General features: G+C 68.5%; 61 protein-coding genes and 5 tRNA genes (1 of these 66 running past the window's edge). 30 read left to right on the top strand and 36 right to left on the bottom strand.

The features are described from left to right. Nucleotides 1-9,097 carry the 5' portion of a non-ribosomal peptide synthase/polyketide synthase gene (locus tag FMP39_RS05235; protein ID WP_228557685.1) on the bottom strand. Its footprint begins 8,057 nt before the window's first position, so only the first 9,097 of its 17,154 coding nucleotides appear in the window; it begins with the start codon at nt 9,095-9,097; the stop codon falls past the left edge of the window. Between the two features lie 301 nt (nt 9,098-9,398). On the opposite strand from FMP39_RS05235, the gene FMP39_RS05230 reads away from it, so the two are divergent. The 8 genes from FMP39_RS05230 to FMP39_RS05195 all read left to right on the top strand — a co-directional run bounded on the left by FMP39_RS05230 (nt 9,399) and on the right by FMP39_RS05195 (nt 23,257). Then, the gene (locus tag FMP39_RS05230; protein ID WP_141588879.1) at nt 9,399-10,847 is read left to right on the top strand and encodes a hypothetical protein; all 1,449 of its coding nucleotides are present in this window, start codon (nt 9,399-9,401) and stop codon (nt 10,845-10,847) included. A 229-nt stretch (nt 10,848-11,076) separates the two neighbouring features. Then, entirely contained in the window at nt 11,077-12,108 is a 1,032-nt protein-coding gene (locus tag FMP39_RS05225; RefSeq protein WP_141588878.1) for an LLM class flavin-dependent oxidoreductase, read from the top strand. A 146-nt stretch (nt 12,109-12,254) separates the two neighbouring features. Further along, nucleotides 12,255-16,859, top strand: coding sequence for a type I polyketide synthase (locus FMP39_RS05220; protein ID WP_141588877.1), 4,605 nt, complete (start codon nt 12,255-12,257; stop codon nt 16,857-16,859). A gap of 18 nt (nt 16,860-16,877) precedes the next feature. Beyond that, a complete protein-coding gene (locus FMP39_RS05215) occupies nt 16,878-19,958 on the top strand; it encodes a type I polyketide synthase (protein ID WP_228557684.1) in 3,081 nt (1,026 codons plus the stop codon). Nucleotides 19,959-19,992: 34 nt separating this feature from the next. Then, nucleotides 19,993-21,270: a glycosyltransferase family 4 protein gene (locus tag FMP39_RS05210; RefSeq protein ID WP_141588876.1), complete on the top strand. Its 1,278-nt coding sequence runs from the start codon at nt 19,993-19,995 to the stop codon at nt 21,268-21,270. Next, a complete protein-coding gene (locus tag FMP39_RS05205; RefSeq protein ID WP_141588875.1) occupies nt 21,267-22,019 on the top strand; it encodes a thioesterase II family protein in 753 nt (250 codons plus the stop codon). Before FMP39_RS05210 ends, FMP39_RS05205 begins: the two co-directional genes overlap by 4 nt. A gap of 25 nt (nt 22,020-22,044) precedes the next feature. Continuing rightward, nucleotides 22,045-22,368 (top strand): hypothetical protein, encoded by a 324-nt coding sequence (locus tag FMP39_RS05200; protein WP_011553645.1) that lies wholly within the window; start codon nt 22,045-22,047, stop codon nt 22,366-22,368. Nucleotides 22,369-22,390: 22 nt separating this feature from the next. Then, complete coding sequence (locus tag FMP39_RS05195) at nt 22,391-23,257, top strand: cupin-like domain-containing protein (protein WP_141588874.1); 867 nt, start codon at nt 22,391-22,393, stop codon at nt 23,255-23,257. Nucleotides 23,258-23,272: 15 nt separating this feature from the next. On the opposite strand, the gene FMP39_RS05190 is transcribed toward FMP39_RS05195, so the two are convergent. Together FMP39_RS05190 and FMP39_RS05185 are read right to left on the bottom strand one after the other, a co-directional pair. Next, the gene (locus FMP39_RS05190) at nt 23,273-24,712 is read right to left on the bottom strand and encodes a circularly permuted type 2 ATP-grasp protein (protein ID WP_141588873.1); all 1,440 of its coding nucleotides are present in this window, start codon (nt 24,710-24,712) and stop codon (nt 23,273-23,275) included. 55 nt (nt 24,713-24,767) lie between these two features. After that, nucleotides 24,768-27,032, bottom strand: coding sequence for a lantibiotic dehydratase (locus FMP39_RS05185; RefSeq protein WP_141588872.1), 2,265 nt, complete (start codon nt 27,030-27,032; stop codon nt 24,768-24,770). 143 nt (nt 27,033-27,175) lie between these two features. Here FMP39_RS05185 and FMP39_RS05180 point away from each other — a divergent pair, with 143 nt between their 5' ends. Then, the gene (locus FMP39_RS05180; RefSeq protein WP_141588871.1) at nt 27,176-27,862 is read left to right on the top strand and encodes a glutathione S-transferase; all 687 of its coding nucleotides are present in this window, start codon (nt 27,176-27,178) and stop codon (nt 27,860-27,862) included. Nucleotides 27,863-27,893: 31 nt separating this feature from the next. Beyond that, on the top strand, nt 27,894-29,132 hold the full coding sequence (locus FMP39_RS05175) for a GNAT family N-acetyltransferase (protein ID WP_141588870.1): 1,239 nt from the start codon (nt 27,894-27,896) through the stop codon (nt 29,130-29,132). Between the two features lie 101 nt (nt 29,133-29,233). Here the strand turns inward: FMP39_RS05175 and FMP39_RS05170 are convergent, their stop codons facing one another. After that, a complete protein-coding gene (locus FMP39_RS05170; protein WP_141588869.1) occupies nt 29,234-32,428 on the bottom strand; it encodes a type I polyketide synthase in 3,195 nt (1,064 codons plus the stop codon). A 54-nt stretch (nt 32,429-32,482) separates the two neighbouring features. After that, on the bottom strand, nt 32,483-37,006 hold the full coding sequence (locus FMP39_RS05165; RefSeq protein ID WP_141588868.1) for a type I polyketide synthase: 4,524 nt from the start codon (nt 37,004-37,006) through the stop codon (nt 32,483-32,485). Between the two features lie 514 nt (nt 37,007-37,520). On the opposite strand from FMP39_RS05165, the gene FMP39_RS05160 reads away from it, so the two are divergent. From FMP39_RS05160 to FMP39_RS05150, 3 genes are all read left to right on the top strand, one after another. Continuing rightward, nucleotides 37,521-42,128, top strand: coding sequence for a type I polyketide synthase (locus tag FMP39_RS05160; RefSeq protein ID WP_228557683.1), 4,608 nt, complete (start codon nt 37,521-37,523; stop codon nt 42,126-42,128). A 59-nt stretch (nt 42,129-42,187) separates the two neighbouring features. Then, a complete protein-coding gene (locus FMP39_RS05155; protein WP_141588867.1) occupies nt 42,188-55,897 on the top strand; it encodes a non-ribosomal peptide synthetase in 13,710 nt (4,569 codons plus the stop codon). 110 nt (nt 55,898-56,007) lie between these two features. Then, complete coding sequence (locus FMP39_RS05150; protein WP_194858244.1) at nt 56,008-57,144, top strand: hypothetical protein; 1,137 nt, start codon at nt 56,008-56,010, stop codon at nt 57,142-57,144. A gap of 193 nt (nt 57,145-57,337) precedes the next feature. On the opposite strand, the gene FMP39_RS05145 is transcribed toward FMP39_RS05150, so the two are convergent. The 13 genes from FMP39_RS05145 to FMP39_RS05085 form a co-directional block, all read right to left on the bottom strand. Further along, a tRNA-Pro gene (locus tag FMP39_RS05145) sits at nt 57,338-57,414 on the bottom strand. A gap of 88 nt (nt 57,415-57,502) precedes the next feature. Further along, entirely contained in the window at nt 57,503-57,892 is a 390-nt protein-coding gene (locus tag FMP39_RS05140; protein ID WP_002639669.1) for an integration host factor subunit alpha, read from the bottom strand. A 90-nt stretch (nt 57,893-57,982) separates the two neighbouring features. Further along, complete coding sequence (gene pheT / locus FMP39_RS05135; protein ID WP_194858246.1) at nt 57,983-60,397, bottom strand: phenylalanine--tRNA ligase subunit beta; 2,415 nt, start codon at nt 60,395-60,397, stop codon at nt 57,983-57,985. Between the two features lie 61 nt (nt 60,398-60,458). Continuing rightward, nucleotides 60,459-61,508: a phenylalanine--tRNA ligase subunit alpha gene (pheS, locus tag FMP39_RS05130; RefSeq protein WP_141588864.1), complete on the bottom strand. Its 1,050-nt coding sequence runs from the start codon at nt 61,506-61,508 to the stop codon at nt 60,459-60,461. A 160-nt stretch (nt 61,509-61,668) separates the two neighbouring features. Next, nucleotides 61,669-62,016 (bottom strand): 50S ribosomal protein L20, encoded by a 348-nt coding sequence (rplT, locus tag FMP39_RS05125; protein WP_011553618.1) that lies wholly within the window; start codon nt 62,014-62,016, stop codon nt 61,669-61,671. A gap of 99 nt (nt 62,017-62,115) precedes the next feature. Further along, nucleotides 62,116-62,322: a 50S ribosomal protein L35 gene (rpmI, locus tag FMP39_RS05120; RefSeq protein ID WP_011553617.1), complete on the bottom strand. Its 207-nt coding sequence runs from the start codon at nt 62,320-62,322 to the stop codon at nt 62,116-62,118. Nucleotides 62,323-62,489: 167 nt separating this feature from the next. Beyond that, nucleotides 62,490-64,418 carry a threonine--tRNA ligase gene (gene thrS / locus FMP39_RS05115; RefSeq protein WP_141588863.1) on the bottom strand — a complete coding sequence of 643 codons (1,929 nt, stop codon included), beginning with the start codon at nt 64,416-64,418 and terminating at the stop codon, nt 62,490-62,492. 73 nt (nt 64,419-64,491) lie between these two features. After that, nucleotides 64,492-64,563 (bottom strand) — tRNA-Val (locus FMP39_RS05110). Nucleotides 64,564-64,636: 73 nt separating this feature from the next. Continuing rightward, nucleotides 64,637-65,344: a uracil-DNA glycosylase gene (locus tag FMP39_RS05105; RefSeq protein ID WP_141588862.1), complete on the bottom strand. Its 708-nt coding sequence runs from the start codon at nt 65,342-65,344 to the stop codon at nt 64,637-64,639. Then, nucleotides 65,341-66,516 carry an AI-2E family transporter gene (locus FMP39_RS05100; protein ID WP_141588887.1) on the bottom strand — a complete coding sequence of 392 codons (1,176 nt, stop codon included), beginning with the start codon at nt 66,514-66,516 and terminating at the stop codon, nt 65,341-65,343. The genes FMP39_RS05105 and FMP39_RS05100 overlap by 4 nt, the downstream gene beginning before the upstream one ends. A 212-nt stretch (nt 66,517-66,728) precedes the next feature. After that, complete coding sequence (locus FMP39_RS05095; protein ID WP_141588861.1) at nt 66,729-67,091, bottom strand: PEGA domain-containing protein; 363 nt, start codon at nt 67,089-67,091, stop codon at nt 66,729-66,731. A gap of 22 nt (nt 67,092-67,113) precedes the next feature. Further along, nucleotides 67,114-67,929, bottom strand: a complete 816-nt coding sequence (locus FMP39_RS05090; RefSeq protein ID WP_228557682.1) for a hypothetical protein — start codon at nt 67,927-67,929, stop codon at nt 67,114-67,116. A gap of 120 nt (nt 67,930-68,049) precedes the next feature. Further along, complete coding sequence (locus tag FMP39_RS05085; protein WP_171410519.1) at nt 68,050-68,385, bottom strand: PilZ domain-containing protein; 336 nt, start codon at nt 68,383-68,385, stop codon at nt 68,050-68,052. A 220-nt stretch (nt 68,386-68,605) separates the two neighbouring features. On the opposite strand from FMP39_RS05085, the gene FMP39_RS05080 reads away from it, so the two are divergent. After that, the gene (locus FMP39_RS05080) at nt 68,606-69,346 is read left to right on the top strand and encodes an FKBP-type peptidyl-prolyl cis-trans isomerase (RefSeq protein ID WP_228557681.1); all 741 of its coding nucleotides are present in this window, start codon (nt 68,606-68,608) and stop codon (nt 69,344-69,346) included. A 1-nt stretch (nt 69,347) separates the two neighbouring features. On the opposite strand, the gene FMP39_RS05075 is transcribed toward FMP39_RS05080, so the two are convergent. The 3 genes from FMP39_RS05075 to FMP39_RS05065 all read right to left on the bottom strand — a co-directional run bounded on the left by FMP39_RS05075 (nt 69,348) and on the right by FMP39_RS05065 (nt 73,785). Continuing rightward, nucleotides 69,348-71,558, bottom strand: coding sequence for a hypothetical protein (locus FMP39_RS05075; RefSeq protein ID WP_141588857.1), 2,211 nt, complete (start codon nt 71,556-71,558; stop codon nt 69,348-69,350). Between the two features lie 33 nt (nt 71,559-71,591). Beyond that, nucleotides 71,592-71,795, bottom strand: a complete 204-nt coding sequence (locus FMP39_RS05070) for a cold-shock protein (RefSeq protein ID WP_011553608.1) — start codon at nt 71,793-71,795, stop codon at nt 71,592-71,594. A gap of 115 nt (nt 71,796-71,910) precedes the next feature. Next, on the bottom strand, nt 71,911-73,785 hold the full coding sequence (locus FMP39_RS05065; protein ID WP_141588856.1) for a M2 family metallopeptidase: 1,875 nt from the start codon (nt 73,783-73,785) through the stop codon (nt 71,911-71,913). Between the two features lie 166 nt (nt 73,786-73,951). Between FMP39_RS05065 and FMP39_RS05060 the strand changes: the two genes are divergently transcribed. From FMP39_RS05060 to FMP39_RS05040, 5 genes are all read left to right on the top strand, one after another. Continuing rightward, nucleotides 73,952-75,004: a hypothetical protein gene (locus FMP39_RS05060; protein WP_228557680.1), complete on the top strand. Its 1,053-nt coding sequence runs from the start codon at nt 73,952-73,954 to the stop codon at nt 75,002-75,004. Further along, nucleotides 75,004-75,561 (top strand): DUF3105 domain-containing protein, encoded by a 558-nt coding sequence (locus FMP39_RS05055; protein ID WP_141588854.1) that lies wholly within the window; start codon nt 75,004-75,006, stop codon nt 75,559-75,561. The genes FMP39_RS05060 and FMP39_RS05055 overlap by 1 nt, the downstream gene beginning before the upstream one ends. A gap of 167 nt (nt 75,562-75,728) precedes the next feature. Continuing rightward, a complete protein-coding gene (locus FMP39_RS05050; protein ID WP_194858245.1) occupies nt 75,729-76,643 on the top strand; it encodes an SDR family oxidoreductase in 915 nt (304 codons plus the stop codon). Between the two features lie 112 nt (nt 76,644-76,755). Then, nucleotides 76,756-78,213, top strand: a complete 1,458-nt coding sequence (locus tag FMP39_RS05045; protein ID WP_141588852.1) for a metallophosphoesterase — start codon at nt 76,756-76,758, stop codon at nt 78,211-78,213. Nucleotides 78,214-78,233: 20 nt separating this feature from the next. Beyond that, the gene (locus tag FMP39_RS05040; protein ID WP_141588851.1) at nt 78,234-79,355 is read left to right on the top strand and encodes a heparan-alpha-glucosaminide N-acetyltransferase domain-containing protein; all 1,122 of its coding nucleotides are present in this window, start codon (nt 78,234-78,236) and stop codon (nt 79,353-79,355) included. A gap of 1 nt (nt 79,356) precedes the next feature. On the opposite strand, the gene FMP39_RS05035 is transcribed toward FMP39_RS05040, so the two are convergent. Continuing rightward, complete coding sequence (locus FMP39_RS05035) at nt 79,357-79,845, bottom strand: VOC family protein (RefSeq protein WP_194858242.1); 489 nt, start codon at nt 79,843-79,845, stop codon at nt 79,357-79,359. Nucleotides 79,846-79,988: 143 nt separating this feature from the next. On the opposite strand from FMP39_RS05035, the gene FMP39_RS05030 reads away from it, so the two are divergent. Beyond that, nucleotides 79,989-81,767, top strand: a complete 1,779-nt coding sequence (locus FMP39_RS05030; RefSeq protein ID WP_141588849.1) for a von Willebrand factor type A domain-containing protein — start codon at nt 79,989-79,991, stop codon at nt 81,765-81,767. Between the two features lie 92 nt (nt 81,768-81,859). After that, a complete protein-coding gene (locus tag FMP39_RS05025; RefSeq protein WP_141588848.1) occupies nt 81,860-82,555 on the top strand; it encodes an expansin EXLX1 family cellulose-binding protein in 696 nt (231 codons plus the stop codon). Nucleotides 82,556-82,570: 15 nt separating this feature from the next. On the opposite strand, the gene FMP39_RS05020 is transcribed toward FMP39_RS05025, so the two are convergent. From FMP39_RS05020 to FMP39_RS05010, 3 genes are all read right to left on the bottom strand, one after another. Beyond that, entirely contained in the window at nt 82,571-88,138 is a 5,568-nt protein-coding gene (locus tag FMP39_RS05020; RefSeq protein WP_141588847.1) for a DNA repair ATPase, read from the bottom strand. A gap of 142 nt (nt 88,139-88,280) precedes the next feature. Then, on the bottom strand, nt 88,281-90,443 hold the full coding sequence (locus tag FMP39_RS05015) for a hypothetical protein (RefSeq protein ID WP_171439636.1): 2,163 nt from the start codon (nt 90,441-90,443) through the stop codon (nt 88,281-88,283). Nucleotides 90,444-90,557: 114 nt separating this feature from the next. After that, nucleotides 90,558-91,367, bottom strand: coding sequence for a hypothetical protein (locus tag FMP39_RS05010; protein ID WP_141588846.1), 810 nt, complete (start codon nt 91,365-91,367; stop codon nt 90,558-90,560). A gap of 301 nt (nt 91,368-91,668) precedes the next feature. Here FMP39_RS05010 and FMP39_RS05005 point away from each other — a divergent pair, with 301 nt between their 5' ends. Then, entirely contained in the window at nt 91,669-91,935 is a 267-nt protein-coding gene (locus tag FMP39_RS05005) for a hypothetical protein (RefSeq protein WP_228557679.1), read from the top strand. Between the two features lie 29 nt (nt 91,936-91,964). Here FMP39_RS05005 and FMP39_RS05000 read toward each other — a convergent pair whose 3' ends face one another. Then, nucleotides 91,965-92,945 carry a methyltransferase gene (locus FMP39_RS05000; protein ID WP_141588885.1) on the bottom strand — a complete coding sequence of 327 codons (981 nt, stop codon included), beginning with the start codon at nt 92,943-92,945 and terminating at the stop codon, nt 91,965-91,967. Between the two features lie 166 nt (nt 92,946-93,111). Between FMP39_RS05000 and FMP39_RS04995 the strand changes: the two genes are divergently transcribed. Beyond that, the gene (locus FMP39_RS04995; RefSeq protein ID WP_141588845.1) at nt 93,112-93,837 is read left to right on the top strand and encodes a 2OG-Fe(II) oxygenase; all 726 of its coding nucleotides are present in this window, start codon (nt 93,112-93,114) and stop codon (nt 93,835-93,837) included. Between the two features lie 26 nt (nt 93,838-93,863). Beyond that, complete coding sequence (locus tag FMP39_RS04990) at nt 93,864-94,241, top strand: DUF1330 domain-containing protein (RefSeq protein WP_011553593.1); 378 nt, start codon at nt 93,864-93,866, stop codon at nt 94,239-94,241. A 1-nt stretch (nt 94,242) separates the two neighbouring features. Here the strand turns inward: FMP39_RS04990 and FMP39_RS04985 are convergent, their stop codons facing one another. Beyond that, on the bottom strand, nt 94,243-95,922 hold the full coding sequence (locus FMP39_RS04985) for an amidase (protein ID WP_194858241.1): 1,680 nt from the start codon (nt 95,920-95,922) through the stop codon (nt 94,243-94,245). A gap of 78 nt (nt 95,923-96,000) precedes the next feature. Between FMP39_RS04985 and FMP39_RS04980 the strand changes: the two genes are divergently transcribed. Continuing rightward, nucleotides 96,001-97,059, top strand: a complete 1,059-nt coding sequence (locus FMP39_RS04980; RefSeq protein ID WP_141588844.1) for a patatin-like phospholipase family protein — start codon at nt 96,001-96,003, stop codon at nt 97,057-97,059. 171 nt (nt 97,060-97,230) lie between these two features. Here the strand turns inward: FMP39_RS04980 and mepA are convergent, their stop codons facing one another. The 7 genes from mepA to murJ all read right to left on the bottom strand — a co-directional run bounded on the left by mepA (nt 97,231) and on the right by murJ (nt 108,675). Then, nucleotides 97,231-102,573, bottom strand: coding sequence for a myxosortase-dependent M36 family metallopeptidase MepA (gene mepA / locus FMP39_RS04975; RefSeq protein WP_141588843.1), 5,343 nt, complete (start codon nt 102,571-102,573; stop codon nt 97,231-97,233). 601 nt (nt 102,574-103,174) lie between these two features. Further along, the gene (locus tag FMP39_RS04970; protein ID WP_141588842.1) at nt 103,175-104,119 is read right to left on the bottom strand and encodes an aromatic alcohol reductase; all 945 of its coding nucleotides are present in this window, start codon (nt 104,117-104,119) and stop codon (nt 103,175-103,177) included. 220 nt (nt 104,120-104,339) lie between these two features. Then, a tRNA-Met gene (locus FMP39_RS04965) sits at nt 104,340-104,413 on the bottom strand. Nucleotides 104,414-104,448: 35 nt separating this feature from the next. Next, nucleotides 104,449-104,522 (bottom strand) — tRNA-Met (locus FMP39_RS04960). Between the two features lie 67 nt (nt 104,523-104,589). After that, nucleotides 104,590-104,663, bottom strand: a tRNA-Met gene (locus FMP39_RS04955). A 101-nt stretch (nt 104,664-104,764) separates the two neighbouring features. Next, complete coding sequence (locus FMP39_RS04950) at nt 104,765-106,705, bottom strand: S1 RNA-binding domain-containing protein (RefSeq protein ID WP_141588883.1); 1,941 nt, start codon at nt 106,703-106,705, stop codon at nt 104,765-104,767. A 272-nt stretch (nt 106,706-106,977) separates the two neighbouring features. Beyond that, nucleotides 106,978-108,675 (bottom strand): murein biosynthesis integral membrane protein MurJ, encoded by a 1,698-nt coding sequence (gene murJ, locus FMP39_RS04945; RefSeq protein WP_141588841.1) that lies wholly within the window; start codon nt 108,673-108,675, stop codon nt 106,978-106,980. 105 nt (nt 108,676-108,780) lie between these two features. Between murJ and encB the strand changes: the two genes are divergently transcribed. From encB to FMP39_RS04920, 5 genes are all read left to right on the top strand, one after another. Further along, nucleotides 108,781-109,257 carry an encapsulin nanocompartment cargo protein EncB gene (gene encB, locus FMP39_RS04940; RefSeq protein ID WP_194858240.1) on the top strand — a complete coding sequence of 159 codons (477 nt, stop codon included), beginning with the start codon at nt 108,781-108,783 and terminating at the stop codon, nt 109,255-109,257. A gap of 46 nt (nt 109,258-109,303) precedes the next feature. Beyond that, a complete protein-coding gene (gene encA, locus FMP39_RS04935; RefSeq protein ID WP_140791576.1) occupies nt 109,304-110,167 on the top strand; it encodes an encapsulin nanocompartment shell protein EncA in 864 nt (287 codons plus the stop codon). Between the two features lie 30 nt (nt 110,168-110,197). Further along, nucleotides 110,198-111,622, top strand: a complete 1,425-nt coding sequence (locus tag FMP39_RS04930; protein WP_141588839.1) for a sigma-54 dependent transcriptional regulator — start codon at nt 110,198-110,200, stop codon at nt 111,620-111,622. Continuing rightward, entirely contained in the window at nt 111,570-112,736 is a 1,167-nt protein-coding gene (locus tag FMP39_RS04925; RefSeq protein WP_141588838.1) for a peptidoglycan DD-metalloendopeptidase family protein, read from the top strand. Before FMP39_RS04930 ends, FMP39_RS04925 begins: the two co-directional genes overlap by 53 nt. Nucleotides 112,737-112,832: 96 nt before the next feature. Then, the gene (locus FMP39_RS04920; protein ID WP_141588837.1) at nt 112,833-114,128 is read left to right on the top strand and encodes a hypothetical protein; all 1,296 of its coding nucleotides are present in this window, start codon (nt 112,833-112,835) and stop codon (nt 114,126-114,128) included. A gap of 41 nt (nt 114,129-114,169) precedes the next feature. Here FMP39_RS04920 and rsmI read toward each other — a convergent pair whose 3' ends face one another. Beyond that, on the bottom strand, nt 114,170-115,000 hold the full coding sequence (rsmI, locus tag FMP39_RS04915; RefSeq protein ID WP_141588836.1) for a 16S rRNA (cytidine(1402)-2'-O)-methyltransferase: 831 nt from the start codon (nt 114,998-115,000) through the stop codon (nt 114,170-114,172). A gap of 12 nt (nt 115,001-115,012) precedes the next feature. Continuing rightward, nucleotides 115,013-115,343 (bottom strand): YraN family protein (locus FMP39_RS04910; protein ID WP_141588835.1); only part of this gene is annotated, 331 nt, incomplete at its 5' end.

Here is a 115,343-nt window from a genome sequence, read left to right as displayed (position 1 = left end):
GCACCATGTGCTCGGGCAGTCGCTCACCGAGGAAGGCCCGAAGCTCCGATGCCACGTCCCCCGAAGACGCGACCACGTACGCCACGAGGCGCCGGTCTCCCGGGACGTCCTCTCGAATCGCCACCGCCGCCGCACGCACTCCGGGGTGCAGGGACAGCACGGCTTCAATCTCTCCCAGCTCGATGCGGAAGCCCCGTACCTTCACCTGGTCATCCAGGCGGCCCAGGTACTCGATGGCGCCATTCGCCAGGAAGCGGGCCTGATCGCCCGTCCGGTACATCCGCGCCCCCGGCTGCGCCGCGAAGGGGTCCGGGAGGAATCGCTCAGCGGTCAGGTCCGGCCGCTGCCAGTAGCCGCGCGCCAGCGGTGCCCCCCCGATGTACAGCTCACCCGGCACACCCGTCGGCACGGGACGCAGCCGCGCATCCAGCACGTACATCTGCGCGTTGGTGATGGGACGCCCGATGGGCACGACATGCCCACGGTCCTCACGTGAGCAGGCCCACGCCGTCACGTCCACCGCGGCCTCCGTCGGGCCGTAGAGGTTGTGAAGCTCGGCGAGCAGGCATGAGAAGTAGCGGTCCCTCAGCTCGGGAGGCAGCGCCTCGCCACTGCAGAACACCCTTCTCAGGCTGGCGCAGGACACCGCCAGCTCCGTCTCCTCCAGGAAGGGCCGGAGCATGGACGGCACGAAGTGCAACGTGGTGATGTGCTCGCGAGCGATGGTGTCCGTCAGGTACGCGGGCTCCCGGTGCCCGCCAGGCCGCGCCATCACCAACCGCGCGCCCGCCAGCAGCGGCCAGAAGAACTCCCACACGGAGACGTCGAAGCTGAACGGCGTCTTCTGGAGGACGCGGTCGCTCGCATCCAGCCCATAGGTCTCCTGCATCCACAGGAGCCGGTTGCAGATGGCGGCATGCGTGTTCATCGCCCCCTTGGGCCGGCCCGTGGAGCCCGAGGTGTAGAGGACGTACGCCAGCCCGCTCCCTTCCACAGTCACATCGAGACGCTCCTCGCGCTCGCGCGCCACCGCGTCCCACTCCGAGTCCAGACACACCACGGTGGCGTCGCCCCGAGGCAGGCGTTCCGACAACCGAGCCTGCGTCAGCAGCACCGGCGCCGCGGCATCCGCGAGCATGTACTCCAGTCGCTCGCGGGGGTACTCCGGGTCGAGCGGCACGTAGGCGCCCCCCGCCTTGAGCACGCCGAGGAGCCCCACCACCATCTCCAGCGAACGCTCCACGCACAGCGCAACCCGCGTGTCCGGCCCCACGCCTCGGGCCCGCAGGTAGCGCGCGAGCTGATTCGCGCGCCGGTCCAGCTCCCGATACGTGAGGGTGTCGCTCTCGAAGCTCAGCGCCACGACATCCGGTGTGCGGTCCACCTGCGCTTCGATGAGCCGATGCAGGACGCTCACTCCCGGCCGAGGGCGGTCCGTGTCATTCCACGCCACCAGGACCCGGTGCCGCTCCGCCGAGGTCATCAGGGGAAGCGCGTGCACCTGCTGTCCTGGCTCACGGACGCCCGCCTCCAACAGGACGCGCAGGTGCTCCAGCAGGCGCGTTGCGGTCTCCGGCTCGAACAGGTCGGTGCTCAACTCCAGGTTCGCGGAGAAGCCGTCCGCCGTGTCAGTGATGATAAGTCGCAGGTCGAACTTCGCCGTGAGACTCGGCTGCGGCTGGACGTTCAGCCGCAGCCCCGGAATCACCAACTCTGGCAGCGGGTCCTCCTGCATCACGAGCATGGCCTGGAACAGCGGGCTGCGGCCCAAGTCGCGCTCGGGCTGGAGCGCCTTCACCAGTTCCTCGAAGGGTGCGTCCTGGTGCGCGAAGGCCCCCAGCACGGTCTCCCGCGCGCGGCCAATCAACTCCCGGAAGGACGGCGCGCCCGCCAGCGACATGCGCAGGACCAGCGTGTTGACGAAGCAGCCAATGAGCCCTTCCAGCTCGGTCCGATCACGACCCTCCACCGGCGTTCCCACGCACAGGTCATCCTGCCCGCCATGACGGGACAGCAGCGCGGAGAAGCCCGCCAGCAGCACCATGAAGGGCGTGGCGCCCTCGCGCTGGGCCAACGTTTTCAGCGCACGCGACAACTCCGAGCCCAGGAGCACGCTTCGGCTCACGCCACGACTGCTGCGGACGGCCGGTCGAGGCCGGTCCGTGGGCAGGTCCAGCGTCCGAGGTGCCCCTCCCAACCGGGTCCGCCAGTACGCGAGTTGCGCCTCCAACGCCTCGCCGCGAAGCCAGTCGCGTTGCCACGCCGCGTAGTCCACATACTGGAGCGGCAGCGGCAACAACGGCGAAACCTTCCCCTGGGAGAAGGCCCGATAGAGTGCCGCCACCTCGAGCACGAGCACGCCCATGGACGCGCCATCCGTCACCAGGTGGTGCAGCACCAACAAGAGCACGTGCTCCCGCGCGCTCAATTGGAGCAGCGTGGCTCGAAGCGGCGGTCCCGCGCCGAGGTCGAATGCCCGCAGCGACGCCTCCGCCAATCGCAACGACAGGGCCTCCGCCTGAGCAGCCCCCGACAGCGAGGTCAGGTCCACCCGGTCCGGCGCAAGCCGGGCCTCGGGATGGATGCGCCAGGAAGGCGTGCCGCCTTCATCGTGGAAGGTGGCGCGGAGGACTTCGTGCCGCCGGACCACCTCTCTCAGAGCGCGCTCCAGCAACGCCACATCGAGCGCCCCCTCCACACGAACAGCCACCGCATCGTTGTACGCGGCGCCGCCGGGCTCGAGCTGCTCCAGGAACCAGAGCCGTTGCTGCGCGAAGGACAGCGGCAGCGCCCCTTCGTGAGACCGGGCCACCAACGGAGGCACCCCGGACGCCCCCAGGAGGCGAGCATCGATGCGCGCCCCCAAGGCCGCAGGAGAGGACGACTCGAACAGCTCACGCAGGGGCAGGTCCACCCCGAACGCCTCACGAATCCGGGAGGCGGCGCGCGTGGCCAGCAGCGAGTGCCCGCCCAGCGCGAAGAAGTCGTCCTCCGCGCCAACCCGCTCCACGCCCAGCAACGAGGCCCACAGCTCGGCCAAGCGGCGTTCAGTGTCCGTTCGAGGCGCCACGTACTCCCGAGCGACGTCACGTACGCCCTCCGGCGCGGGCAACGCCTTCCGGTCCACCTTCCCGTTGGGCGTCAACGGGAGCGCATCGAGTGGCACGAACGCCGAAGGCACCATGTGCTCCGGCAGGGAGCGCCGGGAGAAAGCCAGCAGCGCCTCCACCGAAAGCGCCGTACCTGGCCGAGCGACGACGTACGCGACCAGGCGCGCGCCTCCAGCAGACTCCTCCCGCGCCACGACCACGGCCTGCGCCACGTCGGAGTGCCGCGCCAGCACGGACTCGATTTCGCCAGGCTCCACCCGGAAGCCACGGACCTTGAGCTGGTGGTCCACCCGGCCCAGGAACTCCACCGTCCCATCCGCTCGCCACCGAGCCCGGTCGCCCGTTCGATACATCCGGGCACCAGCGTTGGAGGACGCCGGGTCCGGGAGGAATCGCTCGGCGGTCAGGTCCGGCCGCGCGTGATAGCCCCGAGCGACACCCATGCCACCGATGTAGAGCTCACCGGGCACACCCACGGGCAACGGCCGCAGCTCCGCATCCAGCACGTACAGCGACGTGTTGGTGATGGGCGTACCAATGGGCACTGGCCCCGGCGAACCATCCACGGCGTGCGACGAGGACCAGATGGTGGTCTCCGTGGGGCCGTACATGTTGAGCAGCGCTCCCCCCACGGTGTCCCGCAACCGTGCCGCCAATTCCGCGGACAGCGCCTCACCGCCGACGAGCAGGCGCTCCAGCCCCGCGAGCGCCCCGGCCGCACCGGGCTCCAAGATCAGCGCCTGGGCCAGGGAGGGCGTGCATTGCAGATGCGTGACGCCGTGCCGGCGAAGCTGCGCGGGCACGGTGATTTCCTCCTGCGACTGAAGCCGGAAGTCCCGCTCGCAGCGCTGCCGCACGGCATCCAGCGCCGGAAGGCTGGCGAGCACGGCATCCGTGTCCACGCCGAAGTCGATGAGGCACGCGACCTCATCCACGCCCAGCGCCTCGATGCGCGCCACCTGCTCCCGGCAGGTGCGCGGCGTCCCGAAGAGCCCCGCCCCTTCGAAGAAGCGCCCGAAAGCCCGTCCCACGAGCGCGTCCAGGTCCTCTGGACGCACCGATGCGGGATCCAGGTCCACGCCCAGCGTCCGGCCCAACCCGCGCATCAGGTCCGCGGAGTTGCTCAGGTAGCGCCGCAGCGGCGCTTCGACCGTCTCGCGCACGCGTTCCACGTCGTGCCCCACGAACGTGTGGAGCATCAGCGTCACATGGCCCTCGCCCTCGTGGCCCGCCTCGCGCCAGGCTTCGCGGTAGAGCGCGATGCGTGACTCCAGTTCCTCCCACCGCTGTCCCAAGAGGTGCGTCAGGACGCCCGCGCCCAGCCGGCCCGCTTCGCGGAAGGTGTCCGGATTGCCAGCGGCGGTCAGCCACACAGGGAGCTCGCGCTGCACGGGGCTCGGACGGATGCGGACATCGATGGACGTCCCCGCGCCATTGGGGAACGACAGCGACTCACCGCGCCAGAGCCGCCGCAACGTGTCCAGGTCTCGCCGTGCCAGCTCCCGGCGCTCCGCATACCGCTCTGGCGCGAGGACGAAGTCATCCGCGTGCCAGCCCGGCGCCACGGAGATGCCGACGCGGCCCTTCGACAGGTTGTCGACGAGCGACCACTCCTCGGCCACGCGCACGGGGTGGTGCAGAGGCAGCACGACGCTGCCGGCGCGGATGGCTACGCGCTCGGTGACGGCGGCGATGGCCGCGCTCGTCACGGACGGATTGGGATAGAGCCCACCAAACGCATGGAGGTGGCGCTCCGGCGTCCACACCGCCTGGAAGCCATGACGGTCCGCGAACCGCGCGCCCTCGAGCAACAGCCGGTAACGCTCCGCGCCTGGAGCCCCCTCGTCCGCCGCGAAGTAGAAGAGGCTGAAGCCCAGAGGCTTCTGGCGCGTTCGCGTCACCCGGCGCGGTGCGACCCCTAGGGCCCCCTGCTCGCCCTGCACGGCGACCTTGAAGCCGCGCGCCAGCGTCCAGAGCAACTCCAACACGGAGATGTCGAAGGAGACACTCGTCACCGCGAGCCACGTCCCCGGTTCGGTCCCCACGCGCGCGTCCATGCCCGTGAAGAAGCTGACGACATTGCGGTGTGGAATCAGCACGCCCTTGGGCTTGCCGGTGGAGCCCGAGGTGTAGAGGACATAGGCCAGGTTGTCGGGCCCCCCGGCTCCCGGTGGCGCGGCATCCGCCTCGCCAGCCACATCCAGCGGAACCACGGTCCTATCGCCGACCGGAAGCGCGCCCGCCAGATGCCGGTGGGCGAGCACCACCGAGGCGCCAGAGTCCTCCAGCATCAGCGCGAGCCGAGCATCTGGATACGACGGGTCCAGCGGCAGGTACGCACCACCCGCCTTGAAGATGCCCAGCAGGCCCACGACCAGGTCCACGGAGCGGTCGGCGAAGAGGCCCACGATGCATTCAGGGCCAACGCCCTGCTCGCGCAGCCGCCATGCCACGGCATTCGCTCGTTGGTTCAGCTCACGGTACGTGAGGACCCCGTCGCCACACACCACGGCAACGGCGTCCGGCGTGCGCAGTGCCTGCGACTCCACGAGCGCATGGATGCACGTCTCCGGGAACTCCGCCCGCGTGTCATTCCAGTCGACCAGCACCTGCCGCTGCTCTGCCTCAGGCAACAGCGGGAGCATGGCGATGCGCTGGTCAGGGTCCGCGACAATGGATTCCAGAAGCACGCCCAGCCGCGCCACCAGTCGCGCGGCGGTGCCCGCATCAAACAGGTCCGTGGCGTACTCGAGCCACCCTCCCAGTCCCTCCGGCCCTCGAGCCAGCGACAGCGTCAAATCGTAGGGCGTGGCCCCCGGGTCCACCTCCACGCGGCGAGACTCCAGGCCGGGCAGCGCCAGTCCCGCGCCGGGCTCCGGCTGGAGCACGAACAGCACCTGGAACAAGGGTGCGCGCGAGGGGTCCCTCGTGGGTTGGACGGCGTCGACCAGCCGCTCGAAAGGAACGCCCCGGTGAGCAAAGGCCGCCAGCACACCTTCCCGCGTCTGTCCCAACAGTTCGCGGAAACGTGATGAGCCAGGCACGGACGCGCGCAGGACGACCAGGTCGAGAAAGCATCCCATCAACCCTTCGAGTCCCGCCCGCTCACGCCCATTGACGGCCGTTCCGACGCAGAAGTCCGCCTGCCCCGAATGACGAGCGAGCAGCACTTCGAAAGCCGCCAGCAACGTCATGAACAACGTGGCGCCTTCGCTCCGACCCAACGCCTCCAGCCGAGCCGTCAGCGCCTCTGGGAACCGCACCGCCACGCGGCCACCGCGATAGGACGGCATGGGCGGTCGAGACCGATCCGCGGGCAACTCCAGCGCCGCGGCCCCCCCGGCCAGCCGCGCCTTCCACCAGTCGAGCGACGTGGCCAGGGCGCCGTCCGCCTCGACCTCGCGGCGCCAGCGCGCGAAGTCGGGGTACTGGAAGGCCAACGGCGGGAGCGAAGCATCACCCGCGTACAGCGCGCTCAGCTCACGGGCCAGGATGGCGAACGAGGCACCATCCGAGGCGATGTGGTGCATCACCACGACGAGCAGGTGCTCGTGCGCGTCCCATTGAAACAGCGTGGCCCGGAGCAGCGGACCGCGCTCGAGGTCGAACGGCGCCCGCGCTTCCTCGTGGGCCAGACGAATCGCGGCCTCCTCGCGGGCATCCACCGGGACGTCACGGAGGTCCACCCGGCGAAGTGATGACACCGGCACCGACGAGGTCACCTGCGACGGCGTGCCATCTTCGTCGCGGAACGTCGCCCGGAGCGCCGCGTGGCGCTGAACGATTGCAGCGAAGGCATGCTCCAGCGCCACCTCATCCAGTGCACCTGTGAGCCGTACCGCCGCCGGCAGGTGATACGCGGCGCTTCCCTGCGCCAACTGCTCGAACAGCCACAGTCGCTGCTGCGCGGAGGAGAGCGGCGCGGGCGTCTTCTCCTCGCCCCGCATCAGCTCCGCGCCAGCGGACTTCCCACGCGCCACAAACAGGGTCCGCGCGAGTTCCCCCACCGTCGGCCCTTGAAGCAGGACCTCCATGCGAAGGACCACGCCCAGGGCCTCGACGTCGTTCGCCAGCTCCACGGCGCCTAGTGAGTCCAGACCGAAGGACGTGATGGGCGCATCCGTCGCCAACGCCTCCGGACGGACGCGAAGCCGCGCGGCGATCCGCGCCAGCAGCCACGCCTCCAGTGCCTCCACGGTGAGCGGCTCGGCCGCGGTGATGTCAGGCGCGGGAGCCTCGGCCTGGGGCGCGTCTGCTTCCGACTCGCTCCAGGTCAGCAGCGCCCGAGCCGTCCCCGCGAGCCATTCGGCCCTGCAAGCACGCCGCTGAATCTTCCCGCTGGACGTCTTCGGCAGCGTACCCGGCTCGATGAGGACGAGCGTGTGGAGCTGGACCTCATGCGTCTCCGCCAGCCCCCGTCGGACGGCGCCCACCACGTCCTCGGCGGTCCACGGCTTGCGCGAATCCACCTCGTACATCACCGCGAGCCGCTCCTCACCGCCCACGTCGATGGAGAACGCCGCGCCACAACCGGGCCGCAGCGCCGAATGGCTGCGCTCCAGCGTCAGCTCCAGGTCCTGCGGATGCAGGTTGCGCCCGCGGAGGATGATGAGGTCCTTGCGCCGGCCCACGACAAACAGCTCGCCGTCCTTCAGCAGGCCCAGGTCTCCCGTCCGCAGGAACCGGGGGCCGCTGTCCGAATCCGCCAAGCGTGCCCCGAACGCCGCTTCGCTCTCCTCGGGCCGCTCCCAGTAGCCGTGGGCCACGCTGGGACCAGAGACCCAGATCTCTCCCACCCGCTCGGGCGGGCAAGCGCGACGCGTCTCCGGGTCCACGACGAGCAGCGTCTGCTCATGCAGCGTCTGGCCGCACCCCACCAGCGGGCGCGCCCCGGGGCCGTCCTCGGCCGCCAGCGCCTCGTTCCGCTCCAACGCCTGGGCGTCCCACGTCCGCGTGAGGACACCTTCGCCCTTGCGCCCACCCGAGGCGATCAGCGTGCCTTCCGCGAGCCCATAACAGGGATAGAGCGCCTCGCGCTGGAAGCCCACGGGCGCGAAGGCTTCCGAGAAGCGGGTCATGACTTCCGGACGGATGGGCTCGGCCCCACAGAAGGCCAGCTCCCAGCGACGCAGGTCCAACCCCTCACGCTCTGCGGGAGGCACCTTCCTCACGCACAGGTCGAAGGCGAAGCACGGGCCACCGCTGATGGTGCCACCGAAGCGAGACAGTGACTCCAACCAGAACCGTGGGCGGCGAAGGAACGCGAGCGGCGACATCAGCGCCACCGGGAAGCCCGCGTAGAGCGGCTGGAGGATGCCGCCAATCAGGCCCATGTCATGGTACGGCGGCAGCCAGATGACGCCCACGCTGTCCGAGCGGACCTGGAACGCGTGGGAGATCAGCCCCAGGTTGTGCAGCAGGTTCCCGTGGCTGAGCTGCACGCCCTTCGGATCCCCCGTGGAGCCGGACGTGTATTGAAGGAAGGCCAACGTGTCCCACGAAGGCTCCGGACGGCGCCACCCCGCCTCGGTCCCCTCGGGCAACGCGTCGGTGGCCACCCAGCGAAGCGCGGCGAGTTCGGGGGCGCCTTCGAAGAGCCCCTCTCCCATCTCCTGGATGAAGGAGGTAGTGAGCACGACGCTCGCGCGCGCATCCCGGATGATGGCGCGCAGCCGAGGCAAGGTCCTCTCCAGCCGCATCGGGTCCGGTGGATAGGCTGGGACGGCGACCAACCCGGCATACAAGCAGCCGAAGAAACCCGCGACGTACTCCAGGCCCGGTGGATAGAGGAGCACCGCCCGCTCGCCCGCTCGTGCCAGGGCCTGGAGTGCCGCGCCAATGCGCCGGGCTCGCAAATCCAACCCGGCGTAGCTCAGGACCGCGTCATCCCCGCCATCCTCCAGGAAGGTGAACAGCGGCCGTTCACCCAGGGACCGGGTCTGCGTTTCGAGGAGCTCCAGCAGTGTCGCGGCCGAGTGGGAGCGCATGGTGAGAGGTTCCAAGGGGTGGATCTGTGGAAAAGCCGGAGACCTTCGCTGGGGGGGAACGCGCAGCATAAGCTATGAGCACCCACATTCCGGTTTTCGTCCGGAGTCCTGGTGCTGGGCTCGCGCGCATCGGAGCGCAGCGGCTGCTGACGCGGCTCCAGACCAACACCCCGCTCGCGCTGCGGGATCAGCTCAGCCGACGCCCCGGAAGGTTGAAGCCTCCGCGTGAGCCGCCGTCGCTTCGAGCACGTAAAACAGCCGCTTTATACGCACTCTGAGTCAAAGTGCTATTACCCGGAAAATGCCACACGTCAACGAATCCCCAGGCGAGCTGAAGTTCTCCGATGAAATCCAGGCGCTGCACGGTGAGCTGTCCGCGGCGGCGGTGGCCTTCCTGAAGTTCGCGGAGCGGACGCCCGAGGTGTTCGCGCGGCACCGCTTCCACAAGTTCGAAGCGTCACCGCTGATGTATTACGAGCTGCACCGGTGGCCACTCCTCATCGACTCGCGCCGCGACCGTGAGCTGGAGGAGGTCTCGGTCAAGCTCTGCCGGCTCGTCAAGCGCGGGCCTCGGCTGTTGCTGGACGGCGACCCTCGGCGCATCGCCGACTACTACGGTGTCTCGCTGGAACGGGCTCGCGTGGCGGCGGAGGTCCTGGCCAACACGGAGGACGCGCGCGGCGCGCTCAGCCGCGGGGACTTCATCGACTCGGCCGACGGCCTCAAGTGCCTTGAGATCAACATGATGGCGGGCCTGGGCGGATGGGAGACGGGGCTCAAGGCTCAGGTGGTGATGGACCAGCCCGTGCTCCAGCGCTTCACCGAGGAGCAGGGCCTGCGCATCCAGTTGCAGGACACGCTGCGCGCCTTCCTGAGTCATGTCGTCGAGGACGTGCGACGGACCGTTGCGTGGGATGGCGAATGCAACCTGGCCGTGCTCTTCCCCGACAACGAGCTGCCCGAAGCCGCGGGCAGGGAGATGGCGACGCTGCTGCTCAACAGCACGCTGAGCGAACTGCTCGCTGCTGAAGGCGCGAAGGGCGAGGTGCTCATCGGCACCTACAGCGAGGTGAAGGACGCGGAGGGCCACTGCTTCACGATGCGCGGCCGGCGGCTGCATGCCGTGCAGGAACATGACGCGAGAGATCGGCTCGAAGTGGTGGGCCCGGACTTCGACGCCCGCGTCCGCGCCGCGCTCGCCGCACGCACCTTGTGTCTCTACAACGGTCCAGCGCAGGAGCTGCTCGACGACAAGCTCAACATCGCGCTGCTATCGGAGAACGAGGCGTCACCCGCGCTCACTCCCGAGGAGCGGGAGCTCATCCGCCGGCACATTCCCTGGACGCGCCGCGTGCGCGCCACGCAGACGACGCGCGACGGCGCCTCCGTGTGGCTGCCCGACGAGCTCGCCGCCTCGAAGCGCGAAGGCCTGGTGCTCAAGGCGGGCCGCGCCTATGGCGGTAAGTCGGTGCTGATTGGCCGCGCGATGACCGCCGAGGACTGGGACGCCGCCATCCAGGAAGCCCTGGAGCACGGCGGCTGGATTGTCCAGGAGCGCGTCGAGCCCCGCCCCTACCACTTCCTGCGGGACGACGGCGCCGTGGGCCCCCACATCCTCATCTGGGGCGCCTTTGTCTTCGGTGAGCGCTACGGCGGAACCATGGTGCGACTGAACCCCACCGGTCAGGGCAAGGACGTGGTCAACGCGACCCAAGGCGCGTTGATGTGCGCGCTCGTCGTCGTCGAGTAACAGCCTGTGTCACACCGAGCCTCAGGGAATGAAAGAGCCCCTGGCATTCAGGCGCACTCCGGGCTGCCACCCATTCTCATTTTTCAAGCATAATCAACCAAATCCCATTTGTCGCAGATAACCGCGTTAATATAGGCTTTGTCACCATCATGAAACGCGGACACGCGACGACTCGGCCCGTCTCGAAGCGGCCCCGAGGGCGCCGTCTGCCCGGGAAGGAACGCTCGCCGTGAAGCTCAGTGTTCTCGATCACTCCATCGTCGCCAGCGGCTCCCAGACACGTGCGGCCTTCCAAAACACGGTGGAGCTGGCTCGAGCCGCCGAGCAGCTCGGTTATCACCGCTTCTGGCTCGCGGAGCATCACGGCTCAGGACACTTCGCGGGCGTGGCGCCGGAAATCCTCGTCGCGCATGTCGCGGCGGCGACGTCTCGCATCCGGGTAGGAACGGGCGGCGTTCTGCTGTCGAACTACAGCCCCTTCAAGGTCGCCGAGGTCTTCCGGTTGCTGGAGACGCTCCACCCCAACCGCATCGACCTGGGCATCGGACGGACATCGGGCAGCACGGACCTGGTGGCCCGCGCACTGGCCTACGGGCCGCCGATGAACAACGAGAACTTCCCCACGAAGCTGGAGGACCTCGTCGCCTTCCTGTCGGGCACCACGCCCGCGACGCCGGAGTTCGAAAAGCTGAGCCTGAAGACCATGGCGCCGGGCATGCCGCAGGTCTGGGCCCTGGGCTCGGGCGAGCAGAGCGCCGCGCTCGCGGCCCGGCTGGGTCTGTCCTTCTGCTTCGCGCACTTCTTCAACCCCATCCACGGTGGCCCGGTGACGCGGGGGTATCGCGAGCGCTTCCAGCCCTCGCACGTGCAGGCGGCGCCCAACTCCGCCGTCAGCGTCTACGTCATCTGTGCCCCGACCGAGCAGGAGGCCCGGCGAATAGCCCGAAGCAGCGACCTGCTGACCATCAACACGCGCAGGGGCCGGCCCGAAGCGCCCATTCCTTCCATCGAGGAGGCGGAGGCCTACGCCTACACGCCCGAGGACCTGGCCACGCTCGAGTTCGACCGCAAGCGCGTCGTGTGTGGTTCACCGGACCAGGTGAAGGAACAGCTATTGCGCATGGCCGCCGAATTCCAGGCGGACGAGCTGCTCGTCACCACCATCGTCCACGACCATCGCGCCCGGATGCGCTCCTACGAGCTGCTCGCTGACGCGTTCTCTCTCTCGAGCACGCCGCCCGCCGCCCAGGCAGCCAGCTGAGCCTCGCCTCCGCGCAACGCGGAGCCCTGCCCCGCGTCACGGTCACCGCCCTGAGCCCCGCGGCATGAGGGCTCCGTGGGGAGTGTGCGTGGTGCCACCGGACCGCTACCCCACCTCGCTTCCTGAACGTGAGTTCGTCGACAGCCATGAGCGAAGACAACCTGAGTGAAGGCGACGATCTGGCCATTGCCATCGTCGGAATGGCGGGCCGCTTCCCGGGCTCCCCCGACGTGGAGACCTTCTGGCGGAACCTCTGCGAGGGGGTGGAAGGCATCCGCTTCTTCACGGACGACGAACTGAAGGCACGCGGCGTTCCCGAGGAGCGTCTGCGACAGCCGGGCTTCGTGCGCGCCGGGGCCGTGCTGGACCAGGTGGACGCGTTCGACGCGAGCTTCTTCGGCTATTCGCCGCGCGAGGCGGCGCTGATGGATCCGCAGCACCGCATCTTCCTGGAGTGCGCGTGGGAGGCCATCGAGCGCGCGGGCCATGGACTGGATACGGAGTCGCGCTCGGTGGGCGTCTTCGCGGGCACGAGCCTGAGCACGTACCTGCTCTTCAACCTGCGCACGCACCCGGAGCTGCTCGAGTCGAGCGACAGCTTCCAGGTGATGATTGGCAACGACAAGGACTTCCTCGCCACGCGGCTGGCGTACCACCTGGACCTCAAGGGCCCCAGCCTGGATGTCCAGACGGGTTGCTCCACGTCGCTGGTCGCCACCCACCTGGCCTGCCAGTCACTGATGGGCTTCCAGTGTGACGTGGCCATCGCGGGCGGCGTGTCCGTGGACGTGCCCCAACGCACGGGCTACGTGCACCAGCCCGGCGGCATCGCGTCGCCGGATGGCCACTGCCGTCCCTTCGACGCACAGGCCCAGGGAACGCTCTTCGGCAGCGGCGTGGGCGTAGTGGTGCTCAAGCGGCTGGATGACGCGCTCGCGGACGGCAGCCACATCCACGCCGTCATCCGGGCCTCCGCCATCAACAACGACGGCGCCTCGAAGCTCGGCTACACCGCGCCCAGCGCCGAAGGACAGGCGGAGGTCATCGCCCGCACCCACGCCCTGGCGGGCGTGACGCCGGACACCGTGGGTTACGTGGAGACGCACGGCACCGGCACCCTGCTGGGAGATCCGGTCGAGGTCTCCGCGCTGACGAGCGCCTTCCGCGCCGGCACCGAGGCCACCAGCTTCTGCGCGCTCGGCTCGGTCAAGTCGAACATCGGCCACCTGGACGCGGCGGCCGGCGTGGCGGGGCTCATCAAGACGGCCCTGGCGGTGGAGCACGGACGCATTCCCCCCACCCTCCACTGCCGCACGCCCAACCCGAACATCGACTGGGCGCGCAGCCCCTTCTTCGTGAACGCCGCGTTGAGGGACTGGCAGCCGCATGACCACCGGCGCCGCGCGGGCGTGAGCTCCTTCGGCATTGGTGGCACCAACGCCCACGCACTGCTGGAAGCGCCGCCGCCCCCGGCGCCCTCCGGTCCGTCGCGGCCCTGGCAGCTGCTGGTGCTCTCCGCGAAGAAGCCGGCCGCGCTCGACGCGCTCACCCAGAACCTGGGCACGCACCTGGAGGCGCACCCCGAGCAGTCCCTGGCGGACGTGGCCTACACCCTCCAGATGGGCCGCAAGGCCTTCCCGCACCGGCGCGTCGTGGTCTGCGAGAGTGGCGAGGACGCGGCCACGGTGCTGTCCGAGGTGAACCCCGAGCGCGTGTTCACGGACGTGGCCAAGGACGGTGGCCGTTCCGTCGTGTTCCTCTTCCCCGGCGGTGGCGCGCAGCACCTGCGCATGGGGCAGGAGCTGTACGAGAAGGAGCCCGCCTTCCGCGAGGCCTTCGACGCGTGCGCCGCCATCTTCCAGCGCCGCGGCGGACCGTCGCTTCGCACGGTGCTGTACCCGGCGGGCGACGCGGACACGGGCGCGCCCCTTCCTCGTCCCTCCGTGGGCCTGCCCGCGCTCTTCACGGTGGAGTACGCGCTGGCGAAGCTGTGGGAGTCCTGGGGCATCCGGCCCGAGGCGATGATTGGCCACAGCATGGGCGAGTACGTGGCCGCCTGCCTCGCGGGGGTCTTCTCGCTGGAGGACGCGCTGGCGTTGGTGGCCGAGCGTGGCCGCCTCTTCGAGCAGCTTCCCTCCGGCGCGATGGTGAGCGTGGCCCTGTCCGAACAGGAGCTGCTGCCGATGCTGGGCGAGCACCTGTCCCTGGCCGCCGTCAACGGACCGTCGCAATGCGTGGTGGCCGGCGACACCGCCTCGGTGGATGCGCTCTCCGCCGACCTGGCGACGCGAGGCATCGAGCACCGCCGCGTCCACATCGACGTGGCCGCGCACTCCCACCTCATCGACTCCATCCTGCCGGCGTTCGCGGCCTTCGTCGGGCGGCTGAAGCTCCAGACGCCGACGCAGCCCTTCGTCTCTGGCGTCACGGGGACATGGGTGACCGAGGAGGAGGCCACCGACCCGAGGTACTGGGTGCGCCACCTGCGGCAGACGGTGCGCTTCGGTCCGGGCGTGCGTTGCCTGCTGGAGAACCCGTCGCGCGTGCTGCTGGAGGTCGGTCCCGGGCGGACGCTGGGCTCGCTCGCGCGCCTGCAGGTGGAGCGCGGCCAGCCCACCGTGGTGCTCACGTCGATGCGGGCGCCTCGTGAGCCCGGCTCCGACATGCGCTTCGTCCTCACCACACTGGGCCGGCTCTGGGCCGCGGGCGTTCCCATGGACTGGCGACGTCTCCAGGCCGGAGAGCAGCGCCGGCGCGTGGTGCTACCCACCTACCCCTTCGAGCGCAAGCGGCACTGGCTGGAGCCCAATGCAGCCGGCATCACGGTCGCCAGCGACGTCTCGCTCGCCCGGCGCAAGGACGCGGCGGACTGGTTCTATCTACCCTCCTGGAAGCGCACGCTCGTACCGCGCGCAACCACCGTCGCACCCCAGAACTGGCTCGTCTTCACCGACACCGGCGGACTGGGAGACGCCTTGGCGACACGGCTGGCGGAGAGCGGCGGCCGGGTCACCCGGGTGTCGCAGGGCTCCGACTTCCGCCGCGTGGATGACGGCGCCTTCGAAGTAGACCCAACCCGCCCGGAGACCTACGCGGCGCTGCTGAACGCGCTCTCCGAGGACTCCTGCCGGCCCGAGCGCATCGTCCACCTGTGGAGCGTGGACTCCGCGGGAGAAGGACTGGCGGGCCTGGAGCACGCCCAGCGCACCGGATTCTTCAGCCTGCTCTTCCTCGCACAGGCCCTGGCTGGCCATGGCGCATCCGGGCCCGTGCAAATGACGGTGGTCTCCAGCGGCGTTCAGGCCGTCACCGGACATGAGGTGCTGGCCCCGGAGAAGGCCACGCTCCTGGGCGCCTGCCGCGTGCTGCCGCACGAGGTGCCGGGCCTGTCATGTCGGTCGATCGACGTGGAGGCCCCGCGCTGTAGCAAGACGCTCCAGTCCCTGGTGACGCGGCTGGTGGGTGAGCTGGCCACGGGTTCTTCCAACGGCGCCGTGGCGCTCCGAGGCCCGAGCCGCTGGGAACAGTCGTTCGAGCAGGTGCGCATCTCCGCGCCCGCCACGGATGCGCCGTCGCGCCTGCGTCCGCGAGGCACGTACCTCATCACCGGCGGCCTGGGTGGCATCGGCCTGGTGCTGGCGCAGTCGCTCGCGCGGCAGGTCCAGGCCCGGTTGGTGCTGGTGGGCCGCAATCCCCTTCCGGAACGTGACACCTGGGACACGTGGCTCACCGAGCACGGTGAGCAGGACCGGGTGAGTCAGCGGATTCGCCAGGTGCTGGCGCTGGAGGCCCTGGGTTCCGAGGTCCTGGTCCTCCCCGCGGACGTGGGCGACGCCGAGCAGATGGCCGAGGTGCTGCGCCGGGCGCGACAGGCCTTTGGCGAACTCCATGGCGTCATCCACGCCGCGGGCGTGCCCGCGGGCGGACTGGCCCAGCTCCGCACCCAGAAGGCCGTGGAGGACGTCCTGCGCCCCAAGGTGTCGGGCACGTGGATCCTGCACGCGCTGCTGCGCGACACGCCCCTGGACTTCTTCGTGCTCTGCTCGTCTCGCACCGCCTACACGGCGGAGCCCGGGCAGATTGACCACTGCGCCGCGTGCGCCTTCCAGGATGCCTTTGCTCACCAGTCCGCGGCGATGGGGAACGTGCCGATCATCTCCCTGGGCTGGGACACCTGGCGCGAGGTGGGCCAGGCCGTAACGACGCAGATGCCGGACGGCGCCAACCCGATGCGGGAGGCGATGCTGGCCCATGCCCTGACACCGGCCGAGGGCGTGGACGTCTTCGAGCGCGTGTTGGCGCAGGCCCCCACCCACGTCGTGGTGTCCACCGAGGACCTGCGAGCGGCCATGGCGCGCAGCGCTTCGCTGCTCCAGGACTTGATGGGCCCCATGGAGACGGACGCCGCGCCAGCGAGCGAGCGCGCGGCGCCCGCCAGCATGGATGAGGCGGAGCGCGAGCTGGCGGACATCTGGCAGCGCTTCCTGGGCGTGGAGAGCGTGGCGCTGCATGAGAACTTCTTCGAACTCGGTGGGAACTCGCTGATTGGCCTGAAGGTCATCAACGAGGTGAAGCGCCGCTTCGGCAAGGACCTGCCGGTGGTGTCGCTCTTCGAGAACCCCACGCTCAGCGCCATGGCCCGGCTTCTGACCCGGGGGCAGGAACAGGCCTCGGCCACAACCAGTGACCGGCGAAGCCGCGGAGCCAGGCGTCGGGAGCTCATCCAGCAGCGGCGCCAGTCGGGGAACTGAGCGCAAGAGGGGGACAGCGTGTCAGACAACAACACGGGGATGGAGATAGCAATCACCGGCATGGCCGGGCGCTTCCCGGGCGCGCGCAGCCTGGAGGAGCTGTGGCGCAACCTCTGCGACGGCGTGGAGTCCATTGAGCCGCTTTCGGACGAGGCAGTCCTCAAGGCGGGCTTGCCCCCCGAGGTGCTGAAGGATCCGCACTTCGTGAAGGTGGCCTCACGGCTGGACGACGTGGCGGGCTTCGACGCGGCCTTCTTCGGCTACACACCGCGCGAGGCGGAGGTCATGGACCCGCAGCAGCGCCTCTTCCTGGAGTGCGCGCTGGAGGCGTTGGAGGACGCGGGCCATGGCGCGCCGCCTCCCGAGCTGTTGGTGGGTGTCTTCGGCGGACAGGCCCTGAGCACCTACCTGCTGCTCAACCTGCTAGGAAACGCGGAGCTGATGCGCACGGCGGACCCGCTCCAGCTCAACCTGGGCAACGCGGGCAGCTTCCTCACCACGCGGGCCGCCTACAAGCTGGACCTGCGCGGCCCCAGCTTCAACATCGAGAGCGCGTGCTCCACATCACTGGTCGCGGTCCACGTCGCCTGTCAGAGCCTGCTCAACCAGGAGTGTGACCTCGCGCTCGCGGGTGGCGTGTCCATCAACCTCCAGATTCAGGGCGGCTACCGCTACGTGGATGGCGGCATCCTGTCGCCCGACGGGCACTGCCGCCCGTTCGACGCGCAGGCCCAGGGCATCGTCTTCGGCAGCGGCGCGGGCGTGGTGGCGCTGCGCCGCCTGGAAGATGCGCTGGCGGATGGCAGCCCCATCTACGCAATCATCAAGGGCTCCGCGGTGAACAACGACGGCGCCGCGCGCGTGGGCTACACCGCGCCGGGCGTCGAGGGCCAGGCCGCTGTCATCTCCGAGGCCCTGGGCAGCGCGGGCGTATCGGCCGGGAGCATCGGCTACGTGGAGGCGCACGGCACCGGCACCGCGCTGGGAGACCCCATCGAAGTGCAGGCCCTCATCCGCGCCTTCGGAGACGAGGCGGCCGGACCGCGCACCTGCGCCCTGGGCTCCATCAAGCCCAACCTGGGCCACCTGGACGCGGCGGCGGGCGTGGCGGGCCTCATCAAGACGGCGCTGGCGCTGAAGCACCGCAAGCTGCCACCCAGCCTCCACTTCGAGACGCCGAACCCCAACATCCCCTGGGACGCGAGCCCCTTCTACGTCAACACGAAGCTGCGCGAGTGGAAGGCACCCGCCCGCGAGCCTCGGCGCGCCGGCGTGAGCAGCTTCGGCATGGGCGGCACCAACGCCCATGTCATCCTGGAGGAGCCGCCCTCCCGCGCTCCGGTTCCGTCCACGCGCTCGCACCAACTCCTGGTCCTGTCGGCGCGCACACCCACGGCGCTCGCCGCGCAGGCCTCCCGGCTGGAGGAGCACCTCCGCGCGAACAAGGGCCTGGAACCCGCGGACGTGGCGTACACGCTCCAGGTGGGCAGGCGGCGCCACCCGCACCGCCGCGCCATCGTTTGCCAGGGGCGTGAGGACGCGCTCACGGCGCTGGGCGACATCAGCCGGCAGCTCTCCGCCACCGAGGAGCGCACCAGCCGCCCCACCGTGTTCATGTTCCCTGGCCAGGGCGCGCAGTACGCGGGCATGGCGCAGGGCTTGTACGAAAACGAGCGTGGGTTCCGCGCGGACGTGGACGACTGCGCCACCCGGCTCATCCCGCACCTCAAGCTGGATCTGCGCGAGGTTCTCTTCCCCGCCGCGGACCGCGCCGAGGAAGCCCAACGGCAGTTGCAGCAGACGCGGTTGGCCCAGCCGGCCCTGTTCATCATCGAGTACGCGCTCGCGCGGCTGTGGATGTCCTGGGGCGTTCGGCCCGAGGCCATGGTGGGCCACAGCATCGGTGAGTACGTGGCCGCGTGCCTCGCGGGCGTCTTCACCTTGCCGGACGCGCTAGCCCTGGTGACCGCGCGGGGCCAGTTGATGCAGGACCTGCCGCCGGGCGCCATGCTCTCCGTCGCGCTGTCGGAAGCGGAGCTGGTGTCGTCGCTGGATGCGCGGCTGTCCGTGGCCGCGGTGAACGCGCCGTCGATGACGGTGGTCGCCGGCCCCGACGACGCCGTGGACGCGCTGAAGGCCCGGCTGGACGCACGTGGCGTCCAGTCGCGTCGCCTGCACACCTCGCACGCATTCCACTCCGCGATGATGGACCCCATCGTCGCGCCCTTCACCGAGCGCCTGCGCCGGATGAAGCTGTCCGCGCCGCAGATTCCCTTCCTCTCCAACGTCACCGGCACGTGGGTAACGGCCGCCGAGGCGAAGGACCCGGCCTACTGGGCCCGCCACCTGCGTCAGCCCGTCCGCTTCGCCGCGGGGCTCGCGCAGTTGCAACCCGCGCAGGTGCTCCTGGAGGTCGGTCCCGGCCGCACGCTGACCACCTTCGCGTCCCAGCCTGGCGCGCTCCGGCAGGCGCCCACCACGGTGACATCGCTCCGTCATCCGGACACGCGGCAGGCGGATACGGCTGTGCTGCTCGGCGCGCTGGGACAGCTCTGGCTGTCCGGCGTGGATGTGGACTGGGAAGCCTTCAACGGCGAGGCACGGCGCCAACGCGTCGGGCTGCCCACCTACCCCTTCGAGCGCAAGCGCTACTGGGTCTCCCCCGACGGGCACCGCGCCCTGGCCGCCGCGCCGTCTGCGGAGCGCGCCCCCGAAACGGAGGAGCCCGACGAGCCTCCCGCCGCGGGCTACTCCCGCCCCGCATTGGCCGTGGCCTACGTGGCTCCCGACACCGAGGACCAGCAGGTGGTGGCGCGCATCTGGGAGGACGTCTTGGGCGTGCGCCCGGTGGGCGTCCACGACGACTTCTTCGCGCTCGGCGGACACTCACTGCTGGCCACCACGGTGGTGGGACGGCTGCGGGACACCTTCGGCTTCACGGTGCCGTTGCAATCGCTGTTCGAGGCGCCGACGGTGGCTCGACTGGCGGCCCTGGTGGCGGAGCAGCGCAAGAGCCCCGGCCACGACGATCCGGAGGTGGAGGCCCTGCTGCGAATCCTGGCCGAGCTCACCGCCAAGGAGGGCGCGGCCAGCCGTTAGCCGCGCGCCCACACCCCTTTTGAGAGACAGCCCAATGGCACCTCCTATCTCCCCACCCCTGAAGGCGCTCCTCCTGGCCATGGAGTACACGCCGAACGTGGCCGGCGGTGTGGGCACCTATGTCTACGAGCTGGCCCGCGGGCTGGCTCGCGGCGGGTGCAAGGTCACCGTCCTGGCGTACACGCCCGGCGAGCCCGCCGTGCTCCGCGAGCCCAACCTCACCGTGCACATGATGCCGCCCAGCCGCGGCAGCCTCTCCCAGGCGGGAAAGCTTTCCCTGGTGGGCGGCATCCGCGTCTTCAACGACGACCTGATTCACCGAGGCCGCGAGCTCATCCACGAGGAGAAGCCAGACCTCATCCACTTCCACCAGTGGCACACCCACCGCGCCGCGCGAGCGCTGGCCCACGAGGCCGGTGTGCCGGTACTGGGAACCAGCCACTACATCTCCGAGCCCGCCGAGCGATGGTGGGGACAGACGCCCGACCCGGAGATTCTCGAGGAGGAGCGCAGCTTCTACGACGGGTCGACGAACGTCATCTCGGTGAGCGACTCCATGAGCGAGCTCATCCGGGAGACCTATGGGATGCCGGCGTCGCTGCTGCACACCATCCACTGCGGCATGGACGCGGGCCCCTTCCTCCAGCCCTCGCACGCGCCGGAGGACTACGCCCGGCTGCGCGCCACGGTGGCCACGCCGGATGACCCGGTCGTCCTCTACACGGGCCGGCTCCATCCCATGAAGGGCATCAGCGCCATCTTCGCCGCCGCCGAGCGCGTGCTCGAACGGCGCCCCAACGTGCGCTTCCTCCTGGCCGGTGGCACCGACTCGCGTGAGTCCACGCAGATGGTGCAGACGCTGACCCAGCGCTACGCGCACCTGCGCCACCGCATCAAGCTGCTGGGCAAGCTGCCACGCCAGCAGCTCGGGCTGCTCCATCGAATCGCGGATCTGGCGCTGGTGCCTTCGCTCTATGAGCCCTTTGGCTACACGGCCATCGAGGCCATGGCCTCCGGTCTGCCGCTGGTGGCGACGCGCTCCGGAGGCCCGTCGGAAATCGTCGAACACGAGAAGACGGGCCTGCTGGTCTCCGTGCTCCCCGGCGCACCGGGAGGTCCGCGCGAAGTGGACGTCGAGTCGCTCGCCGCCGCGCAGCTCAACCTGCTGGAAGACCGTGAGCAGGCGCGGCGCATGGGGCTCGCTGGCCAGCAACGCGTGGTGGAGCTGTTCAGCCTGCCGCGCATGGTGGCCGCCAACCTCGCCGTGTACCAGAAGCTCGTTGGCGGACAGGGACGCGAGGTGCGGTCATGACGGATTGGTTGGCCTTCCACGTCCCCGCACCGGCGTCCTGGGTGCGGCTGTTCTGCCTGCCTCACGCGGGTGGCAGCGCCTCCCTGTTCCGCACCTGGCAGGCGGAGCTGGGGCAAGACATCGAGGTGTGCCCGGTGCAGCTCCCCGGCCGGGAGAACCGGCTGCGCGAGCCGCCCCTGCGCGCGCTGCCGGACGTCATCGCGCCCCTGGTCGACGTGCTGGCGAAGCACACGGACAAGCCCTACGCCCTCTTTGGACACAGCATGGGCGCGCTGCTCGCATACGAGCTGACGCGGGCCCTGCGCGAGCGCGGGCTGCAGGCGCCCCTGCACCTCTTCGTCGCCAGCTACCGGGCGCCGCACACGCTCCATGCCCACACCCCGGCCACGGCCACCCATGACATCGACGCGTCCGAGGCCCGGCGCCTGGGTGAGTCACGCGCCGTGTCGGGCGAGATGGCGGAAGAGCTGCTGACTTTGATGCGCGCCACCATGCTGGCGGACACCGCCGTGTGCGAGGGCTACTCGTGGAAGCCGGGCCCCGTCCTGGCGTGCCCGCTCTCCGCCTTCCGCGGCTTCGACGACTACGTACCCGATGACGCGACGGAGGCGTGGCGCCAGCTCACCTCCGGTCCGTTCGCCACCCAGACGTTCCTGGGGGACCACTTCTTCCTGCGACAGACGCCGCGCGGCCTGCTGCAGAACATCCGCCGGAGCCTCACCAGGCTGCGGCCCGCATCGACTCGCTGACCCCATTTTCAAAGGAGCCTTCCCGATGAAGTACCTCGTCTACGTCAAGGATCGCACCTCGGGCCCCCAGCCCCAGGACCCCATCGCCCTCAACCGCGCTGTCCGTGACTGGGTGGGCGCTCGCCTCCAGGACGGCACCTTCGACTGTGCCTACTACGTACTCCCGAAGATGGGGCTCTGTATCCTCAACGCCGACTCGCATGAGTCGCTGCTGACGCTGCTGCGCGCCTGGCCTTCCTTCGCGTTCCAGGAGTTCGAAATCCACATGCTGGCGGACGTGCGCCACGGCATCGACAACAACTTCGAGCGCCTGCAGAAGGCTCAGGGCCAGAGCGAGAGCGCGGCCTGACGCACCACCCGGGAGAGCTGCCATGAGCACCGCCACCGCCCAGAAGGGCGCAGAACCCCTGGTTCCTGAGCGCATGCCGCTCGACAACCGCCGGGCCTTCTACGAGCGCATCGAAGCCAACAACAAACCCGTCATCCTCACCGACGCCATGAAGGGCTGGCCTGCGGCCGAGCGGTGGACCTTCGACTACTTCGCCACGAAGTACCGCGACGTGAGCGTCCCCGTGGAGTGGCTGCAATACAACGCCAAGGACACGGGCGGCGTGGAGCGCGTGGGCCGCGTGCGGAAGATGAGCATGCAGGAGTACGTCGACACGCTGAAGGCGAAGGGCGGCGAGACGCCGGGCTACCTCATCGGCAATGACCTGTTCCGCACCCTGCCGGAGCTGCACAAGGACGTCCGCTTCGACGACTACGCCGTCCAGCGCAAGCTCACCGAGCAGCTCTTCTTCATGGGCCCGCGCGGCACCTTCACCCAGCTCCACCTGGACCGCGCCCACAACCTGCACGCCGTCATGGTGGGCCGCAAGCAGTGGCAGTTGTATTCGCCCAAGCGAGACGCGGAGCTGAGCCCGGCGAAGCTCAGCCACCCGTGGTCCGTCGTGAGCGCCCACGACCTGACGCCTCACGGCGGCAAGGCAGACCAGCTCCCCGGCGGCCTCGTCCCGGACTACGACTTCGTCCTGGAGGCCGGGGAGATTCTCTACCTGCCCTACGGCTGGTGGCACCGCGTGTACACGGTGGAGGACGCCATCGCCACCAACTACTGGTGGTGGACCTGGTCGATGCTGGCCAGGCTGGGCCCGAAGCTCATCCCCTCCATCGCCCTGAGCGCGGTGGGCCGCATCCGCAAGCAGCAGAAGCTGGGCCGCGAGTATCGCGAGCAGTAACGCGGCCCTGCGGTCTCACTCCAGTTCGATGAGGGCGCCCACGATGGCGCCCTGCGCGACGTTCACCACGCCGGTGCCCCGCCGCATGGGGCACATGCGGAGGAAGTGCCCGCCGTAGGTCTCTCCGAGCACGAAGAGCCCCCAGACGGCGATGTGGGGCACCACCGTGCCTTCCGGTCCCAGCGCGTGGAGGGGCATCGGTTGCACGCGCTCCTGCACCACCCAGCCGCCCACGTCGAGCGCCTTGCGCACGGCCGTGTCCCACTCAGCGGCGGAGGTCGTCCCACCCACCAGAACGGACTCGCCGCCGTAGTCCCGGCCCGGCTTGAGGACCAGGGACTCGCGTTGCGAGGCCAGCAGCTCCGGAATCAGATATCGCGCCCCGTCCCGCTCGACGTGCGTCCGTTCCACCCGGCATGACCAGGGCACGTTCCGGCGCACCAACTCCTGTTCCGCCTCGGACAGCGCGGGCGACGTCACGTGCTCCCAGAGCAGCGCGAGGTTGCGCTTGTCGTCGAGCACATCCTGCGCCGGGCCGTTGAGGAGGCTGACCGTCCGGGCATCGAACGCGGCCTGGGCCTGCGCGACGTAGGTCGCTCCCGCCATCGCCTGCCTGTCTCGCGCGTCGTACTCCACAACGGCGTGCAGCCGCTTGCCCCGAAGCGTGAGGTGGGCGCCGGCCTCTGACTCCACCGAACCATAGGCGGCCAGGAGAACCTCGCCGCGCGCGCCCTCGGGCTGAAGCAGCTCCTGGAGCTGGGCGGTGAAGAACCGGCTCACCTGCTCCGCCGGGCCTGCTTCCGGCATGGTGCTCGGGGAGAAGAGGATGCCGATGTTGCACTCCCCTTCCCAGTCGAGGTCGCGCCGCACGGTGTCGACAACGTTGGAGAAGAAGTCGCGCAGCGTCCGCGGCTGACGGACGCGCAGCCGCTGCTCCATGGCGAAGCGCTGCATCGCGGGCTGCGCCAGCACCTGTTGGACGTGGATGGCCGTCTCCCAGCCCCCGACACCCGCGGTCAGGTTGAACTCCACGCACTTGAAGGCCGTGCCGTCATGGATGAAGTCACCCCGGCCAATGGCTCCGCGGGCGTCATCCGTCCGCGCCAGGGCATCGAGCGCCGCGTGCGCCCGCTCATGCGGCAACCCGTAGAACGCCGCCGCGCGATCCGTGGCCCCCAGCAGGCGCCGGGGGGCCCGCTTGATGAGCCGGCAGAGCGCCGGGGCGACTTCCCGCATCTGTCGTGCGACCGGGCCCTCCACGAAGGTGGGCCACGCATGCAGCGCATAGGTGATGAACGGCGATGCCTCGTGCGGCTTGAAATTGTGGCGCGAAAGGGCCTCGGGGACGCGCTCTGTGAACTCCAGGAATGCAGCGGCGGCAGGGGAAAGCTGGCCGTGCAGCGCTTTGACTTCTGGAGGAAATTGTCCGCCGGAAATCGGCTCGGGCACGCTCATGGGCGTACGGCTCCTTCATGAACAGGGGTGAAACCGTTGAAAGGCCGCGGGCTGCTCAAGACATCTCGCAGACCAGCCGCAGCTCGCTCGTGTAGCGGCGCTGAGCCGCGTCGGTGAGCCAGAGGTGTTCGGGGTCCGGCAGCATCTCCGAGAACTGGACGCGTGAAGCCGGCGACTCCTCCGCCGTGCGCCGCACCAGCTTCGCCATCATCTCCACCAGCAAGGGGCTGTCGAAGTCCACGAAGCACGGCTTGCGCTCCGTCGCCACCTTGAAGAACGCGAAGCGCGGAATGCCCAGTCCCTGCTGCCAACGCCGGGCCTCCAGCCATTGCGCCATAGGGTCCGTGAGTCCGGCGAAGCCCAGCTCGGCAGCAGGCGCGCTCCAGCGCTCACGGGCGACGACCACGCCATCCACCGTGACCCGAGGCGAGTAGTCATCGGCCAGCGCCAGGTCGAAGATGCTGGCGCAGCGCTGCTCCAAGAACACGGCCATGAACTCCATCAGGCCGAACCGGCGCCCGCTCACGCGGTCGAGGACCTCCAGCGTGCCGTCACGCCGCTCCACCACCATGTCCCCCACGCGGAGCGCGCGAGCGCCCGGCTGGGGCGGCGGCTCCTGCCCGGAGAGGTAGTAGAGGCTGTCTCGCGGGAAGAGGCACGGCAGCGTCCGCTGGCTCCACTCGGACTTCGGGAACACGGGCACCACGTCGGCCCCGGTGGCACACCGCTCCGCGAGCGCGAAGAGCTCCTCGGGCGCTGGGTGCTGTTCCACGAAGAGTGAGGAGATGCTGTTGCACAAATGCAGTTCGCCCAGCACCAACTGGTAGTCCCCGGCGCGAACAGCCTCCTCGCTGGCCGCGTCAATCATCACGTCCGGTGAGGCGTGCCAGCGGCTCCGCCACGCAGGGCCCACCTCGCCGAAGACCTCGAGCACGCGGGGCCGGAGCGAATCAACGGTGCGCGTCTGGCGTCGGACCTCCGGCTGCAGGGCAAAGAGCTCACGCCAGCGCCGGCGATGCTCGGCGACGGCCTTGGCCACGGGCATCAGCTCCGCTTCAGTGGCCGGGTCCTTGAGTCCCTGTACGAAGGCGAGCTGGAGCGCGGTGAGCGACACAGGTGCGCCGCCTTCGGACAACCGGTCGAAGAGCGCATCCAGGCCCGCGCGCGTCCCCCGTGTCACCTCCCCCACCAGCCACCGCGCTCCGGTCAGCACCAGCTCCAGCACGGCTCCGAGCCGGCCAATCACCGGAGCGCCCAGCGCCAACGCGCCGTCCCGCGCACAGTCCTCGTAGATGAGCGTCCGCGAGGCATACGTCTGGCCCGCCGCGCGCGTCGGCGGCGCCCCCGTCACCTCCTGGAACACCGCCTCCAGCTCCGCGACCGCGGCATCCAGGGCCGTGGGCGTCCCCGCCGCGGCTTCGACAGCGGCCCGCGCGCGCTCCAGACGCTCCAGCGGCGCCAGCGCACGGGCCCGCGCGTCTGCATCCTCGATGGCCATCAACGCACCGCGCAGCACCACCTCAGGCCGGATGACGAGCGGCACCTCCCAGCCCCAGACCAGGACACCGAAACCCACCGCCTGTTCGAGCGCCGTGAAGATTTCATCCTGCGATGCGAAGGCAGGCGAATCACCGGCCGTGAGCTCCCGCGCGATGCTCACGGCGCTGGCCGAGCCATCACACCGAGACAACAGCAGCGCCTGCTCCGGGCTCAACTCCACCGGCGTCGGCATGGGGCCGTGAAGCACGTGCCCCTCCAGCCGGAAGTATGGCAACAGCCGAGGCGGTGCCCAGTGACGCAGGGACGCGTCGCGCGCCAGGGCGGCGCTGAGCGCATCCAGGCACCATGTCTCGAAATAGACCGCGCGCCGGGAGACGAGCCGCGGTCCGGGCGTCCAGCGCAGCCCTTCCTTCGACGGCGTGAGCCGGGCCCAACCCACGGGACCAAAGAAGCCGATGGTGTCGTTCTTGGTGCTGTAGCGCTGGACGTAGGAGGCCACCAGCCGCTCACGCTGCCGGGCCTTGCTGTTCCGAGCGGTGGCGGGAAGGGCCGCCAGCGGCTCCACGCCCGTCTTGTAGGCGTGGCGGTTCTGCCACAGGAGGGCCTCGCTCAGGTGGGACTCCCCCGCCAGCGAGCGCAGTGCCGCGCTGATACTCAGCAAGTCCGAGTCAAACGCGGTGCGCAGTGCGTCACCGGGTGTCTCAACCCCTGACGCGAGCCATGTATCGGCGGCGGAGGCCGCTGTCGGAGCCGCGAGCCGGAGCGCATCCTGAGTGGGAAAGCCGGCGCCACGCAGCGCGGCCCACGGCCACAGGGCCATTCCTGGAGCAAGGGAGACAAGCGCGGGTGCGTCGGGCTTCGCGGAATCCAGAGGCTCGGATACACCAGTCAAGGAAGTCTGCCCCTTCCGAATAATACGTTTACTCTAGTATAGAGCCTCTCCCTTCCAACCACGAACCCTGTATGAACGCTCAATCATCATTGCCGCGCCTGTCGTATTTCACGGGTCGAGGCGTCGCTGAGAAGATCCGCCTGCTGCTCGCCGAGTCCGGAACGGAGTACGAGGACATCGACCTGGGCACGTATGACGTACAGGCCAAGGTGAAGACACCGGCCTTCGAGGCCATGAAGGCGGCTGGCATGCTGGCCTTCGACAAGGTGCCGCTATGGGAGGAGCCCGACGGCTTCCGCGTGGTGCAGAGCCTGGCCATCTTGCGTCACGTCGCGCGCACCCGCGGCCTCTATGGGAAGGATGCGCGGGAGACCGCCGCCTGCGACATGATCATCGACGGCGTCGAGGAAGTGACGGCGCGCGCGCGCAGCCTGACCTCGCTCACCCCGGAACAGCTCTCCGAGCAGCTCCCCATCATCCTGGGCGAGGAACTGCCGCAGTGGCTCGGGCACTTCGAGCGGCTGCTGAAGAGCAACGGCAGTGGTGATGGCTTCTTCGTCGGTCCCTCCGTGACGGTGGCGGACACCAGCGTCTTCGGCTTCCTGGAGCTGCTCGTGGACAACGGCCTCCAGGATCTTCTGGAGAGCACCTACCCTGGGCTGTTCGGGTTCTTCGAGCGCATGAAGCAGCGCCCCAACCTCGCGCGGCACCTCGCCAGCCCCAAGCGGCACCCCGCCGTCCAGCTCCTCAACGGCTGAGCGGATCCGCGCCCGACGGAGCCCCCCGGCCATGACGCTTACCCTGAAATTCCACGACTCCGTCAGCCACCTGAGCGACGCGGAGCTGGATGCCCTCACCTCCGAGTCGAGCGTCTTCTTCGGCCGGCGCTGGTTCCGCATGCTGGACGCGGTCGACCTGTCCGCCATGGCCCGGGGGGAGCTGTCCCTGCGATATGCCATTGCGTATCAGCAGGGCACTCCCGTCGCGCTGTGCCCGTGTTTCATCACCCGCAGCAAGACCATCTACACGCCCTACTCGCTGGAGCATTTCCTCTTCACCAGTTGGAAGAAAGGCTTCGCCAACGGGCCGGCCTGGAGCCGGGCAGCCATCGCTGCGGCGGACCTCTACCGCAACGTGGCCTGGCGCACGGGAGCAGGCTTCGATGGCGGCGTCTTCGTCACCAGCCCGCTCAGCATGCGGAGCAGCATCCACTGTTCCGCGCAGTCCGTGGACGTCGCGAAGCAGGCGCGGGAGCTCATCCTCCAAGGGCTCCGGGAGCTCGCCACCAGCGAGCGGCTGCCGCTCTACTTCTACGGCGTGGAACGGGATGACACGACGCTGAGAGAGGCGCTCACCTCGGCGGCGTTCCAGGAAATCTTCATCTACGACGACAACATCATGGATGTCCCGGGGGACAACTTCGACGCGTACCTGGGGCAGTTCAAGAGCGACGTCCGGCGAGTGCTCAAGAAGGAAATGGCTCACGCTCGGGATGCGGGCGTTCGCTTCGAGCGCGTCTCCCGGATGGGCGAGATGGCGGAGCAACTGGAGCGGTTCTACGAGGTGACCTACTCCAAGTACGGCAACGAGCACCTCCGCCATCCTTCCGCGTTCTGGGCAGCGCTCGACCAGCACGTCTCGCCCGAAGCCGAGGCCGTGGTCGCCTATCAGAACGGCGACCCCATCGGCTTCTCCCTGCTGCTCCACAAGAACGATGAGATGTGGTTCTACCGGGTCGGCCGCGCCGAGGCCGGGGCATCCGAGACGCCGCTGTACTTCAACCTCGCCTTCTACGAGCCCCTGCGCCGGGCCTATGAGCTCGGCGTCAAGAAACTCTGGCTGGGCGCCAGCGGGTACGAGACGAAGCGGCGCCGTGGCGCACGCAGGCACGGGCTGTACAGCTACCTGTGGATTCCGGGGCGCTGGTCACGCACGGTGCTTCAGCCTTACGTGTCTGCCTACTCCCGCGTGGCAATGGCCATGGCCGCGAGCGGCACCCAGAACGCTCGCATTCGCAAGGCACCCTGAAACTTCGAGGTGGGGACCTCCGCATCACCCCCGCCCCAAACGATGCCCACGAGGGACGGCCCCTTCATGCGAGCCGTCCATCACAGCAAGTGGTGGAGCGGTCACGCATCATCATCGTCGTCGAAGCGACGAAGGTTGCGCTGCCGCGCCAGGGTCTGCTTGCGACGCTGGAGCGAAGCATCTGCCGCTGGCGCCGCTTCACGGCGCTCCTGCCCCTCCGCTTCCGCTGGCTTCAACAACGCCGCCAGGGCCTCCACGGTGACGCCTTCGTAGAGGCTCGACGCAGGCAGGTCCAAGCCCAACTGCTTCTTGATGCGGCCACTGAGCTGCACGGCGATGAGCGAGTCGCCGCCGAGTTCGAAGAAGTTGTCCTGGATGCCGATGGGCGCCATGCCCAGCATCTCCTGCCACAGCTCCACCAGCGACCGCTGGAGTGGCGTGCCCGGCATGACATACGCGCTGCGAAGCTGCGGGCGCGGCTGGCACGGGCGAGCACTGACAGCTTCGCCCCCCTGTTCCGCCTGCGATGCCTGAGGCGTGGCGTCCTCCGCCGCCGTCACGGGCTGGGATGCAATCGTGACCCGAGGCGCGGTCTCGACGGCGGCGGGTTCGATCCAGAAGCGCTGGCGCTCGAAGGGATAGGTGGGGAGCGGCACCCGGTAGCGAACCTCCGCGCCATGGAACCCCTTCCAGTCCACGCGGACGCCCGCTTGCCACAGCCGGCCGAGCGTCTCATAGGCCAGCGGCGCCATGCCGGCGGTGGCCCTGTCGTCCTTGGGCGGAGGCATGGAAGCCAGCACCGAGTGTGATGTCGTGAAGGCGGGGTGACGCTTCGCCAGCTTCCCCAACACCTGGCCCGGGCCTGCCTCCAGCAACACGCGCCTGGTATCGGTGAGGAGCGCGTGCAAGCCGTCCGCGAAGCGCACCGTCCCACGCAGGTGCTCGGCCCAGTAACGAGGGCTCGTCGCCTGCTCAGCCGTCACCCAGGTACCGGTGACGTTGGAGACGAATGGAAGCGTGGGCGCCGCCAGCGGTACCGTGGCCACCTGCGCGGCGAACGCGTCGAGGATGGAGTCCATCATCGCCGAGTGGAAGGCATGCGACGTCACCAGCGGCTGGCACTGAATCCCCGCCTCCTGGAGCTGCTTCCGCACCGCTTCGACCGCGGGGTGCGTCCCCGACAGCACGCACTGCATGGGGCCATTGAGGGCCGCCAGACTGAGCTCGGCCCCGCCTGCGCGCAGGTACGGCTGAACCTCGTCCTCGGACAGGGGCACCGCCAGCATCGCACCGGAAGGAAGTCCCTGCATGAGCCGGCCACGCGCGGCCACCAGTCTCAGCGCATGCTCCAGCGAGAAGACACCCGCGAGGCATGCCGCCACGTATTCGCCGATGCTGTGTCCCAGCATCGCCTGCGGCATCACGCCCCAGGACATCCACAGGCGCGCGGTAGCGTACTCCAGCGTGAAGAGCGCGGGCTGCGTGAGCGCCGTCTGCGCCAGCTTCGTCCCGCTGACCTCGGCGGCCTCGGGCTGAGGGTACAGCACCGTCCTCAGGTCCAGTCCGTCCAAGTGGGGCTTCAGCAACTCCGCGCAGCGGTCCACCTCGGCGCGGAAGACGGGCTCTGCCTCGTAAAGCGCTCGCCCCATGTCCACGTGCTGCGAGCCCTGGCCCGGGAAGAGGAACGCCACGGACCGCTCCACCGCGTCTTGCGCCTCCGTGAACACGCGAGGGCTTTGAGGCTGCGACAGCGCGCCGACTGCATCCTCCGCGCTGCGAGCCAACACGAAGCGACGGTGCAGAAAGCGTTGGCGTCCGGCCTGGAGCGTCCAGGCCACGTCCGCCAGATTCACACCCCCTTGGTTCTTCAATGACTCGACCAGCCGCGTCGTGACCGACTCCAACGCCGAGGGCGTCCGGGCCGACAGCGGCAACAGGTGCCATGCACGTCGCGAGGGTGCGCTCGCGGGCAACCGGGGAGCCTCCTCCAGCACCACGTGCGCGTTGGTGCCACCCACGCCGAAGGAGCTCACGCCCGCGCGCCGCGGCGAGTCTCCCGCGGGCCAGGGCTTGAGCGTGGCGTTGACGTAGAACGGGCTGCTGTCGAAGTCGATGGCTGGGTTGGGCCGCTCGTAGTGAAGGCTGGGCGGCAGCTCGCCGTGCTTCAGCGCCATCACCGTCTTCAGCAGGCCGGTGACTCCCGCCGCCGCGTCCAGGTGGCCCAGGTTGCCCTTCACCGAGCCCAGCGCGCAGAAGCGCCGCCGCTGGGTGGTGGCACGGAAGGCCTTGGTGAGCGCCTGCACCTCGATGGGGTCGCCCAGCGGCGTGGCGGTACCATGGGCCTCCACGTAGCTGATGTCATCCGCCTCCAGTGCCGACGCCGCGAGCGCCTCCGCCACCACCTGAGCCTGACCATCCACGCTGGGCGCGGTGAAGCCGGCCTTCAGCGCGCCGTCATTGTTGGTGGCCGTGCCCTTGATGACGGCGTGGATGGTGTCACCGTCCCGCACTGCGGCTCGCAGCTTCTTCAGCAGCACCACGCCCACGCCGCTGCCGAAGAGCGTGCCCTGTGCCTTCGCATCGAAAGGCCGGCAGTGGCCATCCGGAGAGGCCATGCCGCCCTCCGCGTGCCGGTACCCGTTGAAGAACCCCACGTTGACGGACGCACCGCCCGCGAGCGCCATGTCGCACTCGCCATTGAGCAGGCTCTGGCAAGCCTGGTGCACCGCCACCAACGAGGTGGAGCACGCGCTCTGCACGGTGTGACTGGCACCCCTCAGGTTGAGCTTGTACGAGACGCGGGTGGCCAGGAAGTCGCCCCCGTTGCCGATGTTCACCTGCACCGGCTCGAAGGACTCCAGCACGCGCGGGTTCCGCGCCAGGTTCATCAACAGGTACGTGTTGAGCGTGGCACCGCCGAACACGGAGATGGCGCCGACGTAGTCACGCGGTGAGTAGCCAGCGTGCTCGAGCGCCTCCCAGGACGCCTCCAGGAAGACACGGTGCTGGGGGTCTGTGATTTCCGCCTCGCGTGGCGGCATCTCGAAGAAGGCCGCGTCGAACGACTCCGGCTCTGGAAGGATGGCCGCGGCTCGCACGAAGGACGGGGCCTCCAGCCGCTCCTCCGGCACACCGGCCGCGCGGGCCTCCTCCTTGGAGAAGAAGCGGATGGACTCCACTCCCTCGCGGAGATTGGCCCAGAGCGTGTCCACGTCCCGAGCGCCGGGAAAGCGCCCGGCCATGCCGATGATGGCGACGTCGGCGTCGTCGAACTCCTCAGGGAGCTTGCTGTCCAAGGTGTCGTCTCCAGGTTCTCGTAGGTCGAAGGGGCTTCAATGCGTGCACGCGCCCTACTCGCGACGGCTGCGCCGCTCTCTGCGCTGAGCCCCACGGCTCTGGCTGGACTCGAAGGCGGTGGTCTCCGCTGGAGCCGGTCCCTGTCCCAGCTTCTTCGCCAGGGTGGCCACGGTGGGGGCCTCGAAGACGCTGGTGAGGGGCACGTCCCGCCCGAGCTCCCGCTTCATCCGCCCGACGATCTTCAGCCACAGGAGTGAATTCCCTCCCAGGTCGAAGAAGTTGTCGTGAATGCCCAACTGCTCCAGTCCCAGTTGCTCCTGCCACACACGCACGAGCGCGCGCTCCACCTCATCGGTGGGTGCCACATACTCAGTGCCCAGCGCGGGACGTGAGTGCAACGTGCCCCCCGCGTCCTTCTTCGCGCCCGCACCCTCGCGCCGTACCCACTGCGCCACGCGCGCGTCCAGGTTGCCCGTGGACACCAACACCTGCCCTTCCAGCGGCGCCTCCACCACCCGGCGAAAGGCCTCCACCGCCTCGTCGGGCGTCATGGCGAACTGGTCGATGCTGGTCTGGACCGCCTTCGCGCCCTCGGCGGCATCCACGGGCCACCCGTCCCAGTTGGTGCTCAGCCACCGCATGCCCCCGGTCCGCGAGCGCGCCGCCGCGAATGCATCCAGGAAGGCATTGGCCGCCGCGTACGCCCCCAATCCCAGGCCGCCCAGCACCGTGGCGTTGGAGGACACCAGCAGCACGAAATCCAACGTGCGGCCCGCCAACGCCCGGTCCAGCGCATATGTGCCATGCACCTTCGCCCGGAAGTGCGGCGCGCACGTCGTCGGCTCCATGGTTCCGAGCAACGACACCGCGCCGTCGCCCGCGAGCCCCGCGGCGTGGATGACGCCATCCAGCGCGCCAAAGCGAGAATCCACGTCCGCCAGGACCGCGCGCAACTGCGCCTCATCCGCCACATCCGCACGAGCCACCAGCACCTCCGCTCCCGCGGCCTCCAGCGCTCGCACCGCACGTTGACGGCGGCCATCCGCGTCCTGCTCCACGCCGGAGCGCCCCACCAGGACCAGCCGCGCCTGCCTGGTGCGCGCCAGATAATCCGCCATCCGCAGGCCCACGCCGCCCAGGCCGCCCGTGATGACGTAGACGCCGCGCTGCTTGAGGGGCCAGGACGCCGGCGTGTCGGCTTCGATGCGCAGCGGCTCGTACGCCTGCACCTGCCGATGAGGGCCGCGCCAGGCCACCACTGGCTCCGAGGCATCCGACGTCACCTCCCGCACCAATGCGTCCACCGATGGCGTGCGGACGTCCACGTAGCGGCACGCCACGGTGTCCAGTTCCTGCGGAATCACCTTGCACAGCGCCGGCAGCGTGGCGCGCTCGGGAGCCACCGCGTCGGCGCTCTCCACCTCCAGCGCTTCGCGCCCCACCACCGTCAACTCCACGGGCCCGGGCAGCTCCGCACCCGACAGGGCCTGCGCAAGCCGCAGCACGCCAAAGAAACCGCGCGCCTGGGCCTCGTCGAAGTCCGCCCCGGACACATCGAGGCTCCAGAGGTACACCACGCGCTCCACGTTGAAGCTCCGAGCCTTCAACGCATGCAGCAACTGGGCGTGGTCCTCACGCGCTCGCCCATCCACGGTGAACTCGTGCTCGGTCACCTGACGGAAACCGGGGCCGGACGTCACGCGAATGACACCGTGGCCCAGGCGCTCCAACCGCTCCGCCAGGGCCGCCCCTAGGCCCCCCGCATCCTGGTAGACGACCCATCCGCGCGGCGTCACGGGCCCTGCCTTGGGCATCAACGGCGCACGCTGCCACGAGGGCAGATAGAACCAGCCGGCCAGGTCCGCGCTCTTGCGCGCGACACCCCTGCGACGCGAGGAGGACACCTCCGGCGCCAGCCAGTAGTCCTGGCCCTCGAAGGGATAGGTCGGGAGCGGCACACGCAGACGCCGAGCACCGCCATGTACCGCGCTCCAATTCACCTCCATGCCCGCCGCCCAGAGCCGGCCGACGGTGGTGGTGAGAAACGCGTCATCCGGCACCGGGTCCTGAGGGTGACGCAGCGAGGAGAGGACCGAGGGGGCCTTGGGCCCATTGAGCTGCAGGCGCGCCAGTGTCCCCAGCGTGCGGCCTGGACCGACCTCCAGGTAGACGCGCCCAGGCTGCGCAGCCAGCGTGCGGATGCCGTCACCAAAGCGCACTGTCTGCCGCAGATGCCGCGTCCAGTAAGCCGGGTCCACCGCTTCCTCGGGCGTCATCCACGTGCCGGTGACGTTGGAGACAATGGGCAACGTGGGCGCATTGCGCGTCAGGGTCCCCACGAAGGACTCGAAGCGCGCGAGGATGGGCTCCACCAGGTGCGAGTGCGCCGCCACGTCGATGGGGATGTGACGGAACTCCACCTCGCGCCGGGTCAGCTCGGCGGCCAGCGCCTCGACGGCCTCCACCGTCCCGGCGACCGCGCACTGCGCGGGTCCGTTCATCGCGGCAATGGACAGCGAATCCCCCAGCAACGGGCGAAGCTCCGCCTCGGGCAGCGGGACGCTGAGCATGCCGCCACCGGGCAGTTCTTCGAAGAGCTTGCCGCGCAGCACCACCAGCGCCAGTGCGTCCTCCAAGGAGAAGACCCCCGCGAGGCAGGCCGCGGCGTACTCGCCCAGGCTGTGGCCGATGAGCGCCTCGGGCTTCACGCCCCAGGATTGCCACAACTGCGCCAGCGCGTATTCCACGGTGAAGAGCGCAGGCAGCGCCAGCGAGGTGCGCTTGAGGCGCTGCACGGCATCCGCGGCATTCGCCGCGTCCGGGTACATGGCGGGCCGCAAGTCAAAGCCCAGCCGGGGCCGCAGCAGCTCACAGCAGCGGTCCACGGCCTCGCGGAACACCTTTTCGGAGGCGTAGAGGCCACGGCCCATGTCCGGGTATTGCGCGCCTCCGCCGGGGAACATGAAGACGGCCGACGGCGTGCTGTTACCTGGGGCCAAGGTAAACATGCGCTGCGGGTCCTTGGACTCCAGCGCCGCCACGGCGCTCGCCCGGTCCTCACACACCACCACGCGGCGCAGCTCCATGGGCTTGCGCCCGACCTGAAGCGTCCAGGCCACGTCCGCGAGCTGCTGCTCCGAGTGGGCCTGCAAGTGCGCCAGCAGCGCGGCCGTTTGGGACTCCAGCGCCGAGGCTGTCTTCGCGGACAGCACCAGGAGGTGCCATGGGCGCGCCGCATCCCCCGGGAGGGTGGCAGGCGCCTCCTCCAGGATGACGTGCGCGTTGGTGCCACCAATCCCGAACGAGCTCACCCCCGCGCGCCGAGGCGTGTTTCCCTCTGGCCACGGCTTGAGCGCGGCGTTGACGTAGAAGGGGCTGCTCTCGAAGTCGATGCGTGGGTTGGGCTTCTCGTAGTGAAGGCTGGGAGGCAGCTCGCCATGCTCCAGCGAGAGCACCGTCTTCAGCAGGCCGGTGACGCCCGCCGCCGCGTCCAGGTGGCCCACGTTGGTCTTCACCGAGCCCAGCCCGCAGAAGCCACGCTTGTCCGTCCCCGCTCGGAAGGCCTCCGTGAGGGCATGCACCTCCACGGGATCACCCAACGGCGTGGCGGTGCCATGCGCCTCCACGTAGGAGATGGAGTCCGGGGACACCTCCGCCACGGCCTGTGCGCGGGCAATGACCTCCGACTGTCCCTCGACCCCGGGGGCGGTGTAGCCCACCTTCATGGCGCCGTCGTTGTTGATGGCCGAGCCACGGATGACGGCGTGGATGGTGTCTCCATCATTCAGCGCGTCTTCCAGGCGCTTGAGCACCACCACGCCCGCGCCGCTGCCGAAGAGCGTGCCCTGCCCCTTGGCGTCGAACGCGCGGCAGTGCCCGTCCGGAGAGGTGATGCCGCCGTCCTGAAAGTGGTAGCCCGTGCGCTGGGGCATGTGCACGGACACGCCGCCCGCCAGCGCCACGTCGCACTGGTAGCCCAGCAGCGACTGACAGGCGAGGTGCGTGGCCACCAGCGACGTCGAGCACCCCGTCTGCACGGTGAGCGCGGGCCCCTTGAGATTGAAGTGATAGGCCACGCGCGTGGCCAGGAAGTCTTTGTCGTTACCGACCATGGCCGGGAACGTGTCCTCGGCCTGCTGGAACTCCGCCCGGGAGAGCAGATTGAACAGCAGATAGGTGCTCAAGCTGGAGCCCGCGAAGACGCCGGTGGAGACCGTCAACCGGCCCGGGGCGTAGCCCGCGTGCTCCAGCGCCGACCAGGCACACTCCAGGAAGATGCGGTGCTGCGGGTCCAGCAACTCCGCCTCACGTGGGGCGTATCCGAATAATGCCGCGTCGAAGCGCCCCGGCCGCTCCAGGACAGGGGCTGCACGAACGAAGTTTGGATTGGCCAGCCAGCCGGGCTCCACGCCCAACGCCTTCATCGCTTCGTTGGTGAAGAAGGTAATGGCCTCCCTGCCCTCACGCAGCAGGCGCCAGAAGGCGTCCACGTCTTCGGCACCGGGCACGCGGGCGGCCATGCCGACAATGGCTACCGCGAGACTCGCGTCCCCCTCATACCGGGTGTGACGACCCATGTTTGTCTACCCCTGCTTCCTTGCGCACGGCTGATGGAGCTCGAACCGCTCAAGCTGCTGCTCCGAGCGCCCCTGGGACGAGACTCGGCGGCGCTTCGATGAACTGAAAGACTGGACGGACTCACGTCAGGGGACGCCAGCATCCCAATCACCGGATGCCCGACATGCACCTGCCTGCCGCGTGCTCGCCCGCTCTCTCTGAGAACGGCAACTACACTCCAGGTAGCTCATCCTGGTACCAGTATGACATTGCCTACCGCGGCAACCTCAGTCGTAATCCAGCGATATCAGCCTAGTCAATTTACAAAGAAAAAGTAACTTGGCGTGCCTTATAAGTTTTTCCTGCTGTAGCGACTTTCATCCTGAAACCTGCTTTACTTGAAGCGCTGGGGGGCCTGCTTCGTTGCTTGCTGTTTCGCGCGCCAGGGCCCTCGGCGTGCTCCGGAATGGAACCGCTGCGCGCGAGCGTGCGGGACCTCCGACTCCCGAAAACATCTTGGGGACTCAAGAAATCATGGCTGGCGACACCCACTGGAACGGGCTGGAGATTGCAATCATCGGGATGGCCTGCCGCTTTCCCGGGGCCTGTAACGCCGAGGCGTACTGGCGGAACCTTCGGGATGGCGTCGAGTCCATCACCTTCCTCCAGGAGTCGGAGCTGGAGCCTTCCGTCATGGAGGACCCGGCGCTGCGCAAGTCACCGCAGTACGTGCGCGCCGCGGCCCCCATCGAAAGCGCGGACCTGTTCGACGCGGCCTTCTTCGGCATCACCCCCAAGGAAGCCGAGGTGATGGATCCGCAGCAGCGTGTCTTCCTGGAGTGTGCCTGGGCGGCCCTGGAAGACGCGGGCTACGACCCCGAGCGCTATCGGGAGCACATCGGCGTCTACGCGGGAGCCCGGACCAACACGTACGTCTTCAATCTCTTCTCCAACCCGGCCGCGCTGGGGATGCTCGGCGCGTTCGAGGTGGGCCTCGGCAACGACCTGGCCTTCCTCAGCACGCGGGTGGCGCACCGGCTCAACCTGAAGGGTCCGGCCTATTCGCTGCACACCGCCTGCTCCACCTCGCTGGTGGCGGTGCACCTGGCTTCCCAGGCGCTCCTCGCGGGCGAATGCCGCATGGCCCTCGCTGGCGGTGTAGCCCTCCAGTCGCCTCAGCGCACCGGCTACCTGTATCAATTTGGTGGTGTTGCATCGCCAGACGGACGCTGCCGCGCCTTTGATGCGCAGGCGCAGGGCACCCTCTTCGGTAACGGCGCGGGCCTGGTGGTGCTCAAGCGCCTGGAGGACGCACTGGAGGATGGAGACACCATCCACGCCGTCATCCGTGGCTCGGCCATCAACAACGACGGCGCCCAGAAGGCCAGCTTCAACGCCCCCAGCGTCCAAGGCCAGTCACGCGTCATCCGCAATGCCTTGCTGACCGCGGAGGTGGACGCGCGGAGCATCACCTATGTGGAGGCCCATGGCACGGGCACCCAACTGGGAGACCCCATCGAGGTGCGCGCGCTCACCCGCGCCTTCCGGACGAGCACGCAGGACACAGGCTTCTGCGCGCTCGGCTCGGTGAAGCCCAACATCGGCCACCTGGATGCCGCGTCTGGAATCGCCAGCCTCATCAAGACGGTCCTCGCGCTGAAGAACCAGCAGCTGCCGCCCACGCTGCACTTCCAGGAGCCCAATCCGCAGATTGACTTCGCCACCAGTCCCTTCTTCGTCAACGCCACCCTGAGGGACTGGGCGCCGGGCCCCTCCCCTCGCCGAGCCGGCGTCAGCGCCTTTGGCATTGGTGGCACCAACGCGCACATCATCCTCGAGGAGGCCCCCTCCGTCGCCCCCACCGCGGACGCCCGTCCCTGGTACGTGCTGCCGTTGTCGGCGAAGACGAGCACCGCCCTGGATGCCGCGACGGAGGCGCTGGCCGCCCACCTGGAACAGCACCCTGAGCAGGCGCTGAAGGACGTGGCCTACACGCTGCAAGTGGGTCGGCAGGCGTTCCAGCACCGCCGCATCGCCGTGGTGAAGGACCGGGAGCACGCCATCCGCGTGTTGCGAGGCGAGGAGCCAGAACGGCTGGTGACGTTGAAGCAAGAGGCGCGAGGCCGCCCCGTGGCGTTCCTCTTCCCGGGAGGAGGCACTCACCACCTGGGCATGGGCGCGGGCCTCTACCGCACGGAGCCCGTCTTCCGTGAGGCCGCCGACGAGGTCGCCAGCGTCCTGCGCCCGCACCTGGGCGTGGACCTGCGCACGGTGCTCTACCAGGAACCCCTCCAGGAGGTGCCGGGGCTTTCCCGCAACGCGCTCGCGCTGCCCGCCATCTTCCTGACGGAGTACGCCCTGGCGCGGCTGTGGATGTCATGTGGCGTGGAGCCGGAGCAGATGCTCGGCCACAGCCTGGGCGAGTACGCGGTGGCGTGCCTCGCCGGTGTGCTGTCGGTTGAGGATGCGGCGGCCCTGGTGGCCCTGCGTGGCCAGCTCATGGATGAGCTGCCCGCCGGGTCCATGCTGAGCATCAGCCTTCCCGAGGCGGAGGTGGTGCCACTACTGGGCCAGGAGCTGGACCTCGCGGCGGTGAATGCGCCCTCGCAGTGCGTGGTCTCCGGCCCACTCGCGGCGGTGAAGCGATTGATGGCGGAGCTGACGGCGCGAGGCGTGGAGCACCGCCAACTGCACGTGGAGGCGGCGGCGCACTCGCGCATGCTGGAGCGCATCCTGCCGCGCTTCCACGAGCGCGTGTCCCGTCTGACACTCCGTCCACCCGAGCGGCCCTACATCTCCAGCCGGACCGGCCAGCCCGTCACGGGGGACGAGGTGACGCAACCGCGGTACTGGGTGGACCACCTGCGCCACTCGGTGCGCTTCTGGGACGGCATGCAGGTGCTGCTGGAGGACTCGACGCGCGTCCTGCTGGAGGTGGGTCCCGCGCAGTCGCTGACCGCCGTGGCAAGGCTCCAAGGCGAGCCCGCAGCCGCGCGCACCATCGTCTCCTCCGCACGTCATCCCAAGGATGACCAGCCGGACGAGGCCGTCTTCTTGAATGCGCTGGGACGGCTGTGGCTCGCGGGAGTGGAGGTGGACTGGAGCGGCGTGCACGGGACGGAGACGGTCCGGCGCATCCCCCTTCCCACGTACCCCTTCGAAGGGCAGCGGTATTGGGTTGCTCCGCTGGACCGGTCCGCCGCGCTGCTGGCCTCGCAGGCAGCGGGCGCCAGCAAGCTGACCGACATCGCGGATTGGTTCCACCTGCCCTCGTGGCGGCGCACGCCCCCGGCCACGCTGGCGCCCTCCGCGCTCGCCCAGCCCCGGTGCTGGGTGGTGTTCACCGACGGAGGCCCGTTGGCCTCGCGGCTCGTCTCCCGGTTGGAAGAGGCGGGCCAGTACGTCGTCACCGTGCACGCGGGCGCCGCGTTCTCCCGTGACGGCGAGCGGCGCTTCACCGTGACACCGAGCGCACCTGGAGACTACGTCGCGCTGCTGAGCGCGCTGGAGGATCTGACACCCCGGCCTGAAGTGTTCGTCCACCTGTGGAGCCTGACGCCGCAGGGCGAGCGAGAATCCGCGCTGACGCGGTTCCAGGCCGCGCAAGCGTTGGGCTACTACAGCGTGGTGCACCTGGGGCAAGCCCTTGCCGGACTGAAGGATGCGCGCCCCCTCCGGATGGAGGTCATCTCCAACCACCTGTTCGACCCGGACGGCCGAGCGGAGGCGCTGCCGGAGAAGGCGCCCCTGTTGGGCCCCTGCCAGGTGCTGTCGCAGCAACACGTGCACATCACCGCGCGCGGCGTCGATGTGATCCTCCCTGGCGCAGAAGGCGTTGCGGCCCTGGCCGAACAGCTCGTCGCCGAGCTCGCCACGGAGGCACGAGACGTCCGGGTGGCCTTGCGCGGTTCACGCCGCTGGGCCCAGGAGCTTTCTCCCGTGCGGCTGACGGAGGCGGCCGCCCCCGCACGGCCACTGCGTGAGCGCGGCGTGTACCTCATCACCGGTGGCCTGGGCCGCGTGGGCCTGCTGCTGGCCAGCCATCTGGCGCGCACGAAGCAGGCGCGACTGGCGCTGGTGGGCCGCACGCCGCTGCCACCCCGGCGTCTCTGGGACGATTGGGTTTCCACCCAGGGTGAGGACGACGACGCCAGCTTGCTCATCCAGCGCGTTCGTGAATTGGAGTCACACGGAGCCGAGGTGCTCGTCCTGAGCGCCGACGTCTCCAAGCCGCACTGGATGCAGGAAGTCCTGGCCGAGGTGGACCAGCGCTTCGGCGCGCTCCACGGAGTGCTGCACTGCGCGGACCTCCCCCTGGCTCCGCCCGAGCGGCCCCTGCCCTCCGCGACGAACTCGGACGCGGAGGCCCGTTTCCGCGCCAAGGTGCGCGGCACGTACGTGCTGGAGGACGTCCTGCGCGGCCGGGCGCTGGACTTCGTGATGCTGTTCTCCGCGTCGGCGGCTGTGCTGTCGCCGTTCGGCGACACGCCTTCGACGGCGGCCAACCTCTTCGTGGATGCGTTCGCGGCCCACCGCAGCCGGGACACAGGAACGCCTTGGATGAGCGTGGCCTGGGACCCGTGGCCGCGAGCAGCCGGCGCTAGCGATGCGCGCGCTCCTGACCTCGAGCCGTATGCCATGACCGAGGACGAAGCCACCGAGGCCTTCCAGCGAGTCGTCACGGGTGGCCTGGATGGCCCGGTGGTGGTGGCCACGGGTGACGTGTCACGCCGACTGACTGCGTGGCTCCAGCGAGCGATTGCGCTGCCCAAGGTCGCTCGCAAGGTCCGCACCGGAGACGAAGAGCTTCCCGCCAACGAGCTGGAGCGTGTCATCGCGGGCCTGTGGCAGGAGATCCTGGGCGTCGAACAGGTGGCGCGGCACGACCACTTCTTCGAGTTGGGCGGGCACTCGCTGCTCGCCACGCAGGTCGTCGGGCGGCTGCGCTCACGGTTGCAGTTGGACCTGAGTCTGGCACTGCTCTTCACGTCGCCCACCGTGGCGGGTCTGGCGAAGGCAATCGCCGACCTCCAGGCGCGGCAACAAGAGTCCCTCTATCGCGAGCTGCTCGACCGGGTCACCCGCGTCTCCGAGCAGGAGCTCGCCGAAGAGCTTCGACGCCGCGGCGTGAAGGCCGCGTGAACGGAAGCTCCAGCCCCCGCTGGAGCACCCGATCCCCCACTTTCTGGATATCGACTTCGATGACTGACATCTCTCGGGCCCTCGAGCAGCTTTCTCCCTCGCAGCGCGCCCTTCTCGACCTGCTCCTCCAGGAGCAGCAGTCGGCGCAGCCTCACGCGGCGGCGCCCGTCCTGGTCCGGCGCGAAAGCAACGAGCCCGCTCCGGCATCGTTCCCTCAGCAGCGTCTGTGGGTCCTGCATGAGCTGGATCCCAGCAGCATGGCTGCCTACAACGTCCACGTGAGCGTGGAGTTCTTCGGGCGGCTGGACCGGGCCCTGCTCACCCGTTGTGTGAACGAGGTGGTGCGCCGTCACGAATCCCTGCGCACGACGCTGAGGAGCCACGGCGGAGATCCGGTGCAGGTGGTCGCCCCCTCGCTGGAGCTCACCCTCCCGGAAGAGGACCTGTCCGCGCTGTCCCTGGAGGCGCAGGGAGATGAGGTACGCCGCCGCATCATCGCGGAGGCCAACTTCGAGTTCGACCTCTCCGCCGGGCCCCTGCTGCGAGTCGGCATCCTGCGGCTCGATGCGCAGCACGCACTGGTGCTGTTGACCCTGCACCACTCCGTAACGGACCAGTGGTCGCTGGGCGTGTTCCTCCAGGAGTTGATGGCGCTCTACAAGGCCTTCGAGGAGGGCCTGCCTTCGCCCCTACCGGAGTTGGAACTCCAGTACCCGGACTACGCGCGGTGGCAGCGCGACCAACTCGAAACGCGGGAACTGGCCGGTCAGCTCGATTACTGGCGACGGCAGCTCACGCCGCAGCCTCCCGCGTTGGTCGTTCCGTCGGACCATCCCCGACCGGCGCTGAAGACGTATCGCGGCGGGTGGCACCACTTCCGGCTCGAGCCAGAGCTGGCACGGAAGCTCAAGCAGTTGGCGCAGAAGGAAGGCGCCACGCTCTTCATGGTGCTGATGGCGGCCTACCAGACGCTGCTGCACCGTTACAGCGGCCAGCTGGACTTCGCGGTGGGCTCGCCTGTCGCCAATCGCCGGGCACCTGAGCTCGAACCGCTCATTGGCTTCTTCGTCAACATGCTGGTGATGCGTGCGGATGCGTCGGGGGACCCGACGTTCCGCTCGTTCCTGCACCGGGTGCGGCAGGTCTGCCTGGATGCCTACTCACACCAGGACGTACCCTTCGACAAGCTGGTGGAGGAGCTGCAACCACCCCGCGACCCCAGCCGCAATCCGTTCTTCGAGGCCGTCTTCGTCCTCCAGAACGTGCCTCAGCCGGCCCTGCGGATCCCGGGCCTGCTCGCGCGCTACGTGGAGTTGGATCTGGGCGCGTCCCAGTTCGACCTGCTGATGGAGCTGCGCGAGGACCGGCCGGACCGGTTCATCGGCCGCATCGAGTACTGCGCGGACCTGTTCGACGCGAAGACCGTCGAACGGATGGAGCACCACTACGTGCGCCTGCTGGAGAGCGTGGTGGAGAACGCCGACCAGCGACTCTCCGAGCTGCCCCTGCTACGCACCGAGGAGCGTCAACAGCTCCTGGTCGACTGGAACGCGAAGTCCATGGCGTTTCCACGTGAGACGCCGCTTCACTCGCTCTTCTCCGAGCAGGCGGCTCGTACGCCAGATGCCGTGGCGCTCGTCAGCGGGGAGCGCATCGTCACCTATGCGGAGCTGGAGCGCCGTGCGAACCAGCTTGCGCATCATCTGCGCACGTACGGCGTTTCCCGAGGCACCCGCGTGGGACTGTGCCTGGAGCGCTCGCCCGACATGGTGATGGGCCTGCTCGCCATCCTCAAGGCCGGCGGCGCCTACGTGCCTATCGACCACCACTATCCCGCTGAGCGCATTTCCTTGCTGTTTCAGGAGGCTGGCATCGGCGTGCTCGTCACGACGAAGCCGCTGGCGGAAGAGCTCCCTGAATCCAACAGCAAGCACGTGTGTGTGGACACGGACGCGGACCTCATCGCCGCCTTGCCGCATGACGCGCCTCCTTCCGTAGCCATGGGCGGTGATGACCTCGCCTACGTCATGTTCACCTCCGGCAGCACCGGCCGACCCAAGGGCGTCTGCATCCCCCACCGCGCAGTCGCTCGCCTCGTCCTCGCCAATCCCTTCATCCACTTCGGCCCTGACGAAGTCTTCCTTCAGCTCGCTCCCGTCGCCTTCGACGCTTCCACCCTGGAGCTCTGGGGCGCCCTGCTTCACGGCGCTCGTCTCGTCCTCGCTCCGCCTCACACGCCTTCTCTGGATGAACTCGCCGCGCTGCTGACTCACCACCGCGTCTCCACCCTCTGGCTCACCGCTGCCCTCTTCGAGCAGATGGTCCTTCACCAGGGCAACGCCCTGGCCGGTGTCCGGCAGGTGCTCGCTGGCGGTGACGTGTTGCCTCCTCTGCGTGTCCGGCAGCACCTGGAGCGCATTCCCCTCGGCGCCGTCCTCGTCAACGGCTACGGCCCCACCGAGAACACCACCTTCTCCGCCACACACTCCCTTCGCGCGAGTGAGGCCTTCGGCACCTCCGTCCCCATTGGCAGGCCCCTGGGCCACTCCTCCGCCTTCGTCCTCGACTCGCGCATGGAGCCCGTCCCTGTCGGCGTCCCTGGCGAACTCTTCGTCGGTGGCGACGGCCTCGCCTGGGGCTACCTGAACCGACCGGAGCTGACGGCTGAGAAGTTCCTCCCTCACCCCTTCTCCTCCGCCCCAGGTGCTCGCCTCTACCGCACCGGCGACCGCGTCCGCTGGAGGGCCGACGGCTCCCTGGAGTTCCTCGGCCGCTCCGACTTCCAGGTGAAGGTGCGCGGCTTCCGCATCGAACTGGGCGAAATCGAATCCGTCCTCCAGCAGGCCCCGGGCGTCCAGGAGGCCGTCGTCCTCGCTCGTGAGGACGCTCCGGGCGACAAGCGCCTCGTGGCCTACTTCGTGCCCACCGCCGCAGCGCGGTCGGAAGAACAGGCCGCGAATGCCGTGGGCGGCATCCGCACGTTCCTCAAGGCGAGGCTGCCCGAATACATGCTGCCCGCGGTGTTCATGCCGCTGGAGGTCCTGCCGCTGTCCCCCAACGGCAAGGTGGACCGCAAGGCGCTGCCCGCCCCGTACGCGGACCTGAATCGGACAGGAACGCCGTTCGAAGCACCGCGGAACGCCTCCGAGCAGACCCTTGCCGATATCTGGGCCGAGGTCCTGGGCCTCCGTCAGGTCGGCATCGACGACAGCTTCTTCGAGTTGGGTGGCGACTCCATCCGCAGCATCCAGGTCATCGCGAAGCTGCGGGAACAAGGCCTGGAGCTGCCCACGCTGGAGTTGCTCCAGCACCCGACCATCCGCGAACTCGCCGGTGTCATCAAAGCCACGAGCGTGGCCCCCGCGCTCCAGCTCGCGCCCTTCAGCCTCGTGTCCGAGGCAGACCGTCAGCGGCTGCCCGAGGACGTGGAAGACGCCTACCCGCTGGCCGCGCTCCAGTCAGGCATGCTGTTCGAGAGCGCGCTGGATGCCTCAGCCGGCATCTACCACGACATGTTCAGCTTCCATGTGGAGATGGCGCTGAACGAACCGCTGCTGCAACAAGCCTTCCGGGAGCTGTTCGCGCGTCACGCCATCCTGCGCACGTCGTTCCACCTGGACGGCTACGAAGAGCCCCTCCAGTTCGTCCACCGTGAAGTGGAACCGCCGCTGAAGTTCGAAGACCTCCAGCACCTGGAGGCCGCGCAGCAAACGGCCTACTTGCAAGCGTGGGCGGAAAAGGAACGCGTCCAGCCGTTCACCTGGAACCAGGCGCCGCTGATGCGGCTCTGCGTGCATCGCCGGTCGAAAACCACCGTCCAACTGACCATCGTCTTCCACCACGCCATCCTCGATGGCTGGAGCGCCGCGACCCTTCTCTCGGAACTCTTCGGCCGCTACCTCGAATTGCTGGAGGGCACTGAAGCCCCCGCCGCGCCGTCCCCAGCCGCCACCTACCGGCAGTTCGTGGCCTTGGAGCGCGAAGCCCAGAACTCCCATGAGAGCGAGCGGTTCTGGCTGCGGCGCATGGATGGAGTGGACGCAGCAAGTCCGCGCCCGCTCCGGTCCCGGGACGACGAGCGCGTCCTGCACACCCACGACGTGCGCATCCCCGCGCCGCTCCAGCAGGCCTTGCTACGCGTGGCCCATGAGGCGGGCGTGTCCCTCAAGACGGTGCTACTGGCCGTGCATCTGCGCGTCCGGGGCTTCGTCGAAGGCAGCACCTCCGTCGTCACCGGCATCGTCACCAATGGTCGTCCGGAAGTCGTCGATGGCGAGCGGATGATTGGCCTGTTCCTCAACAGCGTGCCTTTCCCGGTGACGCTGCCTGGAGGCACATGGCTGGAGCTCATTCAACAGGTCGCGAAGCATGAGCAGGAGTTGATGCCGCACCGCCGCTACCCCATGGCGCGGCTCCAGCAGAAGCGCGGCGGCCAGCCTCTGTTCGATACACTCTTCAACTTCATCCACTTCCACGTCGCGGGAGGGCTGTCCCAACAGAAGGGGCTGCGCTTCGTTGACGAGATGCTCGGCGCCGCCTGGATGGAACTCCCGCTCGGAGTCACCTTCACTCAGGATCCCGACACCTCTTCGCTATCGGTCTCCATCGCCACCACAGGCACTCGGCACGAAGCGGAGCGGACGCGGGAGTTGGGGCAGTACTACCTGCGCGCACTGGAAGCCGTGGCCGCGGGACCAGGTGGCCGCTACGATCAGGCAGCGCTGCTCCCACCGGCCGACCGCGACACGCTGCTGGAGGCGTGGAATGCCACGCGCGGAGAGGTCGCCTGGGAAGGATGCTTGCACGAGTGGTTCGAGGACCGTGCAGCCCTTTCTCCCGATGCGCTCGCCGTGCTCGACGATGAGCACTCGCTCACCTATGCCGAACTCAACCGTCAGGCCAACCAGCTCGCCTGGGCCCTGCGAGCCCGAGGCGTAGGGCCCGAGGTCCGCGTGGGCCTGTGCATGGAGCGCTCGGTCGACATGGTCGTCGGTGTCCTCGCCATCCTCAAGGCAGGCGGCGCCTACGTCCCCATGGATCCGGCATATCCCGCCCAGCGCCTGGCCTACATGGTGAGTGACTCGAATGTCGGCTGCGTGCTCACGCAGCAGCGAGTTGCGGACAAGCTCGCCGGGTACAAGGTAGAGGTTCTCAGCGTGGATGACGCAGGGCTCGTGAGCGGTTCACGGGACGCGTCCAATCCTCCGAGACTCAGCGGGCCCCAGCACCTCGCCTACGTCATCTATACGTCGGGTAGCACCGGTATGCCCAAGGGCGTCATGGTGCAGCACGCCTCGGTGATGAACCTGCGCGCGGCGCTGGCGGCCACCGCCTACGCAGGTGTGGACACGCCCCTCCGCGTCAGCCTCAATGCGTCGCTGTCCTTTGACGCGTCCGTGCAGCAACTGGTGCAGCTCGCGGACGGACATGCGCTGTGCGTGGTGTCACAAGGAACACGCGAGGACACCCGCCTGATGCTGGCGTGGTTGGAGCGGCACTCCGTGGACGTCCTGGACTGCGCTCCCTCACAACTGCGGCTGCTCCTGGACGAGGGCCTTGCCGCACACCGCCCCTTGCGCGTTCTGGCTGGCGGCGAGGCACTGGACGAGGCGCTCTGGGCCCGGCTCTCCGCCCATCCCCACATCGAGTGCTTCAACGTCTATGGCCCCACGGAGTGCACCGTGGACTCCACGCTGCGTCCCGTGCGCGGAGCGTCTCTGCCTCCTTCGCTGGGCGGTCCGTTGGCGAACGCTCAGACCTACGTACTGGACGCGTACCTGCAACCCGTACCGGTAGGTGTGCCAGGCGAGCTCTACATTGGTGGAGCGGGCCTGGCGCGTGGCTACCTGAATCGCCCTGAGCTCACCGCCGACCGGTTCATCCCCAATCCCTTCAGCGCAGCCCCCGGCGCCCGCCTCTATCGGACGGGAGACCGGGCTCGCTGGTTGCCCCAGGGCGAACTCGAGTTCCTGGGCCGCATCGACTTCCAGGTGAAGCTGCGCGGCTTCCGCATCGAACTGGGAGAGATTGAGTCCGCGCTGCGCCAACACCCCGCCGTGCGCGACACCGTGGTCCTGGTCCGCGAAGACACGCCAGGGCTGCAACGCCTGGTGGCGTACGTGGTTGCGGAGGCGGAGACCACCACTGTCGTGGACTCCGGTACGTTCCGCCCGTTCCTCAAGGAGCGACTGCCCGAGCACATGGTGCCCTCGGCCTTCGTCACCTTGGAGGCCCTGCCACTCACCCCCAATGGCAAGTTGGACCGCAGGGCACTGCCGGCACCGGAAGCTCCTCGGCACGCCGCCACGCGCCCGCTCAGCACGGAAACGGAGCGTCGTGTCGCCGCCCACTGGGCCTCGCTGCTGCATGTCGAGACGGTCAACGCCGACGATGACTTCTTCGCACTCGGGGGCCACTCGCTCCTGGCCACCCAGTTGGTGACGCGGCTGCGGCAGGACTTCGGCGTCGAGCTGCCGCTGCGGGCCCTCTTCGAACAGAGCACGGTGGCGGCGCTTGCCGCGCGTCTGGACTCCGAGCGGGCTCGCGGCACCGCGAGTGCCCTGCCTCCCATCCGTAGCGCGCCACGCGATCAGCCACTGCCCCAGTCCTTCGTCCAGCAGCGGCTGTGGGTGATGGAGCAACTGACGCCCGACACCGCGACGTACAACAACCCCGCGGCGGTGGCCATCGACGGAGCGCTCGACGTTCGCGCGATGGAGCAGTCCCTGTTCCGGGTGGTGCAGCGACACGAGGCGCTGCGCACGACGTTCCGGAACGAGGGGGACGTGCCCGTACAGGTCGTCCATCCGATCAAGACGCTGGAGTTGCCCATCACGGACATCTCCACCCTGCCCGAAGGTGAGCGTGATGCCCGGGCACGTCAGCTCGCGAACGAGGAGGCCCATCTCCCGTTCAACCTGGTGCGCGGCCCGCTCTTCCGGGCGCGCTTGCTCCGGCTGGCTCCGGACAGACACGTCTTGCTCGTCACGATGCACCACATCGTGTCCGACGGCTGGTCCGTGGGTGTGCTGATACGGGAGGTGGCGGAGGGCTACGAAGCCGCCGCCCAGGGCCGCGATGCACAACTGCCCCCGCTTTCGGTGCAGTACGCCGACTACGCCCTCTGGCAACGAGAATGGATGCAGGGGCCGGTGCTGGAGTCACGGCTGAACTACTGGCGTGAGCAGCTCGCAGGAGCCCCCGCGGCCCTGGAGCTGCCTACCGACAGGCCGCGCCCAGCGGTGCAGACGTACCGGGGAGCGCTCCTCCCGGTGAAGATGCCCGCGAAGCTCTCCGAGGCGGTGACTGCGCTGGCGCGCCGTCAGGAGGCGACGCCCTTCATGGTCCTGCTGGCGACCTGGCAGTTGCTGCTCTCTCGCTACTCTGGTCAGCAGGACGTCTGCGTCGGTTCGCCCATCGCGGGCCGCACCCGGCCGGAGCTGGAAGGGCTCATCGGCTTCTTCGTCAACACGCTGGTCTTCCGGGCCCGCATGTCACCGGAGCTCACCTTCCATGAGCTGTTGGCCCAGGCAAAGGCGGCGGCGCTGGGCGCGTCCGAACACCAGGACGTGCCGTTCGAAAAGCTGGTCGAGGTGCTGCAACCCGCGAGAGACCCGAGCCGCTCGCCGCTCTTCCAGGTCACCTTCACCCTGCAGAATACGCCGCCCGTGCGACTGGAGTTGCAGGGGCTATCGTTGCGTGTGCTGGAGACGGAGCTGGAGACCGTCAAATTCGACTTGAGTCTCTTGCTGGAAGAGACCCCGGACGGGCTCTCCGGCGCGCTGAACTACAACACCGACCTCTTCGATGCCTCCACCGCCGAGCGCATGATGGGTCACTTCAGCACGCTGCTGGAAGCCATCGTCACGGATGAGCACCGGCGTCTGGCCGAGTTGCCCCTTCTGCGCACCGAGGAGCGTCAGCAACTCCTGGTCGACTGGAACGCGTCGTCCGCCGCGTTCCCGCGCGATACGCCGATTCACGTTCTCTTCTCCGAGCAGGCGGCTCGCACGCCAGACGCCGTGGCGCTTATCAGCGGGGAGAGCATCGTCACCTACGCGGAGCTGGACCGCCGCTCCAATCAGCTCGCGCACCACCTGCGCGCGTATGGCGTTTCCCGCGGCACCCGCGTGGGCCTGTGCCTGGAGCGCTCGCCTGACATGGTGGTGGGGCTGCTCGCCATCCTCAAGGCTGGCGGCGCCTACGTGCCCATCGACCATCACTACCCCGCTGAACGCATCTCCTTGCTGCTTCAGGACGCCGGCGTCAGCGTGTTCGTCACGCAGGAGTCGCTCGCCGATGAGCTGCCCAGCTCGGGCGGATTGATGGTGTGCGTGGACACGGACTCGGACCTCATCGCGGCCTTGCCGCATGACGCGCCTCCTTCCGTGACCGTGGGCGGTGATGACCTCGCCTACGTCATGTTCACCTCCGGCAGCACTGGACGGCCCAAGGGCGTCTGCATCCCCCACCGAGCAGTCGCCCGCCTCGTTCTCGCCAACCCCTTCATCCACTTCGGCTCCGACGAAGTCTTCCTCCAGCTTGCTCCCGTCGCCTTCGACGCTTCCACCCTGGAACTCTGGGGCGCCTTGCTTCACGGCGCCCGCCTCGTCCTCGCTCCGCCTCACACGCCTTCTCTGGATGAACTCGCCGCGCTGCTGACTCACCACCGCGTCTCCACCCTCTGGCTCACCGCTGCCCTCTTCGAGCAGATGGTGCTTCACCAGGGCTACGCCTTGGCCGGTGTCCGGCAGGTGCTCGCTGGCGGTGACGTGTTGCCTCCTCTGCGTGTTCGGCAGCACCTGGAGCGCATTCCCCTCGGCGCAGTCCTCGTCAACGGCTACGGCCCCACTGAGAACACCACCTTCTCCGCCACCCACTCCCTTCGCGCGGGTGAGGCCTTCGGCAACTCCGTCCCCATTGGCAGGCCCCTCGGCCACTCCTCCGCCTTCGTCCTCGACTCGCGCATGGAGCCCGTCCCTGTCGGCGTCCCTGGCGAACTCTTCGTCGGTGGCGACGGCCTCGCCTGGGGCTACCTGAACCGACCGGAGCTGACGGCTGAGAAGTTCCTCCCTCACCCCTTCTCCTCCGCCCCAGGTGCTCGCCTCTACCGCACCGGCGACCGCGTCCGCTGGAGGGCCGACGGCTCCCTGGAGTTCCTCGGCCGCTCCGACTTCCAGGTGAAGGTGCGCGGCTTCCGCATCGAACTGGGCGAAATCGAATCCGTCCTCCAGCAGGCCCCGGGTGTCCAGGAGGCTGTCGTCCTCGCTCGTGAAGACGCTCCTGGCGACAAGCGCCTCGTGGCCTACTTCGTGGGTGAAGACGGCGTGGAGTCTGTCGATCCACGAGCCCTACGCGACCACGTCCTGCGCAAGCTGCCCGAGTATCTGGTCCCCGCCATCTTCATTCCGATGGAGTCCCTGCCGCTGTCGGCCAACGGGAAGGTGGACCGCAAAGCCCTGCCCGCCCCCGACGCAGACCGAGCGCTGATGGGCGCCGCCTTCGAGGCGCCACGGGATGCCTCCGAGCAGACCATCGCCGATATCTGGGCCGAGGTCCTGGGCCTCCGCCAAGTCGGCATCGACGATAGCTTCTTCGAACTGGGCGGAGACTCCATCCGAAGCATCCAGGTTATCGCGAAGCTGCGCGAACGAGGCCTGGAGCTGCCCATCATGGAGCTGCTGCAGCACCCGACCATCCGCCAGCTCTCCGGCGCGGTGAAGCACACCGAAGGGTCCGCCCCTGCCGCACATGACGTGGCCCCCTTCGGCTTCGTGTCCGAAGCCGACCGCAAGCGGCTGCCGGAAGACGTGGAGGATGCCTACCCACTGGCCGCGCTCCAGTCGGGCATGCTCTTCGAGAGCGCGCTGGATGCCTCGGCCGGCATCTACCACGACATGTTCAGCTTCCATTTGGAGCTGGAGCTACACGAGCCGCTGCTGCGTCAGGCGTTTCAGGAACTGATTGCACGTCACGCCATCCTGCGAACCTCCTTCCATCTGGATGGCTACGAGGAGCCACTCCAACTCGTCCACCGTGAGGTCAAGCCGCCTCTGCGCATCGAGAACCTTCGGCACCTGGAACCCTCCCAGCAGGACGCGTTCCTGCGGGAGTGGGTGGAAGCGGAGCGCATCAAGCCCTTCGAGTGGACCCAGGCGCCCTTGCTCCATGTCGCCGTGCATCGCCGCACGGACCGCAGCGTTCAGCTGACCATCGTCTTCCACCACGCCATCCTCGATGGATGGAGTGCCGCGACCCTGTTCTCGGAGCTCTTCGGCCGCTACCTCGAATTGCAGGACGACTCCAACACGCCCCCGGCACAGCCCCTGGCTGCGACCTACCGCCAGTTCATCGCGTTGGAGCGTGAGGCCCAACAGTCCGCGGAGAGTGAGCGCTTCTGGCTGAAGCGCATGGATGCCATGGACTCGCCAGGCACTCGCCCGAACCGGGCCAGGGACGACGAGCGCGTGCTGCACAACCATGACGTGCGCATCCCCGCGCCGCTCCAGCAGGCCTTGCTACGCGTGGCTCATGAAGCGGGTGTGCCCCTCAAGACGGTGCTGCTGGCCGTACATCTGCGCGTCCGGGGCTTCGTCGAAGGAGGTACGTCCGTCGTCACCGGCATCGTCGCCAATGGTCGTCCGGAAGTCGTCGATGGCGAGCGGATGATTGGCCTGTTCCTCAACAGCGTGCCTTTCCCAGTGACGCTGCCTGGAGGCACATGGCTGGAGCTCATTCAGCAGGTCGCGAAGCATGAGCAGGAGTTGATGCCGCATCGCCGCTACCCCATGGCGCGGCTCCAGCAGAAGCGCGGCGGCAAGCCTCTGTTCGATACGCTCTTCAACTTCATCCATTTCCACGTCGCGGGAGGGCTGTCTCAACAGAAGGGGCTGCGCTTCGTTGACGAGATGCTCGGCGCCGCCTGGATGGAACTCCCGCTGGGCGTCACCTTCACCCAGGACCCGGACACCTCGTCGCTGTCGATTTCCATCTCCACCACAGGCACTCGGCACGAAGCGGAGCGGACGCGGGAGTTGGGGCAGTACTATCTGCGCGCACTGGAGGCCGTGGCTACGGACCCAAGCAGCCACTATGAGCAGGCGGCGCTGCTGACGGAGGCCGAACGCAACACGCTGCTGGAGACATGGAATGCGACGCGCCGAGAGGTCGCGTGGGAAGGATGCTTGCACGAGCGGTTCGAGGACCGTGCAGCCCTTTCTCCCAATGCCCTCGCGGTGCTGGACGATGAGCACTCGCTCACCTATGCCGAACTCAACCGTCGGGCCAACCAGATCGCCTGGGCCCTGCGTGCCCGAGGCGTAGGGCCCGAGGTTCGCGTGGGCCTGTGCATGGAGCGCTCGGTCGACATGGTCGTCGGCGTCCTCGCCATCCTCAAGACAGGCGGCGCCTACGTCCCCATGGATCCGGCCTATCCCGCCCAGCGTCTGGCCTACATGGTGAGCGACTCAAACGTCGGCTGGGTCCTCACGCAGCAGCGCGTCGCGGACAAGCTCGCCGGGCACAAGGTGGAAGTCCTCTGCGTGGACGACGCCGCTCCCACGAACGAGCCGCGGCCCGAATCCAATCCACCGAGGCGCAGTGAACCCGAACACCTCGCGTACGTCATCTACACCTCAGGCAGTACCGGCAAGCCCAAGGGCGTCATGGTACAGCATGCCTCGGTGATAAACCTGCGCGCGGCGCTGGCGGCCACCGCTTACGCAGGCATCGAGAAGCCCCTACGGGTCAGTCTCAACGCGTCACTGTCCTTCGACGCCTCCGTGCAGCAACTGGTGCAGCTCGCGGATGGACATGCGCTGTGCGTGGTGCCGCAGACCGCTCGCGAGGATGCGCGCGACATGCTGACGTGGCTGGAGCAGCATGACGTGGACGTGCTGGACTGTGCCCCGTCGCTGCTGCGCCTGCTGCTGGACGAGGGCCTTGCCGCACACCGCCCCTTGCGCGTACTGGCTGGCGGCGAGGCACTGGACGAGGCGCTCTGGGCCCGGCTCTCCGCCCATCCCCACATTGAGTGCTTCAACGTCTACGGCCCGACGGAGTGCACCGTAGACTCCACGCTGCGTCCCGTGCGCGGAGCGTCCCTGCCTCCGTCGCTGGGCGGTCCGTTGGCGAACGCTCAGACCTACGTGCTGGACGCCTACCTGCAGCCTGTACCGGTAGGTGTGCCAGGCGAGCTCTACATTGGTGGAGCGGGCCTGGCGCGTGGCTACCTGAATCGCCCTGAGCTCACCGCCGACCGCTTCATTCCCAAGCCCTTCAGCCCTGTCCCCGGCGCCCGCCTCTATCGGACGGGAGACCGGGCTCGCTGGTTGCCCCAGGGCGAACTCGAGTTCCTGGGCCGCATCGACTTCCAGGTGAAGCTGCGCGGCTTCCGCATCGAACTGGGAGAGATTGAGTCCGCGCTGCGCCAACACCCCGCGGTGCGCGACACCGTGGTCCTAGTCCGCGAAGACACGCCAGGGCTACAACGCCTGGTGGCATACGTGGTCGCGGAGGCGGATGCCACCACCGCCTTGGACTCCGGTACGTTCCGCCCGTTCCTCAAGGAGCGGCTGCCCGAGCACATGGTGCCCTCGGCATTCGTCACCCTGGAGGCTCTACCACTCAATACGAGCGGCAAGGTGGATCGCAGGGCGCTTCCGCTACCCGAGGAAACGTCTCCCGGGCATGAGGTCTACGTCCCGCCGCGCGACGCATACGAGCTTGAGTTGGCACGCCTCTTCGAGGAATTGCTCGGTGCCTCGCCAATCAGCGCGAAGAGCGACTTCTTCGAGCTGGGCGGACACTCACTGCTCGCGGTGCGGCTCCAGTCCATGCTGCGTGCGCGCACGGGACGCACCCTGCCAGTCACGGCGCTCTTCCAGGCCCCCACTGTCGAGGGGCTGGCCGCCTTCCTTCGACGCGAGCCCGCTCCCTGGACGCCGCTCGTTCCCATTCAGCGAAGTGGCTCGCGGGTGCCCTTCTTCTGTGTTCACCCGGTGGGCGGCACGGTGTTCTGCTACACCGAACTGGCGCGGAGACTCGGCCCTGACCAGCCATTCTACGGACTGCAGGCCCAGGGGCTGGAGGGAACGCTACCGCCGAATGAGTCCATCAACGCCATGGCGACCAGCTACGTGGACGCCATCCGCACCGTGCAACCCCAGGGACCGTATCGCTTGGGAGGATGGTCACTCGGAGCCGTCATCGCCTTCGAGATGGCCCGCCTGCTACAGCAAAGTGGTGAGACGGTGGACGTCCTTGCCCTGATTGAGCCCAGTTCCACCTCGCTGGCCCAAGGCGTCACAGCCGACGACGACATGGCCGCGGCGACGATGTTCGCGCTGGACCTGGCGCGCACGGCGGGAATCTCTCCATCGACGATCTCGGATGGTTCCGTGAGCGACGCGAAGGCACTGCTGGAACGAGTGCTCCAGGAGGGCCGCGACGCGGGTGTCTTCATCCCAGACGCCGGCATGGCCCAACTCCACGCGTTGCTTCGTGTCTTCACCGCCAATCTCCGTGCACTCCAACAGCACACGCTGGATACCTTCCCAGGACCTCTCACCGTCCTGCGCGGCAGCGACACGGAACTGGAGCCTTCCGAGACGGAAGACCGTGGCTGGAGCCGCCACGCAGCTCAGCTCGTGGTGCGCGTCATTCAGGGAGATCACTACAGCGTCCTACGGGCCCCCAGGGTCGATGCACTCGCAAGCGCGCTGACCGAGCTTCTGTCTCGCGCCGATACGACAGCGCTAGAATCCAAGTAGGCTTGTCAGGCTGTGTCTCGACTTGAGTGAACTCGAAGCGCAGCCACCACAAACAAGCACACACCTCAACCACAAGACGGCCAATCAACAAGCCCGCTCCCCGCCCCGCCATGTCGACCCGTCAACCTGGAGATACCAACCCATCCCAACCTGGCCCCATCTTCGTCAAAGGTGCGGATGGAGGGCTCAACCCGTTTGATGCCAAGAGCGGGTACGCATCAGAGGCTGAACTTCAGAAGCTCATCGCCGACCATCCCGAACTGCTGCGCGGTGACCAGATGGATCCGGAAGACCCACGGCGATGGCTACTCATCGGGCGTGAGGTAGGAATCCCAGGCGGATTAGGACAGAGCGATCGCTGGAGCATCGACCATGTCTTCATCGACCACGACGCTGTCCCTACCCTCATTGAAGTGAAGCGTAGCTCGGACGCACGAATCCGCCGTGAAGTCGTGGGGCAACTCATTGAATACGCCGCGAATGCGAAGCGACACTGGCCAGCCAATCGCTTGGCGCAGCTTGCCCGCGAGTCCCACGCAGACACCCTCGACCAGACGGTTCTGAAGCTCTGTGGCTCGAAGGAAGCGGCTACTGACTTCTGGGCTCGCGCGGACGCGAACCTACGGTCCGGAAATGTCCGGCTCATATTCGCCGCCGACCGGATTCCTGACGAGCTCTACCAGATGGCGGTCTTCCTCAATGAGCAAATGACTCACACAGAGGTGCTCGCCCTCGAGATTCGTCCATACGCCACCCCTGGCGGAATGGAGGCGTTCGTCCCGCACGTACTCAACGCGACCCCACAGGCGCGGGAGCTCAAGAGCGCGCGCTCCGGACGGCGAAAGTGGACCGAGGCCGAGTTCTTCGACGACGTACGAAGGCGGCTACCGCCCGACGCGTCCAACGCCGTCCGTGCGCTGTTCGATGCTGTCTCTCAAAGCGCGAGCACCCTCAGCTGGGGCACAGGCGCTCTGCGAGGGTCCTTCAACCCCAAGTACGCGCATATGGGCGAGCGTTCACCGATCAGCGTGTTCTCCGATGGTGCGCTACACATGAACGGCTTCTGGATGGACGCCCCTTACGGGGCTCGACTGAAGGAGGCCGCACGAGAACTGTTCGGCATCGTTGCGAATGAACGGAACCCTGAAATCATCCCTGTCGACCTCTGGGTCCCCAAGAGGCAAGCGCTCCAAGACGCACTCGCGCGCCTGCTAGCACCCAACCCAGCCAAAGCCGGCGAACCCTAGCCAAGGCGCCTTCAGGTCGAGCCCAGCAGCCGAGGCGCTCCGCGCTGAGCCCGCCGCGCCCGAGAAGTCCTCCGTCTGACGGGGTTTCAGTGCGCACCCAAGCGGCATCCGTCGCCGGCGGAGCCACTTCAGAATCGGGAAAAACAAAGGCCCTGGAATCCTCAGCTTTCGCCAAGAACTCCAGGGCCTTCGATGGTCGGGGCGACAGGATTTGAACCTGCGACCACTTGCACCCCAAGCAAGTGCGCTACCAGGCTGCGCTACGCCCCGGCACTGCTGCTGCCGTGAAAGGGTGCGCCCTTATGCCCCTACATGACGTTCAGGTCAAGCAAGAGAAGCAGGGCACCGTCCAAAAAACTCACCCTTCCATGTCCTCCATTCCCTCTTCGTCGAAGTCCTCGCCGCGGGCCTCGGCCGCGTCGGCGGCGGCCTCCTCCCGGGCGTCGATCTCCGCGTGGTCCTCCGGCGGCGCCTCACCGTTCAGGGCGCTCTTCAGCACCTGGCTCGGCCGGAAGGTCAGCACCCGGCGCGCCGAGATCTCGATCTCCTTGCCCGTCTGCGGGTTGCGGCCCACGCGCGCCTTCTTCTGGCGCACCTGGAAGTTGCCGAACCCGGAGATCTTGATCTTGTCCCCGCGCTCCAGGGTCTCCTTGAGCGTGTCGAACACGAGCTCCACGATTTCGGCCGACTCCTTCTTCGAGAAGCCGACCTTCTCGTAGACACCCTCGATGATGTCCGCCTTCGTCATGCGAATCCTCGGGAAGCCCTCGGGGCTGAACGCCGGGCACTGTTGCAGCCTTCCCAAAGACGTGTCAACCCTCTGACTTCATTCAGGAATTCAGGCGCGCAAGGCAGCCCCCAGCCGCTGCTTCACCTCATCCACGATGCGCTGATGCGCCTCGTTGACCTCCACATCGGTCAGCGTCCGCTCGGCCGAGCGGTAGCGCAGCGCGTACGCCAGGTTCTTCCGACCCTGGGGAATCTGCTCACCGGTGTACACGTCGAACACCTGAGCGTCCTCCACCAGCGGCTTGCCCACCTCCAGGATCACCCGACGCACCTCGTCGTTGGGCAGCTCCAGCGGTACCACCACCGCCAGGTCCCGCAGCACCGCTGGGAAACGCGGCAGCGACCGGTACGCCGGCACCAGCTTCGAGGCCGCGTACAGCGGCTCCGTGTCCAACTCGAAGACGAACACCCCGTCCGGCAGGCCCAGCGCCTTCGCCACCCGGGGGTGCACCTCGCCCACGTGGCCCAGCACCGTGCCGTCCGCCCCCTTCACCTGCGCCACGGCCTTCGGGTGGTACGCCGCCGGCCCTGCGGGCACGTACGTCACGCCCTCCACGCGGAGTGCGCCCAGCAGCCCCTCCACCGCCGCCTTCGCGTCGTAGAAGTCCGCGCGGGCATCCTTGTGCGTCCAGCTCCGGCCACCACCGCGCAGGCCCCACACCAGACCCGCCACGCGAGGCACCTCGCGCGCCGCCGGACGCTGCCCCTGCCCGCCTTCCGCGTCCTGGAAGTAGGCCCGGCCCGTCTCGTAGATGGCCACCGCCTCCACCTGGTGCCGCACGCTGCGGGACAGGTTCTCCAGCAGGCCCGGCAGCAGGCTGGTGCGCATCACCGACTGCTCCGCGCTCAGCGGATTGAGCAGCGCCACCGGCTTCTCCGCCCCACCCAGCACCTCCAGGCTGCGCGGCGCGACGAACGAGTAGTTCACCACCTCGTCGAACCCCGCCCCGGCCAGCGCCTGACGCATGCGGCGCTCGGCCTCGGCATGCGCGGGCTCCGGGGCCAGCGTGGCCAGTCCCCGCGGCAGCGTCGCCGGGATGTTGTCGTAGCCGTAGATGCGCGCGACCTCCTCCAACAGGTCCTCCTCGCGCTCCACGTCGACACGGGCCCGAGGCACCTCGTACGTCGCCTGCCCCGTCCCCTCCTCCACCGCCTTGAAGCCCAGCGCCTCCAGGATGCGGCGGACCTCCTTCTCCGCCACGGCCACGCCCAGCACCTGCTCCACCCGGGCGAAGCGCAGCGTCACCTTCCGAGGCGGCTTCGGCGCCGGGTAGACGTCCACGCGGCCAGGAGCCACCGTGCCCCCCGCCAGCTCCGCGATGAGCTGTGCCGCCCGGTCAATGGCCGGCACCACGGCGTCCATGTCCGCCCCGCGCTCGAAGCGGTGCGAGGCCTCCGTGTGCAGCCCGTGCCGCTTCGACGAACGCCGCACCGTGGAACCCTGGAAGTTCGCCGACTCCAGCACCAGCCGCCGGGTGCCCTCGGTCACCTCGCTGTCGCCGCCGCCCATGACGCCGGCGATGGCCTGCGCCCGGTCCTTGTCCGCGATGACCAGGTCATCCACGTCCAGGACGCGGTCCTTGCCGTCCAGCGTCTTGAGCTTTTCACCGCGCGTCGCCGTGCGGACGACAATCTCCTGACCGGCCAGCTTCTCCAGGTCGAAGGCGTGCAGCGGCTGCCCGTACTCCAGGTTCACGTAGTTGGTGACATCCACCACGTTGTTGATGGCGCGCACCCCGGCCGCCTTCAGCCGGTCCTGCATCCACTGCGGAGACGGGCCAATCTTCACGTTCTCCACCACGCGCGCCACGTAGCGCGGGCAGCGGTCCGGGGCCTCCACGCGCACCTTCACCTGCTCGGCGGCGGGCGTGCCCGACTCCGCGGGCTTGGGCTGGGGCACCTTCAACGCGGAGCCCGTCACCACGCTCACCTCGCGCGCCACGCCCAGGTGGCTGAGCGCGTCCGGGCGGTTCGGCGTGACGTTCACCTCCAGCACCACGTCATCCAGCCCCACGGCCTCCGCGATGGGCGTGCCCACGCGCGTGTCCGCCGGCAGGATGAGCAGGCCGCTGGACTCCTCGCTCAGGCCCAGCTCCTTGGACGAGCAGAGCATGCCGAAGCTGTCCACGCCGCGCAGTGCCGCCTGCTTGATGTCCATGCCGTTGGGCAGCTTCGCGCCCACGGTGGCCAGCGGCACCTTGTCGCCCACCTTGAAGTTCTTCGCGCCGCACACCACCTGGAGCAGCGCCGTCCCGCCGATGTCCACCTGCGTGACGGACAGCTTGTCCGCGTTGGGGTGCTGCGCGGACTCCTTGATTTGCGCCACCACCACGCCGCGAAGAGCCTCCGCGGGGCGCTCCATTCCCTCAATCTCCAGGCCCGCGGCGGTCAGCTTGCGCGCCAGCTCGTCCTCGGACGGCGGCAGCGCCACGTAATCGCCCAGCCACTTCACCGAAATCTTCACAGGTCCACCCTCTTCATCAATCGGCTGGAACACGGGGGCCCACCAGCGGCCCCCTGGAATCTCAGAACTGCTCGAGGAACCGCGCGTCGTTCTCGAACATCATCCGCAGGTCGTCGATGCGGTAGCGCAGCATGGCGATGCGCTCCACGCCCATGCCGAACGCGTAGCCCGTCACCTCGTTCGGGTCATACCCGGCGGAGGTGAAGACGTTGGGGTGCACCATGCCGCTGCCCAGCACCTCCAACCACCCCGTCTGCTTGCAGATGCGGCAGCCCTTGCCCGCGCAGTTCGTGCAGGTGATGTCCACCTCCGCGGAGGGCTCCGTGAAGGGGAAGAAGGACGGGCGGAAGCGCGTGCGCGTGTCAGAACCGAAGAACGCCGTCACGAACGCAGCCAACGAGCCCTTCAGCTCGGCGAACGTCACGCCCTTGTCCACCAGCAGGCCTTCCACCTGGTGGAACATTGGCGTGTGCGTGATGTCCGAGTCGCGCCGGTACACCCGGCCCGGCATCACCGCGCGAATGGGCGGCTTGCGGTTGAGCATGTACCGCACCTGCACCGGGGACGTGTGCGTGCGCAGCAGCGCGGAGCTGTCCGCCTTCTTCGCGTGGCCCAGCGTGGCCTCGTCCACGTAGAAGGTGTCCTGCATGTCCCGCGCGGGGTGGTCCTTCGGCAGGTTCAGCGCTTCGAAGTTGAAGTAGTCCAGCTCAATCTCTGGGCCACTGGCCACGTCGAAGCCGAGCCGCGAGAAGGTCCGGACAATCTCCTCCATCGTCCGCGACACGGGGTGCCGGCTGCCCAGCGCCACGCCGCGTCCGGGCAGCGTCACGTCCAGGCCCGGGCCCTGAAGCTGGGCCTCCAGCGCGGCCGCCTCGGCGCGCTCCACGGCCTCGGCGAGCAGCTTCTCCAGCTCCGCCTTCACGCCGTTGGCCACCTCGCCCAGCGAGCGCCGCTCGTCCGGGGGCAGCTTGCCCATGCCGCCCAGCACGCCGGACAGCTCACCCTTCTTGCCCAGGTAGCGGACCCGCAGTGCTTCCACCGCGGACAGCTCCGACGCGCCGCCAATCTCCCGCCTCGCGGACTCCGCGAGCGCCAGCAACCGATCCCGCATGGACTTCCGCCTCCGTTCCAGTTCCCCGCGCGCCCTTGGCGCCGAGGCAAAAAAAAGGGCCGCCCCAGAGAGGCAGCCCGTTCAAACATCCGGACAGGGTGGCCAGCGTCAGCCCACCACCCCACCCGTTCTGTCTCCAGCCTTGCGGGCTGGATGTGTCTCAGGCCGCCTTCGCGATGTTGGCGACGGCCGCAAAACCCGACGGATCCGCGATGGCCATGTCGGACAGAACCTTGCGGTCCAGGCCGATCTTCGCCTTCGCGAGGCCCGCGATCAGCTTCGAATAGGAGAGGCCCACCGTGCGGGCGGCCGCGTTGATGCGGACGATCCACAGGCGACGGAAGTCCCGCTTGCGCTGCATGCGGTCGCGGCTGGCGTAGTCCAGCGCCCGCTCAACCGCCTCGTTGGCGCGCTTGTAGCAGTTCTTCCGACGGCCGCGGTAACCCTTGGCCAGCTTCAAAATCCTATTACGACGACGACGGGCCTTGACACCCTTCTTCACGCGCATGACTGCCTCACTTCGGACTGCGTAGTTTGGAAGCCCCCCGGCGCAGGCTTACCGCCGCTCCGACGAGGCCACGTTGTCCCTGACTTCAGAACCGCGAAATCAGCCCCCGTAGGGGAACATCTCCTTGATGACCTTCTTCGCGTCCATGTCGCGAAGGTGGCCGGTCCCGCGGTTGCTGCGCTTGGACTTCGGCGTCTTCGAGAACGTGAAGAGGTGCTTCGCGAAGGCCTTGCCGTGCTTGACCTTGCCGCTCTTCTTCACGTCAAAGCGCTTCTTCGCGCTGCTGCGGGTCTTCAACTTCGGCATCGTCCTGATCCTTCCATGCCCCATGCCGTTGGACTTGAGCGGCAGGTGCGAGAACTCTCGAAAATTGGGGAACTTGGGCAGGCTCCCCTCGAAAGTGCGCAAAGATACTTAGGTGCAACAGGGAGTCAAGGCCCGTCAGCAAGCCGACAGGTGTCCTGACCTTCCGATCACGGCAGGGCCGCTTCCTTCGCCAGCAGGGCCTCGAAGTCCGTCACCTTCATCGTCTTGAGGTCCTCGCCGCCGTACCGCCGCGGCGACACGCCCTCGCCCGACACCTCGTTGTCGCCCACCACCAGGGTGAACGGCACCTTCTGGAGCTGGGCCTCGCGGATCTTCGCGTTCATCGACAGGCCGCGCTCGTCGAACTCCACCCGGTAGCCCTTGGCCCTCAAGGAGTCCCGAACCTTCCGGGCGTAGTCGTTCTGCCGGTCCGCCACCGTCACCAGCACCGCCTGGATGGGGGCCAGCCAGGCCGGGAAGGCGCCGGCGAAGTGCTCGATGAGGATGGCCGTGAAGCGCTCGAACGAGCCGAAGATGGCGCGGTGGAGCACCACGGGGCGGTGCTCGGCGTTGTCCTCGCCCACGTAGGTCAGGTCGAAGCGCTCGGGCGCCAGGTAGTCCAACTGCATGGTGCCCAGCTGCCACCGGCGGCCGATGCTGTCCGACACCGCGAAGTCGATCTTCGGGCCGTAGAACGCGCCGTCACCCGGGGCCAGCTCGTACTCGAGGCCCAGCGACTCCAGCGCGGCCTTGAGGCCGCCCTCGGCGCGATCCCACAGGGAGTCATCCCCCAGGCGCTGCTCGGGCCGCGTGGACAGCTTCACCGCGTAGGTGAGGCCCACCGCCTTGTAGACGTGGTCCAGGAGCTTCACGAAGCGCCGCACCTCGTCGGTGATCTGCGCCTCCGTGCAGTAGATGTGCGCGTCGTCCTGCGCGAATTGGCGCACGCGCGTGAGGCCACCCAGGGAGCCCGCCGCCTCGTTGCGGTGCAGCACGTCCTGCGTGTGGTAGCGCAGCGGCAGGTCGCGGTAGCTGTGCTTCTTGAAGCCGTAGAACAGGTGGTGCGACGGGCAGTTCATCGGCTTGAGCGAGAAGTCATGCTCCCCCGACTCGCTGTCGAGCACGAGGAACATGTTCTCCTTGTACTTGCCCCAGTGGCCGCTGGTCTCCCACAGCCCCTTGTTGAACATCAGGGGCGTCTTGATCTCCACGTAGCCGTCGTTCTGCGTCAGCTGACGCATCCAGTTCGACAGCGTGGTGTAGAGCGTGGTGCCCTTCGGGGTCCAGAAGGCGGAGCCCGGCGAGTACGGGTGGAAGTGGAAGAGGTCCAGCTCCTTGCCCAGCTTGCGGTGGTCGCGCTTCTTCGACTCCTCGATGCGCGTCAGGTACTCCGCCAGCTGCTTCTTGTCGAAGAAGGCAGTGCCGTAGACGCGCTGGAGCATCGGGTTGCGGTGGTCCCCCCGCCAGTACGCTCCGCTGGAGGAGAGGATCTTGATGATGCCGATCTTCCCCGTGCTGGGCGCGTGGGGCCCCAGGCAGAAGTCCACCCAGTCACCGTGCGTGTAGAGCGTCAGCGTCTTGGCGCCCTTGGCCGCGATGTCCTTGACGATCTCGACCTTGAACGTCTCGCCCTTCTCCTCGAACAGGCGCACGGCCTCGTCCATGGAGATTTCGGTGCGGACGAAGGCCATGTCCCGCTTCAATTCGGCGTTCGCCTCGGCCTCGATCTTCTCCAGGTCCTCGGGCGTGAAGGGCTTCTCGCGGAAGAAGTCGTAATAGAAGCCCTCCTCCGTCGCGGGACCGATGGTCACCTGCGTGCCCGGGAAGAGCTTCTGCACCGCGCTGGCCACCACGTGGGCGGCGTCGTGGCGGATCAACTCCAGGGACTCGGGGCTCTTGGGCGTGAAGATCTGCAGCTTCACGTCCTCATCCAGCTTGCGGGCCAGGTCCATGTCCTGGCCATTCACGCGCGCGAAGAGGGCGGCCTTCGCCAGGCCGGGGCCGATGCTCTCCCGCACGAAGTCCGCGATCGTGGTTCCCCGGGCCGTCTGCTTCTGCGAGCCGTCGGGGAGTGTCACCGTGATGATGTCGGACATGCGAACCTCGGAAAAAAAACGGGCGGCAGGCTCTTTTAAAGCCGTGCCGCCCGCTGAAGTCACTCTTTGATGATGGGTCGTAGTGGGATCGAACCACTGACCCCTACCGTGTCAAGGTAGTGCTCTACCGCTGAGCTAACGACCCGTTGCAGCCGCTTCGGTGGCGCGGGGAATAACAGCGGGCTCCCCCAACTGTCAAGCAAACACAGAAGGGTTCTTCAACTCTTCCCGCGCGCCCTCGGATCCGTCGTTTCCAGCAGCGTGTGGACCCGGGACATGACGGCGTCGAACATCGCCGGGGTCAGCCGCCCCGTCTGCGTGTTCTGCTGGCTGACGTGGTAGCAGCCCAGCAGCGTCCGGCCGCCCGGCAGGCGCAGCTCCGCCCCATGCCCGAACGCGGGCCGAGGCGACGGAACCTCCATCCCCTGCCGCGCCAGGGCCACGAGCGCGGCGTTCCAGCCGATGGCCCCCAGCGCGAGCATCACCCGGCCCGGCAGCAGCGCCAGCTCGCGATCCAGAAACGGCGCGCAGCGGGCCAGCTCCTCCGGGAGGGGCTTGTTGTCGGGCGGAGCACAGCGCGCCGCGGACACGATGAAGGCGTCCTTCAGCCGGAGCCCGTCATCCCGGTGCTCGCTGAGGGCCTGATTCGCGAAGCCCGCGCGGTGCAGCCCGGCATAGAGGAAGTCGCCGGAGCGGTCCCCGGTGAACATCCGCCCCGTCCGGTTCGCCCCATGGGCCGCCGGCGCCAGCCCGACGATGATGAGCCGGGCCTTGGGGTCTCCGAAGCCGGGAACGGGCAGGCCCCAGTAATTCCAGTCGCGGTAGGCGCGGCGCTTCACTCGCGCCACCTCCTCCCGCCACTCCACCAGCCGGGGGCAGGCCCGGCAGCCGGTGATCTCCTTGTGTAGCGACTCCAGCTTCGTCACGGCGACTTGGGCTCCCCCGTGTAGAGCCGCGTCCGGCGGTATCGCTCCACCACCACGCTCAGGACCACCTTGAGGATGGCCGCCACCGGCACCGCCAGCAGGATGCCCACGAAGCCGAACAGCTCACCGAAGGCGAGGATGGCCAGGATGATCGCCACCGGCGCCAGCCCGACCTTCTCCCCCACGATTCGCGGGGTGATGACGAAGCCCTCCAGCATCTGCCCGATGACGAAGGTGGCCGCCACCGCCGCCAGTTGCCACGGCCCCTGCCACGACAGCATGAGCCCCACCAGCGACAGCACGATGCCCACGCCCGTGCCCAGGTACGGCACCATGTTGCCGAAGCCGGCAATCACCCCAATGACGATGGCCATGTCGATGCGCGCCGCGGACAGACCCGCCGCATAGATGACCGACAGCACACCGCCGACGATGAGTTGGCCGCGCACGAAGGCGGAGAGCACCTCATCCACCTCCGCGAAGCGCCGGCTCACCAGCCCCACTGCGCGCCGGGGCAGCAGGTCCTTCACCATGCCCATCAACCGGGGGTAGTCCTGCAGGAAGAAGAAGGCCAGCACCGGCACCACCGACAGGCCCAGCAACGTCACCACCAGCCGCGCCGTGTTGCCCGCGAAGCTCGCCAGGATGCGCGCCGCCGCCGGCCCCGCGCTCTGGACCAACTCTGACGCCTGCTTTCCCAGCTCGGCGGTGCGCTGGCGCACCAGGTCCGGCAACGAATGCCCCACCAACCCTTCCACCTTCGGCACCACCTGGGTGCTCGCACGGTGGAAGAAGTCCGGCAGCTTCGACGCCTCCTCCCGGAACACCGGGATGAGGTACAGCACCGCGCCGACCAGCATCAGCGTCCCCACCGCGAAGACGAGCGTCGTCCCCCACGTGCGGTCCAGCCGCCGCTTCTCCAGCTCGGTGACGATGGGATTGAAGATGTACGCGCCCGACAGCGCGAGCAGCACTGGCACCGCCACTCCGCCAAAGACGGAGAGCAGCGCGAACACCAGCCCCAGCGAGCCCACCATCACCCCCGACCACCACAGGTCGATGCGCCGGGCGTCCGTCTCGGACAGGGCGTTCTCGGCCACCGCCACGGACTCGGCGACCCGCGCACGGGCCGGCTCGGCCGCGGCCTTGTCCTGGCCACGCGGCGGCGGCACCTCGTGAAGCAAGGGGGCGGACCGAGCCGGCGGCGGTACGGCAGCGGCGGCGGCGGATTTCACGGCGGCGGTGGAACGACCTTTTCTGCGGCGTCCGATGGCGCTCTCCTCTTCAGTCCCAGCTACGGCGGCGTCATGTCCTGATTGCACTGCACGAAAGCACAGGAAACGGGCTTTCGTGGAGGCCCGCCCGCTTTACACCCAGCCCGGCGTCACTCCGAACCACTGGCCTTCGGCCCAGAGGCGCGGAGCTGGATGGTCAGCCGCGCGCGGGCCCGGCTGGGCTCGAAGTACGTCGTATAGGGCCAGTACCCCTGCTTCTTCACTTCAATCTCGTGCAGGCCGCTGCCCACTCGCAGCGCCTTGGGGGAACCCGAGAAGTCGCTGCAGAGCCCCTGCCAGACGCCATCCAGATACACCTCCGCGTCCACGGGCTCGCAGACCAGGGCCAGGTTGCCGCTGGGATTCTGCGCTTCCGCCATCAGCTCGCGGGCCTTGAGCAGGGACTCCGGCTCCTGACGCTTCGCACACCCAGCGAACGTGGACACCATCACCAACAGCAGAACCTTCCGCATCAGCTCGCCGAGGACCTCGAAGTCACTGCGTGACGATCACGACCCGGCCCTCGGCCAGGAAGCGCGTGTTGGCCTCGACGAGCGCCTTCGCATCCTCCGAGGCGAGCACCAGGTCGGAACCCTTGGAACCCTTGGCCTTCACCACCAGGGGCTTGTCCCCCACCAGCGAGGCCTTCTTCGCCGCATCCAGGCTCTGGAACCACGCGGCCACGGCTGTCGCGGCACGGCGCTCGTTGGCCAGCGCCGCCGCGCCATAGAGCGCCTTGCCGCTGTCATCCAGCAGGCGGGGCGCCAGCACGGGCTGCACACCGAGCCCTCGCGCATCCACCACCAGCCCTGTGTACTTCTTCGTGCCCGCGCCGTTGATGGCGATGACGGTGTCCGCGGCGGGCGGCGCGAACAGCGACGCGGTGAGGGCCGACAGCGGCACCTCCACGTCAATCTCCACGCCACTGTCGGAGAAGAACCGCCGGGCGACGACCTTGTAGCCGCCCATCGCGGCCTCCACCCGCTTGCGGACGTCCTCGCGGGCCAGCTCGTCCGCCACGGTGCGGCCCGCGCTGATGTGGAGGCGCCCGGCCTGGTCCATGAGATTCTGGATGGCGGATTGCTTGGCGGTCCGCTCGGCGCCCAGCCGGGCCTGTCCGGGGTTCGAGGCCTTCAGGTCGGGAGCCCCCACTCCCGTGGCCCGCAGAACCTGCCCTTCCCAATTGACGCCCGGTGCCCCCGGTGCCGTTTTCACGGCAGCGACGGTGGGCTTCGGGGCCTTCGCTTCCTTGCCCTGGCCGAACGCGGTCAGTGGCACGGCCAGCAATATCCCCCACAGCGAGTGCCTCACGGGAAATCCTCCAGCCCCTCGTCCGACGTCGCGGGTCGTGTCAGGGCAGAATGGCTTCCCATTCAACGGGCCTGCTTCCGGGGAAGTCAAGGCAGGCCCCTGCGGCACGGCGGGTATGCGTCAGTTCTCGTTGCCGTGACGGTCGACGTAGGCGTCGATCATCTTGCGGTGACGGTCGGTGAGCAACGTGAAGCGCACACCCGAGCGCTCGCGCTTGGCCCCCAGCTCGGCCCACTCACGGACCACTTCCCCCTCGGCGTAGATGATCTCCTCCGAGCCCGGGAGCTGGAACTGGAGGCCGATGCGCTTGGCCTCGTGCTGGGGCTCGAGCAGCCGGGCGAGGCTCAGCCCTTCCTGGCTGATGTCCGCGGCCCGCGACATGTACGGCACGCCACCCATGTACTTGTTCAGGTAGATGTCGAGGGGCGCCCGCTTGTTCTTCCGCTTGTCGCTCATGGCTTCTTCGCCTCCGGTCAGGTCGTGCAACAGGTTGCTCCGGGGGTGAAGCAACCTGGATGCAGGGTAGAGGCGCGCGCTGAACGCGCAAGAAAACGGACGGCGCGCGGAGGACTCGCGCGCTCGCTGTGCTTCCTCGGTGAATTCTTCGCGCGGGCTTGTGTCTTCCGAGCGCGCGGCCACGCTCTATAGTGCGCCGGTTCTCATGAAAGGTGGATGCATGCGATCGATGTGGACGGCGGCCCTGGTGTTCGCGCTCGGCGCGACGGGCGCCCAGGCGCAGGACTCGAAGTCGGCGAAGAAGCCCGCGGCCAAGGCCGCACCGGCGACTCCGGCCGCCGCGCCGGCGGCGCCCGCTGCGCTGTCCGAGGAGGACCAGCAGACCCTCTACACGCTCGGTCTCTCCATTGGCCGTGACTTGTCCCTCTTCGCGCTGTCGCCCGAGGAGCTGAAGGTGCTGCAACAGGGGCTGTCCGACGGACTCGGTGGAAAGACGTCCGACATCGACCCGAAGGAGCAGGCGCAGCGGATTCAGGCCTTCGCCAAGAGCCGGCAGGCCCTCGCGGGCAAGGCCGCGCTGGAGCGCGCCGCCAAGGAGCCCGGCGCGGAGGTGCTTCCCTCCGGCGTCGTCTACAAGCAGGTCCAGGCGGGAACCGGCCGCAGCCCGCGCGCCATCGACACCGTCAAGGTCCACTACGAAGGCCGGCTGGTGGACGGCACCATCTTCGACACCTCCGCCCGCCGCGGAATCCCCGTCGAGTTCCCGCTCAACGGCGTGATCCCCTGCTGGACGCAGGGCGTGGCGAAGATGAAGGTGGGCGGCAAGGCGAAGCTCACCTGCCCCGGCAACACCGCCTACGGCGAACGTCCGCCGTCCGGCTCGCGCATCCCGCCCAACGCCGTCCTCACCTTCGACGTCGAGCTCATCGACATCCCCGGCGACACGTCCCGGCAGCCGTAGGTCAGCGACTCAGGGCGGCCTCGGCGGCGCGGAGCAACGGCTCCGCGCTCACCGGGGCCCCGGTCGCATGAATCATCCACTGGTCCGGCGTCACCGAACCGTAGGTGGCCATGCGTTCGAACTCGGCGCCCAGCGGTCCCTTGCGCTTCAGGTGTTCTTCAATCTGGAACGCGATGAGGTGGCCCAGCGGATAGTCGGGCAGGTAGAGCGGATAGCTGATCATGTGGCTGTAGACGGCCAGCAGCGTGCTCCCCTCCCCGCCCAGCACCGGCGCGAAGTACTGGTTCCACACCTCGCGGGCAATGCCCACCACCGCCTCCCGAAGCTGCACGGGCGTGGCATCCGGGTGCGCGTACATCCAGTGCCACACCGACATGTCCACCAGCGCGATGCCCGCGCGCTCCCACGTCTGCCACAGCTCGCCGAGCACCCGCTCCCGCTCGCTCGCCGCGTCCGGCTTGCCCAGCCCGAGCAACTCCAGGTCGCGCGACTGGAACACGAAGGCCAGCGCCTCCGTGAAGGCGTTGTTGGGCACCCCCGCGAGCAGCGTGTGGTCCACGCCGTAGAGGCTGAACACCTGCTCCACGTTGTGCCCCAGCTCGTGCACCGCGATGTTGTAGCCCTTGTAGTCCATGCCCCCCTTCTCCACGCGCGTGCGCAGCCGGGGGAAGTCGCCTCGCCGAAGCGCCGGCTGTGCGTGCCCCGCTCCGCGCGACGCGTCCACGCGAATTCGCTCCGCAAGCCACACGGCCTTCGCCTTCGTGAAGCCCATGCCCTGGAGGATGCGCGGCAGGTCCTTCGCGAACGCCTCCGCCGTGGGGTAGCGCTTGCGCGTCAGCGCATCCAGTTCGGACTCCTTCCGCTTGCCGCCCGGATTGAAGCCCGAGTACCAGAGGTCCTGCGGCTCCAGCTTCCGGCCCAGGCGCGCTTCAATCTCCTTCGCCACGCGCGGCACCAACGGTGACTCCAGCACCTGTGTCAGCAAGGCCCGGACGCGCGCCTCAGGCAGCTCGCGGCCCAGCTCGAAGCTCCGGGCGATTCGCGTGGGTGCCACCGGCACGTAGGGGTCCGCCTGGCGCGCCGCATGGAAGGTGGCCAGCAGGTGCGCGTAGCGCGTGTCCGGCTCCGGCGACGCATCCGGCTTCGTCGTGCGCGCGGGCGCATCCGCCTCCACCGTCTGCGGCGGCGCCACCGTCACGGTGTTGGTGAAGGGGTCCCAATCCAACCGCGGGTTGTCGATGACGGCCGCGGGAATCGTCTGCGTGATGATGCGCTCCATCACCTGGACGATCATCCGCTGCTTCAGCGCGCCCGTCGCCGCGTCGGAGTAGTCACCCTTCAGCTCGTCACGCAGGTTCCAGTGACTGATGAGCCGCAGCCCCTTTGGGAAGGGGCGCCGTCCCTGCGCGTCCACCAGGTGATGCATCCAGATGTTGTATTCGGCGATGTACAGGTTGGCCGCGGCGATGGCGCGCGAGGACGCCTGTTCAATCTCCGCGGGGACGCGCTGGTTGAAGCGCCCGGCCAGCCGCGTCTCGGCCCACTGTCGCCGCGTCCATGACGGCCCCTGCTCCACGCGCTCCGCCAACGTGGTGAGCGGGAAGTTGAGCAACACCACGAACCCCACGCGTGCGCGGAACAGGTCCGTGGTGACGTGGGCGGCCGGATCATACGCCGCCACCAGGGGCTCCACCGGCAGCAACGGCCCCAGGTCCAGGTCGGTGTACCACTGGAGCTCGCGCCCGATTTCGTACAGGTGACCGTCGAGTTGCTCGAACAACCGCTCCAGCCGCTGGAAGGTCGCGTCGAGCGCGCTCGGATCGGACAGGAACTGTTCACGTGCGAACGCCGCGAGGTCTCCGTCCTCCGGCCGCCACATCGCCGCCACCTGATCCACGCCCCGCTCGATGCGGGCCCGCTGCGCCTCGCCGTGCCGCGTCGCGAGCTCCGCCTTCAGGGCCGCCGCGTCGAACGTGGACGTCATGGCGGTGGGCTCCTTCTCCGGGACGTTGGCAGGGGGTGGTGCCTTGGACGACGCGGCAGGGAGGGCGGCCGTGCCCGTGCTCGACGGCACGGCCGGCGTGGTGGAGCAACCCAGCGCGGCGAGAACGGGCAGCAGACAGACGCGTGAGCGGCGGAACTTCGTCGACAAAGGCACGGAGCGCTCTCCAGAAAGCACGAAGGGCCCGACCCCGTGGGGCCGGACCCTCATGATGCATCAGAAGCAGTTCGAACGACGCTCGGCTCAGGCCGCGCGGACGTTCTGGGCCTGCAGGCCCTTGGGGCCGCGGGTCACTTCGAACTCCACCTTCTGGCCCTCCTGGAGGGTGCGGAAGCCATCCATGTTGATGGCGGTGTGGTGGCAGAACACGTCCTCACCACCACCGTCCTGGGTGAGGAAGCCGAAACCCTTCGCATCGTTGAACCACTTCACGGTACCAGTAGCCATTTGCTCTCTTCTTCTTTCGTCACGGACGCGAATATCCGCCGTCCGGTCCTACGAGCGAACCCGCCTAGACGGCTGCAATTTAAGCGTGGCCGCCCGGCGCGTCTACTCCAGACCGTCACCAACCGCACTTCTGGCCCTTGTTCTGCGCCTGGAGCCAGGTGCGGAGCGGGCTGAAGTAGTCGAGCAGCGGCGTGGCATCCATCTGCCGGGTTCCCGTCATGGCCTGGAGCGCGTCGGGCCACGGCTTGCTCGCACCCAGCTCCAACATGGCCTGGAGCCGCTTGCCGGCCTCCTTGTTTCCATAGATGGAGCACTCGTGGAGGGCGCCCTTATAGCCGGACGCCTCGCAGAGCGCCTTGTGGAACTGGAATTGGAGGATGCGCGCCAGAAAATACCGCGTATACGGAACGTTTGCAGGCACGTGGTACTTGGCCCCTGGGTCGAAGTCCTGCTCCGAACGGGCCACCGGCGCGGCGACGCCCTGGTACTTCTCCCGCAGCGTCCACCAGGACTTGTTGTAGTCCGCCGGCTGCACGCGGCCGGAGAACACCTCCCAGCGCCACTGGTCCACGAGCAGACCGAACGGCAGGAAGGCAATCTTCTCCAGCGCGTCCTTCATCTGAAGGTTGATGAGGTTCTTCTCGTTCTTCGGAACGGCCTTCAGCAACCCCGCCTGCTGCAGGTAGCCCGGGGTGATGGACAGCGTGAGCGCGTCACCAATGGCCTCGTGGAAGCCGTCGTTCGCGCCGGCCTGATAGAGCACCGGGAGCTGGTAGTAGTACGTGTAGTAGTAGTTGTGGCCCAGCTCGTGGTGGATGGTGACGAGGTCCTCCTCCGTGGGCTTGATGCACATCTTGATGCGCAGGTCGTTGCTGAAGTTCACGTCCCAGGCGCTGGCGTGGCAGACGACGTCGCGGCCTTCCGGCTTGGTGAACTGCGAGCGCTCGAAGAAGCTCGGCGGCAGCTCTTTGAGGCCCAGCGAGGTGAAGAACTTCTCACCCAGCTTCACCATGCGCATCGCGTCATACTTCTGCTGCTTCAGCGCCGCGTCCACGTCCAGGCTGGCCTGGCCGGGGAAGGGCTCCACCAGCGGGTAGATGTTGTTCCACTCCTGCGCCCACATGTTACCCAGCAGGTGCGCGGGAATCGGCTTGCCGTCGGGTACCTTGTCGGCGCCGTACTGCTTCGCCAGACGGCCGCGCACGTAGCAGTGCAGGTCGTCATAGAGCGGCTTCACCTGGCCCCACAGGCGCTGGGCCTCGACCTCGAACTCGGCCGGCGACATGTCATACGCGGAGCGCCACAGCGTGCCCAGGTCGTTGAAGCCGATGTCCTTCGCGCCCTCGTTGGAGATGGACACCAGGCGCTCGTACAGCGGCCGCATGGGACGGGCCACGGAGTGCCAGCCCTGCCACGCGTCCAGCAGCTCGTCGTAGTTGCGGCTCTCCGCGATGACGTCGGACAGCACCTCCAGGTCGCGGCACTTCCCCTTCCCGTCCGGCCCGCAGTACTTGCCCTTGCCGTAGAGGCCCTCCAGCTTCGCAGCCGTGGCGGCCAGCTCGGACCGCCGCTCCGCGTCCGACGGCGCCGGCAGCGCCTGGGACACCTTGAGCAGGTGCAGCATGCGCGCGGTGTCCGCGTCCAACGTCAGGCCCTCGAAGCGCCGTGCCTCCTTGATGGCGCCGTTGACGTAGGCCAGCACCTCTTCGTTGACGAAGGCGGCGTTCTGTTCGGTGTCATCGGTGATGTACGTGGACTTGATCCACTCCGCGGTGGCTTGCTTCGTCCACAGGCGCTTGAGGTCCGCGTTCACCTTCTCCGCGAAGGCCTTCGCCTCTGCCGGCGTGGGCTGCGACGCGGCGGCGGGGGACTCGGCGGGCGTGGGCGCCTCGCGCGTCACTTGCGAATCCTGGGCGCACCCCAGGAAGGCGGGCAGCGCCATGACCGCGGCCGCACGCAGGAGGGAATTCAGGGGACGTTTCCGGTTCATGGCCGCCGACCGTAGAAGAACCCGCGACTGATGACACTCCGAAACTGGGTGGTCCCCTCCCGGTTCGGCGCTGGATCTGCCCGGCCGGGTACCGTGCGGGCGCTCCATGCACGGCCTCCCGTGTCGCCCCACTGCGTTAAACCTTCACCCCATGTTGCTCGGACACATGAAGGACCCCCGCTGGCCCGCATCCGAAGAGGCGCTGGCGGACGCTCGTAACTTCCTGAGGGCGCTGAAGGATCGCCACGTGGTCGTGGCGCCCCACCCCAGCGTGGACGGGCTCGCCGCAGGGGCGCTGGTGCTCCGCGCGCTCCAGGCCGTGGGAGCGCGGGTCAAGGCGCAGGTACCGGCCAAGGGCGAGCATGCCCTCTCCCCAACCTTTCAGCAGCGCCTCCGTGCTGCACAGCCCGACGCATGGGTGGTGCTCGAGATGTCATCGGATGCGATGGACGACTCCGTCGCTCCGCCGGACCTCCCCACGCTCATCGTGGCGCCCCAAGCGGCCCTGGCCCCGGCTGGCAAGGCGGGCACGACCGTGCTCTCCGCACGGGGATTGGAGCCCGCGGTCAGTTGCAGCCTGCTCACCTACGCGCTCGTGTCGCCCTGCGTGGTGCCGGGCCCGTTGGAATGGCTGGCCGTCCTGGGGACCGTGGCGGACCAGGGCGTGGATGCGCCCATTCCCTTCCTCAAGGACGCCCTCCGCCGGGCGGGTCGCACCGCCGTGACGGAATCCGTGGCCTTGCTGAACGCGGCCCGGAAGTCCTCCCGGTACGCGGCACCGCTGGCGTTGGGGGTCCTCCTTCGAGCGGGCAGCGCCACCGACATCACCCGCGGAAACGTCCCTGGCGTCGACACATTGCATGACTGTCGGCTGGAGGTGCAGCGCGAGGTGCTGAGGTGCTCGAAGACGCCACCTCGCATCGCCAGTCCCGTGGCGCTGTTGCTGTTCAGCTCGGAGGCCCAGGTCCATCCGCAGGTCGCGGTGCGCTGGGCCCAGCGGCTCCCCGAGCACATCATCATCGCCGCCAACGCGGGCTACCTGCCGGGCCGCGTGGACTTCGCCGTTCGCAGCCGGACGCCGATGGAGCTCGGAGGGCTCCCGCTCAACGCAACCGGAGGCAGCCTCTCCCGGGAGGACTTCCTCCGCTTCGCCACCGGACTGGGCTTCAAAGGCCTGCGCGACATTGACGTGGAGCGGCGGGGCGCGTTTCCCGGCTGATGCGGTATGACGCGGCCGTGATGCCACGCCCGCTCCTCCCCCTCCTGACGGTCCTCGCGCTCGCCGGCTGCGGCGACACTGCTCCCGACGATGCCGACGCCTGCGAGCGGTTCAGCTTTCCGCTGTCGGCGCCGAGCCCCTCCCACCACCTCGACACCTGCTCGAGCGAAGGGTGTGGCAACGGAGAAAATCCGCCCAACTCCGGCCTCCACTGCGGCAGCGTGGCCCCGTGCGGGAGCGCCTCCGAGCCCGTCTCCCCTTGCCTCTATGTCCACAACCTGGAGCACGGCCACGCGGTGTTCCTCTACAACTGCCCGGATGGCTGTCCGGACGAAGTCGCCAAGCTCGAAGCCGCGGCGGCGACAGCGCCTCGGGGAGGCAATGCCGTCCGCCGGGCCCTCGTCGCGCCGGATCCCACCCTTCCCCGGCGCGTTGCAGCGATGCTGTGGCGCCGGACGTACCTGGCGGACTCCGCGGACCCCGACGCCCTTCGCTGCCTGCTGCGGCTCCAGGACGTCGACGCGCCGGAGCCGAGGCTCACCTGCCCCGCGCCCTGAGCCGCGCAACCTCCTCGCGCGATGTCGAACAGGTGAGGAGATGAAAGGCCACGGCGCGTTCCTTCGTGAACCCCGCCGACTCGCCCAATCATGACAGGAGGTGTCAACAATCCTCCGTAGTCTCGCCCCTCGGTACGAACATCCCCCAGGAGGCGGGCATGCGGGACATGAAGGATTCACTGAAGGGACGCGTGGCACTGGTCGCGGGCGGCACGCGAGGAGCAGGCCGGGGCATCGCGGTGCAGCTCGGCGCGGCGGGCGCCACCGTCTATGTCACGGGCCGGACGACACGGGCCCAGCGCTCGGAGCAGAACCGGCCGGAGACCATTGAAGAGACCGCCGAGCAGGTGACGGCGGCGGGTGGGCTCGGCATCGCCGTGCAGACGGACCACCTGGTGCCCGAACAGGTCCGGGCCCTGGTGGAGCGCATCGATGGGGAACAGGGCCGGCTCGACGTGCTCGTCAACGACATCTGGGGCGGCGAGTCCATCTTCGAGTGGAACAAGAGCGTGTGGGAGCACTCGCTCGACAAGGGGCTGCGGCTGCTCCGGCTGGGCGTGGACACGCACCTCATCACCAGCCACTTCGCCCTGCCGCTGCTCATCCGCCGCCCGGGAGGACTCCTGGTCGAGGTCACCGACGGCACCGCCGACTACAACGCGACGAACTACCGCATCTCCACGTTCTACGACCTCGCGAAGGCCTCCGTGCTCCGGCTGGCCTGGAGCCAGGCTCGAGAGCTCAGGCCCCATGGCGCCACCGCCGTCGCGCTGACGCCGGGCTGGATGCGCTCCGAAGGCATGCTGGAGCACTTCGGCGTCACCGAGGCGAACTGGCGCGACGCGACGGTGAAGGAGCCCCACTTCGTCATCTCGGAGACGCCGGCCTATGTCGGCCGAGCCGTGGCCGCGCTGGCATCGGACGCGGACAAGGCCCGGTGGAACGGCCAGTCCCTGTCCAGCGGCCAGCTCGCACGCGTCTACGGCTTCACGGACCTGGATGGCAGCCAGCCCGATGCCTGGCGCTACGTCGTCGAGGTCCAGGACGCGGGCAAACCCGCCGACGCCACGGGTTACCGATAGACATTGCCCAGGGTGGGTCTTCCAGGACCACGACTCGGGTGCTATTGATTTCCTCGCAATACTCGTTTTGCGGTCATCCCTGTCCGCGACACCCCTTTGCGAGGAGACACCTTTGAGACACCTGAGAACCTCGGTCCCCGTGGCACTGCTGGGCCTGCTGGCGGCGTGCGGCGGCCCGGTGGAATCACAGCCCGAAGTCGAGGTCGCCACCACCGAGTCCGCGCTGAACTGCGACTCGATGAGCCGGGCCGTCCATCACCGCATCAAGCCGGCCAACGAAGACAGCCTCTACACGCTCAACGCGAACGAGGCCGCCAACGCCGCCACCACCTGGGGCTACACGGAAGACCGGGGCGTGGCCTTTCTCGCCGCGGCCTCCACGGGGACGGGGCTGTCCCCCGTCTACCGCATCTACAGCCCCAGCCGGCAGGAGCACTTCTGGACCATTGATGAGGCCGAGCGGAACGACCTCATGCAGAACGGGGGCTACACGACGGACGAGAACGTCGGCTTCTACGCGTCGAAGACGGCCGCGTCATGCCTCGTTCCGGTGTACCGCTTCTCCAACACCACGCTGCGCAAGCACCGCTTCGCCATCACCGAGGCCCAGCGCGACGCGCTCGCCTCCACCGGCTGGGTCAACCAGGGCATCAAGTTCTACGCCGCCCCGGAGTCCGCGCCGCCGGTCGACACGAAGTTCACCTTCGCCGTCATCCCCGATACACAGAACGAGGTCCTCACCACGCCCCCCACGCGACTCACGCACCGGCTCCAGTGGCTGGTGGACAACCGGAGCTCGCTCGACCTGCGCTTCGTGCTGCACACGGGCGACGTCGTGAACTGGGACACGCCGGACCACATCCAGTACGTGCGCGCCAGCGAGGCCACCGAGATTCTGGACGCCGCCGGCCTGCCCTACGTCTACGCCATTGGCAACCATGACACCGCGGCCGTGTGCCCCGGCGGCAGCGCCTGCCCGGGCAACGTCAACGCCAACCTGCGCGACACCACCACCTTCAACGCGCACTTCCCGCTCACGCGCTTCACCGCGCTGGGGGGCGTCTACGAGCCGGGGAAGATCGACAACTCCTACCACACGTTCTCCGCCGGCGGCCTGGACTGGCTGGTGGTCAACCTGGAGCTGTGGGCTCGCACGGGCGCCGTGGACTGGGCGAAGACGGTGCTGGCGCAACATCCGCGTCACAACGTCATCATCAACACCCACTCCCACCTGAATGGCAGCGGCGCCATCGAGCAGAGCAACGGCGGCTATGGCAACAACAGCCCGCAGTTCGTGTTCGACCAGCTCATCAAGCAGTACGCCAACGTGCGGTTCGTCTTCTCCGGACACACGGGCAATGCCGCGTACCGGGCCAGCACGGGGGTCCACGGCAACACCATCCACCAAATCCTGACGTCGTACCACGAGAACACATCGAACCTGACGCGGCTGGTGGAGGTGGACACGGCGGCCAACACCTTCTCCACGCGGGTGTACTCGCCGATGACGAACGCGGAGAAGCAGGACGGCTCTAAATTCACCATCAGTAACGTGAGCTGGGTCCGCTGATGCTCTAGGGTAGGCGGGCTGTGACGTCCACGCCCGCCTCCCCTGCCCTCGTCTCCCGTGATCGCATCCGAGCCATCGACTGGCTCCGGGGCATCGCGGTGCTCTTCATGGTCCAGACGCACACCCTGGCCTTGCTCACGCCCGAGCTGCGGCAGAGCGAATGGGTGGCGCGGCTGCTGCGCGTCGACGGGCTGGTGGCCCCCGCGTTCATCTTCTCCGCAGGCTTCGCCACCGCCCTGATGATGGTCCGCAGCGCCGCCAGCGGCGTGCTCCGCGAGCGCGTCCACCGCAACCTCCGCCGCGCTGGCGAGGTGCTCGCGGTGGCCACCCTGGTCAACTGGGCATGGTTCCCTCTGCTGCGCGAGCCCCAGTGGATCTTCCGCATGGACATCCTCCAGTGCGTGGGCCTGTGCCTGCTCATCGTCCTACCGGTGGCGGCGCTGCTCTCCGCTCGCCCCAAGGTGCTGAGCGCCGGTGCCTTCGTGCTGGCCATGGCCACGTTCGCCGTGTCGCCCCTGGGTGAACAGGTGGATGGCCCCTGGGCCACGCTGACGGAGAAGTCCTCCTTCGCACCCTTCCCGCTGCTGCCCTGGCTGGGCTACGCGTGGCTGGGCGTCTTCGCGGGAACGGTGGCGGGCGCCTGGGGCCGCGCCGGGCTCATCAAAGCGCTGCTGGTGCTGATGGGGCTGGGCTTCACGGGCGCGGTGCTCGGTGACTTCCTCTACGGCCTCTACCCGCCCCACCGCTTCTTCGTCGCCAATCCTTCCAACGCGGCGGCGCGCTTCGGCTGGGTGAGCTCGGTGCTGCTCGTGTTGACGTGGCTGGAGGCCCGGGTCCCGGTGAATGCAGCGCCGTCCCGGCTGCGGCGCTTCGTGGAGGTATTCGGCACGTCGTCGCTGTCCGCGTACTTCTTCCACGAGATGCTGCTCTTCTACCGGCTGGGCGGCGTCTTCTCCTTCCAGCGCTTCTGGGGAGACCGCAGCGGCTGGCTCCAGTACTGGGTGCTGACAGCCGTCATCATCGGCCTCACCTTCGTGCTGTGCGTCGCCCTGGACCGGCTGGAGCGCGTGCTGCGGCCCGCGCTCCGGAACTTCTCGGGACGGCTGTTCCGGCAGGGCCAGCATGCCCCCGCCGGGCGCTGACTCAGTGACCCACGGCGGATAGCGACTCGAAGGCAGCGATGACCTCCTTCGGCGCCTGCACCAGCTCGATGAGCACACCCTCTCCGCCGAAGGGGAACTGCTCACTGCCCTTGGGGTGGATGAAGCAGATGTCGAAGCCCGCGGCGCCCTTGCGGATGCCGCCGGGGGCGAAGCGAAGGCCCTGGGACTCCAGCCACTGCACGGCCACGGGCAGGTCGTCCACCCAGAGGCCCACGTGGTTGAGCGGCGTCTCGTGGACGCGGGGCTTCTTCTCTGGATCCACGGGCTGCATCAAGTCCACCTCCACCTTGAAGGGGCCCGCGCCCGCGGTGACGATGTCCTCGTCCACGTTCTCGCGCTCGCTGCGGTAGGTGCCGTGGGGCGTCAAGCCCAGCAGGTCGACCCAGAGCTTGCGGAGCGGCGCCTTGTCCGCGCCTCCAATGGCGATCTGCTGAACACCCAGAATTCGAAATGGCCTGGCGGTCTGCATGGCGCGGCACCCTGTCAGACGGTGGTGCTCCAGACAAGGACGCCCGGCCCGGGTGTTCGCCGGAAAATTCATTCGGCGTTAGACCCTTTCTCGCGGGCCATGCGTTTTCGGGAGGCGACCTACTCACCGACCTTGGAGCCCCGATGTCCCCCTTCTCGCTGAAGCGCCAACTGACTGTCTGGGGAAGTGCCCTTCTCGTCGCCAGCACCCTGCCCGCGTGCCACAACCGGAGCCCCGCCACCGACGAGCGGCCGAGCCAGGGGGCCGCACAGTCCGTTGCCAGGGATGACGACGCCGCGCCCGCTTCTGAGCGAGAGGAGTACGTCGCGGACCGGGTCAGCGCCGAGCATTCCGTGGCAGCCCCGGCCCCTGCGCCCCCCCCGGCTTCCGCGCTCGCCGAGCCTGTTGCACGCGCCCCCGCGCCGGAAGCCGCCAGGAAGGTCTCCCTGGGCAAGGCCGAGCTGCACCGGCGCGAAGCGCGCCCCATGAAGCCGTCCGCTGACGCCTTGGCGGGCGCGCCCCTCGAGTCCAAACCACAAGACGCCGCTCCCGCGGGCGGCAACACCTTCGAGGCCTGGAAGGCCAACGCCTTCGTCGAGACGGCCAAGGACCCGCTCTCCACGTTCGCCGCGGACGTGGACACCGCGTCGTACACGGTGTCGCGCCGCTACCTCGTCAACGGCCAGCTCCCGCCCGCCTCCGCCGTCCGCGTGGAGGAGTTCGTCAACTACTTCAAGTTCCGTTACGCGCCCCCGGAGACGGGCGCCTTCGCGGTGCACCTGGAGGGCGCGCCCTCGCCCTTCGACGCCAAGCGCCACTTCCTGCGCGTGGGCGTACAGGGCAAGGTGGTCTCGCGCTCGCAGCGCAAGCCCGCGCACCTCGTGTTCCTCGTGGACACCAGCGGCTCCATGCACTCGGAGGACAAGCTGCCGCTCGCGCGGGAGGCCATCAAGGTCGCCGTCAAGAACCTCAACGAGAACGACACCGTCGCCATCGTCACCTATGCGGGCAACACCCGGGACGTGCTGCCGCCGACGCCCGCCACCGACGTGAAGAGCATCCACGCCGCGCTCGACTCGCTCACGGCCGGTGGCGGCACGGCGATGGGCTCCGGCATGGAGCTGGCCTACCGCCACGCCGTGAAGAAGGCCTCCGGCAGCGTGGTGTCCCGCGTCGTCGTCCTCACCGACGGTGACGCCAACATCGGCCGGAACGTGAGCGCCAACGCCATGCTGGACAGCATCCACAAGTACACGGCCGAGGGCGTCACCCTCACCACCGTGGGCTTCGGCATGGGCAACTACCGCGACGACCTGATGGAGAAGCTCGCGGACAAGGGCAACGGCAACTGCTTCTACGTGGACAGCCTGCGCGAGGCGAAGAAGGTGTTCGAGACGCAGCTCACCGGCACGCTGGAGGTCATCGCCAAGGACGTGAAGTTCCAGGTGGAGTTCAACCCCGCGTCGGTCCGCCGCTACCGGCTGGTGGGCTATGAGAACCGCGACGTCGCCGACCACGACTTCCGCAACGACAAGGTGGACGCGGGCGAGATTGGCGCCGGCCACAACGTCACCGCCGTGTACGAGGTGGAGCTGACGGGTGAAACCACCGAGCCGCTGGCCACCGTCCGCGTCCGCGCCAAGGCGCCCAACGGCACCGAGGCCTCCGAGCGCGAATTCCCCTTCGAGCGCACGAAGCTGCGTGACACGCTGGCGCAGGCGTCGCCGGACTTCCGCTTCGCCGTCGCCGTGGCCGCCACCGCCGACGTCCTCCGCGACAGCCCCTCCGCGGAGGGTTGGAGCCTGGCCACGGCCGAGAAGCTGGCCGAAGGCGCTACCGAGGGTGACGCCGACCGCAAGGAGTTCGTGCGGCTGGTGACGCAGGCCCGCGCCCTCAAGGGCGCCTCCGTCCGGGGCCGCTGACACCGGGGCGCAAGCCCGCATACACGTCGGGGTGGAGGGTGCCCGGGGCCCTTCCACCCCGACGCCGTTTTTGCGGGATATGCTGAGCGGCCATGCACCCTCTTCGCTCGAAGTCCCGGCGCTTCCTCATCCCTGTCGCCGCGGCGTTCATCGCCTGTGGCGGTTGCAGTGACGACCCGTCTGGCGGCGGCGCGCCGCTGGGCGAGGAACAACAGGGCATCGCCACCTACTACAACGCCACCGGCTCCGGCAATTGCAGCTACGAGCCGACAGGTGACTTGATGGTGGCCGCCATGAACACGCCCCAGTACGCCAACAGCGCGGCCTGTGGACAGTGCGTGGACATCACCGGCCCCAAGGGCTCGGTCCGCGTGCGCATCGTGGACCGCTGCCCGGAGTGTGAATCCGGCCACCTGGACCTGAGCCGGGAAGCCTTCGCCCGCATCGCGGAGATGCAGCAGGGCCGGGTCAACATCACCTGGACGCCGGTGTCCTGCGACGTGGCGGGGAACATCGAGTACCACTTCAAGAACGGCAGCAATCCCTGGTGGACCGCCATCCAGGTCCGCAACCACCGCCTGCCCATCCAGAAGCTGGAGTGGCGGCGCGGCACCGGCGGATGGCAGGACGTCCCGCGCGAGAGCTACAACTACTTCGTCAACTTGAGCGGAATGGGCGACGGACCCTTCTCCGTGCGCGTCACCGCCGTGGACGGCCAGCAACTGGAAGACACGCTGGACAGAGTCCTCGACAACCGCAGTGCCGAGGGCTCTGGCCAGTTCCGCTAGCGCGCGGCGCGCGGTTCAGCGCCGCAGCATGGAGCGCAACAGCTCCAGGGCCTCGGTGACGTTCTGCCAGACCTGGAGCGACTTCATGACGCCCTCGCCCTCGCCCTGGATGGCGCGGCGCGAGGCGCGCTCCAACGGGAGCAGCACGCCCTCCACCAGCTCGATTTGACGGCTCAGCTCGGCGGGTGACGGCCCCGTGAGCGCGGTGCGCTGCAAAGCCTCCGCGGGCACGTTGGCGGACACATTCACAGGACGCTCCGCCAGCGCGGTGATGGCGCGGGAGAGCTGCTCCATGTACGCGCCGAAGTCAGGCGAAGGCGCCAGTGCCGCCATCCGCACGGTGGGCGCGGACTCCGCCGGAGGCTCCGGCGGACGCTCCGCCTGCGCCGCCACCCGCTCCGTCAGCGCCTTGAGCAGGTGCGCCATGTGCTTGAGGTACGGCGTCAGGTCCGGCCCCGCGGCCACGGGCGCGGCGACGACGGGCGCCGGGGTGGCCTTCGCGGCCTTCACGGACTCGCGGCCCACCTTCGCCACCTCCAGCACGGCCTCGCGCAGGGACTCCAGGCGAGGCAGCACCTCCACCACGGGCCCCGGCTGCTCGTCACGCGCCTGGCTGGCGGAGACGTGGTTGGCCGCCTGCACCACCGCGTCCCGCACCGCGCCCAGCTGCTCCTCGATGCCGCTGAGCTGACCGGTGACGCGGGCCACGGGGTCGTCGTCCTTGCCGCCCATGCGCTTCACGCGCGCGAAGCCCTGCTTGATGTCCTCCCAGCGCTTCGCCTTCTCCGGCGTCAGGCGCCCGCGCATCTCCGCCAGCTTGAGCAGGTTCTGCTCCGCCGCCGTCGTCAGCGTCTGGGACTCGCCCTGGTAGTGGTCGTCGATGAGCCGCTCGAGCTCGTCGTCGGTCATCGCGGAGACAATCTTCTCCGTCAGCTTGTTCATGTTGCGGTAGCTGCCCTGCAACTTGAACGCGGGCTCGGAGCGGAAGCGCTCGTCCTGCGCCGCCGAGGCGATGTACTGCAGGTTCACCTTCAGCAGCACCGACTGGGCCCGGAACATGCGCTGGAACACCGCGATGATTTCCTGGAGCTCCGCCGCCGCGTAGCCGTGCTTCAGCTCGCCCGTCTGGACCTCCTCGCCCTGCGCCATGCGAATGAGGCGGTGCGTGTCCGCCGGGTCGCGCGTGGCCAGCGGCGCCGTCACCGTGTTCGAGGTGAGCGCGTTCTCGATGTAGCTGAGCGCGAACAGGTGCTCCTTGCCGTCGAGGATGTCACCCAGGTTGTAGGTGTCCGCGCGGTTGGCGAGCATGTCCGGGATGCGGAAGCGCTCACCCGTCTCCGTGTACGGGTTGCCGGCCATGACCACGCAGAACTTCTTCCCGCGCAGGTCATAGGTGCGCGTCCGGCCGTTCCACACGCCTTCCACGCGGCGCTGGCCGTCGCACAGGGAGATGAACTTCTGGAGCAGCTCCGGGTCCGTGTGCTGGATGTCGTCGAGGTAGAGCATCACGTTGTTGCCCATCTCGAAGGACAGGTTGATGCGCTCCACCTCCTGCCGGGACGTGGCGTTGGGCGCCTCGGCCGGGTCCAGCGACTTCACGGAGTGACCCAGCGCCGGGCCGTTCACCTTCACGAAGGTGAGCCCCAGGCGGCTGGCGACGTACTCCATCAGCGTCGTCTTGCCGTAGCCCGGAGGCGACATGAGCAGCAGCATGCCCATGCGGTCCGTGCGCTTGCCCTCGCCCGCCGCGCCCAGCTGCTTCGCCAGGTTGGCGCCGATGAGCGGCAGGTACACCTCGTCGATGAGCCGGTTGCGCACGAAGGACGACAGCACCTTCGGCGTCAGCTCCTCCAGGCGCAGCTTGCGGCGCTCGCGCTCCAGCAAGTCCCTCAGCAGCGCACGGTATGCCTGGTACTGAGGCACCCGCACCTGCCGGAACTCGCCCAGGCGCGCCAGGAACTCGTCCAGGCGCAGCGGCAGCTTCCGGTCCTGGATGCGCGAATGGTTGCCCAGCAGCGCGGAGACCTCGGTGGCCGTCAGCGCGCCCGCCGTCTCGCGGTCCAGCTTGGAGCCGGTGAGCAGCAGCACCGCCGTCTCCAGCGCCACATGGACGGAATCCCCCGGACCGCCCTCGCGCTGCGCGAGGTAGCCGTCCAGCCACACCCGGGCGAGCTCCAGCCGGGCGCCCAGGTCCTTCTCCAGGCCGCGCAGGTCGTCCTCGAACGCGGACCGCGTCCCGTGCCGGTCGAGCTCATGCAGGAACGCGTCCCGCAGCGCCACCGCCTCACCACTGGTCGTGAAGCGCGGGTGCTCCGCGCCCAGCTCCTCGACGAGGTAACGGCCCGCCTGCCGCGGCTCGGCCGGCGAGTGCGCCAGGCCGTTCGCGGTGAGGAACGCGGCGATGCGCTCGCCCAGTGCCTCGCCCACCTCGGCCATGCTGCCGCCGGACGCAAAGGTGGTGCGCAGCCGCGCCAGGCTGCGCGCGCGCCGCTGGAACACGGTGCGGGCCGCCTCATCCGCGTCAAAGGCCCAGTACAGCGCCGCCCAGGCGCGCGGCACCGGCGCGAAGCGCAACAGGCCGGCGCCCTGGTGCAGCCCCAGCAACTTCTCCAGGATGGAGACCGCGTCCGCATCATGGACGCCACGCTCGTAGCCCTCGTCGAAGCGGTCGGCCGCGTACGCACGCACCTTCTCCAGCAGCGTGCCGCTGATGAGCGCCTCGTGCAGCGCATCCAGCGACTGGCCACGCTTGCCATCCTCCGCGTCCGCCAGAAGGCAGCCCGCGAGGTACTCGGAGCGGTAGACGGCCGGCGACTCGGAGACCAGGTGCTGATCCCAGAGGTCGCGGTACTTCAGCAGCTCCGCGTCATCCACCTTCTGCGCGTAGTCCGTGCCGGTGAGCTGGAGGTACAGCTCGCCGTCGCGCGGAAGCAGCGTCAGGTCCAGCGGCTGCGTGTTAACGTTGAAGCGGTACGTCCCCAGCTTGATGACGTTGTCGCCATCCGCGAACAGGTCCTGCCGGTCCCGCAGGGCGCGCAGTGCGTCCTGCTTGGCGGACTTCACGCGCGACATCACCTCGTCCGCGCGGACGCTGTCCTGAAGCTCCATCAGCTGGTCGGCCAGCTGGCGCAGCTTGAGAATCATCGCGTCGGAGGCGTAATAGCCGTTGAGCTCGTCGTCCGTCTTGAAGGACTTGGCCCGGCGCTGCACGCCCTGGAGGATGCGCTCCGCGGCGCCAAAGAGGCTCTGCGCGCGGCGCTGCCGCTCGTCCAACAGGGACTGCTTGCGCGCGCCAAAGGCCTCCAGCAGCTCCTCGCGCTTCTGGGTGATCTGCTCCAGGAACTCGTCGAACTCGCCGAAGCGGCCCTCCAGCTCCTCCAACTGCACGGTGAGGCGGGACATCGCCTCGTCGCAGCGCTCCGGACTGTCCGCCTGCGACAGCGAGCTTTCGATGCTCTGCCCCAGCAGCTTGAACTGCGCTCCGAACTCCGCGCGCTTCTCCCGGCCGGACAGCTCCTTGCGCTTGGCCGCGAGGCTGGCGCGCACGCGGTTGAGGCGGCTGAACAGCTCGGAGATGCCCTCCAGGATGCGCGCACGGGCCAGCGGGTCACCGACCTGGAGACCGCCCACGACCTCGCCCAGGACCTCCAGGCCGTGGGCCGTCCGCTCCACGTCCTCGCCCAGGGGCGCCAGCTCCACGGACGTCTGCACCGGCTCCAACTGCACCAGCAGCTCGTCCAGGCGCGAGGCCAGCGGCGCCAGCGCCTCGCCCGTCTGGAGGAACTCCACGCAGGCCGTGCTGACCCGGTCGGACGACTCCACCACCGCGGTCTCCAGGACGTCCACGCGTCCCAGGTCCATGTAGCGGATGTCCTTCAACGTAATCAGGTGCCCGCGCTGCTTGCGCAGGTCCGCCAGCGCCTGCATGAAGGCTTCCGCGTGCGTGAGGTTCTCCGGCTGGACGCGCAGCAGCAGCGTCTCCTGCTCCACCTCCGCGGCCGCCAGCGACTCGGTGGCGCGCTTCTGCATCGCGACCACCTTCTCGAACTCATCGATGATGAGCTCGGCGGTGCGCCGCAGGGTCTCCACCGGTTCCTGGAGGCCCGTCTCCTCATGGCCCAGCCAGTAGTACGCGTCCAGCGCGCGGGTGGCCGAGGACACCAGGTCCTCATACGTGCGCCGGGTGGGCTTCTCCGACTTCGCGATCCGCTGAATCGTCAGCGCGTCGGAGATGCCGCGCACCAGCTCCGCGTTGCCCACCTTGCCCAGGTAGCCCGGGGCCGGCGGCGTCCCCGCCGCGTGCTCCGCGGATACGAACGGGGTCTGCCACACCTGCATCGGGTGGACGCGCGTGGGCTCATCCGACGCAGAGCGGAAGATGACGAGCTGCCCGTCGGAGAACAGGCTCATGCCGTGCGCGACCAGGGGGTTCTGCACCTCCTTGCGCACCAGGTTGTACGGGAAGAGGACGTAGCAGCCGTCCGTCCGCCGGTGGAAGATGTAGAGCACGTCCTCGCCGTTGGGCGAGCGGATGGCGCGCTTGAACTCCATGCCTTCCGACGCCGCGGCGCCGTCGAAGACCTTGAAGTCCCCTGTCTGGAGGTAATAGCCGCCCGGGAAGACGATGCCCTGGTCCTCCGGCAGCCGCACGCACGCCTGCCCCATGGCGTCGATGCGCACCACGTGCTGCGTGCGCGAGTTGAAGACGAGGTAGCGGTGCGTCTTCTCCCGGAACGGCAGCACCCGCAGCAGGATGAGCGTGCCCACCTGCGCCCAGGCGAACTCGGCGTCGTCCAGCGACTGGTCTGGGTCGTCCACGGGCTCGCTGTAGATACCCATGCCGGTGGAGGTGTTGTCCTCCACCTTGATGGTGAGGTCGCCCTTCACCGTCTCCACGAACACCTGGTCCAGCACGTTGACGTGCGGGTGCTGGCCGGTGACGTAGTTGTCACGCGTGGCCACCGTCCACTCGAAGTCGTGCGACGGCGGGAAGACATGGTCGCGCTCGCCCTGGTTGTCCAGGTAGGTGGCGCGGCCCTCCAGGTCCAGGCTGAAGCGGAAGACCTTGATGTCGCGCAGCGACTGACCCGTCTGGAAGACGGCCAGCAGGCGCGAGTCCAGCTTGCGAATCTGAAGGAGCTTCGCGTCCTTGTAGTACTTGTAGAGCTCGCCGAAGTCCTTCACGAAGCGCGGGTCCGCCAGGAAGCCGCCGGCCTCGGAGGTGGGCACCGCGGAGAAGTCGTACCCGTCGGCCGTCTTCTCGAACTTGTGCAGGGAGAACACGTCGGACACCGACGTCTCCCGCTTCAGACCGATGAAGACGTTGTAGCCGAAGAGCAGGTACTTGCCGACGCTGGCGATGTCGCACGGGACGCAGTTGTGCTCGGTGCGCACCCGCTCGTTGCCGATGACGGTCAGCTCGGTCCCACCGAAGAGCGCCTTGCGCCGCCCGTTGAGGTCCGTCGCCTTCGCGCCCAGCACATCCGCCTGCGACAGGAGCCGCGAACGGATGACCTCGTAGCTGCCGCCTTCCAGCGCCGCCTCGCCCGCGGGCGCCGCGCCCTTGCCACCGTCAGTTGCCATGAGTGTTCACCGGAAATGCGAAGACCCCCACCCCCGCACCCTCCCGAGCGGAGGGGCGCCACCCCGGAGGGGAGGCCGGAGTGAGGATCGTCTTACGGCCGTGCCACCGCCGCCTGTTCACGGCGGTGGCCCATTGGGACTGTCAGCCCTGCTTGTCGACCGTGCCCGGACGCGCCACGTCTTCCACCAGCGCCTTGAGGCCGGCGGAGGTCGCGGCCACGGGGCTGGCCGCCATCTTGTGCAGCAGCGCGGCCACGGCCAGGTTCTGCGCGTCGTTGCTCAGGCCCGGCTTGGAGAGAATCTCCTTCAGGTCGGCCGGCAGGTCCTTCTCGCCGTTGAGGTAGCCGCCCAGCGCCGTCTTCAGCGCCTCGCCGTGGTCCAGCGCGCCGTCCACCGCGGTGCCGAACGACACCGCCTTGACGAAGCGCTCGAAGAACTGGCCGTCGCCACCGACGATGTTGAACTTCGCGTTGGCGAACGCCTTGGCCAGCACCTCGGCCTGCGCGTGCGCGATGTCCTTCTTCGCGCGGATGGCCTCCAGCTCCACGTCGCGCTCCTTGTTGAGCTTGAGGCGGAACTCCTCGTGCTCGCGGCCGACGCCGTCCATCAGCTTCATGGACGCGGCCTTCTCCGCCAGACCGCGGGCCTCGGCCAGCAGCTTCTCCTGGATGGCAGCGGCCTCGGCCAGCTGCTTCTCGCGCGTGGCAATGGCCTCCGCCTCGCCGCGCTTCTGGATGGCGCTGGCTTCCGCCTCCAGGACGCGCGCCTGGGCCAGGCCCTTCTCCTGCGCACCCGCGGCCTCCGCCAGCAGCTTCTCGCGGACGATGTTCGCCTCCGCGTGGCCCTGCTTCTCGATGGCGCCCGCCTCGGCTTCCTTCACGCGGACGTTGACCATGCCGAGCTTCTCCTGCGCCTGCGCGTCGGCCTCCTTCACGCGGACCTCGGCCAGGCCCTCGGCGGCGGCCTCGGCCTGGACGCCCTCGGCCAGACGGACCTTCGCCTTCGCCGTCTTGTCAGCGGCCTCCAGCTCGGCCTCGGCCAGCGTCAGCTTCTCCTTGGCGGTGAACTTGGCCACCTCGTTGGAGGCCTCGGCCGCCTTGATGTCCTTGACCAGCTTCTCCTGCGCCTGCGCCTCGGCGGTGATGAGCAGCGCGTCCTTGCGGCGGGTGGCCTCGGCCTTCACGCGCAGGTCCTTGATGCGCTCCTCCTCCTCCGCCACCGTCTTCTCCACGGCGATGCGGGCGCGCACCACGTCGGCGATGAGCTTCTTCTCGCCTTCGAGCGCCTTCTCCTTGGCGATGCGCTGCAGCTCCGTCTCACGCTCGCGGTTGATGGCTTCCAGGGCGCGGTCCTTCTCCACGCGCTCGGTCTCCACGCCCACCACGCGCTCGCGGTTCTTCTGCGCGACCTCGATCTGCCGGGCCTTGTTCTGCTCGTTGATGTTGATTTCTTCCTCGGCCTTGATGCGCGCCAGCTGGGCCTTGGCGTACTCCTCCTGCTTCACGCGCTCGGCCTCGGCCGTCTCGCGGGCCTGGATGCTGTCGATCTCGCGCTTCTGCTTCGCGGCGGCCTCTTCACGCTGACGCTCGAGGGCGAAGATGGCCTCATCCGCCTCGACGTTGCGCTTGGTGACGGCCATGCGCTCGTCCTGGCGCAGCTCGTTGGTGAAGACGTTCTGCTTCGTCGTCAGCTCGGTGATCTTCCGGATGCCCTGCGCGTCGAGGATGTTGTCCTTGTCCAGCATCTCGACCGGGGTCTGCTCCAGGAAGTCGATGGCGCAGTCCTCCAGCATGTACCCGCTGAGGTCACGACCGATGACGTTGACGACCTGGTCCTTGATCTCCTCGCGCTTGGTGTAGAGCTCCTCGAAGTCGAAGCTCTTGCCCACCGTCTTGAGGGCCTCGGAGAACTTGGCCTCGAAGAGGTTCTCCAGCGTCTCCTGGTCGGAGGCACGCGCGCAGCCAATGGTCTGCGCCACCTTCAGCACGTCCTCGCGCGTCTTGTTCACGCGGACGAAGAAGGTGACCTTGATGTCACCCCGGATGTTGTCCCGGCAGATGAGGCCTTCCTTGCCACGGCGGTCGATTTCCACCGTCTTCAAGGAGATGTCCATCACCTCGGCCCGGTTGATGATGGGGAACACCACCGCGCCGGTGAAGGTGACGACCGGCTCGTTCTTCAGCGTGTTGACGATGAGCACCTTGCCCTGGTCCACCTGCCGGTAGAGCCGGACGATGGTGAGGAGGATGCCTCCGAGAAGGATGATGCCACCGATGCCGGCAGCGACCGCGGTAATGGGGTCCATGGCCATTTCCTGATTGATGATGACAGCGGGCCTTGTATCAGGCGCCGGAGGTCCCCCGCAAAAGCCCTCCGGCGTCGAATGTGACGGTCGCCCCCTCTGCGCGACCGGTAAAACTCAGCCTCGTGCCTTCACGCGAGCCAATGCCGCTGCGCGGGCCGGATCCTGGAGCTGCTCCATCTCCTCCGGCAGCAACCAGTCGACCGGCTCCACTTCGTAGACGCGCCGTTCGGCGTCGTAGGCGAGGATCAGCGCCGGCTGGCCTCGCTTGAGCTCATTGGGCTTCGCGCAGACGACGTTGAGGATGACGCCCGCGCCGCCGTCCTCGAAGGTCGCGTGGCCCGTCTTGGCCGTCACGCTGCCGCTGGAGATGGTGCACACGCGGCCCATCAGCGCCTCGCGCCCCGGGGCGCGCCTGGCCACGAACACCGGCCGCAGGGGCCGGACCGCGAAGCCCGCCGTCACCGTCCCCGCCCCGAAGCACGCCAGCCCCAGCCCGCTGCTCAGCAGCCACGACGGCATCATCCCGCCCAGCGCCTCATGCAGCGGCTGCGCGCTCACCACCGACAGGAACCAGGCGATGAACACCACGAAGCTCACGGACACGGTGATGGGGATGCCCGCGAAGCCCATGGCCGCCAGGACTCCGCCACCGTCGACGTCGAAATCCGAGTCATGGGCGCCCAGCGCCTTCGCGCCGCCCAATGCCTTGCCACCCCCCTCGATGGCGCCGCTCAGCGCCTTGCCACCCCCCTCAATGGCCCCGCCCAGCGCCTTGCCGCCCGACTCCAGCGTGATGTCCCCATCGAACAGGTCGATGCCGACCGCGCCCACGATGACGAACAGCCAGTACGTCATCACCACACCGAGGACGATGGTGAAGATGGCGGTCGGGAAGGCCAGAATGGTGTCGAGGAAGGCGCTCATGCGGCTTGCGCACCACTCTAAACGAATGTCATTCCCATCGAAAACGCGCCTTGCGCTTTTCTGTCCCGCCCCTGGCCGGGCGGCCGGGCGGCACCTGCGTTGCCGCGCGGCCCCACCCTGAGCACTACAGGAGGACGGCTCACATGGGGTGGGCGGGATTCCCCTGACTCAAGGCGCATGGCCCCTCACGCGCAACCAGCCCGGCGGTCCAGTCCCCGGCCAGCAGCCCGGCCCGAGACGCAGCTCGAGCGGCTCCAGCGCGAGAGCACGGCCCCAGCGCTCCGGAGACACCGGTGGCCCGGTGAAGAAGACGGTGCTCAAGAAGGCCATGGTGGCCGCCGTGAAGGAGGCCGCCGGGCACCTGGGCAACACCCCCGCGGTGGCGCGGTCCTCGTATATCTACCCGTCCGTGCTCGCCATGTTCGAGCGCGGCCAGGTGGTGGACACCTGGTTCGACTCCGTGGATGAGCTGGCGGAGACGCGGAGCGGGAGCCTTCACTGTTCGGAGAAGGCCTTGCTGAACATGCTCGACACGTCCCGGCAGCGCCGGAGGCGGGCGGACCCCTGAGCCCCCGCCTCACGGCGACCGCTGGTGGCTCAGGCCACCACGGCTTCGACGACGCTGGGCGGCATCGTCGTCGGGAAGACGTTGGACAGTCTCAGCCCCGCCTTCTCCAAGAGCGCCGTGTACTCCGGCCCCGTGCGCTCCCGGCCGCCCACGAGCACGAGCATGGCCAGGTCGTAGAGGTTTCCGAAGTGGGGCACGTTGTCGCCGGGCAGCACCGTCTCCACGATGAGCAACCGCGAGTCGGGACGCATCGCCGCGCGGATGCACTTGAGGATGCGCAGGCTCTGCTCGTCATCCCAGTCATGGAGGATCTGCGACAGGATGTAGACGTCCTTGCCTTCAGGAGCGATGCGCTCGAAGAAGTCACCAGCGACGACGTCACACCGCTGCGACAGCCCCTGCTCGGCGATTCGCTCGCGGGCTTCCACCGCCACGTGTGGCATTTCGAAGACGGTGCCGCGGACGCCGGGATTGGCCTTGAGGATGTGCGTCAGCAGCATGCCCGTTCCGCCGCCCACGTCGACGATGCTGCGCGCGGAGGAGAAGTCATATCCGTTCACCACGGCGGGCGCGTTCAGCGTCTGGTACGCGGCCATGCTGCCATTGAAGATGGCGGCGACGTCGGGATGCGTCGTCATGTAGTTGAAGAACGTGTCGCCCATGAACTTCTCGACCGTGGGCTTGCCCGTCTTCAAGGCGGTGACCAGGTCTCCCCACGCCTGCCACGACAGGATGTGTCCATGCGCCCGGAGCGAGCCATACACGGAGCCGGGGTTGTCCTTGCGAAGCATTCCGCCCAGCTCCGTGAGGGCCCAGCGCTGCGTGGACTCATCCTTCACGAGCACGCCCAGGCCGCTGAGCAGTCGCAACAGCCGGCGCAGCGTGGGCGCATGCGTCCCACTGGCCTCGGCGAGCTCCTCGACCGTCTTGGGCGTATCACCGATGGTATCCGCGAGCTCGAGTTCCGCCATGATTTGAAGGCTTCGGGAAACCCAGAAGCCATAGACCATTTGCGTCATCTGCAGAGCGGCGGGCGGAGGCGCGTGAGAGGCTCGAGGTTGCTGGCTCATGTGTCCGTCTCCAAGGAGTTGAGTAGCATCGGCTAGGCTGCAACCTATAAGGTAGGCTGTAAAACTGCTACGGTTCTCTTATTCACCCTGAAGTCCGAGTCTCCCCGTGCGCGCTTACATCACCCGCCGAGAGGCCTTGCCCCGCAGCGCGCTTCATGAACTGCGGACTGCCCTGCTCGGCTCGCGCTTCGTGGCACGCAGTCCGTTGATGGGGACGTTCCAGGCCAGCCGGGGGTTTGCCTTCATCTTCACGCACGAGGGCCGCGCCACGTTGGAGGCCCGCTTCCCCTTTCTGGTGCGCTACCTGGCCCACGTGCTGGACCCGATCCATGCGACAGGATTGTTGCCTTGGCATGAGCGGCTCTGGGGTTCGCGGCGGGAGCGGCCCGCCCCCAATGCATTCTATCTCAACCTCTTGTTGCTCGAGGCAGGGCGCGGCGTGGGGCGACACATCGACGCGACACTGCAGGAGCCCAGCGGCGTCCCCGATGCGACGCCCCGGCACGTGAGCGTGCTGTATCTCCAGGTCCCCGAGCGCGCCCGGGGTGGCGAGCTGCGCCTTCTCCAGAATGACACCCCCGTGGGTGAAATCCGCCCACGCGAGGGCCTGCTGGTGCACTTCCGCGGCGACCTCCAACACGAGGTGCGGCCCTTCACTGGCAGCCAGGAAGGCGCGACCCGCGCCAGCCTCGTGTGTGAGCAATACGTCTTCCCGCCCGAGGCGCTCGCCCGAATCCCCGCCTTCCGCATTCAATCCAAGGCAGGCTTCGCCGCGTATCTCGACCACCAGCGCGAACAGCCCGGTGGCGGCGCCGTTGGCACGTTGGAATAGCTTTCATCCCGAACCGAGGAGGCACCATGGCCGTCGATCCTCAGCACACCGACGTTGAACGCTTCATGCGGGAGGATCCCGGGGGCCCCGTGGTCATCCTGAACCTGGTGCGCTTCAAGGAAGGCGGCCGCGCGTCCTATGAGGCCTATGCGAGCGCGGTGATGCCCTTCATCCAGAAGGTGGGCGCCCAGCCCCTCTACGCCGGAGACGGCTCCACGGCGCTGGTGGCCGATCCCGGACAGACGTGGGACGCGGTGCTCCTGGTCCGCTATCCCAGCCGCGCCGCCTTCCTACAGATGGTGGCGGACCCGGAGTACCAGCACATCGCGCACCTGCGCACGGAGGCGCTCCAAGAAGCCGTGCTCCAGGCCACCACGCCCTGGGCCACGTCGCCGGAGCCCTGAGTCAGGGCTTCGCGGGTGGGCCTCCCGCGCCAGCGTGCACCCGCAGGTCCGCCGTCTCCGCGAAGGTGGGCGGGCGGCGGTGCTTCGACGCCTGTTCATAGGCATGAGCCAGCTTCAAGAGGACGGGTTCGCTCCAGGCCCCGCCGATGAAGGACAGCCCCACGGGCAAGCCGTACACGAACCCCGCGGGCACGGTGATGGAGGCGTAGCCTGATACAGCCGCGGGCGTGGAGCTGCTGCCCAGCCAGTGGTCCCCGTTGATGGGGTCGATGAGCCCCACGGGCGCCTGCGTCGGCGCGACCAGCGCATCCAGCTTGTGCTTCTTCATCACTGCGTCCAGCCCCTGCGCGCGCGACAGACGGCGGCAGGCCTGGAGGGCCTTGAGATAGGCCTTGTCCGTCAGGGGCCCCTTGGCCTGAGCCATGTGGAAGAGCTCCTGGCCGAAGTACGGCAGCTCCGACGGCGCGTGCGCTTCGTTGTAGCGGATGAGCTCCGCGAGCGTGCGCGGGGCCGTCCCCTCTTCCAATGTCGCGAGGTAGGCCTCCAGCCCCGCCTTGAACTCGTAGAGGAGGACCTCCAGCTCGGGGGCGTCCACCTGCGCCACCGCGGGAATCGGCGCCGGGTCCACGAGGATGGCGCCGCGGGACTTCATCAAGGCCAAGGCCTCCTCCACGAGCGCGTCGGTGGCCGGGTGGTAGCCGAAGAAGCGCTCCCGGGGCACGCCGATGCGAGCGCCCTTCAGCCCGTCCACGTCGAGGAACCGGGTGTAGTCCGCATGGGCCTTGCCCCGGCTCGCCGCCGTCGCCGCGTCCGAAGGGTCTACGCCCGCGAGCACGCTCAACAGCGCCGCGGCATCCGCCACGGTGCGCGTCATGGGGCCAGCCGTGTCCTGGCTGTGGGAGATGGGAATGATGCCGGAGCGGCTCACCAGTCCCACCGTCGGCTTGAGCCCCACCAACGCGCTGGCCGCCGCGGGCGACACGATGGAGCCATCCGTCTCCGTGCCCACGGACACGGCGCAGAAGTTGGCCGCCGTGGCCGCGCCCGCCCCTGAACTGGAACCCGAAGGCGTCCTGTCCAGCGCATACGGGTTGCGCGTCTGGCCACCCCGCGCGCTCCAGCCACTGGCCGAGCGCGTGGAGCGGAAGTTGGCCCACTCGCTCAGGTTCGTCTTGCCCAGGATGACCGCGCCCGCGGCACGCAGGCGCTCCACGATGAACGCGTCCCGCGGCGGCCGCGCGCCCACCAACGCCAGGGAACCCGCCGTCGTCTGCATCTGGTCCGCGGTGGCGATGTTGTCCTTGAGGAGCACCGGGATGCCGTGCAGCGGGCCCCGGGGTCCCTTCTCGCGGCGCTCCTGGTCGAGCGCGGCGGCCGTGGCGAGCGCGTCCGGGTTCAGCTCGATGACGGAGCGCAGCGGCAGGCGCCCGCGCGAGTCCCAGTCGGCGATGCGCGCGAGGTAGCGCTCCGCGAGGCATTGCGCGGTGAGCTCGCCTGCCTTCATCGCGGCCTGGAGGTCCACCACGGTGGCCTCGGCCAGCTCGAAGGGCCGCTCCGGCGTCGGGGCCGCCTGGGCGGGGACATCCAGTGAAGCGAGCGCCGTGGCAGCGGCCGTTCCGCGCAGGAGGGTGCGGCGGCTGAGGTCCACCGGGGAGCCGGGAGAGGCTGCGGTTTTCTTCATGGTGGGGAGGCTACAGCACCCCGGCGGCACGCGAAGAGTCGCAACCCCGGTGGGGCTTCGTTAGGTTGGCGGGCCGATATGGCCTCCCACCTCACGCTCCTGGCCGGGCCGGACGCGCTCCGGCTCATTCGCGAACGAGGCTTGCGCGGGGACGACGTGGACGTCGTCCCCGGTGCCTCCGGCGGTCCGAAGTGGCTGGTGCTGGCGGGACTGGACCGGGCGCTCTTCGCCGGCCTCTTCCAGAACCGCTCGCGCCCCCTCCACCTCATCGGCAGTTCCATTGGAAGCTGGCGGCTCGCCTGCGTGGCCCAGAAGGACCCGGTGCTGGCCTTGCGCCGCTTCGAGGCGGCGTACATCGACCAACGCTATCCGCCCAAGCCCACGCCCACCCAGGTGAGCGAGACCTGCGAGCGCATCCTGGATGCGCTGCTGGGCGAGGACGGTGAAGCGGAGATTCTGGACCACCCCTGGGCACGGCTGCATGTCGTCACCGCCCTGTGCCGGGGGGCGGTGGGAATGGAAGGCCCACGAGCGCAGCTCTTCGGGCTCGTGCTCTGCGCCCTGGGCAACCTGGTCAGCCGACGGACGCTGGGGCTCCACCTGGAGCGCGTCATCTTCCACTCGGCCGGGGACACCAGCCCCTTCGCCGGGCTCAAGGACCTGCCCTCCACCCACCTGCCACTGACGCGGGAGAACCTGCGGCTGGCGCTGCTGGCGTCAGGCTCCATCCCCCTGCTCTTCAGCGGCGTGCGTATTCCCGGCGCGCCCGAGGGCGTGTTTCGCGACGGCGGCGTGGTCGACTACCACCTCGACCTGGACTTCGGCCCAGGCACGGGCCTGGTGCTGTACCCGCACTTCTACCCGTACGTGGTGCCGGGCTGGTTCGACAAGTCGCTGCGGTGGCGGCGGGCACGGCCCCAGAACTTCCGCAGGGCGCTGCTCATCGCCCCGTCTCCGGAGCTGGTGGCCCGCCTTCCTGGCGGCCGGATCCCGGACCGGATCGACTTCGAACGGATGAAGGACGCCGAGCGCATGCGCGCCTGGAACCAGGTGGTCTCCGAGAGCGAGCGCATGGGCGACGAGTTGCACGAGCTGATGGCCACCGGACGCGTCGCGGAGCACGTGCGGCCCCTCTGAGGTCCGCGGCCCCTCGGCCCGGAAAAGTCGACGGCCGGCCCCCTTGAATCCGGGAGCCGGCCGCCAGGAAGTTCTTCTTCAGTCGGCGTTCCGCGACGCCCGGACACTCACTTCATCCGGGCCCCGCGGAGGCCTCCTCCCACCCGGAGGCAGGAGGAGGACCCGCGCGTCTCAGTTCAGACGACGGCGGCGCAGCAGGCCGAGCAGCGCCAGGCCGATCATGCCGACCGGAGCGCCTGCGCCCGTCGCGGAGCAGCCACCGCTGTCACCGCCGTTGCGGGCGGAGAACTGCACGGTGGTGCTGCTCTCGACGCCCGCGGAGTCCGTCACCGTCAGGCGGAACGAGAACGACGCCGTCTTGTCGTCGAGGTCAGGCAGGTTGACGACCGCAACCGCCTGGTCCGCGCCGGAGATGGTCGCGTTCGGACCGGAGACCTGCGTCCAGCGGTACGTCAGCGCATCGCCGTTCGCGTCGCTGGAAGCCGAGCCGTCGAGCGTGGCCGACGTCTGGTTGCCAGAGAGCACCGCGCGAGCGGACGCCACCGGCGCGTCGTTCTCCTCGGTCACGCTGATGGACGTCACGTCGACCACAGTCGCCGTACCGTCGTTGACCATCAGGAGGAAGGTCAGCGGCTCGGAGGAGGCCGGCGCGGTGAACGTCGGCGTCAGCGAGGTCGCGTCAGACAGCGTCACGGGCGTGCCGGCGATCTGCGTCCAGACGATGACGAGCGTGTCGCCGTCAGCGTCGGTCGCCGTGCCGTTGAGCGTCACGGTGGCGCCCTCCGCCACGACAGCCGACTCGCCCGCGTCCACTTCCGGAGCCGTGTTGCTCGGGTTGGCACCCGGGTCCGCCGCCACGACGACGCGCACGACGTCGCTGGTGGTCGAGGTGCCGTCGCTGACCGTCAGGATGAAGCCCAGCGTGTCACCGTTGACCGTGCTCGGCGCGGTGAACGACGGCGTCAGGGTGTCGGCGCCCGTCAGGGTCACCTGCGTGCCACCGATCTGCTCCCAGAGGTACGTCAGGGTGTCACCCTCGGCGTCGCTCGCGGAGCCGCTCAGCGCCACGGTGTCGCCGGCGTTCGCCGTGGCATCGATACCCGCGTTCACGGTCGGCGCAGAGTTCACCGGCAGAGAACCGTCGATGATGGTCACCGGCACCGCCTTGGAGGTAGAGGCCGAGCCGTCCGTCGCCGTCACGGTGAACTCGTACGAGCCCGGGACCGGGGTGGCGAAGGAGATGGCGGACGTGTCGGCGCCATTGATGGCGACCGTCGAACCACCCGTCTGCTCCCAGCTGTAGCTGAGCGCGTCACCATCCGGGTCGACCGCGGAGGCCGTCACGGTGACAGTACCCGCGGCGAAGGCCACGGACGTGTCGGAGACGATGGGCGCGCGGTTCGCGTTGGTGACCGTCACGGTGACCGTGTCGTTCGCCGTAGCGATGCCGTCGCTGACCGTCAGACGGAAGACCAGCGGATCATCCACCGTGACCTCGGGCGCGATGAACGTCGCCGTCGGCGTGGTGTAGTCCTTCACCGCCACCGGCGTACCGGAGACCTGGGTCCACAGGTACGTGAGGGCATCGCCGTCCTCGTCGCTGGCGGAGCCGCTCAGCGTGTACTCAGCGCGCTCCTCGACCGTGCCGTCGAGGCCCGCGTTCACAGTGGGCGCATGGTTGGGCAGCGCCACCGTCACGGTCACCGAGTCCGTGGCCGTCTTGACGCCGTCGGAGACGGTCAGCGTGAACACCAGTGCGGTGGCCGCGGTGACCTGCGGCGCCGTGAACGACGGCGTCAGGGTGTCGGCACCCGCCAGGGTGACCGCGGGACCAGACGTCTGTGCCCAGGTGAAGGTCACCGGCTGGCCTTCCGGATCGGCAGCCGAACCGTAGAGGCTCACCAGTTCACCCGGCGCGATGGACCGGTCAGGACCGGCGTTGGCGATGGGCCAGGGGTTCACACAGACGCCATCCTCAGCCGCGATGGTGGTGAACGGGGTGTTCGTGATGCCGTTGAACTCGAGGTCGTCCAGCAGCCAGCCCGTGTAGCCGGCGCTCATGTCCGTACCGACGCGGAAGCGGACCTGCACCGTCTTGCCGGCGTAGGCCGTGCCCAGGTCGATGGTCGCGGGGAGCATGCCCGGGAACTGAGGGTTGTAGCTGGACAGCGCGGGCTTGCCAGCCAGCGGGTTCAGGTTGCCCTCGTAGTTCTCTAGAACCGTGTTGTGGATCGGATCGCCGATGTCCACCCAGGTCTGGCCACCGTCCTCGGTGATTTCGACCGTGGCGCCGTCGTAGTCGTCCTCGAAGTCCCAAGCGTGCAGGAAGTTGATCACGAAGGGCTCGGTCGCGCTGACGTGCAGCTCAGGCGAGATGAGGCGAACGTCGGCGAAGGACGGGGTGTTCTCCGCGTAGAACGTGCGGTTGCCGTCCTCGAACGTGACCACGCTGAACACGGCCGGGGTCAGGGCCTCGTCGTACTCGGTCTCCCAAGGCAGCTTGGACGGGGTGATCTGAACGTCCTCGATGTTGGAGGAGTTCGCACGCTCGTCGAAGTGCGTCGTGAGGATGATGCTGTCCGTGATGTCGCCGGGGATCGCCTGGCCCGCATCACGCGCCGCGATGTCGATGGTCACGTCCTGCTGGCCCGTCGCGCCCGTGAGCGAGACCGGGATGGAGACCGTGGCCGTACCGAACACGGGGATGACCGGGAAGCTCGCCTGACCACCGTTGCCGAACTCGAGACCCGAGAAGGCGGAGGACAGGTTGACGCTGGAGGCGGACGCAGGCAGCGCGCCCGCGTTGCGCACGGTGACCTCGATGCGGCCCGTCTCACCGTTGTCCAGGATGCCGTCGAGGTCGCACGAGCCAGCCTCGACGTCGTCGATGAACTCGGCCGACACGATCTGGATGGCCGAACCAACCACGAAGCTCTCCACGACACCGGCGTGGTTCGTGGAGTAGCGGTCCGGAGCCACGGCGCCGACGCCCGCGCCGCGCTTGGCGAAGGCCGCCCAGAACCGCTCGGCGTCCGCCGGGTCGTTGGCGTAGGCCGCCGCGATGACGGCGTCACGCGCCTCCAGGTACGTGGGGGCCGCCGGCGTGAGCTTGTACCCGTTGACCAGGTAGCTCTTCATCCGGTCCTGCGCCTCCTGGAACGGATGCGCGCGGAGCAGCGACGTGTAGCACTCCCACAGCATCGTCGCCCAGATCTCGCCGGAGTTGTGGACCTGCGAGTTCGGCAGACCCGTGTTGCCGTTGAACGGCACGCCCGTGGGCAGCGCCACGCCGTCCATGATGTGACGGAACGACAGCGCGTTCTTGGTCTGGTCCGACGAGTACGTGCCACGGCGGATACCGAAGAACTCGGAGTTCGCGTCCGCTCGCGTGGCGTAGCCCGCGGCGGCGTAGGCGCCGTTCCAGTTCGCGTTGGACGGGACGTTGATGTCCTCGGCGCGAACCATCATCAGCAGGGCGGTGAAGTCACCCCAGCCCTCGCCCATCGCGCGGCCCTGGTTGTTCACCAGACCGGACGAGTTCGCGACGAGGCGGTTGCTGATGTAGTGACCCCACTCGTGCGCCACGATGGCGTTGTCGATGGTGCCGTCGATCCACGTGGTCGGACCACGCCACAGGGTGACGTTGAGCGCCGGCAGACCGCTGCGCAGCACGTTGCCATCATCCAGATTCACGCGAAGCGTAGGGATGGTGATGGAGGTGGAGTCACCGCCCAGGTCGATCGTGGGACCCGCGACGTTGTCGTGGATGATGACGCCGATGGCGCCCGCGTTCTGCGCGTTGGTCACCTTGATGATGAAGTCGCAGCTGCCTCGGTCGATGATGGCAATCTTGCCAGTGACCTCGGCCGCGTTGGTCAGCGCGGTGCAACCGTCACGGTCCGTCGGGCCCGTGGAGTTGGCCGCGTCCTGCGCCGCCACCACGTCGCCGGTGACGCTGAAGGTCTGCGGACCGAAGGAGGAGGAGACGCCACCCTCGTAGTCACCCGCGACCTCCGCCGGAGCGTTCGCCGTCAGGCGCGAGTTGCGCGGCCCGGCGAACAGGTACATCTGCATGCGCGGCGACGCACCGTCCGCCGGCGTGAGCATGTTGGCGTTGTCGGTGCCGCTGTAGTCCTGCGCCTGCGCCTGCAGACGGTCACCACCCACGCCGCCACGCCCGAAGTTGTCATGCTGGGCGTTGCCGGAGGCCTCGTCGAAGCCGGCGTCGTAGTACCAGTCGTGGAGCCAGTTGTTCAGGAAGAACAGGCTCGTCGTCGCCGCGGCGATCTGCTCGTTGTTGGCGTTCGGCTGGATGCCGAAGTCGATGGTCCGGTCGAACACACCCGGAGCCGTGACGGAAGCGCGGAGGTCGCCGGCGTTGAAGTAGTCCGGCGCGGTGAGGTCCGCGTACGCGTCGACGTTGTTACCCACCGTCTCCGTCGCGCCGTCCGGCAGCCAGGGATCGTTCCGGCTGAACGGGAGGCTCTCGAGGGTGATCAGGTTCGCCGGAACGTACGGCGACTGGTAGCCGTCCGGGCTGCCGGTCGGGTGCGGCGTACCGCCGCTGCCGATCGGGCCGTCGTGCGGGGTGTACGGCGGCGTCGTGTCCGAGAACACACGGTAGCTGAACTCCGCGTGCGCCTTCAGGTCGTTGCGCATCAGCAACTGACCGTCGGCGGCCGAGATGACGTACGCGAAGTAGTCCGAGTCCACGCTGTTCGCGCGGCCCGTGTTGATCTCCACGTAGTACGCGGGGACCAGCTTGCCAGGCAGCGGGAAGTAGACCTGCTTCGCGCGGGCGGGGATGACAAACCCCTCCTCGAGCGGACGCGCGTAGCTGGCCAGCGTGAAGTGCGAGTACTTGTCGCCCTTCTTCGCGTCGCTCACGCGGGTGAGCAGGTTGCGGTCCAGCGCGGCGCCCGTGAGGTCCTTGTAGGCCACGGCGATCGCCTCGGTCGCAGGCAACGTGAAGCGCGCCTTGGCCTTGGGGATCTCCGCGGAACCATGCTTGGAGAGGCTGCCGGAGATGGCAACCACCTGGTTGTGCTTGTTCAGCAGCACCTTCAGCGACTGGCGGAAGACCTCGATTCCCGAGGACTCCTGGGCCAGCGTCACGACCTTCACGCCCTGCGTGTTGGTGCTGACGTTGGTGACCGTCGCGCCCGCGGCCTCAAACGAAGAGAGACCGTAGAGAGGAGCGTGGGCAGAAATCTGCGCCAGCGCCGCCTTGGCGGGAGACATCTTCGCGTACTCGCCGCGGAGCTTCGTCTGCTCCACAGTCGGGTGCGTCCAGATGAACGTCGGGGAACCGGTCAGCGAGTCCTTGTGGGCGACCCGCGCCCCCTTCAGGCTGCTGTTGACCGGCTTGAATCCCGCGGTGGCACGACCCGCGGGCTTCGCGTCCTGGAGTGCATCGTAGTTCGGCAGCGTCCGGGCGACGGAACTGGTACCGGACAGTACCAGGGCAAGCCCGGACAGCGTGGCAACCAACCTTCTCACGTGGGGAAACTCCATTTACGACGGCGGGGGTGGCCGCCTTCCTTACAGCCTGGGTCCAAGGTTCCGGCCCCATCGCCGAAACTCCCAGTCACGGTCAGAAGGCGACCAAGTGACAGATTGTCACCTGGCAGAGAGATTAGTGCCCGATCGGATGTAAGTTAAAAGGCGACACACGCATTTTTTCCAACGGAGCGCAGAATTCCGCAATTACGGCAGGTTGCGTCGAACATGCGGGAGCCATGAGCGCTGGTTATGGACGCGCAGGCGTCTGGGGAGCGGTGTTCTAGGCACTTGTGCTTGGCGCGACTGGGTGTCTGGGCACCGCGGAACGCCCGTTCCCGCGCGCCGAAGCCACCATGGACCCGGGTAACGCGACACCTGAGTCCATGTCGCGCGGCGACAGAGGCACAAAGGACTCAGGAAGCGCGACGCAATCCGCCTCCGAGGAGAAAAACAGCACGGCCACATCCCGTGGCTGCCCCTGGGGACATCTGCGCTGCTGTGATGATCAGTGCGCGCCCGCGACGCAGTGCGCCCTGCTGGCGTGCGACCCGAGCCCGCAGCGCACCGCCACCGATACGCGCTGACTCCACTGAGTGTCCGCGATGCTCGCGGGCTACGGCGGTGGAGCGAGTGGCAACGTCGCCCGCGCGGATGCCGACACCCTCCACCGTGCTTCAAGGAAGTCGCGCAGCGTCATGGGCCGGAGCCGCGGGTACTCGGCATTGGCGGGCTCGTGCAGTCTCCCCTTCCCCGCAAGCTGCGAGAGCAGACTCAGCTGCGCGGAAGACACCTGGACGGACACGCCTTCGGGCCGCGCGCGCACGAGCTGCCGGCGAAGGTCCTCCACACTTCCCCTGCACAGGCGGCGAAGGCGCTGTCCGGTCAGCGCTTCGTACAAGGCGGCCACGCCATTCACCGTCGCCACGTCCCCCACGAACTCCAGCCGTCGGCCCGCGGCGTGAGGAGCCACCACCACCTCCGCCACCCATCGCGCCGCATCCGTCATCGCGGTGACGTCGAAGGGCTCATCTCCCGTGCCCCAGTACGAGACAACGCCGCGCTCGAAGTCGAACACCTGCGCCTGCGGCGACAGCGCCGTCTCCATGAATGCGCCGCACAGGACGAAGGTGTACGGCACGCCACTCTTCACCACGGCGTCCGCGACACGGCGGTGCGCATCCATGAAGGCGTCACCCGCGTCCGCGTCGGTGTAGTCCAGCGAGTAGTCCGAAGGGATGAAGCGGATGACGCCATGCCGCCGCGCGGAGTCCAGCAACCGGAGCTGCCCTTCCACTTGCACCTCGGGTGGTCCGCTCACGGCGGAGACCACCGCGTCCACGCCCTCCAAGGCCGAATCGAGCGAGCGCATGTCATCCAGCGTCCCGCTCACCAACGTCACCCCATGCTCCGCCAGGCTCACCAGCGCGTCGCTGCGCGTGCCCGGACGTACCAACACGTGCAGGTGGATGCCGGGACGCGCCAGCAGCGCCGACGCCAACCTGCCGCCAAAACGCCCCGTACCTCCGACCAGCAGGACATGCGTGATGTCGGCGTCCATGGACTCCTCCTCGTCGTTGTCGGCGGCGTTAGCCGCGCATCACCGGTGGGGGCAATCCCCTACGAGGAAGATGGACCGTGGTGCCGGGTACGCCTTCACCAGCAAACACAACGCGCTCGGTGGGACGCAGGGCAGCCGTGCTGGAGGGCGCCCGCAGTCTCGAGACGCGCAAAAAGAAATCGGCCCGGCCATTCCATGAGAATGACCGGGCCGACTTGAGTTGCGGGGGCAGGATTTGAACCTGCGACCTTCGGGTTATGAGCCCGACGAGCTACCAGGCTGCTCCACCCCGCGTCATGTTTGGGTTCAGCGATTCGAAGTGCAACGAGTTGCGGGGGCAGGATTTGAACCTGCGACCTTCGGGTTATGAGCCCGACGAGCTACCAGGCTGCTCCACCCCGCGACATGTCTTGAGACTCAACTACTCGAAACCTGACTGCGATTCCAATCAAGTTTCGAAGAACAACGAGTTGCGGGGGCAGGATTTGAACCTGCGACCTTCGGGTTATGAGCCCGACGAGCTACCAGGCTGCTCCACCCCGCGGTAGAGAGAGGCGAGGCGGTAAGTACCGTCCCTCGCCTGGACCGTCAACACCTTTCTCCAGCGCTGACCACATCAACGAAATCAGCGCTGGAGACAGGGAATTACTTGCGCGCCTTGCTGAGCAGATCCGCGAAGGTGCCGAAGCCCTTCTTGCCCGCGCCCTGCGGCTGCTGCGTCTTCTGCCAGGCCTCCACCTCGGCGCGCTCCTCCGCGCGGATGGCGGCGGTGACGGACAGGCGGATCTTCCCGGACGCGTCGATGTCCAGGATGGCCACCTTCACCTCCTGGCCCAGCGAGTAGTGCTTGCGCAGGTCGGTGCCACGCTCGGTGCCCGTCTCGCTCGCGGGCAGCAAGCCCTTGCCGCCCGGGAACGCGAGGAACACGCCGTACGGCTCGATGCGATCCACCTTGCCCACGACGACCTGGCCCACCTTGGGACGGGGCGCGGCGGGCTGCGCCGGAGCGGCGGCTTCCGCGGCGGGCGCCGTGCGCTCCTCGGGAGGACGCTGCGCCTCTTCCTCGGAGATGCGGCGCAGGCCGATGCGCTTCTCCTGCGTGTCGATCTTCTCCACCGACACCCAGATGGTCTCCCCTTCCTTCACCACGTCGCGCGGGTGCGCGATGCGGCGGTCGCTGAGCGCGGAGATGTGGACCAGACCGTCCACGCCCGGACGCAGCTCCACGAAGGCGCCGAACTGCTGCAGGCGGACGACCTTGCCCTGGAGGCGGTCGCCTTCCTTGATTTCGGACAGCGCCTTCTGGAACGGATCCTCCTGGCGCGAGCGCATGGACAGCGTGATGCGCTCCTTCTGCTTGGACTTGTCCGGCGAGTTGGGCTGGCCGGCCTCCATGCGAAGGATCTCGACCTCGACGTCATCGCCGACCTTCACCACGTCGCTCGGGTGACCGACGCGGGTGTACGAAAGCTCGGAGACGGGAATCATGCCCTCCACGCCGCCCAGGTCCACGAACACGCCGAAGTCGCGCACGCCGGTGACCTTGCCCTTGACGATCTTGCCCTGGGCCAGGTTCTTGCGCGTCTCCGCGGCCAGCTGCCGCTGCTCGTCCTCCAGCAGCGAGCGGCGCGACAGCACCACGTTGCGCTCGCGGACCTCGCTCACGCGGAACTGGAGCTTCTCGCCAATGAACTGGTCCGGCTTCTCCACGTAGCGCAGGTCCAGCTGGCTGATGGGGCAGAACGCGCGGATGTCACCGATGGCGACCTCCACACCGCCCTTGTTCACGCTCAGCACCAGGCCCTCGACGGGCATGCCGGAAGCGCGGGCCTCGGCCAGCAGGGCCAGGTTCGCGCTGCCCTTGGCCAGCGCGCGGCTGAGCAGGATGCCCTTGGCCCCCACCTCCACCACGTGCGCGTCGATGGTGTCACCCACGCCGAAGCGCAGGATGCCCTCGTCGTCCTTCAGCTCGCGAAGCTCGATCATCGCCTCGCTCTTGGCCGCGCCTTCCACGGACACGAACGCGGTGTCCGCGCCGAGCTGGAAGATGGTGCCACGGACCTTCTCGCCCACGCGCAGGCCCTTGCGGCTGGGCGTTCCACCCTCCTTGGCCTGCGCCTCGAACATCTCGGCGAAGGACTGGGCCTCGGGAACTTCCTCATACAGCGCGCTGGTCGGCGCCGGCGTCGGCGTGACCGGACGCGGCGTGGGGGCCGGCGTCGCGGCGGAGGATTCGGCGGCGGCGGTCGTGTCCTCGGCCGTCGCGGTCGCCTCGGCGGGAGCATCCCCCACCGGGCCGCGCGTCTCGATGGCACCCGACGCCCGCTTCACGACGACCATGGGGCCCGACGGACGACGGTCGCCTCCGCCACGGCGCTCGCTCCCGCCACGGGGCCCCCGCTCGTCGCGCGGCGCACCACCCGCCGGACGCGGCTGGGCGTCGCGCTCACCACGGCCACCGCCGCTGCGCTCGCCGCCTCGGCCACCGCCGCGCTGTTCGCCCCGACCGCCCTCGCTGCGAGCTCCCCCGGAAGGGATGCCGAGCATCACGTCACCGAAGGTGGCCTTCGGCTTCTTGGGACCCATCCCGCCAGAATTGGAACCGTTCTTCTCGTCGCTCACTGCGAGACCTTCCTGAAGCGAATTCGACCCTGGCTTCCCGAGAAGCCGGGCCCCGGTGAAAAAGGCGGCGCACTCTACACGCGCGCCATGTCCGGAGGAAGCCAGATGACGCACATGCTGTTGACGCCAACGCTCCGACCATAACGGAGGCACCCCGTCAGAGCATCCCGGACCCGATGCTTGCAACGCCAAATAGCGGCCGCTTACCAGGCAGGGAGCCAAGCAATCCCAGGTGGTTAGCGCACCAGACGAAGCTTCCGCCCCACCTTGCGCAACACCGTTCCCGCCTCCGGGATGCCCAGCGCCGCTGACATCCCGAAATAAACAGCACCGAACGGGAGCGCCACCGCTGCGAAGCCCAGAACGGGGTGCAGGCGCGGCGGCATCAGGAAGCCCCCCCCCCACTCCGCCGTCACGCCGGGCATCGGCCCGAGCAGCGAGGTGAGGCCCACCTTGACGCCCACCGCCACTAATCCAGCCACCGCCGCGGCGCCCCACAAGCGAGGCAGCAGTCCAGACGGGACGCCGACCGGCCCGAGCTGCTTCACCAGCTTGCGGCGCAGCAGTCCCGCCTCCAGCCAGGCCACCAGGCCGCTGGCCAGGGTGAGGCCCAACGCGCCCAGGTGCTGCGGCACACCCAGCCATCCCGGCAGCCACAGGCCCAGCACCCATGCGCCCAGGGTGCCCACCAGCACGCGCACCACCGCGAAGCGCAGCGGCGTCTTCGGATCCTTCAGCGCATAGAAGGCGGAGGCATAGAGACGCCCCACCGTGGAGGCCACCAATCCCAGCGCAGCCCCCATGAGCAGGTACCAGAGGTAGCGCGAGTCCGCCGCATCGAAGCGCCCCGTCTGCAGCAACGCCGCCGCCACCATGTCCCCCAGGAAGAGAAAGGCGGCCGCCGACGGGACGACCCAGAAGCAGATGCGACGTGCGCCACCGTCGATGCGTTGGCGCAACCTGGCGGCCACGTCCGCGCCCTCCCCCGTGGCGCGCGACATCTCCGGCAGCTCCGCCGCGGACACCGCCATCCCAAAGAGGCTCACCGGGATGAGGTAGATGGTCTGCGCGTAGAGCAGCGAGGACAGCGCGCGATTGGAGATGAGTGACGCGAAGGCCGTGTCCACCCACGCGCTGAACTGGACCACGCCGCGCCCCAACACGACCGGCCCGAAGTTCTTCAGCACCTGCCGCACAGGCTCAGCCGCCAGCGACAGCGTCGGGCGGAAGCGGCCCATCAACTTGAGGACGGAGGGCACCTGCACCGCGAACTGCAGGAAGCTGCCCAGCACCACGGCGTAGGCCAGCACCGACACCAACGCCTCTTCCTCGTAGCGGCCTCCCGCGGCCACCAACGCGGCGATGATGACCAGGTTCCAGACGACGGGCGCCAGGTACGAAAGGAGGAAGCGCCGGTGGCTGTTGAGGATGCCCAGGCACCAGGCGCTCAGCACCAGCATGCCTGTGCCAGGGAAGAGGATGCGCACCAGGTGGACGGCCAGCTCCCGCTCCTGTCCCTGGAAACCGGGCGCGATGGCATCCACCAGCAGCGGGGTGAACACCATGCCCAGCGCCACTACCACCGCCGTAACCAGGGACAGGATGCCAAAGACGGCGCCCGCGACCCGGTCCGCCGTCTCCGTGTCCTTGCGACCCAGGAGCTGCGCGTAGACGGGAATGAACGAGCCGGAGAGGACGCCCTCGCCGAACAGGTTCTGCAGGAAGTTGGGAATGCGCAGCGCCGCCTTGAAGACGGCCGCGACCTCCGAGTTACCCAGGTAGTGGGCGAAGACGCGCTCGCGCACCAGGCCCATCAGCCGGGAAGCAAGGACGCCGGCCGCCACCAGCGCGGCACCACCTCCTGAACGCTCGGGACGAGGAGGCGCAACCGGCGCAATCGGCGGGGGCGGAGACTCGGGCGAGGACGTGGTCACGAGAGCGGCGGACTCTACGCGGGCCGTTCGGTGTCATGAAGCCCGAAACCCCGTCCCCCTGTTTCGCTTGACGCCGAACCCCCTGGATTGCAAGGGTCCGTTCCAATGGCCGGCCCTCCCGACAGTGACTTGGACGACGTGGCGCGCATCCGCCTCGTGCTGGCACGTGAGCTGGAGACGATCAACGAGTACGAAGCCTACGCCCGTGCCTCCTCGAACCCCGAGGTCCGCGCGTTCTTCCAGCACCTGGCCGCCGAGGAGAAGGAGCACGTCTCCGAGGCCGTCCACATGCTTCGCATGTTGGACAGTGGTCAGAACGACCACTTCGCCAAGCCCTTCGTCCCCGGTCATTTCCAGGCCGCCGAGGCCCCCGCCCCTGCCACCGTCCATGTGCCCACACCGGACGGCCCGGCTTTCTCCGTCAACGGCCGCAACGGCCGGCTCCCCTCCGAGCCGCCAACGTCCCTGCCGCCCCAGCGGCTGCTGTACGGCCTGCCCGCGCCGCCGCCCGCCGTGGAGTCGCACCCGCTCACCGTGGGTTCACTGCGCCGGGGTGGCAGTGGTTCCGGCAGCGGTCGCTGAAGCTTTCTTCTTCCTTCTCTAGTCGATGCCTCTGGAGCCACATTTCATGCCTGACTTCCTTGGACATGCCGAGAACCCGCTCCGCGAAGAGGAGTGGGCGCGTCTGAACGAGACTGTCATCCAGGTCGCCCGGCGTTCGCTGGTGGGTCGGCGCATCCTGGACATCTACGGGCCGCTGGGCGCCGGGGTGCAGACGGTTCCCTACGACGAGTTCCAGGGCGTTTCCCCCGGCGCCGTGGACATCGTCGGTGAGCAGGAGACCGCGATGGTCTTCACCGATGCTCGCAAGTTCAAGACCATCCCCATCATCTACAAGGACTTCTTGCTGCACTGGCGCGACATCGAGGCCGCGCGCACGCACAACATGCCGCTGGACGTGTCGGCCGCCGCTGGCGCCGCCGCGCTGTGCGCGCAGCAGGAAGACGAACTCATCTTCTACGGTGACGCGCGCCTGGGCTACGAAGGCCTGATGACGGCCAACGGCCGGCTCACGGTGCCGCTGGGTGACTGGACGTCACCGGGTGGCGGTTTCCAGGCCATCGTCGAGGCCACGCGCAAGCTCAACGAGCAGGGCCACTTCGGCCCCTACGCCGTCGTCCTGTCGCCGCGGCTGTACTCGCAGCTGCACCGCATCTACGAGAAGACGGGCGTACTGGAGATTGAGACCATCCGCCAACTCGCGTCGGACGGCGTCTACCAGTCCAACCGCCTGCGCGGGGACTCCGGCGTGGTGGTGTCCACCGGCCGGGAGAACATGGACCTCGCGGTGTCCATGGACATGGTGGCGGCGTACCTGGGCGCGTCGCGGATGAACCACCCGTTCCGCGTCCTGGAGGCGCTGCTGCTGCGCATCAAGCACCCGGACGCCATCTGCACCCTGGAGGGCGCCGGCGCCACGGAACGTCGCTAGTTCCGGTCGCCCGCGGTCACGACTTCCACCATGGCCAAGGTCCTGGTCATCGACGACGAGGCGAACCTCCGCAAGGTGCTCGCCGCGATGCTGCGCCGGGACGGCTTTGACGTCACCGTGGCGGAGAACGGCGAGCAAGGGCTCGCCGAGTTCCACAAAAACGGCGCGGACATCGTGGTAACGGACCTGGTGATGCCCAAGGTGGGCGGCATGGAGGTGCTCGGCACCATCCGCACCGCCAACCCGGACGTCCCCGTCATCATCATCACCGCGCATGGCACGGTGGACTCCGCCGTGGACGCCATCAAGGCGGGCGCGTTCGACTACATCACCAAGCCCTTCGATCAGGCGGAGCTGTCCTCCGTCGTCGCCAAGGCCGCGAAGACGAACGAGAGCGCCCGCCGCTCCGTGCGCCCGGACGTGAAGGCGCGCGCGGCCATCATCGGCGACTCGTCGACGATCCAAGAGGTCTATAAGATCATCGACAAGGTGGCGGACACACCGTCCACGGTGCTCATCACGGGGGAGAGCGGCACCGGCAAGGAGCTCATCGCCACCGCGCTGCACGGCGCCTCCAGCCGCCGCGACAAGCCGTTCATCAAGATCAACTGCGCCGCCATTCCCCACACGCTGCTGGAGAGCGAGCTCTTCGGCTACGAGCGCGGGGCCTTCACCGGCGCCGTCACGTCCAAGCCCGGCCGCTTCGAGCTGGCCGACGAGGGCACCCTCTTCCTGGACGAGATCGGCGAGATTCCGGTGGAGATGCAGGTGAAGCTGCTGCGCGCAATTCAAGAGGGCGAGTTCGAACGCGTGGGCGGCATCAAGACGACGCGCGTGGACGTGCGGCTCGTGGCCGCCACCAACCGCGATCTCCAGGCGGAGATTGAAGCCGGCCGCTTCCGCAAGGACCTCTACTACCGCCTGGCGGTGGTCCCCATCTCCCTGCCCGCCCTGCGCGAGCGCCGCAGCGACATCCCCATGCTCGCCCGGCACTTCGTGGAGAAGTACAACCGGCGCCTCAACAAGAAGATTGAAGGCATCGCCGACGACGCCATGGCCCTGCTCCAGGGCTACGCGTGGCCGGGCAACATCCGCGAACTGGAGAACCTCATCGAGCGCGTGCTCCTGTTCGCGGACGGGCCTCTCATCACCGCCCGCGACCTGCCGGAGCCGGTCCGCCAGGGAACGAGCGTCCATGCGAGCGCCAACCTGGCCAGCGCGGTGGCCTCCATCGACGTTCCCACGGGGGAAGTCGGCCTGAAGGACATCGTCCGGATGAAGGCCGCCGAGCTCGAGCGGGACCTCATCGTGAAGAAGCTCGAGGAGACGGGTGGCAACGTCACCCGGGCCGCTCGGTTGCTTCAAATCAGCCGCAAGTCACTCCAGACGAAGATGAAGGAGTTTGGCTTGCGCGACACCACACCAGACGGGCAGGAAGACGGTCCGGACGAATAGACCGCGAGGAAGCGGAATTCCGCTTCGCGCGCGTCGGTTCCGGGCCCGCCCACCCATTCCAACTCAGGGAGCTTGTATGCGGCCGAACCTTCCCACACTCGGTGCCCCTCCGAAGCGCAGTCCCTTCGGCACGGTGGTCGCCGTGTCACTCATCCTCGGCGGTGCCGCCGGCGGCGTGTGGTGGTGGAAGCAGCGGATGGTTCAGGCGACGGAAGAGGCCGCGGCTCAGATGCCCAACGCAGTCCCCGACGCGGGCGCCGTCGCCGCGGCGCCCACGCCGGCGCCCGTGGCCACGGACCCGGTGAAGGCCGCGGGCCTGGAGCGCGTCTCGGTGAGCATCAGCGGCCCCCTGGAGACCGCGCTCGTCAACGCCGCTGGCTCGGACGTGGGTCCGGCGCTGGCGCAGGTGGTGACGCGCACCCTGGTGTGGTGGGTCTCCGTGCCCGGGGAGATTCTCCGCGGTGACACGCTGGAGGTGCTCTACCAGCGCCGCACCAACGAGGAGCCCCTGGTGCACGCGGTGCGCTTCACCAGCGCCAAGCTGGGCAAGACGCTGAGCGCGTACCGCTACCAGGCCAACGGCGAGCCCAATGCCCGGTACTACCTGCCCGGCGGCGACGAGCTGGAGCTGAGGCTGGAGCGCTCCCCCATCGACGACTACGAGCAGGTGACGTCCCTGCTTCGCGACGGCCGCAAGCACAAGGGCGTGGACTTCCGCACCCCGGTCGGCACGCCCATCAAGGCCCCCTTCAACGGGGTGGTGAAGCGGAAGAACTGGAACTTCAGCAGCAACGGCAACTGCATCGAGTTGGTGGAGTCGGGCGGCAAGGGGCGCCGGGCGCTCTTCCTCCACCTGGACGAGGTGGACAAGAGCGTCAAGCCGGGCACCCGGTTCTCCGTGGGGCAGGTCATCGCCAAGAGCGGCAACACGGGCCGCAGCTTCGCCCCCCACCTCCACTACCAGCTCATGACGCAGGATGACCGGGTGCTGGACCCCTACGACCAGCACAAGACCTACCGCCGCTCACTGGCCGCGCAGCACCGGTCGGGTTTCGAGGCGGAGGTGCGCCGGATGGACGGGTTGCTGAGCGCGTCCGTGGTCGCCGGCAAGTAAAAGCCACCCGTTTCTTGACACTCCTTCGACGGCACGGCTAGCTGGAAGCCCCCCGGGCTTGCCGGTAGGCCAGGGAGATTTGCCGTCGGAGGTCGGATGCACAGGCTTCGCGTCGTACTTGCCGCGCTGACGCTGGGCGCGCCGTTCGCCGCCACCGCGGCGGACATCACCCGGATTGCGTCGTCGCTCGAGGAGGACGACCCGTTCGACCTCTTCATCGACGTCGGCTTCGAGCGCACACAGAACCGCGCGAAGATCATCCGCGAGCAGTTGGCCCCCGCCGGGCAACCGGCAGGCCGCCGGGATGCGTCGGAGCTCTGGTACAAAGGCGTGGACGCCCGGCTCAACCTGGAGCTGTCCGTCGGCCTCTACAGGGACCTGGAGTTCTCCTTCGCCCTGCCCGTCGTCTTCTCGCAGAACGAGCGTTGGGACTTCACGTCCAACTCGTCTCCCGAGACGTCCACCATCACCAACAACTGCCTGAACGCCAACGGCTCCGTCATCCCGGGCTGTCTGGATGGCTCGGCACCGGGCAGCGCCCTGTTCGACGTACCGCAGGAGAGCTTCCGCGGCGGCCTGGGCAACATGCGCTTCGGCCTGGCCTACGCCTTCTTCAACCAGGAGAAGGACGAGACGAAGCCCACCTGGATTGTCGGCCTGGAGTACGAGGCCCCCACCGCGAAGCTGCGTGACGCGGCCGCGGACACCACCAACTCGGACAGCCGCGGCAACATTGGCGACCGCATCCACAAGTACCAGCTCTACACGGCCTTCTCGCGCCGCATCGGCGCGGCCGAGCCGTACTTCAAGGCGCACTACACCATCCCCGTGCGCGGTCCGGGCGCCTACTCCAATTGCGTCCAGAAGGACTCCAACCCGGAGAACCTGGGCGCCCCGGACAACTGCTTCACGGGCCCGTGGAACCGCAAGGAGACGGGCATCAACGCCCCTCACACCGCGGGCATGCTCTTCGGCGTGGAGTTGGTGCCCTTCAACCGGCCGGCGAAGTCGCAGCGCTTCGCCCTGGACGTCCGGGGTATCGGCAACTACGTGGGCAGTGGCCGCTACTACAACGAGCTGAGCGCCGCCCTGCGCAAGCTGCTCACCTCCGAGGACTACTTCCAGGTGGGTGGCATGCTGGGCGTCACGGCGAACGCGTCGCAGGCCTTCCAGATTCGCGCGTCCGGCATGTTCCTCTACAACACCAACCACGCCCTCACCGCCGAGGATCCGGGGCGTGACGCGAACAACGACGGCGGCGTGGACACACAGCCCGGCTCGCCCGACCTCAACCCCAACTTCGACTGGCGCTACGACCTGGTGTCTCGCCGCTTCCTCGCGGTGGAGAGCACCACGTTCCGCTTCGACCTGAGCGCCACGTTCAGCTTCTAGCGTGGCCCGGTGGGCGCCGATGACGGCGCCCACCTGGGGACTCAGCGCTTCAGCGAGAGCCCCAGTCGATAGACGTCCTGACCGGCCCAGCCCGCGCGGCGGGCCAGCTCGGTGCTCAGCGCCTTGAGCTTCTCGCCGCGCGACAGCCCCTCCTCCAGGGCCCGGCGCAATTCCTCCTCGGACCAGCGTGTCTCGCCGGTGCGGCCCTCCACCAGCACCACCACCTCGCCGCGAGGCTCCTCCGCCGCGTAGCGCGCGGCCAGTTCGGACAAGGTGCCCCGGGCGAACTCCTCGTGCAGCTTCGTCAGCTCCCGCGCCACGCACGCGCGCCGGTCGCCCCAGGCGTCGAGCAGGTCCGGCAACGTCTCCGACAGGCGGCGTGGGGACTCATAGAGCACCAGGGTGGCGGACAGCTGCGCCACCTCCTCCAGCATCGCCCGGCGCTCGGCGCCCTTGCGCGGGAGGAAGCCCAGGAAGTGGAAGCGCCCCGTGGGCAATCCAGAGGCGCTCAGCGCGGCGACCAGGGCCGTGGGGCCTGGCACCGGCACCACCGTCAATCCGCGCTCCAGCGCCTCGGCCACCAGCTTCTCGCCCGGGTCACTGATGGCGGGGCTGCCCGCGTCAGTCACCAGCGCACAGTCCTCCCCTTCCCCAATCCGGTCTAGGATGCGTCCGGCTCGCTGCCCTTCCGCGAAGGCAGGCAGGCTCACCAGGTCCTTCCCGCCAATGCCAAAGTGGTCGAGCAGCACCCGCGAGTGCCGCGTGTCCTCACACGCGATGAAGCGCACCGCGCGCAGGGTCTCCAACGCGCGCGACGTGATGTCCCCCAGGTTCCCGATGGGCGTCGCCACCAGATAGAGCGTTCCAGCCATGGCGTCGTCCTCTCACATCCCCGCGTCGAAGGCGCCAGGGATGTGCTCCACGGTGGCGCGATCCCCGCGCCCCACCACCGAAATCACGTCGAAACGGAGCATCCGTCCACGCAAGTCATGCGCGAACAGGTACCGAAGCGCCGCCTTCACCACCCTGCGCTGCTTGGCGAAAGACACGCTGTGGGAGGGGTCACCCCAGGTGGCCGTGGAGCGCATCCGCACTTCCACGAAGCACACCAGGTCATCACGTTCGGCGACCACGTCCAGCTCCCCGAAGCGACAGGTCCAGTTGCGATCCCGCACCCGCCACCCCTGCGCCTCCAGGAAGCGCACCGCCGCCTCC

This window comes from Myxococcus sp. AB056 (assembly GCF_006547365.1).
GTDB classification, from domain to species: Bacteria; Myxococcota; Myxococcia; order Myxococcales; family Myxococcaceae; genus Myxococcus; species Myxococcus virescens.
The sequence above is the reverse complement of the archived record's forward strand: the minus strand, read 5'-3'. Positions and strand labels throughout refer to the sequence as shown.

Coding starts and splice junctions, on each gene's coding strand:
- FMP39_RS05230 (WP_141588879.1), top strand. CDS start 9,399: ATGCCACACGTCAACGAATCCCCAGGCGAGCTGAAGTTCTCCGATGAA.
- FMP39_RS05220 (WP_141588877.1), top strand. CDS start 12,255: ATGAGCGAAGACAACCTGAGTGAAGGCGACGATCTGGCCATTGCCATC.
- FMP39_RS05210 (WP_141588876.1), top strand. CDS start 19,993: ATGGCACCTCCTATCTCCCCACCCCTGAAGGCGCTCCTCCTGGCCATG.
- FMP39_RS05205 (WP_141588875.1), top strand. CDS start 21,267: ATGACGGATTGGTTGGCCTTCCACGTCCCCGCACCGGCGTCCTGGGTG.
- FMP39_RS05200 (WP_011553645.1), top strand. CDS start 22,045: ATGAAGTACCTCGTCTACGTCAAGGATCGCACCTCGGGCCCCCAGCCC.
- FMP39_RS05195 (WP_141588874.1), top strand. CDS start 22,391: ATGAGCACCGCCACCGCCCAGAAGGGCGCAGAACCCCTGGTTCCTGAG.
- FMP39_RS05190 (WP_141588873.1), bottom strand. CDS start 24,712: ATGAGCGTGCCCGAGCCGATTTCCGGCGGACAATTTCCTCCAGAAGTC.
- FMP39_RS05185 (WP_141588872.1), bottom strand. CDS start 27,032: ATGGCCCTGTGGCCGTGGGCCGCGCTGCGTGGCGCCGGCTTTCCCACT.
- FMP39_RS05180 (WP_141588871.1), top strand. CDS start 27,176: ATGAACGCTCAATCATCATTGCCGCGCCTGTCGTATTTCACGGGTCGA.
- FMP39_RS05175 (WP_141588870.1), top strand. CDS start 27,894: ATGACGCTTACCCTGAAATTCCACGACTCCGTCAGCCACCTGAGCGAC.
- FMP39_RS05165 (WP_141588868.1), bottom strand. CDS start 37,006: ATGGGTCGTCACACCCGGTATGAGGGGGACGCGAGTCTCGCGGTAGCC.
- FMP39_RS05160 (WP_228557683.1), top strand. CDS start 37,521: ATGGCTGGCGACACCCACTGGAACGGGCTGGAGATTGCAATCATCGGG.
- FMP39_RS05155 (WP_141588867.1), top strand. CDS start 42,188: ATGACTGACATCTCTCGGGCCCTCGAGCAGCTTTCTCCCTCGCAGCGC.
- FMP39_RS05150 (WP_194858244.1), top strand. CDS start 56,008: ATGTCGACCCGTCAACCTGGAGATACCAACCCATCCCAACCTGGCCCC.
- FMP39_RS05140 (WP_002639669.1), bottom strand. CDS start 57,892: ATGACGAAGGCGGACATCATCGAGGGTGTCTACGAGAAGGTCGGCTTC.
- pheS (WP_141588864.1), bottom strand. CDS start 61,508: ATGCGGGATCGGTTGCTGGCGCTCGCGGAGTCCGCGAGGCGGGAGATT.
- rplT (WP_011553618.1), bottom strand. CDS start 62,016: ATGCGCGTGAAGAAGGGTGTCAAGGCCCGTCGTCGTCGTAATAGGATT.
- rpmI (WP_011553617.1), bottom strand. CDS start 62,322: ATGCCGAAGTTGAAGACCCGCAGCAGCGCGAAGAAGCGCTTTGACGTG.
- thrS (WP_141588863.1), bottom strand. CDS start 64,418: ATGTCCGACATCATCACGGTGACACTCCCCGACGGCTCGCAGAAGCAG.
- FMP39_RS05095 (WP_141588861.1), bottom strand. CDS start 67,091: ATGCGGAAGGTTCTGCTGTTGGTGATGGTGTCCACGTTCGCTGGGTGT.
- FMP39_RS05085 (WP_171410519.1), bottom strand. CDS start 68,385: ATGAGCGACAAGCGGAAGAACAAGCGGGCGCCCCTCGACATCTACCTG.
- FMP39_RS05080 (WP_228557681.1), top strand. CDS start 68,606: ATGCGATCGATGTGGACGGCGGCCCTGGTGTTCGCGCTCGGCGCGACG.
- FMP39_RS05075 (WP_141588857.1), bottom strand. CDS start 71,558: ATGAGGGTCCGGCCCCACGGGGTCGGGCCCTTCGTGCTTTCTGGAGAG.
- FMP39_RS05070 (WP_011553608.1), bottom strand. CDS start 71,795: ATGGCTACTGGTACCGTGAAGTGGTTCAACGATGCGAAGGGTTTCGGC.
- FMP39_RS05065 (WP_141588856.1), bottom strand. CDS start 73,785: ATGAACCGGAAACGTCCCCTGAATTCCCTCCTGCGTGCGGCCGCGGTC.
- FMP39_RS05060 (WP_228557680.1), top strand. CDS start 73,952: ATGAAGGACCCCCGCTGGCCCGCATCCGAAGAGGCGCTGGCGGACGCT.
- FMP39_RS05055 (WP_141588854.1), top strand. CDS start 75,004: ATGCGGTATGACGCGGCCGTGATGCCACGCCCGCTCCTCCCCCTCCTG.
- FMP39_RS05050 (WP_194858245.1), top strand. CDS start 75,729: ATGAAGGATTCACTGAAGGGACGCGTGGCACTGGTCGCGGGCGGCACG.
- FMP39_RS05035 (WP_194858242.1), bottom strand. CDS start 79,845: ATGCAGACCGCCAGGCCATTTCGAATTCTGGGTGTTCAGCAGATCGCC.
- FMP39_RS05030 (WP_141588849.1), top strand. CDS start 79,989: ATGTCCCCCTTCTCGCTGAAGCGCCAACTGACTGTCTGGGGAAGTGCC.
- FMP39_RS05025 (WP_141588848.1), top strand. CDS start 81,860: ATGCACCCTCTTCGCTCGAAGTCCCGGCGCTTCCTCATCCCTGTCGCC.
- FMP39_RS05020 (WP_141588847.1), bottom strand. CDS start 88,138: ATGGCAACTGACGGTGGCAAGGGCGCGGCGCCCGCGGGCGAGGCGGCG.
- FMP39_RS05015 (WP_171439636.1), bottom strand. CDS start 90,443: ATGGACCCCATTACCGCGGTCGCTGCCGGCATCGGTGGCATCATCCTT.
- FMP39_RS05010 (WP_141588846.1), bottom strand. CDS start 91,367: ATGAGCGCCTTCCTCGACACCATTCTGGCCTTCCCGACCGCCATCTTC.
- FMP39_RS05000 (WP_141588885.1), bottom strand. CDS start 92,945: ATGGTCTATGGCTTCTGGGTTTCCCGAAGCCTTCAAATCATGGCGGAA.
- FMP39_RS04990 (WP_011553593.1), top strand. CDS start 93,864: ATGGCCGTCGATCCTCAGCACACCGACGTTGAACGCTTCATGCGGGAG.
- FMP39_RS04985 (WP_194858241.1), bottom strand. CDS start 95,922: ATGAAGAAAACCGCAGCCTCTCCCGGCTCCCCGGTGGACCTCAGCCGC.
- FMP39_RS04980 (WP_141588844.1), top strand. CDS start 96,001: ATGGCCTCCCACCTCACGCTCCTGGCCGGGCCGGACGCGCTCCGGCTC.
- mepA (WP_141588843.1), bottom strand. CDS start 102,573: ATGGAGTTTCCCCACGTGAGAAGGTTGGTTGCCACGCTGTCCGGGCTT.
- FMP39_RS04970 (WP_141588842.1), bottom strand. CDS start 104,119: ATGGACGCCGACATCACGCATGTCCTGCTGGTCGGAGGTACGGGGCGT.
- FMP39_RS04950 (WP_141588883.1), bottom strand. CDS start 106,705: ATGGGTCCCAAGAAGCCGAAGGCCACCTTCGGTGACGTGATGCTCGGC.
- encB (WP_194858240.1), top strand. CDS start 108,781: ATGGCCGGCCCTCCCGACAGTGACTTGGACGACGTGGCGCGCATCCGC.
- encA (WP_140791576.1), top strand. CDS start 109,304: ATGCCTGACTTCCTTGGACATGCCGAGAACCCGCTCCGCGAAGAGGAG.
- FMP39_RS04930 (WP_141588839.1), top strand. CDS start 110,198: ATGGCCAAGGTCCTGGTCATCGACGACGAGGCGAACCTCCGCAAGGTG.
- FMP39_RS04920 (WP_141588837.1), top strand. CDS start 112,833: ATGCACAGGCTTCGCGTCGTACTTGCCGCGCTGACGCTGGGCGCGCCG.
- rsmI (WP_141588836.1), bottom strand. CDS start 115,000: ATGGCTGGAACGCTCTATCTGGTGGCGACGCCCATCGGGAACCTGGGG.